Consider the following 114,524-nt stretch of genomic DNA (forward strand, 5'->3'; position numbering starts at 1 on the left):
ATAATGAAAAATGTTGAATAGTGTCGTTTTTTATTTAGAACAAAAATAGGAAAAACTATTTACATTTCGGGACAATGGTACTATTATTAACTCAAGGGTTGTTCATTAAAAAGAACAAACAACAAAGAAATATAGAACAATTAGGTCGCAAGCATTGTTCGATACAGTGAACTAATCTTAAAAACTAACAAAATATTTAGGAGGAATGAAACATGTTGAAAAAAATTAAAAATCTAGTAGTACAAGAAGAAGGACAAGCATTAACGGAGTATGGGTTGGTTATTGGTTTGATTGCCGTTGGTTGTGTTGTTGCTCTAGGTGCTTTTAAAGATAAAATTGTAGCACTTTTTAATGGGATTAGTTTTAAATAATTAAATTAAAAATCCCTGCTTTTCAGACATGAGAAGCAGGGTTTATTTATAAGGAAGGGGGAATAATATCTTGGAAGATATTATCCTTGTAATTGTTCTTTTAATCTGTCTTTTTACAGATATAAAATCACGGAAAATATTAAATATTGTAACTTTACCTGCTATCGTTTTCGGCCTAGTTTATAACATACTTACGACTGGATTTGAAGGTTTTTTATATAGCGGCAAAGGTTTCCTAGCGGGACTCGGTTTACTTATTATTCCCTATTTATTAGGTGGCATGGGAGCAGGTGATGTAAAACTAATGACAGTAATTGGGGTATTAATGGGAAGCAATTTCGTTTTTTATTCGTTCATTTACACAGCCTTAATCGGAGGAGCAATTGCTCTAATACTGATTATTAAGAAGAAAGGTCTAATAAATATCATTAAATCCATATTTTTCAATGTTGTTTTTTTCAGAAGTAATCTTGGTTCAATACTTTTATCAAAGGATAAAAAAAGTAGTATTTCATTCCCATATGGAGTAGCGATTTTCTTTGGTACATTATGCACACTTGTCTGGGGTGGTTTTTAATGAAATCGGAAAAAGGTCAATCTCTGGTTGAGTTTGCATTGATTCTGCCTATCTTAGTGTTATTGCTGTTTGGAATTATTGACTTTGCGCGAATTTTTCATGTGTATTTGACCATGGATCATGCGGGTAGAGAAGCAGCACGGGCAGCAAGTATTGGTAAAGATGATAGTACAATCAAAAGCACAGCTGTTTCCGATGCATCAAGCATTGGCTTAACAGCAGATAAAGTAGGGGTTACTCCTTCAGGAACAAAAACATCTGGATCAAATATAAGTATAACAATTACTTATCCTATAACATTTCTTACCCCAGTAATTGGAAACATTGTTGGACCGATAACTTTAACAGATACCACTGTAATGAGGGTGGAATAAATGAAAAGATTTTTAAGCTTGTTAAAATTGCGAGATGAAAGCGGTGCGGCTTTAGTAATAGTGGCTATTTCAATGGTTGCTCTTCTAGGTCTCACTGCTTTAGTGATAGATGGCGGCAGGCTTTATTTAGAGAAAAGCAAGTTGCAAAAGGCTGTTGATGCGGCTGTTCTAGCAGGAGCTCAAGGATTAACAACAAATCAGGCGCGGGCAATCGAAAATGCTGAAGATGTCTCACAAAAAAATGGCTATCCACTAATAAAAGACAATTTAACCTTAACAAATGATTCTATTAAGGCGGTTAAGCAAATTAATGTTCCACTGACTTTTGCAAGAGTATTGGGAATAAATACTGCAGATGTTAGTGCTACAGCAAAAGCTATTATTGCACCATTAAAATCCGCTAAAGGAATTGCCCCGATTGCGGTAGAAAAAAGCGCAGTTCCGGATAAAACAAATATCACATGTGGAAATGTAGAAAATGAGTCGGGAAAAAATAGCCCCGGGAATTGCGGGTTTCTTGATATAGATGGGAACGGGGCACCTGATGTAGAGGATGGAATTAAAAATGGGAGCAAAAAGATGGTCTCAATAGGTGATAAAGTTTCTACAGAAACAGGTGACATGAATGGACCCATTAAAAAGGCTGTTGAAACTGACTCTGACTCTTTAATTAATAGTGACAAAGACAAAGATTGGTGTCAGTCTGCGGCTACTGCTGATAACACTTGTAAACGGGTAATTTATATAGCTATTATTGATTCCTGGGAGAGCATCAATGGTAAAAAGCAAGTTGAAATTCTAGGTTTTGCTCCCTTTTGGGTCAAGGAATATGATAGTCAAGGAAAAAATAAAAGTATCGTAGGACAATTTATTAATTCCGTCACTGCAGGGGAAATTGGTGAATCTGGCAGCTACAATTATTTAAAAGGCGTCAAGCTTGTAGAGTGAAACTGGAAAGTCGTTGAAATAGGGGAGGACACTATGAACACAAAAAAAATTTGGATCATTTCATTAATATTGGGAATAGCTTTTGCAGGTATTGCCTATCTGTCCATATTTTCGAAGGGGAAAGTCTCAGAAGCTTCTACTGTAGAGGTAACTCAGAAAAGCGATGAGAAAAAATCGGATGAGGAACAAGCGAAAAAAGAAGAAGCACTAAAAAGGGAATTCAATAATCCGCTCGTTGTTGTAAGTAATGGCAAAAGGGCAATTTCGATCAATGTTGACCCAGCACAAGGGGTTTCAGGGTATATTGCCCCGAATTCCAAAGTTGATGTAATTGCCTACGGAACGAAAAAAGATGATAAAACGAAAAAAGAATATAGATCAGCTGTGCTAGTTCTTGAAAATGTAAAAGTCCTATCTTCTGGTAAATCCAGTGACAACAAGGAAGAAGCCCTCCATTATGAATCCGTTACATTGGAGGTTACCCCAAAAGAAGGCGTTATGCTTAGTTTAGCTGCCAAAGATAAGGATGGGTTCTATTTAATGCTTAGAAATACAGAGGACCCAGATAAAGGAAAAGTTGGTCTTAAGCAAACAAGAGAAGTAATCAAAGAGGGGGATTAAATCGAAATGAGCATAAACTGGGTTTATTTTTCTGATACGAATACACCTCCTGGAGAAATAAAATCACTTTTAGAAAAGAAGCAGTTCCGATTAACTGCGACCAACGAAATTGATAGACTCCGATCGCTTTTAATTGAGAATAATCAATCCGTATTATTTATAAAATCTCATACACTTTACAATGTATTTGATTTTTGTCAGGAAATATCTGTTCTTTACCCGCATGTTTATATCATCTTAATTGTACCTGATAACTTAGAAAACCTGAAAAAAGCAATGTTGATGGGGGCTTCGGATTCCTTGCGTTCGTCGTACACTCAGGAAGAACTGAATGATGCAATTGAGCACGCAAAGAAATATATGCAGCACCGGGCAAAGAAGGACCAAGGCTTAGTTAATTTAATAAAAGAAAAAAGTAAAGTAATTGCCGTTACCAATCCAAAGGGCGGCGTGGGCAGGACAATTGTAACCGTTAATCTAGCTGTAGCGTTCGCGAAAATGGGGAAAAAAGTGGCTGTAATTGATGGAAACCTCCAATTTGGTGAGGTGGCCATGTATTTTAATGTAAAACCGAAAAAAACGATATATGAATGGGTAAAGGAAGGATATGGCAGCGAACAATATTCAATCAACCAATATATGACCACTGTTGAGGGCAATGTCTCGATTCTTGCCGCTCCTCCTCGTCCAGAGTTCTTTGAAGGAATTTCAGAGAATCATATAAAAGCAGCCGTCAACGAAGCAAAGAAACTATTCGATATTGTCTTAATTGATATGCCGATTCACATATCAGAAATTCATTTACGATACCTTGATTTAGCCGATGAGATTTTACTAGTAACGCAAAATGAAGTTTCCGTTTTAAGATTAAATCAACTCTATTTAGAGATGTTAGAATCGATTAACTTAAAGGATCGCGTAAAACTAATTTTGAACCGTTTTGTAAAGAAACAGGGACTTGATATTAAAAAAATTGAAGCAATCTTAGGGTTGAATATCTTTTTCACCCTGCCGGATCAAGTAAATGTTGCGTCCTCCTCGATAAAAACAGGGCAGCCGTTTATTCTCTCGAACTCACGGAGCCAGCTTGGGAAGGCTGTTTTAAAGCTTTCAGAAAAGCTAATTGATCAAAAAATTGGTGAGACCAAGAAATTAAAAAAAGTAAAACGCTGGTCTCTATTTGGAAAGAGAGGAGAACAAAGGAATGTCACTATTTAAACGGTATAAAGAGGAAGCGGCTGCAACGATTACACCAAATGCATCAAGTACACCAAGTATACAAAGTAAACCCATCAAAGAGGTCCAAGAGTCTCCGGCTATAAAAAAATCACAGGAATTTTGGAACATAGAAGCAAGTCTTCACAATTATCTAGTAGAAGAGTTGAAAAAGTATCCTAGTCAGAATAAAGAGCAGGAGAAAATGAAAATAGAGGAATTAGGAGAAGCCTTTTTTAATGAAGAAGGCGGACGATTAACCTTTGAGGAAAAGCAAGAAATTTTTGAATACGTAAAGGATGAATTGCTTGCATATGGTCCGATTACTCCCCTGTTAGAGAACCCATTAATTAGTGAGGTAATGGTCAATTGTCATGATGAAATTTATTATGAACAAAACGGAAAGATTACTAGGAGTAATGTAAGCTTTATGGATGACCAGCATGTTATGAGGGTAATCGAGCGGATTGTTGCCCCCATTGGCCGTCGAGTCGATGAAAGTTCTCCGATGGTGGATGCTCGCCTGCCGGATGGCTCGCGTGTGAATGCAATTATTCCTCCACTTGCTTTAAAGGGACCGAGTTTGACAATACGGAAATTCTCGGATACTCCTTTTACCATTAAAGATTTAGTCGAATTTGGAACATTAAGTGAGGAAATGGCGGAATTCCTCGATATTTGTGTTAAGTCCAAACTCAATATTTTTATCAGCGGCGGTACAGGCTCTGGGAAGACTTCAACCTTAAATGTTCTCTCTTCCTTTATCCCAAATCGTGAACGAATTGTTACCATCGAAGATGCAGCAGAGCTTAAACTTCATCAGGAACATATTGTTTCGCTCGAATCCCGTCCTGCGAATATCGAAGGAAAAGGGCAAATTTCAATTCGTGATTTAGTCCGGAACTCGCTGCGGATGCGGCCTGACCGGATAGTAGTTGGGGAGGTTCGTGGAGCCGAAGCACTGGATATGCTTCAAGCAATGAATACCGGTCATGACGGCAGCTTAAGTACTGGGCACGCTAACTCCCCTAGAGATATCCTTTCCCGCTTGGAAACCATGGTGTTGATGGCAGGCTATGAGCTTCCTGTCAGGGCAATCCGTGAACAGATTGCCAATGCCATCAATTTGATTGTTCATCAGTCAAGATTAAAGGATGGTACGAGAAAAATAACCCATATAACGGAAGTACTGGGAATGGAAGGCGATACAATCGTTCTTCAGGATCTGTTTTTATTTAAAGAAAAGGGACATAATGGCGATGGTCTGATTCAAGGAAGCTTTATTAGCACAGGTATCAGGCCAAAGTTCACAGAGCAGCTTGAATTAAATGGATACTCCTTGCCTGCTTCTTGGTTTGTTGGAGAGTGGTTTAATTGAAATTAGTCATCGAATTGGTCTTTGTATTTTTAGTCGTTAGTATTTCGATGTATCTTATCTTAAGCGGGTTTTCAAAAAAGAGGAGAATGAATCACCGAATCAAGGAGTTTTTGCCAGTTTCGCAAGCGGAAGAGGATGAAAGTAAGAAAGAAAAAAGACCACCGCTTTCTAAACAGTTTATTCTTTCTCTATCAAATATGTTTAAAAATGTTCAATTTAGCAGGAAAACAGAAAAAATGCTAGTAGAAGCTGGTAGTGGATTGAGGCCGGAGGAGTTTTTTGCGTTGAGAATTTTAGCCTCTGCCGGTTTCGGACTATTCACAGCTTTCCTAAGCCTGCCATGGTTTCTTTCTGCTATTGCGGTAATTATTGGTTATGCCATTCCCCATTATTTTATGAAACAAAAACGAAAAAAACGGTTAACTCGGTTGTCCTATCAGTTAATCGAAGTCTTGGGGATGATGGCTAATTCCATGAGGGCAGGCTTTAGCTTTATGCAAGCAATGCAGCTTGTTGGCAAAGAAATTCCAGACCCGCTTGGTCCAGAATTTGATCGGATTGTAAGACAGGCAGGACTTGGGATGCCATTAGAGGATGTATTTGAAGAATTAATTGACCGATTACCTAACAAAGAATTGGAAGTTGTCGTTCAGGCCATTCTTGCACAAAGGAAGAGCGGCGGAAATCTTGCTGAGCTATTGGAAACAATGGAAGAAACAATTAGAGGCAGAGTCCGAGTGCTTGAAGAACTAAATACGTTAACAGCGCAGGGAAGAATGTCATCTTGGATCATCACCTTACTGCCGGTTGGACTTGGCTTATATTTAGCGTTTGTCAGCAAAGATTATTTTTCACCAATGCTGCATCATCCATTGGGATGGGCAATGCTCACTGTAGGCAGTGTCTTCATCATTATTGGGTGGGGGGTAATCCAGAAAATCATCCGAATTGAGGTGTAGGGTTCATGTTGAACTTTGTTTTCGTTGTTCTATCTGCCGCATTTGCAACCTTCGTAGTGGCAGGTTCCTTGTTAACTATTTTCAAAAAGGAAATTGCTTTCAACGAACGTGTTGGAAAGTTTTTTGGGGAAACAGTTAAAAAAGAAACAAATAATTCTTTAAGAAAAAAGAATGATGACAGGTTAAGAGAGCTTTTTGATCGGTATTGGAATAAGGGAACCAATTTATTAAATCAAAAGGTTTCCAAAGTGGAAAGAAAAAAACTAGATATCCTTTTAAGGGATGCGGGCTACCCTTTCAAGTCCGCAATCGATTTTAGGCTTTTTCAATTTGTATTGAGTATTGGTATAAGTGTGCCGATCGTTCTCTTTTTATTGCCAGTTGCGGACAATAAAATGTTAGTGTGGTTGATGGCAATCACTATGGCGATTTTTGGATTCCGGCTTCCTGTGTTCCAGCTTGGGAAGAAAAAAACAGCAAGGGTTAAAGAAATTAATAAATCAATGGCTGATTTTTTTGATACGGTAAACCTTTTGCTTGAGGCAGGGATGGGGCTGGATTTGGCACTCGCAGAGGTGTCAAAAAAATATAAAGGTCCGCTGTCAGAAGAGTTTCTTCGAACATTAGAGGATATGAAGCTTGGTAAATCAAGAAGAGAAGCTTTTTACGAGCTTCGGAAGCGTGTCCCATCTGATTCGTTTCAGAGTGTGATTACCTCGTTGATTCAAGCGGATCAGCTTGGGATTGGAATGGCAAAGGTTTTAGGGAATCTTACCGTACGTGTACGTGAACAGAGACGTGAAGCTGCAAGAGAACAGGCGATGAAGGCACCAGTAAAAATGCTGTTTCCAATGGTGTTTTTCATTTTTCCAGCATTATTTATTGTCATATTGGGACCTCTAGTTATTACGTTAATCACAAAGGGTCTAGGAGGATAAATATTTTTTTAAATGTTTTGTTCTTTATTGTGAATGAAAAGTACAACAAAAAGAATCTGCTAGTCAAGGAGAGATTTTATGGAAGGAACTAAACTCAAATTACTTCGTGAAGAAAAAGGTTTATCAATAAGCCAGTTAAGTGAGTTATCGGGTATTTCAAAGTCTTATTTAAGTTTAATTGAGCGGGATATCCAACGGAATCCTAGTATAGAAATATTAGATAAATTAGCAACAACTTTAAAGGTAGACATAGACCAATTCATTAAAGGTAACCAAGATGGTGAAACAAAGATAAGCAGCGGCGTGATAAAGGGTACATTAAAGCTTGAAATCGAATTGTCCGAGGGTCAATTAAATACTCAAAAATTAAGGAAAATAAAGAATTTGATTCAAGAATTGAATACGGAGTAAAACTAAACCATGGTGATTTGTTATAAATCACCTTTCTTTATTTTGTATGAATATTCTCCCCTCCCTTCCCCCCAAAAATATTTTCTTCATTGAATTTTTTTCTCTCAAAGTAAACAGCCAATAAATCATTGACAAAATGATTTCATCGCCATTATAGTTAACTTTGTTAATAGTTAACGAGTTGAACAATTAAACAGTAGAATCATTCGAGTGAGGTGAATCGATACATAATGGCTGATAAAAACATTCAAGAATTAGTGGACCGTTATATCACGCTTTCCTTTTCCGTTAATAAAAAAGGGGAATCGCTTGTAAAAGAGCAAATTAGCAGTGATCTCACTAGTGACCAGCACTATATGTTAAGGTATATCCACAAATCAGGTACCTGTACATCTACTGAATTGGCAGAAGTCTTTGAGGTGAAAAAAAGCGCCATCACTGCCATTATTAATCGGATGTGGGAAAAGGGTTTAATTCAACGTACCCGTGATGAGAATGACCGGCGTGTAGTGTATCTAACGTTAACGGAGAAGGGCATTGACTTATTTGAACAAACGGAGGATCGAATCTATAAATTAGTTGAATCCTTAATTACCCAATTCGATGAAACCGAAATCAAACAATTTTTAAATACGTATGAAAAGATAAATCGAATTCTTATCGAAAATAAAAAGCTACAGCAGGAGGAGTAAACGGTGAGGTTTATTATTAAAAGTAAATGGCTCGTGTTAATTGCCTGGATTGCAGTCGTAGTGGGGTTATTCATGATTGCTCCGAATATGGCTGACCTTGTCCGTGATAAGGGGCAGGTCGATGTTCCAAAGGGATATTCCTCCCATTTAGCTACGGAGATTATGAATCAGGTTCAGAAACAGAAGGATGGCGGCAAGGAAACCCAAGTCGCCCTTGTGTTTCATGATAATAAAAAGTTATCAAGTGCTGAAATAATCGAAGCAAAAAAGGCGATTCAAGCATTGGAAGACAACAAAGAAAAGCTTGGTATCACAGAAATCCTAAGTCATTTTAATGAAAAGAGCTTAAAAAATCAGCTTGTTGCTAAGGACGGGAAGTCCATCCTTGCTTCTGTTAAGGTGAACTGGAATGACCGTGAGCCCAAAGAAGTTAGTGCTGCCTTGTATAAAACAATTGAAACTGTAAAGGTGGATCATTATTACACCAGTAACTGGATGATCAATGAGGATTTGATGAAAAGCTCTGAAGAAGGCTTGAAGAAAACAGAGGGAATTACAGTCGTGTTTATTTTAGCTGTATTACTACTTGTTTTTCGTTCATTAATATCACCTTTAATTCCATTGCTAACAGTGGGTATTACTTATCTGGCTGCGCAATCGATTATTGCTATTTTAGTAGATAAGCTGAATTTCCCTGTATCCAACTATACACAAATCTTTCTGGTTTGCGTTTTATTCGGAATAGGAACGGATTATTGTATATTATTGCTTAGTAGATTCAAAGAGGAATTATCTCAAAGAGAAACGATCGTTGATGCAATCGTAGAAACATACCGAACCGCTGGACGAACGGTGTTATTCAGTGGTTTAGCCGTGATGATTGGGTTTGCAACGATTGGTTTTTCTCAATTCATCCTCTACCAATCTTCTTCAGCGGTAGCCATTGGAGTGGCAATGCTTTTGATCGCCTTATTTACAATCGTTCCATTCTTCATGGCGGTATTAGGCAGAAAACTTTTCTGGCCGTCAAAGGGCAGTGCGGAACATGCTGAAAGCAAGCTTTGGGGGGCTGTCGGAAAGTTTTCCCTGGCTCGTCCAGTGATTTCATTATTAATTGTTGCGGCTATTTGTGTTCCATTTTTAGTTACGTATGATGGGAAATTATCGTTTAACTCATTAGAAGAAATCAGCGGAAAAGTTCCATCCATCCGTGCTTTTAATGCGATTGCTGACAGCTTTGGTCCTGGTGAATCAATGCCGACCCAAATCGTGATTAAAAATGATGAGGCAATGAATTCAACAGACTATATGGAATTGGCAGAAAAAATTAGTCAAGAAGTAGAAAAGGTGGATCAAGTTGACACGGTCCGTTCTGTCACGAGGCCTACAGGTGAAAAAATTAAAGACTTTTACGTGAATAAACAAGCTGAAAGTCTTGGGGATGGTTTAGGAAAAGGAAAGGATGGAATTACAAAAATTAGTGACGGCTTGCAAGAAGCAGGCAGCAAGCTTTCAAAATCCGGGCCGCAATTAAAAGGAGCAGTGAACGGAATTAACGGGTTAATTTCAGGAACCGATCAATTGCAAACGGGTTTGACTGATATTCAAACCAACCTTGCCAAAATTGAAAATGGAATCCGCCAAGGCTCAGCAGGTTCTACAGAACTGATAAAAGGTTTAGAAAAAACGAAAGCTGGTGCCGAGGACTTACTTGCTGGCTATAAAAAGTTGCAAAAGGGTTATCATAACATAGATGCGAATCTAAAAACATTAAACACCAAATATAAGGATGTAGGCGGTGGATTAACAGCTTTATCCAGTGCTCTTGCCCAGATTAAGAACGAAGATTTTACCTATTTGGAAAGTCATTATGATGGATTGGCGAAAGAAGGGCAATATCAAAAAATAAAAGGAACCGTTCAAGTACTCCAGCAGCAGCTAGCACCTCTTTCCGGTGGACTTAATCAGTTAAACGCTGGTCTTTCTCAAATTACAAAGGGAATGGATACGGCGAACGCTGGATTTCAAAAAGCAAATGGCGGCCAGCAGGGACTTGCTGCTGGTCTGGAAAAGTTAATTAAAGGAATTGAGCAGCAGCAGGCAGGACTTGACAAGTTGGCAAACGGTCAAGGTCAAATTGTTGCTAATATGCCAAAACTGACTAGCGGTTTGTCTGGAATCAATGATGGACAAAAGCAACTGCTTACTGGATTTGGCGGTCTAACAGGCCAATTAACGCAGTTATCGAACGGGCTTGACCAAAGTGCGAAAGGGTTAAATCAAGTGTCGGATGGTCTTGGTTCTGCTCAAGGTTATTTATCCGATTTATCCGACTCGACCAGTATGTCAGGATTCCATATGCCAAAAGAAGTGGTGGAAAGCAAGGATTTTAAACAGGCAATGGATACCTATCTGTCGGATGACCGAAAAGTTATGACATTGGATGTGGTATTTAAAGCAAATCCATATTCAAATGAAGCGATTCACCAGGTTCCTGAAATTAAGGATGCGGTAAAAAGAGCGGTTAAAGGTACAAAGCTTGAAAATGCGGTTGTTGCCGTTGGCGGTATTACCAGCTCAAACGCAGATTTAAATAAAATGTCCAATCAGGATTTTTCACGGACAGTTGTCCTTATGCTGATTGGAATTACGCTGATCTTAATTCTTTTATTTAGATCTATTATCATGCCGATATATATTATTGGCTCATTGATTTTAACTTACTATACAGCGATGGCCATGAATGAAGCGCTATTTGTAAACCTGTTGGGCTATACAGGAATCAGCTGGGCGGTTCCATTCTTTGGATTTGTAATTTTGATGGCTCTGGGAGTCGATTATAGTATTTTCTTGATGGATCGCTTTAATGAGTATAAGGATTTAAAGGTAGCAGATGCGATGCTGTTATCGATGAAAAAGATGGGTACGGTCATTATCTCGGCAGCGATTATTTTAGGAGGAACATTTGCGGCAATGATGCCTTCAGGGATGCTATCATTGCTCCAGATTGCTTCGATTGTCTTAGTTGGTTTATTATTGTACGCGTTCGTCATCTTGCCATTGTTTATTCCAGTCATGGTTAAAAACTTTGGCAAAGCCAATTGGTGGCCGTTTAGTAATATGACAAATAATTTAAAATAGATTAAAAAAGAGGCATCTAAGTGATGCCTCCAGGCTGTCGAAAAACCTTCGACAGCCTTTATTTTATTCATCTGCTTTAACAATAAACCGCGTTAATTTATTATAATATAATTAACAAAATTATTAATAAAGTGGCGAATTCCAATGTTCAAACCTAAATAGTCCTCTCAAAACGAATATGAATTTGTATCTATAGATGAAATAGTTCTTGATGGAAAAAGTGTGTGGCAATATTTAAATTTATTATCCCTGTTGATTGGAGCGGAAGGTGCGAAGACTCCTGCGGGAGTACGGGGCAGGGGAGACCCCGCAGGCGCCTAAGCGCCGAGGAGGCTCCCCGGCACGCCCGCGGAAAGCGAAGCACCTGGAGCGGAAATCAGCAGGACTTTGAGCATGCACAATATTTAATGATAATTCTGTTAGTTAGACTCAAACAAATTAAAAAATGCCGGTACATATACCCTTTCTCGACAATCCGGAGGTATCCAAGTGATGTCTCTTTTTTTAATCTATTTAAAGTAAAAACTTTTAATAGTTTTGTAATATTTTTGATATATTTGAAACATTTTGCGAGAAAAATCGTCTATAATGGGCGTAAGGACATAAAATTACAGCAAAGAGGGATTTAAAAAAATGGGGATGGGGAAAAATAGATGGTTAAAGGGAACCTTTCTGTGCAGTGTCGCTTTGGGCATACTCACTTCAGGGGCCTTTATCATCTATAATTTCGGTTCAAAGGCAGAAGCAAATGAACCTAGTATCGGAGAAAAGGACAGAAGTTTAATGTCTTTAAAAAAGACAGCTGGATCAATTTATCAAGTTACGATAGATGATTTGTTTGAAAAGGAATTATGGCAAGAGAAGCAGCATGCCGCTGATTTACGGCATTGGCAAAAAGTAGATGACGAGATTCATAATAAAGGATATAAAACAACTGTAAAGCATAGTGCTCCAGAACACACAGCCGCAAACAAAAATAAAACTCCTAAATCATCGAAAAAGGACACCGATTTAGTTCAGCCAAAGGATAACAAATTAAAAACAGTAAATAGCAGAAAAAGAACCATTTATTTAACTTTTGATGATGGACCGGAAAGCTTTTCGGAGGATATTCTTGCAGTACTGGAAAAATATCATTACAAAGCTACTTTTTTTATGCTCGATGGCAATATTAAAAGATATCCCCATGCGGTTAAAAAGATGGTGAAGCTTGGGGAAAGCATCGGCATTCATGGTGTAACCCATAATGTTAAACTTTTTTATGCATCGGAAAAATCTGTATTGGGAGAATTAAATAAGACCCAGTATTCTTTAAAAACCATAACAGGGGAAGATTCTCATTTAATTCGAACACCTTACGGAAGCTATCCATATATGACTAAAGAAGAAAAACAGGCAGTCTCAAAAAGCGGGTATAGGATGTGGGACTGGAATATTGACAGTCAGGACTGGTATTACAGGGACGAACGATTTGTAAAAAATGTAATCCAGCAATTGAAGCAGAAATCAAAACAAAAGGGGCCGATTGTAATCCTAATGCATGAAAAAAGGGAAACCTTGAAACACCTGCCTAAACTGCTGGACTATTTAAGCAAGCACGGCTATGAAAGTAAAGCGCTGGACGACTCGATGAAACCTGTCCATTTTTAACGTTGCTGGAAGGAATGTTTTTAAAAAGTAACAATTTTAAAAAATGATTTGTTATAATAAATTTAGTGTATTTAGACTATAAGTACAAACAATGGGGTTAGATTAAATATATGATCACTAAACTTTGGCAGAGCAGCGGTTTTAAAAGAATATTAATCTTCATTTTCATTGCCCTTATCATATATGGGATGAAAGAGATGATTAACTTAATTTTATTTACCTTTATTTTTACGTTTTTAATGGATCGTTTAGTTAAATTTATTGAGGGGAAAGTTCGACTGAATCGAAAGATCATTGTGGTGGTCTCCTATGCGGTGATTGTTGGATTGCTTTCGTATGGATTAGTCGTTTATTTACCGCTTATTGCAGCAGAAATAACGCAGCTTATTAAACAATTAACCACCTTCTATACAACAAAGCATGATAATATTGTTTTAAATTATATCACGGAAAAAATTGAAGAAATCCAAATATCGAATTACTTAGAGCAGGGATTTACCTTCTTAATCAAATATTTTACAGATATAAGTAAGGTAAGTCTGCAAATTCTTTTGGCACTTTTAATGAGTTTATTTTTCCTGCTGGAAAAACCAAGGTTAATTGAGTTTACAAAGAAATTTAAAAAGAGCAAGATTTCCTCCATTTACGTTGAAATTGAGTTTTTTGCCCGAAAGTTTGTGGGGACATTTGGTAAGGTAATCGAGGCTCAATTAATTATTGCAGTCGTTAACTGTATTTTAACAACGATTTCTTTATGGATCTTGGATTTCCCACAGCTGGGCGGACTTTCGATTATGATTTTCCTTCTAGGGCTCATTCCGGTAGCAGGGGTGATTCTATCGTTAATTCCACTGACGATTATCGCCTACAGTATCGGTGGTTTAATGAAGGTTCTTTATGTTGGAATAGCCATCGCGATTATTCATGGGATTGAAGCCTATATTTTAAATCCAAATTTGATGTCGTCTAAGACCAATCTTCCTGTTTTCTATACGTTTATTATCTTGATTTTCTCTGAGCACTTTTTTGGGGTTTGGGGTTTGATTGTCGGAATTCCGATCTTTGTTTTCCTTCTGGATGTTTTAGAAGTGACGGATCAAAAAAAGGTATAATTTGAACCCCCATTCTAAAAAGAATGGGGGTTGTGTTATTCTAAGGGTATTGAAGGAGGTTATAAGCATGAGCGAATGTAAGCTGGACCATTCACATGAAGATGTAAAAATGAAATATGAATCACAGGCAGCCTTTTTGCCTAAAGAGATGCAGCCATTATTTAAGCAGTTTTTTGAAAAAGAACATTCACAGGAATTATTGAATGAGGTTTTCCATTTATTAAAAAAATACGATCTCGTGTCCGATGATGAGAAAAGTGTACGAAACAATCGTTTATTTCTAGTTTTAGAAAATGCATAAAATGAGGGCCCGTTTTTAAGACGGGCCGCTTTAGCAGATACAGGTCTTTTTCTTTACGCCAATTTTTCCTTTTTGGTCAATTTTTTTAATATATTCAGTTGCAATTGGTACTTTACAGGCTGTTTTCCCTACATCGACCTGCACTTTTCCGATTTTTTCTGCCACTTTAATTGCCTCATTATGTAAGGAAACTATATATGCACCGACACATATCACAAAGAGATTCATCACGTAACGAACCCGATTTTTTTCTTCATGAATGGTTGCCTCGACCAGATCGAGTAATTTGCGAATTTCAGTTATATCTAAATTTTCATCAGGGGCAATCGATAAATAGTTTGCATAGGTGCTCCAGCCGCAAACGGCAATCATTTCTTTTTCAGACCTCATCCATTCCCGTGCAAGTTCAAGGGCATATGGACTTTCGGCGGCCACCCCTGCCACCGTGTATTCAGAAAGTAAATACCAATTTGCTTTCTTCACCCAACCCTGAAGTGTTTCTTTTGAGATTTTTTGCGGATTAATCGAAAGTCCTGCCAAATACATTGCATCATGGTTATCAGAATTAAATAACGCTAATGCTAATTCATGATCCTTTTTTACGTATTTTACCAATTTTTTTAAATCTCCAACCTTAACTCCAAAAAGAGGTTCTTTTGCTCCATGGTTGACAAAGGTTTTTTTCGTTTGTTCCGACCCAAGTTCAGCTAGCTTTTTCATCATTTCATCGAAAGTCATGTAATTTCTCCTTTTGTAGATATAAATACATCTTTGTTTCTTAATTTCTTGACGGGTTATTTAAATACCTTCTACAATATACCTTGTTTTCTAAAATATTCCGTTTTTATACAAGGGCTTCTTGAGATTTTTTCATGAATCCAGGTGATTTAGAAAATATTAAGGGTATTAATTATATAAAAAGAATAGGGGATACGATGAGAGAATTATTTCAGTTATTAAAAAAGGGCAATAAGTCAGCGATGCTGGCTGCGATTATTAATACGATCATAGCTATTATTAAAGGGGTTGCCTATTCGTTTACGGGAAATGTAGCGATGTTCGCTGAAACGATGCACAGTTTAGGGGACGCGGCAAATCAGTTATTTGTTTTTATTGGGTCTGCCTTAAGTAAAAAAGCACCAACGGAACGATTTCCCAATGGATTCGGCCGCTTGGTCAACTTAGTTCTATTAGGTGCCGTCCTAGTCGTTGGGATAATGGCATTTGAGACAATTGTGGAAGGCTATCATCATGTCATCCATCCTACAGCATCCCATGGATTTGTCCTTAATATTGTTGTGTTAGGAGTCTCAACGATTCTTGAGACATCCGTTCTATTTAGAGCGATGAAGGAAATTTTGCATGAAGTAGAGGTCCAGGCTAAAGGCTTAAATGTATTTGCTCAAAGTTTTGCGAATTTGGGGAGAGCAAAGCCCGCTACGAAACTGGTTTTTATGGAGGATATGGTCGCAACACTCGGCGGCTTGTTGGCAATTATAGCTGTCCTTATTTCTCATTTTACCGCTTTTCACCAGGCAGAGGGACTTGTTTCGATTATTATTGGAGCGATGATGTTCTTTGTCGTCGGCAGGGTATTTTTAGATAATGCCGCAGGTGTTATCGGGCAGGCAGATGAAGAAATGGAAGACAAAATTGGTAATCTCGTGATGGCAGATCCTGATGTGAAGGATATCCAGGGGATAACCGTTATTAAAGAGGGGGAGGATCTCCACGTTGAATTAGAAATAGAGGTTGATCCGAAATTGACAGTTGCTGCAGCAGATGATATAAAAGACCGCCTTGAAGAAAGAATTATGGCGGAAAAGGGTGTAGTCGACGTCACCATTGAAATTGACGAAGATGATCAGGTCATGAATTGGAAACCTCAGACGGAAGAAACGGCAAAATAAGTATAAAACAAATTGTATGTTGGGAACCTAATTTTAAACCGTGTTTTTAGGGGGGATATAATGGTTTCACATACGGCAAGATTATCCAGTTCAGAAATTGGGGGATTATGGGCAGTTTTTCTCCAAGAGGATATGGGAATTCGGTTATTGGAATATTTTCTTCATCATAATCAGGATGAAGAAATAAAAAGTGTACTAGAGCAAGCCCTTACTGCTTCCATTAGTCGTATTCAGCAAGTAACCGATATTTTTAAGGAAGAAGGAATCCCCCTGCCAGATCGACTCACAGATGAGGACGTCGACTTATCTGTCCCTCCTTTGTTTTATGATGCATTTGCTTTAAGCTTTGTCTATTCGGTGGGCCGTATGAATATGATCAATATGGGATTTGTCACTGCAAATGTCGCAAGAATGGATGTTCTGAATTTTTTTACAACCATAGTGAAAGAATCTGCCACTTTGTATCAAGATGCTACTACTTTAATGCTTAAAAAGGGAATCTATGACCGCCCTCCGATGATTCCGTACCCTAATAAGGTTGAATACATTGAAAAACAATCATATATTTTGGGACTTGGTAAGAAAAGACCGTTAAACACAGCGGAAATTACTGAAATTTTCTTTAATGTCGAACGGAATTATTTTTCAATTCTCATTTGTACGGCTTTTTTACAAATTGTTAAAGACAAGGAAATTAGAAAATATATTAAAGAAGGAAAAAAAATTTCTGAAAAGCAAATTCAAGTATTTAACGATCTTTTTATGAGAGAAGAGCTTTTAGGAGTAAAGCCAACTACAATGGCGGTAACGGATTCACAAGCAGCTCCTTTCTCCGATAAATTAATCGTTCTACTTTTTCATTCTTTAAATGCGATTGATATTACTTTCCTTGGGCACGCCCTGTCCTTATCAATGCGAACGGACCTAGCGGCTCATTATCAAAAGTTTATCCTTGAGATTTTGCTTTATGGAGAGAAGGGTTTTAATATCATGGTAAATAGAGGCTGGCTTCAAATGCCTCCACATGCACCAAATCGAAGAGAATTAGAGGGTTTAACGTAAAAAGGTTCGTCGTCTCGACGAACCTTTTCTTATTCCCATGGTTTATTAATGGTTAAGTGCTCTGCTAATTCTTTGCTGTTTTGTCTATGCACTTTTCGTTCTTCAGCCCGTTTTGAAGCCGTTTCATGTAGTTTTTTTTCTTCCTCAGTTTCAGGAATGATTCCAGGTACTGGTGCGGGTTTGCCGTCATCATCTAAGGCAACAAACGTTAAAAACGCGGTGGCAGCGATTTTTCTATCCCCAGTAATTAGATTTTCAGCAATAATTTTTACAAAGACTTCTAATGAAGTTCTCCCTGTCCAGGTTACAAACGATTCGAAGCAGACAGAATCATCAGGAGTAATTGGACTTAGAAAATCAACTGAATCGGTAGAAGCTGTAACACATTCTCTTCTTGAATGCCTTACAGCAGAAATGGATGCAATCATATCTACATCACTCATTAGTTTTCCGCCAAATAAGGTATTGTGATTATTTACATCATTGGGAAAAACTCTGCTTGTCCTTACTACTACTGACTCTTTACAAGTTTTTGCGTCCATATTTAATCCTCCCGTAAGTGCTCGCAATATATTTATTTTTTACCAGAACTTCTGGCACTAACCGAAAATTCTAATCAAATGTTCATGATAATTTAAGGGAAAAAGTGGTTTAATGGAAGCATTATGATAAAAATAAGAAAAGGATATGGATGGTATGGGGGATTGGAATGGTAAAAAATCTTCTAATTTGTTTTGTTGTCGTATTAATGATTGTTGGTCAAACAGCCTGCCAAAACAATAAAGGATTCATTAATCGTCCTAATCGGACTTTAGCAAAACAGCATGAAGTTAATCTTAAAAAGATTATCCAAAAGGGAAACAATGAACAAGAACGAATTAAAGATTATTTAACTCACATGCATCTTAATGGAAGTGTTACGGTTATCAAGAATCATAAGTTGGTCTTTAACAAAGGAATGGGCTATGCGAATTTCAAGAATCATATTTTGAACCAACCCTATACTACCTATCCAATTGGTTCGATTTCAAAGGCGTTTGTAGCGGTATGTATTTTACAACTGCAAGAAAAAGGCATGCTATCGATTGAAGACCCTTTATCAAAATATATTCCCGGTTTTCCTAATGGCCAAGAAATAAAATTAGTTCATTTATTAAGCCATACTTCAGGAATTCAAAAACCGTTGTGGAAAGTCTGGGATACTAAGCCCGTGGATATGATACACGAGGCGGAAAGAAGACCACTTCTATTTATACCGGGCACAAGATGGGATTATAAGGACATTAATTATCTCATATTGGGCTATATTGTTGAAAAGGTGTCGGGAACAACACTGCATGAATATATTCAACATAATATTTTTGCTCCTGCAGGAATGAAAAGTTCAGGATTTATTACGAGGGAAAATCTTTTTCCTTTTACATCAACTGGGTATTTAAAAATAGGTCAACATCTGCATTCCATTAAAAAGCTGAATCCGTATCCTCTTTTTGGCTGTGGAGATATTTTTACAACTGCCCTTGATTTATCTCGTTTTGATGAGGCATTATTTGGTGGTAAACTTATTTCTAGAAATCGTTTGAAGGAAATGCTTAGGCCAAGAAGTATCTCGAAATATGGACTTGGGCTTTATAACTATGGCGATCGCATATTAAGCCGAGGCGTTTTATTAGGGTGGGAATCACTTCATGTATATTATAATGATAAAACCCAAATTACGATTTTATTGAATATTCATTCTAAAAGGACAAAAATTAAAGCCATTGCAAATGATATTCACACAATCATAAAATTGGGGAAATCCCACAATTTGAAGATGTGACCTAGTAATTTCCTAATGGCAGTGTATAGAATGGAGGAAAAAAGATGAGTATGCAAAACCAAATTATGCAGGAGTTAAATGTATCTTCTGAGATTAACCCTAAAGAGGAAATTAGAAAGCGAATTGATTTTTTAAAAAATTACTTACATAAAACAAAGGCTAAAGGTTATGTTTTGGGGATTAGCGGCGGTCAGGATTCAAGCCTTGCCGGGCGCCTCGCGCAGTTATCGGTTGAAGAGCTGCGGAAGGAAGGAACGGAAGCTGTTTTTATTGCAGTCCGTCTGCCTTATGGTGTTCAACAAGATGAAGACGATGCACAAAGGTCGTTGTCCTTTATTCAGGCAGACCAAGACTACGTTTTTAATATAAAGTCTTCTGTTGATTCTGTTCAAACGGAGTATGATGGGATGTCAAAAGGTAAACCTTTAAGTGATTATCAAAAAGGAAATGTAAAAGCTAGGATGAGAATGATTGCCCAATATGCAGTTGGAGGAATGGAAGGGCTACTTGTAATTGGAACTGATCATGCTGCTGAAGCTGTTACCGGATTTTATACGAAATATGGCGATGGGGGCGCAGATGTTCTTCCGCTTTCAGGTTTAACAAAACGCCAGGGAAAAGCTTTGTTAAAAGAACTTGGAGCGGATGAGCGTTTATATTTAAAAGTACCGACAGCAGATTTATTGGATCATAAGCCAGGACAAGCAGATGAAACGGAATTGGGCATTACATACGATGAGCTTGATGATTACCTTGAAGGTCGACCTGTTTCAAAGGAAATTGCCGAGAAAGTTGAAAATCGTTATCGCATGACGGAACATAAACGCCAACTGCCAGCAACTATGTTTGATTCTTGGTGGAAATAACTTTTAATGACCTATTAGAATTTTCTGATAGGTTTTTCTACATTAATTTTTAATAATCGGATAAAATAACTTTACAGAAGTCATTAGTTGTAATATGATAATCCAAGTAAAACAATAAGAATTAGGGGGTTATATTGTGAAAAAGCTTTCAGTTTTATTTGCACTTTTACTCAGCTTTATGTTAATTCTGTCAGCATGTGGTACAAGTAATAATGATACCACTAAAGATAATAAGAATGATAATCAATCTGCTTCAAAGGATAAAGATTTATTGGCTAAGATTAAAGCAGATGGAAAAATTCTCATTGGTACGGAAGGTACATATGCACCATTTACGTTCCATGATAAAAGCGGTAAATTAACCGGTTTTGATGTCGAGGTAGCTACGGAAGTGGCCAAGCGTCTAGGAGTAACACCGGAATTTAAAGAAACACAATGGGATGCAATGTTTGCCGGATTAGATGCAAAACGTTTTGACATAGTTGCCAACGAGGTTGGAATTCGTCCAGACCGTCAGGAAAAATACGATTTTTCAAATCCATACATCACATCAAGCGCAGTTCTTATTGTACGTAATGACAACAATAAAGTGAAAAAATTTGAAGATATAAAAGGTTTAAAATCTGCTCAATCTATGACTAGTAACTATGCGGATATTGCAAGGAAATTTGGTGCAAATATTACCGGAGTAGAGGGCTTTAACCAAGCGATTGACTTATTGGCATCGAAACGTGTTGATGTAACGGTCAACGATAAAATTTCTTTCTTAGACTATAAAAAACAAAAGCCTGATGCACCTGTAAAAATTGCGGCAACTTCAGCAGATGCTTCACAAAGCGGATTTATGTTTAGAAAAAATAATCAAACACTAGTAGATGCAGTAAACAAAGCATTAAACGATATGATTTCAGATGGAACATACAAAAAAATCTCCGAGAAATGGTTTGGTGAAGATGTACTTAAATAGTATTTTTGCTGACCCGGAAAGAACAGCTCGTTTAATGGATATTGCACAAAGTTCCTTTCTGCCCCTTTTGAAAGGGGCTATTTTTTATACAATACCCTTAACGCTGATTACCTTTGTCATTGGTTTAATCCTTGCCATATTAACTGCGCTGGCGCGGATTTCGCATCTTAAAATTTTACAAATGATTGCTAGGATTTATGTTTCTATCATTCGGGGAACTCCATTGTTAGTCCAGCTGTTCATCATTTTTTATGGTTTACCGACGGTTGGAATTACACTGGATTCCTATGTCGCAGCTATTATTGGTTTTTCTCTCAGTGTCGGTGCTTATGGCTCGGAAATTATTCGTGCCGCGATTATCTCAATCCCAAAAGGACAGTGGGAAGCAGGGTACTCGATCGGAATGTCTTATTCTCAAGTACTTAGAAGAATTATTCTGCCTCAGGCTACAAGAGTCTCGATACCGCCATTATCAAACTCATTTATTAGTCTTGTAAAGGATACGTCGTTGGCATCTCTTGTTCTTTTAACGGAGTTGTTTCGAAAGGCACAGGAAATTGCTGCAACCAATTATGAATTTTTATTGGTTTATAGTGAAGCGGCACTTATTTATTGGGTCATTTGCTTTTTCCTTTCCATCCTTCAACAATCATTGGAAACGAGATTGGACCGCTATGTGTCTTAAGTAAAGGAGAATGACCATGATATCAATTAAAGGACTATATAAGCAATTTGATCAATTAGAAGTATTAAAAGGGATTGATCTTGAGGTGGAAAAAGGAAAGGTTGTTGTCATTATCGGCCCGTCCGGTTCTGGAAAAACAACGATGCTCCGCTGCCTGAATGTTTTGGAAACACCAACGAAGGGTGTAATTTCCATCGAAGGGAAAAGTCTTGATTTTTCTAATCCTGTTTCAAAGAAGAATATTGCTTCTTTTCGCCGCTTAACCGGTATGGTTTTTCAAAATTATAATTTATTCCCGCATAAAACTGCTGTGGAAAATGTGATGGAGGGGCCCATCATCGTAAAGGGGCAGAGTAAGGATACGGCTCGTAAAAAAGCAGTGTCTCTTTTGGAAAAAGTCGGACTTGGTGACAAAATTGATTACTATCCTGCACAGCTTTCCGGTGGACAGCAGCAGCGGGTAGGTATAGCAAGAGCGCTTGCAATGGAGCCGGAGGTTATGTTGTTTGATGAACCGACCTCAGCTCTAGACCCTGAACTTGTCGGAGAGGTTCTTAAAGTAATGAAGGATCTTGCCCAAGAAGGAATGACGATGATTGTCGTTACCCATGAAATGCGCTTTGCCCGTGAAGCAGCGGATGAAGTTATTTTTATGGACCAGGGTGTTGTGGTTGAAAGAAACAAACCGGAAGAGATTTTCACGAATCCAAAAGAAGAGCGGACACGGAAATTTTTAAATATGATTCAGTAAAGTGTTATGGCTACGGTCATAGCACTTTTTGTTTTTCAAGCGAAGAATGATAGTGCCCGTGCAAAGGGAAAAATCGTGAGCATGGGAACAAACAGAAGTTGATAGTGCCCGTGTGAAGGGAAAAATCGTGAGCCCAAGAACAAACAGAGGTTGATAGTGCCGTTTCGGAGAAATAAACCAAGAGCATGGGCACTTACAAGGATTCATAGTGCCTATGAAGAAAGGAAAAAAGAGAGTTCGCACACCATACATTGAGACAATTAACACATAAAAGCAAAGGCTGCCTGTGTTTCTTTCATCACAGGCAGCCTCGTTTTCGTGCTATTCAGCTGTCTTTTTCACTTCTTCAGTCAATTTCTCAATGCTTCTTTTCACATTGGATTTACCTGAATAATTCTCAATTAATTCCTTTACATCAATTCCACTTGAAGCTTTTAATGACTCTTGGAGACTCGCCATTAAGTTCGTCGCATAACTGGTGATTTTATTGGCACCGCCATTCGCTCCCGATTCGCCACCCGTATCAACAACGGTAATTTTATCGATATTCGAAAGCGGGCTCGCCACCTGCTTCGCATATTCTGGAAGCATTTTGATCACCATGTCGAGAATCGCGGCTTGACCGAATTGTTCGAACGCCTCGGCAATTTTTTCTTTTGCTTCTGCCTCAGCAAGACCTTTCAAGCGAATAATTTCAGCTTCGGATTGACCTTGTGCTTTCTGTGCTTCCGCTTTTGCAAGACCATCCATCCGGATACGTTCTGCCTCCGCTTTCGCCATTGCTTCAATCCGGTATTTATTGGCTTCCGCTTCCGCAATCTCTCTTGCCTTATTTGCAGCAGCTGCCTGCTCAACAGAGTAGCGGTCCGCATCCGCTTTTTTCTTTACTTCAGAATCGTACTGGCGCTCACGACGGAGAATTTCTTTTTCTTCCAGTTCAATTTGTTTTTGCCTTTCAATGATCTTAATCTGCATTTCCTGTTCCGTAACTTCTTGTTTCGATCTGGCACTTTCAAGATCATAGGCCATGTCGGCACGCGCCTTGGCAATATCCTGTTCACGGCGGAATTCAGCAATTTTCAACTGATTGATTTTTTCTGCTTCAGCGATTTCTGTTGCTCGTTCCAATTCAGAACGCTTTGCTTCCTTAGATGCTTCCGCTTTTTTGATCCGTGTTTCTTTTTCTGCTTCAGCTGTAGCAATATCGGCATCACGCTTTACTTGAGCAATCCGTGGTTTACCTAATGAGTCTAGATAACCATTTTTATCACGGACATCTTTAATCGTGAACGATACAATTGTTAAGCCCATTTTTGCCAGGTCTTGAGAAGCGACCCTTTGAACTTCCTGCGAGAATTTATCACGGTTTTTATAAATTTCTTCAACGGTCATCGAACCAAGGATTGACCGCAGGTGACCTTCGAGGACTTCACGCGCTTCATTTTCTCGGTCTTCCTTTGCCTTTCCAAGAAATTGTTCTGCAGCTGTAGCAATTTCACTAATCGACCCGCCAATTTTAATGATTGCTACCCCGTCAGCCATAACTGGTACGCCCTGTTCCGTATAAACCTCTGGGGTCGTAACCTCTAACTTACTGGAAAGAAGGCTGAGTGGTTTTGCTTGTTGAAATACTGGTAAAATAAAACTACCTCCGCCGCGGATAATTTTGATTTTATTACCCGATTCATCCACATGAACATTACGGTTTCCAAGGAAACTACCTGTTACAATCAGTGCCTCATCCGGCCCCGCGGTTTTATATTTTGTAATAAAAACTCCGATTAAGGCTATTAGAATTAATGCTACAATCCCAATAATCACCCAAATGATTCCAAAACCCATTGAAACTCCCCCTTATATAAAACTTTCTATTTCTTGATTAATGGTAACCTGAAGGATCCCATTTTCAACTTGGACTACAAGTACCTTTGTACCATTTGGTATGGCCACGTCATCAAAGCTCGAAGCTGGTTTGGCAATTCTGCCGCTAATATTTTCAATCATGACTTCCCCAAATCCGTCTGCTGGAATGGCTGTGATAACTGTGCCAATTCTGCCGCGTAAATCACTTTCTTTATAAACAAGTGACTCTTCTGCCGACGATAAGGGAATAAGAACGAAAACATTTAATAATGTCACCACTATAAAAGCCACGACCGCAGAAATCCCCAAAATCAATCCGTAATGGAGCGATGACAATTTTTCCAGCAGAAATCCAGAGGCTGAGAGTATGGTCACAAATGCAAAAATAAGGACCGGATTGAGAAAATGCAACCCGGCATCCCCGGCTCCATGAAAATGAAATACATCTGCAAACAAAACATACAAAATGGTTAAAACACCTGAAATAATAAGTGCGTATAAATAGATGGTTTCTAAAGGAATGCTTAACGGCTCCATAAATAGGCACCACTCCTTTTCTTTGTCTATATTTGTATATACGTATAAAATATGTAAAAAGTTTCACATTTTCATTTTACCGGAAAAATTTGGTTGAAGGAAAGGTTTTTTAAAGGAAAATTTTGATTTTGATATATTAATATTTTCGCCCATTATAAAGCAAAAAAATAAGATGTCCTTGCAACAGGACATCGGTATATAAAGAGAGAGGTTTAGGGAAAGAGGAGCCAGTGTTTCTTCCACTTTCGTTCTTACACCTACATATTAGCGGGAAAGATTGAAGATATGATGAAGAAGTTGTGGTGAATTTGTGAAGTTGAAAACATCACAGACATCAAATGTTATAGTTAGGGTGAGAGGGAGTGGTGTCCGATGAAAATTTTACTAGTAGATGATGAAAGAAGAATAATCGAAGTTCTCGAAGCCTACCTCGAAAGGGAAGGATATGAGATGCATCGTGCAGATAATGGCATTGATGCTTTAAAAAAGGTGAAAAACGTCCAGCCTGATTTAATTATATTAGATTTGATGCTGCCGGATATTTCCGGTGAAGAGGTTTGCCATCTGGTCCGAAAAGAATCCGATGTTCCGATTCTAATGCTGACAGCTAAATCGGCGGAGGATGACCGGATTAATGGGATCATTATCGGAGCTGATGACTATTTAACAAAGCCATTTAGCCCGAGAGAAGTGGTTGTTCGTGTACAAGCCATTCTACGTCGTGTGAAAAAATCAGAAAAAGTGGAACGGCTAGAATTCAACGGCAAAAAGCTTGCAATTGACCTAGAAAAAAAAGAAGTAACCATAAATGGACACGAAATTATGCTGACGCCGATAGAATATAAACTTTTAACTAATATGGCATTAAATCCGGGGAGAGTCTACAGCAGAATGGATTTACTCGAAAAAATTCAGGATGAAGGCATGTTTTACGAAGGGTACGAGCGCAGTGTGGATACCCATATAAAGAATCTTCGTAAAAAAATTGAGTTGGAGTCACGGCAGCCGGAATTTATTTTAACTGTATTTGGCATGGGCTATAAATTTGGAGGAGTTGCCGATGCTGCAGACATTACGGTCTAAAATTCTTTTTTATTTATTATTAATCTCCATGATTGGCATTCTATTGGTCAGCTTTTTTATCCAATGGGGGTTTGAAGCGAGCTTTAAAAGCTATTTAGATCGTAATCGTGAAAAAAAGATTGAAAGAGTGATTGTTGAGATTGAAAAAGATTATAAAAAAAATGGCCATTTTACAAGTGACCCTGTTTTTAACCTGCTTCATGAGCATGCCATGACTGACCAGCTCTATTTTCAATTATTCGACCGTTTTGGCCGCCTGCAAATGGACTCCTCAAAAATTAGAGGAATGTTAAATAGCTTGGGATTAACAGAACCGGTTACGATTGGCGAGGAGTGGCATACGAAATCCTATACGCTGAAGGTAGACCAAACGGTGATTGGGAAGCTAGTAGCCATATATCCAGAAGGATTAATTGATGATGAGCATACATTTTTGCAAACCATTCAGTTATATATTTATGGAGCTGTTTGTTTGACCATTGTCCTAGCAATCCTTTTTAGTATGCTTTTTTCCAAAAAATTAACTTTGGGTTTGAAAAAACTCTCTTTTGCGGCAAATGAACTGCAGCAGCATAACCTTTCTGTCCGGATCCCTTTGGTAGGATTGCCGACAGAGGTAAAAGATTTAGCGATTTCGTTTAATAATCTGGCCGAATCCTTGGCGAAGGAAGAAATGCTGCGTAAGCAATTTACCGGTGATCTTGCTCATGAACTAAGGACACCACTTACGACGTTAAGGAGCCAAATTGAAGCCTATCAGGATGAAGTTTGGGAACCAACACATGAGCGTTTACAACAGAGCCATGAGGAATTAATGCGTTTGGTTCGCCTTGTAAATGAGCTTGAAAAGCTGCTTGCAGCAGAAAACCCGCAAATTCGCTTGGAAAAAATCGAATTAGAAGCTGGAAGTGTCCTTGCGGCTTTATGGGATATGTTTTTACCAGTGTTTAATGAAAAAGGTGTTCATCTTGATATTGTTGAACCTGGGGAGGAAGAAATGTTTTTTGCGGATAAAGACCGCTTAGTGCAAATCCTTTCAAACGTTCTAAATAATGCATTGAAATACACGCTGGAAGGTAAAAATGTTAGGATTTCGGTTCTTACCAATGAAGAGGGGTATGTTGGATTTCAGATTGTGGATGAAGGCTCTGGAATCGCAGAGGATGATATTCCCCATATTTTTGAACGATTTTATCGGGGTGACAAATCTCGTGACCGTAAAACAGGCGGTGTCGGGATTGGCCTATCCATTGTAAAGGCTTTGATGGACGCCCACCAAGGAATGGTCAAGGTTAAAAGTACAGTAAACATTGGAACAAGCATTACGCTGTGGTTTCCAAGGGAAATTAAAAATTGAAAATGCCCGCCGTCATAGGCGGGTCAGATTAGGTCATTCACATTATAGATTCTGCCGGTTTCTGCTTCACCGCTAAGGGCAAGGTCAACAAGTGCATTCGCTACTTTTTCCGGTGGAAGCAGCAAGCTTTTTTCTTTAAACTCTTTAAAGTGCTCAAGCTCCTTAAATGCTTCATTGGATGAGGAACGAATGGTTTCCTGCATTTTTGTGTCCATAATTCCAGGACTTAGGGCATATATTTTATGAGTCGATTTTGCCGCAGCCTGCTCTAAGGCAACCGTTTGGGTAAACATATTTAACCCGGCTTTTGCGCTGCAATAAATGCTCCAGCCCTCAATCGAACGAACTGCTGCACCTGAAGTGATATTAATGACCTGAAGGCTTGTATTGGCCTGCTGGGCTTTCTTTAAAAATAGATTGGTAATTAGAATGGGGGCAATTAAATTCACATCGATATTGCGAATGATGGGGGTTTGGTCTAAATTGCCCACTGTATGAATCGGTTCAATCACCCCTGCATTGTTAAATAAAAAAATTTCTTCAGGATTTTTAAGAAAAATATAATGGGTGATGAGCATAAAGATTTCCTGTACTTCCTCTTCTATAGACAAGTTGCAGGAATAGTGTTTATAGTAATTTCCTTTTTCAGCTGCTAATTGTTTAATTTCCTCATTTTCTGTCCGGGAAACAGAAATGACTGCTATTTCTTCCATTAGTAATCTTTTCGCAATCGCTTCACCTAAGCCTTTTGAAGCCCCTGTAATAATAGCGTATCTCATGTCATCCCCCTAGATTCTTTTTGAATATTGTATTCCTCTTTTTTCCTTAAATCAACCAATCGTTCAGAAATTGTTCAAAAGTGAGCATACAAGATTGTAGTACTATAGACGTAAGAACTTTATATTAAAGGATGAGATTTTGATGACAAAGCTTCTTTATATAACTGTTAACCCAAAAAGGGATGGAAAGCTTTCAAAAGGAATGCAAATTGGTGAGGTTTTTCTTGAGGCTTTCAAGAAAGAAATCCCGGATGTGGAAATTGCACAGATGCATTTATATGACATGGAAATCCCGGAAATTGATATGGATTTAATGTACGCACGTGCCAAGCTATCCTTTATGGGACAAACTTTTGACCAATTATCAAAGACTGAGCAAACCAAAATAACGAAAATGCATACTCTTGCGGATCAGTTTATTGATGCGGATGCGGATTATTATGTCTTTGTCACACCGCTATGGAACCTTGGGTCTCCAGCCATATTAAAATCCTTTCTTGATAATCTATTTATTGTTGGAAAAACCTTTATCAACACAGAGGATGGTCCTAAAGGGCTACTAACTGGAAGAAAAGCGATTCATATTCAAACACGCGGAGGCATTTATTCAACAGGACCTATGGCTGATTTTGAATTTGGCGACCGTTTTTTAACGACAGCATTAGGCTTCCTTGGTTTGGAAATGATGGACTCAATTATTGCTGAAGGAACAGATCATTATCCAAAACAGGTACCGGAGATCATGGCAAGGGCCAAACAAGAAGCCATGGAAAAAGCAAAGGCAATGGCAAAAGAAACAGCTATCATTAGCAACTAAAGCGGCTCAGATGGTGAGCCGCTTTTTTAAAACTTACCTGTTAATTGGAAAAACAAGACCGCAAATCCTAAAATCCAGACATAAATAGCAAAGGGCCTTAAGGAATGCTTTTTCAAAAATCCAACCATCCATTTGACAGCAATATAACCAAATATTGCGGAGGATACAATCCCAACTAATAACGCCGATAAAGAAATGGTTTCACCCTTGCCCTCGAATAATTCAAAAGACTGAAGGACTACAGCACCTGCAATCGCCGGTGTTGATAGGAGAAAGGAAAAGTAAGCCGCTGTTTCGCGGTCCAATTTTCTCCATAATGCGGCAACAATGGTCATACCAGAGCGGGAGATAGCTGGAAAAATCGCAGCTGCTTGAAAAGTGCCAATAATAAATGCATCCTTATAGCTGATTTGGTCCATTTTTTTATAGCCATTTTTTGCTGAATCCGCAAACCAAAGGAAAACCCCTGTAATTAAGAACTCCCAGCCGATTGTGGCTCCTGTTTTAGAAATTTCATCAAAATAATCCTTAAAGGTCAACCCAATAAGAACGGCTGGAATGGTTCCAATAATTAATAATAAAGTTAATTTGCTAAATGGCTTCTTGATGATATAGATGAACTCGTTCTTGTAAAATACCAATACAGCAAGCAGGGTTCCAAGATGGAGCATGGTATCCAATAAAAGCCCCGCTTCCTGCAAGCCAAACAAATTTCTACCTAAGTATAGGTGGCCTGTACTACTGATTGGTAAAAACTCTGTTAATCCCTGAATAATTCCGAGCACCAGTGCTTCAAGTTTGGTTAACATATTTTCCCTCTCTTTTATGGTAATGGAAAGCTTGTTTACTTTATAAATATTCGTAAAAAGGCGGGCTATTCAATTATTTATTAAATTTCTCCTTATCTTCTCTCTAAGATTAGCAAATAATTGGATTGTTTAAGTAAAAATAGTGCAAAAGCTTTTCATTGTCCATAAAATAGAAGTAAGTATGTTGGAGGGGAGAAGCACAGTGAAAAATAGCCATTTATTATTTAATACTTCCATTGGTGTTCAAAAGCCTGAGAATATCCGAAATAAACAGCAAGCTTGCCCTTTTTGTGACCGCGACCAATTGACGGATTTGATCGAAGTCGATGGTCCTATTATTCTGTTAAAAAATAAATACCCTGTTTTGGTAAACGCTTATCAAACCGTTTTAATTGAAACAGATGAATGCCATCAGGAATTATCGATGTACTCGAAAGATCATTTACATAGACTTTTGCAATTTGGCCTAAAACATTGGCGTGATATGGAGGAAAGTGGTCATTGGAAATCAGTCCTCTTTTTTAAAAACCATGGGCCATTATCAGGAGGAACGATTGCCCACCCCCATATGCAGATTGTTGGCTTAAATGATCTTGATTACAAGGAGAAGGTTTCCGAAGGCGTATTTGAAGGGATTGTCATAGAAGAAACAGACGGAGTGGTCTTTTCTTTATCAACTAAGCCAAGGGTTGGCTTTTATGAATTTAACGTGGAAATGGCTGATGAAGGATACGTCGAGGCTTTTGGGGACTATATTCAAACAGCAGTCCATTATATTCTAAACCATTTTCCATTTAAAGCTACCAGCTATAATTTGTTTTTTCATCATATTCATCAAAGAATTTTTGCGAAAATTGTGCCTAGGTTTGTGACAACACCGCTATATATTGGCTATGGGCTTCCACAGGTACCTAATAATTTGGAATGGATGGTGGAAGAGGTTAAGAAATTCTACTTTCAACCTGAAATTCCCAGTGAAAATCTGGATTAACCATGTAAATTAACCCATTCGAAGGTTAGAAGTTGTGATTTGCGGATAATAAAAATATAATGAAGGAATGTAAAGATTCTTTTAAGGGTTGGTGCATTAAAAGGAGAATGAATGAGCATGACTTCCAATCACAATAACTCAACTTCGAAACTTGATTATAGTCTTATTTTTATCTTATTGTTACTCTGTTTAGCCAGTTGTATTTCGATCTATAGTGCACAGGCAAGCGGCCAATACAAGGAGAATTTTGTATTGAAGCAAATTGTCTGGTATGCGGTGGGAGGCGGAATCATTGCCGGGGTTATGACCTTTGATTCTGACCAATTAAAGAAAATCACATGGTACCTTTATGGCTTTGGTATTTTTCTTCTAGGATTATTGATTATTGCCCCGCCAAGTATTGCACCAGTCATCAATGGCGCGAAAAACTGGTTTAAGGTCCCTGGGATTGGTTCGCTCCAGCCATCAGAGTTTGTGAAAATCTTTATTATCCTGGCTCTGGCATGGGTGATTGAAAATCATCATCATAAACATCTGGTAAAAACAATGCAATCGGATTTCTGGCTGTTAATGAAGCTGGGAATAGTAACAATGTTTCCGTTAATGCTGATTATTAAGCAGGACTTAGGGACTTCGCTTGTCTTTTTATCGATCATGTTAGGTATGATTTTTATCTCGGGAATCTCCTGGAAACTTCTTTTACCGATTTTTTCAGTCGGAACCGTGCTGATTTCTACGATTTTTTATTTTGTATTGGTGAAACCGGATTTGTTGGAAAAGTATCTTGGGGTAAGACAGTATCAGTTCAGCCGGATCTATTCTTGGCTTGATCCCTATAATTTTCAAAGTTCTGCAGGCTATCAATTAACCCAATCCCTTCTGGCAATTGGTTCGGGACAAACATCAGGAAAAGGGTATGGGAACAGGGATGTATATTTACCCGAGAGCCACACTGACTTTATTTTTAGTATAGTCGGCGAGGAATTTGGCTTTGTTGGTGCAAGTGTTTTAATCAGTTTATTTTTCTTGTTGATTTACCACATTACCAAGGTGGGTATGGAAACGAAAAATAATTTCTATACGTATATTTGTGTCGGGGTGATCAGTATGATTACCTTCCACGTTTTTCAAAATATCGGGATGACCATTGGAGTATTACCTATCACCGGTATTCCGCTGCCGTTTATCAGTTATGGCGGCAGTTCGTTAATGGGGAATATGATGGGGCTCGGATTAATTTTTTCCATTCGCTACCATTATAAGAAATACATGTTTTCAACCACATCTTAAGTAGATGGAAGGTGTCGAAAGTGGAAGAAAAATTTTTACAGCAATTTGAAGCAATCCTCGATAAATACAGCGAACTCCTTGTCGGAGAATGCGATACAGAAACAAAAGAAAAAGTAAAAGTATGGGCACTCTACACCCATATTGCCAAATCCATGCCCGCGCTGGCCAAGCATTGGAATAGCATGTATCCAGAAGCAAAAGAACAAATGAAAGAAATTGTGGGCGAAATCAAACAAATGAATGAAGAACATCGTAAGAAATAAATTCGACAAAAATCGGGTGGTGCCAGGCACCACCCGATTTTTGTCGAAAAGCTATTACTGTTCAGCTCCGGCGCCTAGCCCCTCGAGTGGCTTCGGCCCTGCCGATGAAGTCAAAGAACGACTTCACCGTCAGGTCCTCCAGCGCTTGTCGGGTCTGATCAAGTCGCTTCCGCTTTTCTTACTGAACCATTCCGCCATTTGGAAGTTGGTTAGTGTAGCCTTGGAATTGCTGATAGGATTGTTGAAGTTTTTGTTGTTCGGCGGCCTCGACTGCGTACCAGCCTTTTTTAAACATTAGGTTATATAGGTCTCTTTGGCAATTTTGTGTTTCGGTAAAGATCTGCATCATGTCCTGATAGAGGCCTTGATGGCTTGCTTCGTGCAAGGCCATGCTATAGGAAGTGGTCATATACTTTTCAGTTGTTAATAAATCATTGATAAAATCGCGTTCATTCATTTGTGGTGTTTTCGGAACCTGTGTTTCGGGATTTTTAATTTTTTGTTGGTTTTGGTTCTGATTTTGGTTCATCATAATCTCCCGCTCCTCTCTTATTGCATACCATTTAGCGGTTGCTGTGAATTTGCATGGTGCCCAAGATGATTAAGCAGCTGCTGATAGTGGCGCTGATGCATTTGGCCGCATTTTTCTGCTTCCGTTTTTAACTCTTGGTCCTGACATTGCTGGGCAAAAAAATGGGCCTTTTTAGCCGCCAGTAAGTTCCAAGACATCATATCGGTTAAATAAAGAGAATCCTTTGTTGAAATAATCCCGGGAGGCTGCTGCATGATATTCTGTTGATTTTGCATATTCATATTCGACTGAGCCGTATTCATGTTTTGCTGCTGCATGTTCATATTTTGTTGCTGCATAGTGATTACCCCTCCTGTATCTATAATCTTTTACCACTTTATCCTTTGTTAAAAGGGAATTTTTATGCCCGTTAAAAAATGCATTTTCCGTGAACAAAAAACAGGCTGAAAAAATTCAGCCTGTTTATCTTTTCTTGAATTGGTTGTTTTGGCTGTTCCTTTTTCCGCCGCCGTCATTTTCAACGTTAGGACCAGCATCCCCCTGAACGCTTGCCGCGCTTACCCCTGCTTTGGAGGGGTTTTTCTTCATTTTGCCCATGATTATCACCTCAAAAATAGAATGCCCATTGATTAATTTTTATTGTATTAAACCAATAAAAATTAATTTTCAAAAAAATTTCAATTTTCCGCGATTATAGATTGCGCAAATTTTTAAAATCTTTTATAGTTAATAGTAACAGAACTCATTCAAGTGAATTTTTTTTACTCAAAAAATGAATGAGTATTCATTCAAAGTATCGGAGGGGGAGACCATGTTGAACCAACAAATTAAAAAAGCAGCTGTTCTAGGATCTGGAGTAATGGGCTCGGGAATTGCTGCCCATCTGGCAAACAACGGCATTTCAACACTTTTATTGGATATTGTGCCTCGGGAATTAACGGAAGAAGAAAAGGCGAAAGGGCTTACTCTTGGAGATAAACAGGTCCGAAATCGTATTAGTCATACATCCATACAAAAGCTTTTAAAACAAAAACCGGCACCATTAACGGTGAAAAAAAATCTTGACCTTATTGAGGCAGGAAATCTTGAAGATGATCTAATCAAATTAAAGGATGTTGACTGGGTCATCGAAGTGGTCGTTGAAAATTTAAATGTCAAAAAGCAGGTATTTGAGCGTGTTGATCAATATCGTAAGCCAGGCAGCATCATCAGTTCAAATACATCCGGAATTTCTGTCGAAGCAATGGTTGAAGGCAGATCAGACGATTTCAAGAAGCATTTCCTGGGAACTCACTTTTTCAATCCTCCAAGGTACTTAAAATTGCTTGAGGTCATTCCTACTCAATATACTGACCCTGAAGTTCTTGCTTTCATGAAAACCTTTGGTGAGGACGTATTAGGGAAAGGGGTTGTCATAGCAAAGGATACACCAAACTTTATTGCGAACCGTATTGGTACGTACGGACTTTTGATTACACTTCAGGAAATGCTAAAAGGCGGTTACAGTGTCGGTGAAGTGGATTCCGTTACAGGTCCGTTGGTTGGCCGTCCAAAAAGTGCAACCTTCCGTACTCTCGATGTGGTTGGTCTCGATACCTTTGTCCATGTGGCCAACAATGTATATGAACAAGTGGAAGGAAAGGAAAAGGAAATCTTTGAAGTCCCCACCTTCATGAAAACGATGCTTGAAAAAGGCTGGCTAGGCAGTAAATCCGGCCAAGGGTTCTTTTTGAAAAAAGGCAAAGAAATTCTTGAACTTGATCCTAGTACATTAGAATACAGTCCACGCAAAAAATTATCCACCCCTGCAATAGAACTGAGCAAACAGGAAAAGGGCAGTGCCAATAAATTGAAAGCGCTTGTATATGCCAAGGACCGTGCCGGTGAGCTTTTATGGAATATATTCAGTCCCGTTCTCGTTTATTCCGCTCAATTACTAGGCGAAATTGCCGATGATATTGTTGCGATTGACCATGCAATGAAATGGGGTTTCGGCTGGGAAATGGGTCCGTTTGAAACATGGGATGCCATTGGTGTAGAAAAATCCGTTCAAAAGATGAAAGAAAACGGACTTGAAGTCCCTGCCTGGGTTACAGAAATGCTTGAAAAAGGATTTACGACTTTCTACAAAGAAGAATCCTTCTACGATAACGGAGAATATAAACCGGTTGAATTTAATCCAAAGGTAATGGATTTGAAAAAAATTAAAAAACAAAAAGGGGTCATTAAGAAAAACAGCGGCGCCAGCTTAATCGATATCGGAGACGGTGTAGCGCTTCTCGAATTCCAATCTCCTAATAATGCCATCGGTCTTGATATCATCCAAATGGTAAACTTTGCCATTGATGAGGTAGATAAAAACTACAAGGGCCTGGTAATCGGGAACCAAGGAAAAAACTTCTGTGTCGGAGCCAACCTTGCCATGATTTTGATGGAAGCCCAGGATGATAATATTTATGAATTGGATATGGTTGTTCGTCATTTCCATCAGGCGATGATGAAAATTAAATACAGCTCAAAACCAGTTGTAGCTGCACCATTTGCCATGACGCTTGGCGGCGGAGCTGAGGTTTGTTTACCGGCTGCCCATATTCAGGCATCTGCCGAGACTTATATGGGACTTGTTGAAGTCGGTGTCGGTTTAATCCCTGGCGGCGGCGGTAATAAGGAGCTTTACATTAAGCATTTAGAGAATCTTCCAAATGGTGTGCCATTTGATTTACAAAATGTCGCTAATAAAGTATTCGAAACGATCGCAATGGCTAAGGTGTCAACCTCTGGTGAGGAAGCGCGGGAAAATAATTTCTTAGATTTTGCTGATGGGATTAGTGTAAACAGCGATCACCAGCTATATGATGCAAAGCAGGCGGTCCTTGCGCTCCACGAAAAAGGCTATAAACCAAAGGTTCGCAGAAAAGTTCCCGTTGTTGGTGAAACCGGTTATGCGACCCTGTTACTTGGTGCAGAGGGAATGTTTCTGTCAGGCTACATCTCCGAGCATGACTTGAAAATTGCCAAAAAGCTTGCATATGTCATTGCTGGAGGGAAGGTTCCATTTGGTACTGAAGTAGATGAACAGTATCTATTAGATTTGGAAAGAGAAGCATTCCTGAGTCTTGTTGCAGAGCCAAAATCGCAGCAGCGGATGCAGCACATGCTTGTGAAAGGAAAACCATTAAGAAACTAAAATAATAGATTGGTATTTTTTAAAAGTGAAAGAAGGCGAGGGAACGTTATGAGAGAAGCGGTCATTGTAGCCGGAGCTCGGACCCCGGTTGGTAAAGCGAAGAAAGGAACGCTTGCCAATGTTCGTCCTGATGACTTGGGAGCATTGGTAGTAAAAGAAACTTTGAAACGTGCTGGAAATTATGAAGGAAATATCGATGACTTAATCATAGGTTGTGCCATGCCGGAAGCTGAACAAGGGCTTAACATGGCACGAAATATAGGTGCTCTTGCCGGGCTTCCACATACTGTTCCTGCGATTACCATCAATCGGTATTGTTCTTCTGGATTACAGGCTATTGCTTATGCAGCACAAGGAATTATGCTAGGCCACACCGATACTGCCATCGCGGGAGGGGCGGAATCGATGAGCCTAATCCCGATGATGGGTCATGTCACTCGACCAAATTTAAAATTAGCCGAAACCGCACCGCAATATTACATGAGTATGGGCCATACAGCAGAGCAAGTGGCAAAGAAATATGGAATCACCCGCGAAGACCAGGATGCATTTGCAGTGCGAAGCCATGAACGTGCAGCAAAGGCAATTCAAGAAGGAAAATTTGTCGATGAAATCGTACCGGTCGATGTCACCATCCGTTCAATTGGCAAAGACAATAAGCTTGTTGAAAAAACGATTCAGTTCTCACAGGATGAAGGGGTTCGTCCTGGCACGAACGTAGAAACCCTAGCGAAGCTCCGGCCGGCCTTCTCAGTAACAGGCTCTGTTACGGCAGGAAATTCTTCGCAAACGAGTGATGGTGCTGCTGCTGTGATGGTCATGGACCGTGAAAAGGCTGAATTGCTCGGTCTAAAACCGCTGGCAAAATTCAGATCATTTGCTGTTGGCGGTGTCCCACCAGAAATTATGGGGGTAGGCCCGGTTGTTGCTGTTCCAAAAGCTGTAAAGTTGGCAGGACTCGAACTTTCTGATATCAATCTCTTTGAATTGAATGAGGCATTTGCTTCCCAATCGCTTCAAGTTATTCGTGAGCTTGGCCTTGATGAAGAAAAAGTGAACGTAAATGGCGGCGCCATTGCACTTGGCCACCCGCTAGGCTGTACAGGTGCCAAGCTTACATTGTCACTCATTCATGAATTAAAACGCAGAAATGAACAATTTGGTGTCGTTACGATGTGTATTGGCGGCGGAATGGGCGCTGCCGGCGTATTCGAACTTCTTTAATCAAGGCTATGCTAAAGAACATTGTTGATTTTTATACAAAGTTGATTGTAGAGGAAGGCACGAATAACAAACAATTTTAATTTATTCAAAAGGGGCTGATATGTAAGCGCCCCTTCTGAATAAATTCGATGAATTTCCAATAGGAGGAATTTTTTAATGGCAAACCAAACTGAAAAAATCATAAAAGGCGGAAGCTTTTTAATTGAAGATGTTTCCTATGACCGTGTGTTTACACCTGAGGATTTTTCGGATGAGCATAAAATGATTGCGAAAACAACCGAAGACTTTGTGGAAAATGAAGTGCTTCCACAGGTTGAGTATTTAGAAAAACATGAGTTCGACCGTACAGTAAAACTTTTAAAAGAAGCAGGGGAGCTTGGACTACTAGGTGCAGATGTACCGGAAGAATATGATGGAATAGGCCTAGATAAAGTTAGCTCATCACTTATTACTGAAAAAATGTCAAAGGCCGGTGGGTTCTCACTTTCACATGGTGCTCATGTCGGAATTGGATCCCTGCCAATCGTCCTGTTCGGAAACGAAGAGCAAAAGAAAAAATATTTACCTGCACTTGCTTCAGGTGAAAAGCTTGCTGCCTATGCCCTAACAGAGCCAGGCTCAGGATCCGATGCACTTGGTGCAAAAACAACAGCAAGATTAAATACGGAAGGAACTCATTATATTTTAAATGGTGAAAAGCAATGGATTACCAATGCCGGTTTTGCAGATGTGTTCTGTGTTTATGCAAAAGTGGATGGCGAGCATTTTACTGCATTCATCGTTGAAAGAGATTTCCCCGGCGTTTCAACGGGTGCTGAAGAAAAGAAAATGGGAATTAAGAGCTCTTCTACTCGGACGCTGATTCTTCAGGATGTACCGGTTCCAAAAGAAAACCTTTTAGGCGAATTTGGCAGAGGTCATGTTATTGCCTTTAATATTTTAAATATCGGCCGTTATAAGCTCGCAGTCGGTGCTGTTGGCGGTTCTAAAAATGCTTTTGAAATGACCGTAAAATACGCTAATGGGCGCCAGCAATTCAAAACACCCATCTCTCAATTCAACCTAACAAAAGAAAAATTCGGTACCTTGGCATCGAAAATATATGCTGCTGAGAGCTCTGTATATCGAACAATTGGATTATATGAAGATAATCAAGGAAAACTTTCAACCGAAGAAGCAAAGGATATTAAATTAGTGGCTAATTCCATTGCTGAATATGCAATCGAATGCTCTCTAAATAAATTCTTTGCAAGTGAAGTTTTAGATCAGGTTGTTGACGAAGGTGTTCAAATTCATGGGGGATACGGGTTTATGCAGGAGTATCCAATTGAAAGAGCCTATCGTGACTCCCGTATTAACCGAATCTTTGAAGGAACAAATGAAATCAACCGTCTTCTTGTACCAGGAACATTTGTGAAAAAGGCAATGAAAGGCGAACTGCCATTATTCCAAAAAGCATTACAGCTTCAGGAAGAATTAATGATGTTAATGCCGGAAGAACCTGGTGATGAGCCACTCGCACAAGAAAAATATTTAGTGAAAAATGCGAAGAAAATTGGTTTATTGGCTGCTGGTTTAGCTGCACAAAAATACGGCAAAGCACTTGAAAAAGAACAAGAAGTTCTTTCGAATATTGCGGACCTCGTATCCAATGCCTATGCGATGGAATCCGTTGTATTACGTACAGAAAAAGCAATTGCCAAATCAGGTGTTGAGAAGAATCAACAAAAGCTTCTTTATACGCAAATTTTCTGTCAAGAAGCCTTTAATGAGATCGAGCAGATTGCAAAAGAAACATTAGTTGCGATTGAACAAGGCGATACGCTTCGTATAATGTTGTCTTCGCTTCGTAAATTCACCCGCCATACCCCAATAAATGTTATTGCGAAAAAACGACAAGCTGCAGATGTGATCATTGAAGCAGAACGTTATATCGTTTAATTCATATGAAGCTCTCTTCTTTTAGAGGGGAGTTTTCTCTTTTTTTATAAAAATTTATATGGCAGGAAGGATTTTTGCGAAGAAAGTCGAATTTTTTCTAATGGACTTGATGATAGAATCCATTCTTATTCCTGCTTAGCACGACTGATTTAAAATTGTCTTATTATTGTGCTATTTTTATATTAGGAATTTTGACTCCGTTATGGTAAGATTCAATTGTCACTCTGAAGTTTAATTTTGGAAAAGAGGGCGGTGAAACAGATGTCTCTGACTTTTTACTGGTATCCTAAATGCGGAACCTGTCGAAAGGCAAAGAAATGGCTGGATGATCATCATCTTTCCTACAAGGAAATACATATTGTTGAAAATCCCCCTTCTAAAGAGGAATTAACGGGATTTTATCAAAAAAGCGGTTTAGAGTTGAAAAAATTCTTTAATACTAGCGGTCAAAAGTATCGCGAATTGGGTATTAAGGATAAAATGAAGTCTGCATCGGATGAAGAATTAATTGATTTACTTGCATCAGATGGGATGTTAATCAAAAGGCCAATTTTAACAGACGGAGAAAAAGTTACCGTTGGCTTTAAAGAAGAAGAGTATGAGCAAAAATGGCTGTAAGCGTTTAACGATCTGCTTTTCTTGTCTTCATTATGGAAATCGATTTTTTTATCGATAATAGATTTTAGAAAAATTAATGGAGGGATTTTCGAATGAGTACACCAAAAGAGTTACGTTATTCTGAAGAACATGAATGGGTAAAAGTTGAGGGAGAAAAAGTGCGAATTGGAATTACTGACTTTGCACAGCACGAACTAGGAGATATTGTATTCGTTGAGCTTCCTGAAATTGGCGATGAAGTTTCTGCTGACGAACCATTTGGCAGCGTTGAGTCCGTTAAAACTGTTTCTGAGCTATATGCTCCTGTCAGCGGCAAAATCGTTGAAATTAACGAAGATTTGAGTGACAATCCTGAATTTGTAAACGAATCTCCATATGAAAAAGCATGGATGATTGTAGTTGAAGTTTCCGACAGCAGCGAATTGGACAAGCTGATGACTGCTGAACAATACGAAGAAATGATTAACGAATAATTATGTAATCTAAGCACCTTGATATCAGGGTGCTTTTTTCACTTTATTACCATTTTTCAAAAAGTATATTAGGAAACAAATAATACAATATAACAGGAAATACCTTCATTTAAAAAGTTATCTTCCTTTCTAATTTTTTCGGTAAAAATGGACATAAAAGCAAGGCTCACGTTATATGTATATCTAGAATATGTTAACATAAACACAAGACTTCATAATACAGGTGATGATATGAATGACTCATATGTTGACAAGGTTCTTATTGTGGAAGGGACATCTGATAAGAGAAAGGTCAAAAGAATTGTAAAGGAACCTGTTGAGATCATATGTACCAATGGGACCATTAGTATTACAAAGTTAGATGAATTAATTGATTTTCTTGAGGACAAGGATGTCTATATTCTAGTGGATGCGGATGCGGCTGGAGAGAAGTTGCGAAAACAATTTAAAAGGGAATTTCCCCAAGCTGAGCATATCTATATTGACCGGTCTTACCGCGAAGTTGCAACGGCCCCTGAACACCATCTTGCGACCGTCTTATTAGGGGCAAATATTGATGTGCATACACAATTTTTGGAGAATTGCTGAGTGAATCAATGAAAGAATGGAATCGAGATGAATTCTCATTATTTATAGAAAATAAATCGACAGGGCTCGTGTACTTTTATACACCTTTATGTGGGACCTGTCAGGTAGCTTCAAGGATGTTGCAAGTCATTGAACAAATGGTGGATTGCAAAATGGGGAAAATGAACTTAAATTTTTACCCCGATTTTGGGAAAAGCTATGGTATCGAAAGCGTTCCGTGTTTAATGTTTATTCACAATGGTCAAGTGGTTGAACTGCTCTACGCTTTCCGCTCTGTGCCCTATCTAATTGAAAAAATCAATGAAAACCTAACATAAAACAGATGCTGCTATCCTAGCAGCATCTGTTTTAATTTGTCGACAGGTTTTGAAAGGATTCTGGTTCTTTTTGCTGAAATAGTTAGTAAGCAAATAGAACGGAGTGATAAAGATGATGGAAATGATTCAAATCTTTCTGATCAAGGTTAAAGAGCGTGATCACATACGATCTCTATTAAATAATGAGGATGGTCTGATGGTCCGTTTTATTTGCGGGCATCAAAACATTGATATTTTTTTAAAAAATGGAGAATGTACATTGTTGCATGATCCAAGCGAGAATTTTACAGAATGTGAAATTTACGGTGAGATAGAAACAGTTCAACAGCTTCTTTCGGGTGAACGGAAATTGAGATCTCTTATGCAGAAGGGGCGACTCCAAGTAAAAGCTTCTTTCCGAACCTTGCTGCTTTTGGAGGCGCTTTTTTATTTAACTAAAATTGACACAAAGTCTTACAGAATAATCTGAATAAACCTATTGACTCTATCGGAATAAAGGTGTATTATCTGTTTAAATATTCAATTAATAATAATAATTTAATAAATATTCTTATCCAGAGCGGTGGAGGGACTGGCCCTATGATGCCCGGCAACCGGTTTATACACGGTGCTAATTCCAGCGGAGCAATATGCTCTGAAAAGATAAGAAGAGAGAGTCCCCTCTTCTTATGAAGCGGGGTTATTTTTTTGACAATGTTTAACAGAGCCATTTTTTAAAAGGGAGTGGATTAGTGTGGGAGTCGATCAAAAAAAATTACGTTTTGAAACTTTAAGTGTTCATGGAGGCTTATCTCCAGATCCTGTAACGGGTGCTCGTGCCGTTCCAATTTATCAAAACAATGCCTATCAATTTAAAAGCACAGAACACGCCGCTAACCTTTTTGCGTTAGCAGAGCCTGGTTACATATATACACGGATTCACAATCCAACCACAACTGTCTTTGAGGAAAGGGTTGCCTTATTAGAAGGCGGTGTTGGAGCTCTTGCAGTTGCAAGTGGGATGGCCGCCATTACCTTGGCAATTTTAAACCTTGCTCAAGCAGGAGATGAAATTGTCGCAGCATCAACATTATACGGCGGCACTTATAATCTTTTCGCTGTAACATTACCAAAATACGGAATTAATGTGAAATTTGTTGACCCTGAAAATCCTGAAAACTTCCGTACTGCCATCACGGAAAAAACAAAAGCGGTTTTCGCCGAAACAATTGGTAATCCAAGCTTAACCATATTAGATATTGAAAAAGTGGCCGATATTGCCCATGCGGCAGGTGTTCCGCTGATTATCGACAATACCTTTGCAACACCATATCTCTGCCGTCCGATTGAACATGGGGCAGATATTGTCATTCACTCTGCTACAAAATGGTTGTTAGGAAATGGTACAACAACAGGGGGAATTATTGTAGACGGCGGTAAGTTCGATTGGAATTCGCCAAAATTCCCGGGCTTTACAACACCTGATGCGAGCTATCATGATCTTGTTTATGCGGAGGCACTTGGTGCGGTTGCTTATATTATCAAGGCACGCGTTCAATTGCTGCGTGATCTTGGACCGGCATTAAGTCCTCAAAATGCTTTCCAATTTGTACTTGGACTCGAAACCCTTCATGTTCGTATGAAAGAGCATGTTGCCAATACGAAGCAGATTGTGGATTATTTAGTAAACCATCCTGCTGTTGAATGGGTATCCTATCCAGGACACCCATCACATCCTGACCATGAGCTTGCTGAGAAATATTTACCAAAAGGTGCCGGCTCGATGGTTGTATTCGGTATCAAGGGTGGTAAGGAAGCAGGAGCTAAGTTAATTGATTCCATTACTCTCTGGGCACATGTGGCCAATGTTGGGGATGCGAAGAGCTTAATCATTCACCCAGCAAGTACCACACACCAGCAATTAGACGCTGAGGGTCTTAAAGCAGCTGGAGTTTCTGAAGATTTAATTCGTCTATCAATCGGTATCGAAAATGTTGAGGATTTAATTGAAGACCTTGAATCTGCTATTGAAGCAGCAACTGGGTTGATATCGTTAACGGCCAATGCCTAAAACTACCATGTCTGATTTTTTCTAAATATGTAGAATTTTCGTTGACACCCCTTTTTATCCGTGATACGATAGCTTTCGTAATAAAATGATTGCTTACATCATATGTGTGTTAATTGAATATAGGATGCTTAATGCTCTTATCCAGAGAGGTGGAGGGATGTGCCCGATGAAGCCCGGCAACCGTCAATTTGATTGAAATGGTGCCAATTCACACAAAGCTATTGCTTTGAGAGATGGGAGAAAGGTTGAATTTATTATGCCTTTCTGCCTGCGCAGAAAGGCATTTTTATTTTTCTAAAATAGAATGTTTTATTCGAAACCATCAAACCCTATGTTTAAGTGATACGGAGCAATTGGAATTTTTACTTTTACGTATATATGGAAAAAAGAAGGTGAATTCTATGATTTCTATAAAAAATGTTCGAAAAATTTTCCCTTCGAAACAGGGGCAGTTAAAGGCAGTAGACGACGTGAACCTGGAAATAAACAAAGGGGAAATTTTTGGGGTAATTGGTTATAGTGGTGCGGGTAAAAGTACGTTAATTCGTATGTTAAATGGATTGGAGCTTCCTACAGAGGGATCCGTTACTGTTGCCGGCCGTGAAGTTTCAAAGATTAAGGGCAGTGATTTGCGAAAAGCACGCCAAGAAATCAGTATGATATTCCAGCACTTTAATTTACTTTGGTCAAGAACTGTAAGTGAGAATATTGAGTTCCCATTGGAAATTGCAGGGGTAAATAAAGCGGAAAGAGTAAAGCGTGTCAGCGAGTTGGTGAAACTAGTTGGCCTTGAAGGCAGGGAAAATGCTTATCCTTCGCAGTTGAGTGGCGGCCAAAAGCAAAGAGTTGGTATTGCCCGTGCATTAGCGAACAATCCAAAGGTTTTGCTTTGTGATGAGGCAACCTCAGCCCTTGACCCGCAAACCACGGATTCAATTCTTGACTTGTTGGTCGATATCAATAAAAGACTTGGTTTAACGATTGTTTTAATCACCCATGAGATGCATGTAATTCGTAAAATCTGCCACAGGGTAGCTGTGATGGAAAGTGGAAGAGTCGTGGAGCTTGGTCCGGTGTTAGATGTGTTTAAAAACCCTCAGCAGCCGATTACAAAGCGCTTTGTTCAGCAGGTAACAGAACCGGAAGAGACAAAAGAAACTGCTGAGCATTTGCTTGAACTTTATCCACATGGGCAAGTGGTGCAACTCTCTTTTGTGGGGGAAGCAACAGAACAGCCATTAATTACAAACGTGATCCGGGATTTCGATGTTGTCGTAAATATTCTTCAAGGGAAAATTTCGCATACTCAAAACGGGTCATATGGAACATTATTTATCCATTTGGATGGACAATCTAATGAAATTCAAAAAGCCATCAATTTTATTCACTCACAGCAAGTTGGCGTGGAGGTGATCAGTAATGGCTAACCTAATGGAAATGGTAAATTGGGACGAATTAATTGCAGCAACACGTGAAACCATTTATATGACTTTTATTTCAGTGTTTGCAACATTTGTTTTAGGGCTATTACTAGGCTTGTTGTTATTTTTAACAGCTAAAGATAATTTATGGGCAAATCGAACAGTTAATGTCATTATAGCTGGCTTTGTTAATATTTTTAGATCGATTCCATTTATTATTTTAATTGTTTTATTAATTCCATTTACAAAATTAGTGCTTGGGACGATGCTCGGGCCAGATGCGGCGATGCCGGCCCTGATTATTGGAGCAGCTCCTTTTTATGCAAGAATGGTGGAAATTGCCCTAAGGGAAATCGATAAAGGTGTTATTGAGGCATCGCAATCAATGGGAGCAACACATGGCCGTATTATATTTAAAGTATTAATACCGGAATCTTTGCCAGCATTAATTTCAGGGATAACTGTAACGGCTATTTCGCTAGTTAGCTTTACAGCGATGGCTGGAGTCATTGGTGCAGGTGGACTTGGAAATTTTGCCTACCTTGAAGGTTTTCAGCGCAATAGACCATTTGTCACGTTGGTTGCAACAATAGCGATTTTAATTTTAGTATTTATTATCCAATTTATTGGAGATTATTTTACAAAGAAAACAGATAAACGTTAAAAGGAGGAGTTAGAAATGAAGAAAGTAATTAGTCTCATTTTCGTTGCATTATTAGCATTTGCTTTAACAGCGTGCTCAGGTGCAAAAAATGATACGGCAAAGAATGATGGTAATAAAAAATTAGTCGTTGGTGCAACTGCTGTACCGCATGCGGAAGTGCTTGAAGCGGCAAAACCTTTATTAAAGAAAAAAGGAATTGACCTTGAAATAAAAGTTTTTCAAGATTATGTTCTTCCAAATGTAGCATTAAGGGATAAAGAACTTGATGCAAACTACTTCCAGACACCAGGTTATTTAGCACTTCAAATGAAAGAAAACAAGGATTTTCATTTTGTGAGTGTTGGTGAAATCCATAAGGAACCAATTGGAATTTATTCTAAAAAATATAAAAGCTTAAAAGACCTTCCAACAGGTGCGAAAATTATTATGAGTAATTCACTTAGCGATCATGGCCGTATTTTACCTATTTTTGAAAAAGCAGGTTTAATTAAGCTTAAAAAAGGCGTTGGCGCGAATGCAAGAGTAGAGGATATTGTTTCCAATCCAAAGAAACTCGATTTCTCAACTTTAATTGAAGCGAAATTATTAGCTTCTTCTTTCCAAAGCGGTGAAGGTGATGCGGTTGTTATTAATACAAACTACGCATTAGAAGGCGGTATCGATATCAAAAAGTATGGAATCGCATTTGAAGGTAAAGATGTAGTTCCAGCAAATCTTGTTGTTGTTCGATCTGAGGACAAGGATCGCCCCGAAATTAAAACACTTGTTGAAGTTCTTAAATCAAAAGAAATTCAACAATTCATTAAAGATAAGTACCATGGTGCCGTTTTGGCAGCAGAATAAAAGAGAAAGAAACCAGTGCATTTATGTACTGGTTTCTTTCTATGAGCTTTGCTCAATTTAGAGTAGCTTTTCAGTTATGTTTGCATTACCTTACATGAAACTAATTCTTTATGTGAAAAATAAATTGAATTTGAGTTTTAATACCATGGCAATTGATTAATTAATAAGGTATTATTTTACTCGGGTGTTTTTTACATAATAGTTTGTCTGAATTTTCTTTTTTTATTCTCATTTAAGGTGGTTCCACTGAAAATCATTTCACGTTACCACTGTTTAGGAGTTGCTAACAGATTCTATTTGTTATAAGATTGTAATGAGAATAGAATGAGAATGAATTTTTTAAGTACTGCGTTCTATAAGACACAATAACTTTCTTTTCGGAGGTATAGATATGGCTGGATCAACATTAACTATCAAGGATCTACATGTAGAAATTGATGGAAAAGAAATTTTGAAAGGTGTAAACCTTGAAGTAAAAGGTGGAGAAATCCACGCAATCATGGGACCAAATGGTACAGGTAAATCGACGTTATCGTCTGCAATCATGGGTCACCCTAAATATGAGGTAACGAGCGGAAATATTATTTTAGACGGTCAAAACGTCCTTGAAATGGAAGTAGATGAGCGAGCTCGTGCCGGCCTATTCTTAGCTATGCAATACCCAAGTGAGATAAACGGCGTAACGAATGCCGACTTTTTACGTTCAGCAATCAATAGCCGCCTTGGTGAAGGCAATGAAATCTCCTTGATGAAATTTATCCGTAAAATGGATAAACAAATGGAATTCCTTGAAATGGACCTTAATATGGCGCAGCGTTATCTAAATGAAGGATTCTCCGGCGGTGAGAAGAAGCGTAATGAAATTCTTCAATTAATGATGCTTGAGCCTAAAATGGCGATCTTAGACGAAATTGACTCTGGTCTTGACATCGATGCCTTAAAGGTTGTTTCAAAAGGAATTAATCAAATGCGCGGTGAGGATTTCGGCTGCTTAGTTATTACTCACTATCAACGACTTTTAAACTATATCACTCCTGACTACGTGCATGTAATGATGCAAGGCCGTATCGTGAAATCAGGCGGTCCAGAACTTGCACAACGCTTAGAAGCAGAAGGATATGACTGGATCAAGAAAGAACTTGGAATTGAAGATGAAACAGTTGAGCAAGCTTAAGTAAGCGTTAGGAGGATTACGATGACAACAGAAACGAAATTACCGTTTGATCAGGATTTTGTTCGCTCCTTTTCAAAGCAAGCAGGTGAACCTGCTTGGATGGAAGAGCTCCGCGTAAAGGCATTTGCTGATGTCAATATACTTCCAATGCCAAGACCGGAAAAAACAAAAATTGATAAATGGAACTTTACCCAATTTGCTTCACATACTGTGAAAAGCGAGCCATTCTCTTCTCTAAATGAATTACCTGAAGAAGTAAAATCGCTCGTAGCAGAAAATAAAAATCTATACATTCAACGCAATCAAACACCTGCGTTTTTATCTTTATCAGAAGAACTTAAAAACAAAGGCGTCATTTTCACAGATCTTTTTACTGCTGCAAAAGAGCATGGTGATTTGTTGAAAAAATATTACATGACTCAAGCGATTAATGCCGATGAGCATCGCTTGACTGCACTTCATGCAGCTCTTGTAAACGGTGGAGTATTCTTATATATTCCAAAAAACTTAGAAGTTTCCGAGCCAATTCAGGCTGTCTATTTACATGATAATGCTGAAACGAATCTTTTCAACCATGTCATTGTCGTTGCGGAAGATAATAGTTCTGTTACGTATGTTGAAAACTATATTTCTACAGTAGATTCAGCTGCTGGAATCTTCAATTTAGTGACTGAAGTAGTTGCAAACGCAAATGCTCAAGTTCGATATGGTGCAGTTGATAATCTTGCAAAAGGTATCACCACTTATGTAAACCGCCGTGGTGTTGCCGGCAGAGATGCCAGAATTGAATGGGCACTTGGGTTAATGAATGAAGGAAACACCATTTCCGAAAACACCACCAATCTTATTGGTGATGGTTCTTATGGGGATACCAAAACGGTTGTGGTTGGACGTGGTGAACAAACACAGAATTTCACAACGAAAATCGTCCACTTTGGCAAGAACACAGAAGGATATATTTTGAAGCATGGTGTAATGAAAGACAGCGCGACATCAATTTTTAATGGAATTGGTAAAATTGAACATGGTGCATCAAAATCGAATGCCGAACAAGAATCACGCGTGTTGATGCTTAGCGAAAAAGCCCGCGGTGATGCAAACCCAATTCTTTTGATTGATGAAGATGATGTCACAGCTGGCCACGCTGCTTCTGTTGGTCGTGTTGATAACGTTCAGCTTTACTACTTAATGAGCCGCGGTATTCCAAAAGCGGAAGCAGAACGATTAGTTATTCATGGATTCCTCGCACCTGTAGTAAATCAACTTCCAATTGAAGGTGTTAAAAAGCAGTTAACTGAAGTGATTGAAAGGAAAGTGCGTTGAGATGAATATCCAAGATATTCGCAAACTGTTTCCGATTCTAGACCAAGAAGTTAATGGTAAGCCACTTGTGTATTTGGATAGTTCCGCAACATCGCAAAAGCCTATTCAAGTGATTGAGGCCGTTGAAAAATATTATCGTGAAATCAATTCCAATGTCCATCGTGGTGTGCATACATTAGGTACAAGAGCAACAGATGCATATGAAGGTGCCAGGGAAAAGGTTCGCAAGTTTATCAACGCAAAATCAACTCAAGAGATTATTTTTACTAGAGGAACAACGACTTCTATAAATACGGTTGCAGCTAGCTATGCGGCAGCAAATTTAAAGGAAGGCGACGAAATCGTCATTACTTATATGGAGCACCATAGTAATATCATCCCTTGGCAGCAGGTTGCCAAACGGACAGGTGCCATATTGAAGTATATCGATCTCCAAGAAGATGGCACTATTTCTTTAGATGATGTAAGAGCACAGGTTACACCAAATACGAAAGTTGTTTCCGTTATGCAAGTTTCAAATGTACTGGGTTCTATTAATCCTGTTAAGGAAATTGCTAAAATTGCGCATGAAAATGGCGCAGTAATGGTGGTAGACGGAGCTCAAAGTGCACCACATATGAAAATTGATGTTCAAGATTTAGACTGTGATTTTCTTGCTTTTTCCGGACATAAAATGTGCGCTCCAACGGGTATCGGCGTTCTTTATGGCAAAAAGGAGCTGCTTGAAAATATGGAGCCAATTGAATTTGGCGGTGAAATGATTGATTTTGTCCATTTACAAGAATCAACATGGAAGGAACTGCCGTGGAAATTCGAGGGCGGTACCCCAATTATTGCCGGTGCTGTCGGCCTTGGAGCTGCCATCGACTTTTTAAATGAAGTTGGTTTGGATAATATTACCGAGTATGAACATAAACTTGCTGCTTATGCATTAGATAAATTATCTTCCGTACCTGGTATTACGATTTATGGACCTCATGATCCAGCAAAACGTGCAGGCTTGGTTACGTTTAATATTGATGATGTTCATCCACACGATGTTGCAACTGTCCTCGATGCAGAAGGAATTGCCGTCCGGGCAGGACATCACTGTGCACAACCGTTAATGAGATGGCTGAAAGCCACAGCGACAGCACGTGCCAGCTTTTACCTATATAATACGGAAGAAGATATTGATAAACTCGTTGAAGGGCTTGTCAAAACAAAGGAGTATTTCAGCGATGTCTTCTAATTTAGATTTAGATGCACTTTACCGAAGAGTTATAATGGACCATTATAAAAAACCGCGTAACCGTGGTATTTTAGAGGATGGCAGTCATACGATTAATATGAATAACCCAACCTGTGGCGACCGCATTCAATTAACCTTTAAGGTGGAAAATGGAATCGTCGAGGATGCCAGGTTTGAGGGTGAAGGCTGTTCGATTTCCATGTCCTCTGCATCGATGATGACGCAGGCGATTAAAGGGAAAAAAGTCGAAGAGGCTTTAAAACTTTCAAAAATCTTTTCCGATATGATGCAGGGAAAAGAAGTAGATGATGATATCGATTTAGGTGATATTGAAGCACTTCAAGGTGTTTCGAAATTCCCTGCCAGAATCAAGTGTGCAACCTTAGCATGGAAGGCCATGGAAAAAGGTTTGAAGGAAGAGGAATAATAATATAACGGTAAGGAGTTCACACCTTACCTGTTTAAAAGGGAGGAAGACGACAATGGCAAAAAAAATGCCTGAAATCGGTGATTATAAATATGGTTTTGCCGATAAAGACGTTTCCATATTCCGGTCAAAACGTGGTTTAACACGTGAAATTGTTGAAGAGATTTCAAAAATGAAGAGTGAACCTCAGTGGATGCTTGATTTCCGCTTAAAATCACTTGAGCATTTTTATAATATGCCAATGCCACAATGGGGCGGGGACTTAAATTCATTAAACTTCGACGAAATCACTTACTATGTAAAACCATCTGAGAAATCGGAGAAGTCATGGGACGAAGTACCGGAAGAAATCAAAGCGACATTTGACAAGCTTGGTATTCCAGAAGCAGAACAAAAGTATCTTGCAGGGGTTTCTGCTCAATATGAATCTGAGGTTGTTTATCATAACATGAAGGAAGATCTTGAAGCACTAGGAATCGTTTTTAAGGATACCGATTCAGCTCTTAAAGAAAATGAAGATATTTTCCGTGAGCACTGGGCAAAGGTTATTCCTCCAACTGATAATAAATTTGCTGCATTGAATTCCGCAGTTTGGTCAGGTGGTTCATTTATTTATGTACCGCCGGGTATTAAAGTGGATACACCATTGCAAGCCTATTTCCGGATTAACTCAGAAAATATGGGCCAATTTGAACGTACTTTAATTATTGTGGATGAAGGTGCAAGTGTACACTATGTAGAAGGATGTACTGCTCCTGTTTATACAACAAACTCCTTACACAGTGCGGTTGTTGAAATCATCGTTAAAAAAGGTGGATATTGCCGTTACACTACCATTCAAAACTGGGCTAACAATGTTTACAACCTTGTAACAAAACGGACAGTCTGCGAAGAAAATGCCACAATGGAATGGATCGATGGAAATATCGGTTCTAAATTAACAATGAAATATCCTGCGGTAATCCTTAAAGGTGAAGGTGCCCGCGGTTTAACTCTATCCATTGCGATTGCTGGCAAAGGTCAAGTCCAAGATACAGGCTCTAAGATGATTCATCTAGCACCAAATACATCTTCGACAATTGTATCTAAGTCCATTTCTAAGCATGGTGGAAAAACAAACTATCGTGGTTTGGTTCATTTCGGCCGGAAAGCTGATGGAGCCCGTGCTAACATTGAGTGTGATACGTTGATTATGGATAATTTATCGACATCCGATACGATTCCATACAATGAAGTGTTAAATAACAATATTTCACTTGAGCATGAAGCAAAAGTTTCGAAAGTATCCGAGGAACAGCTCTTTTACTTGATGAGCCGCGGAATTTCTGAACAAGAAGCAACTGAAATGATCGTAATGGGCTTCATTGAGCCATTTACAAAAGAATTACCAATGGAATACGCCGTTGAAATGAACAGATTAATCAAGTTCGAGATGGAAGGTTCTATCGGTTAATATGAAAAATCCGCTTGCTGACTTTGGCAGGCGGATTTTTGTGTATTTTGGTATTTAACTGAAGTTACAAAAAATACACAAAAAATTAGGTTATGCTATTATTATAAACGGAGGTGATGTGGATTGATTTACATCGGTGTTACAGGCTGGGGCGATCAAGACAGCCTTTATCAGGGGCAAATATCACCAAGGGATAAACTAAAAGAATATGCGGGGCATTTTCCGATTGTTGAAGTTGACTCGACTTTTTATGCTATCCAGCCACAGCGAAATGCCGAGAAGTGGGTTAATGAAACACCCGAATCCTTTCAATTTATTGTAAAAGCCTATCAGGGGATGACGGGACATATGCGCGGTGAAATTCCCTTTCACAATAAGCAGGAAATGTTCTCGGCTTTCAAAGATTCACTTGAACCATACATAAACAAAAATAAATTGGCAATAGTCCTATTTCAATTCCCACCATGGTTTCATTGTTCACGTGAAAATGTTGAATATTTAAGATGGTGTAAAAATGAAATGGGTGAAATCCCTTGCGCACTAGAATTTAGACATCAATCGTGGTTCACACCGCAATACCGAAACAAGACACTTGATTTTATGAAAAAAGAAGAATGGATTCATAGCATTTGTGATGAACCGCAATCGTGTGAGGGGTCTATTCCCACTGTATTAGAAACCCTTGATTCTGAACAGGTCTTAGTCCGCTTGCATGGCCGTAATGTTCACGGCTGGCAAAAACGGAATGCCGATAATTGGCGTGAGGTCCGATACCTTTACCGCTATAATCAGCAGGAACTTGAGGAATGGGCTGCTAACCTAAAAAAATTAGAAACTGAATCCAAGGACGTTTACGTTCTCTTTAATAATAATTCAGGCGGAGACGCGGCGGATAATGCGAAAGAAATGATTGACCTGTTAGAAATAGAATATGAGAGCCTTGCCCCAAGGCAATTGGATTTATTTTAAAGAAGGAGAATACAGAAATGGAATGGGTTATTTTACTGATTGTCGGACTTTTAGCCAGTTCTTTAGGTTCGCTAATCGGTCTTGGCGGGGGAATTATTGTCGTTCCAGCACTTCTCTATTTTGGGGGATTATCGTGGTTCGGTCATGTTTCACCTCAAGTAGCAGTTGGGACTTCATTGTTTACAATGATTTTTACCGGTTTATCTTCAACACTTGCGTATATGAAACGGAAAACCGTTGATTATAAAAGTGGTCTTATTTTTTTGATTGGAAGCGGACCCGGAAGTATTTTAGGTGCATGGGTCACTGAAAAATTGAATTTGCACTCATTTAGTATCTTTTTTGGAATCTTTATTATTTTCGTATCCATTGTTTTATTGTTAAAGGATAAGTTAAAGCCGATTCCCTACCGTAAAGAGAAGGGGATTGTACGCACTTTTAGGGATAATGAAGGCAAAACCTATGAATATGGATTCAATCCGTTTGTCGGGATTCTAATCGCCTTTATAGTTGGATTTTTGTCAGGAATCTTTGGTGTGGGCGGAGGTTCATTAATGGTTCCGACCATGATATTAGTGTTTTTCTTTCCGCCGCATGTTGCGGTGGCAACTTCCATGTTTATGATTTTACCAACATCTATCCTCAGTTCGATTACTCATGTGGTTTTAGGAAATGTGAATTGGCTTTACGCTTTAGCATTAATTCCAGGTGCGTGGATCGGGGCTAAGGTAGGGGTTTATTTGAATTCAAAGCTTAAAAGCAAAACGATTGTTTTGATTTTACGAACGATATTAGTGATTGTTGGGCTTCAACTTATTTATGAAGGAATTATAGGATAAGGAAGAGAACTTAGAATGGAAATCATTCAGATTTATCATACAAATGATATTCATAGCCATTTAGAGCATTGGCCGCGAATTGAGAAATTTTTATTAACCCAAAAGGAACTCGACCAAAAGCAAGGAGATGAAGTTTTCCTTTTTGATATTGGTGATTTCATCGACCGCTGGCATCCTTTATCAGAGGGAACAAAAGGAAGAGGAAATATTGAACTGTTAAATGGTTGCGGCTATGATGCTGTAACGATTGGCAATAATGAAGGGATTAACCTGCCTTTTCATGATTTGGATCATTTGTATGACGATGCACAATTCGATGTGTTGCTGGCGAATTTATATAAAGAGGGAAATACCTCTCCTGAATGGGTACAACCCTATAAAATTTATCAAACAAAAAAGGGGACCCGAATCGGGGTTATTGGCTTAACGGCACCGTTTACGCATCTTTATCAATTGCTTGGCTGGGAGCTTTCTGATCCAATTGCAGAGCTCAGGAAATGGATGAAACCATTATCGGAAAAAAGTGATCTTATCATTTTACTGTCCCATCTTGGTTTAAATATTGATGAGCAGATAGCAGTAGATTTCCCTGAAATTGATGTTATTCTTGGGGGCCATACCCACCATATTCTTCTAGAAGGAAAGCAAATAGGGGAAACCCTTCTTGCTGCTGCAGGAAAGTACGGCAACTTTATTGGTCTGGTTACCCTAACACTACAGCCTGATAAAAAAATTGCAAACAAACAGGCAATTCTTTTTCCGTTTGAGACGCTTTCCGAAGTGAAAAATGAGCAAAGCAAGATAGATGAATTTTTTTCAACTGGCAAGGAGCTTTTAAAAGAGAAAATTACTTTTTTAAAGGAACCTTTAGAGGCTAACCCCTTTGAAAAGACCAAGCTTTCTAGGATATTGTGCCAGGCACTCCGCGAATGGTGCAAGGCAGATTGCGCCTTTATTAATGCAGGATTACTCTTAGGCCCGCTATCAGGAGAGGTTACAGCAAATGATTTATTAGCCATTTGCCCCCACCCCATTAATCCTTGTAAGGTAGATTTAACCGGACGTGAATTGCAGGAGGTTCTCGAAAAAACGAAGGATCCCGATTGGCCGGAAAAGAAAATCCTGGGGCTTGGTTTTAGGGGAACAGTAATGGGAATGATCGTATATGAAGGGGTCATCTTCCAAGAGGATGCCATCTATATAAATAATGAGAAATTGGATTTTGAAAAAGTTTACTCTTTGGCTCTTCCCGATATGTTTACGTTTGGACATTTCTTTGACGAAAATTTTAAAAGGAAACAAAAAAAATACTATCTCCCAGAATTCCTACGTGATTTATTGAAATGGAAATTACAATTGGATGCTTAGGGTATACACTCTTTTTCGGGCACTGTCATAAAGTGTAGAAGAAGGGAGTGTGGGAACTTGATTGATCTTTCACCAATCGAATTGAACGGCCATACTTTTTTAGCAGTAACTGTACTGCTTCCAAAAACAACGTTGCTGTCAATCTCAAACGATAAGGGATATATTATGTGCGGTGCCTTAGATGTTGGATTATTAAATGATCAATTAAAGGATCGTAAAATTGTTGCCGGCCGGGCAGTAGGAGTAAGAACCATCGACCAGCTCCTTAACGCCCCGCTGGAGTCGGTAACATTTGAGGCTGAAAGCTTAGGGATTTATAAAGGCATGATTGGCAGGGAAGCCCTGCTGAAAATGATTTAAAACAGCTTGTCTGATGGCAGGCTGTTTTTTATGATTTGTGCTAGGTCCACCAGTTCAAGCATACACATAGCTTGTAAGGGGGGATTTTTTTGGCAAAATTTCGTTCGCGATATAAGCGTAAGGGACCACTGCCTCTCCGCTATGTGATGCTGCTGTCATTTGTCTTTTTTCTCTTTTCTTCTGCACTTGGCTTATGGATGATCAACAAAGGGCTAGAGCCGACATTAATGAGATATGCTGAGTCCCAGTCCAGAAAAATAGCTGCATCTGTGATCAATAACGCCATCACGAAAAAAACAGTGGACGTTGGCGATGTGATTGGAATTGAACCTGGGACAAATGGAAACGCACAAAGCGCCTATTTGAAAACAGAATTAATTAACCAAAAATTATCGGAAATTACCAGTCAGATACAGAAAAATTTGTCGCGTGCGGAAAAGGGAGACGTCGATGCACTAGAACAATTAACAGATGTTGAAATCGAAAAAGAATCAACCGAAAAAACGGATGGGATTGTTTGGTATGTACCCTTAGGTCAGGCAACCAATCTTGCTCTATTTGGTAACTTGGGTCCAAAAATACCGGTAAGATTTCATGCTATCGGGGATGTGCGTCCGGATGTAAAAATTTCTACAGAAGCATTGGGAATCAACAATACATGGATTAAGGTGAACATCCATCTTGAGGTAGCGGTTCAGATTATTACACCATTTGCAACGAAAATTACCAAGCTAACTCAAAATATCCCCGCTGGAGGAAAACTAATCGAAGGTAAGGTTCCACAATTCTATAACAGTGGAGGCGGTTTGCTGCCATCCATTCAATTACCGGATTCAACAAACAGTAACAAAACCACTACCACTAACGAAGAGAAATCTAAGTCCAAAAAATAAAAGGACTGTCTTTTAGCGGACAGTCCTACCTTCTTTTTCTTATTTTAATTCTTTCCTGACGTTCCCACATGGCTAAATGTGGATATGGATCAAATGACCATTCGGTGATTCCATTGTCTTTATACATCCCATAGTGTAAATGTGGAGGGAATTTACCGGATGTTCCTGGAGGCCCATAACCAGAGCTTCCAACACTGCCAATGACCATTCCCGGTTCGACCACCTGACCAACGGATAAATCCTTTGCAAATCCATTTAAATGAGCAAAATAATGGTACGTATTATTTATGTCACGTATACCAATTCGCCAGCCGCCGAATTTATTCCATCCCTTCATTTCTACAATCCCATACTTGGTTGCCCTTACAGGGACACCGTAACCGGCAAAAATGTCGGTACCTTCATGGATTCTTCGTCCACCCCAGCCTCGTGCATCGCCCCATGTACTGCGATAGCTGTGATTAGCCCGAATAGGCATTGGGAATGCTTGGTCATCAAGATTTAGTCTGCCAAAGTGACGGTAGACCTTTGCCTTTCCCGCAATGATTCCAACGGTTTTATCACGATGATAATAATTCCACAAACCAATCTTAAGATTATCATGATCCAAGCCATAAGAAAGAAGGTAATGGGCAAATGTATATAAAACATCTTCATCATTATTACTATCCGCTTTTCCATCTCCATCCCCGTCGACGCCCAATCCATTAAAAAGCTGAATCGTTGCGGGATTTTGATCTGTTGGGTTAGGGTTTGTAAGACCTGCCCATTTTTCTGGGCTGATATAAATCGCAATCACACTTTCTGCTTTCGGCAAGTCTCTACGGACTTGACGGATACTTCTTTCATATTGATCAATGGCAGCAAGGTAGTACCAAGGAATCTGTGTAATCGTTTCAACTTTTTTGTAAAGTTTCATTCTTTCCTGGTATACATCAGGTTCTTTCGCATGAGCATCCCTGACAGCAAATGTAGAGGAAAAGAATAAAAGGAAAGTTCCAATTATCAGAGCTGCCCGCACAGGAATCCTCCTTCCAATTAATGTACACCATTAGTTTATGATTCTTTAGCCATTTCATAATGGTTAATAAATGGTAATGAATGTTTTTAGAATGAAATAATTCACAAAGTTGCAAAGTATTCTCGACTTGTCCTTCTGTGTACTCTATGTTAAAGTGACAACTGAGAGAACTCATTCACATACATAATGTAGGGGTGGAATACATGAGCACAAAAGAACCAATTTTAAGAAAGCCGGAATGGCTAAAAATAAAATTAAATACAAATGAGCATTATACTGGCTTAAAAAAAATGATGCGTGAAAAGAGCCTTCATACCGTTTGTGAAGAAGCGCGCTGCCCGAACATTCATGAGTGCTGGGCGGAAAGAAGAACGGCTACCTTTATGATTCTCGGAGATGTTTGTACCCGGGCATGCCGCTTCTGTGCGGTTAAAACAGGTCTGCCAACTGAATTAGATTGGCAAGAGCCTGAAAGAGTGGCTGACTCTGTTCAGTTAATGAACTTAAAGCATGTCGTCGTTACAGCTGTAGCCAGAGATGACTTGAAGGACGGCGGTGCTGCTGTATTTGCAGAAACCGTAAGAGCCATTCGTAGAAAAAATCCGTTTACCAGTATTGAAGTTCTGCCTTCAGATATGGGTGGCAAGGAAGAAAATTTAAGAATCTTGATGGATGCAAAGCCGGATATTTTAAATCATAATATCGAGACCACCAGACGCTTGACTCCAAGTGTAAGGGCAAGGGCTAAATATGATCGCTCATTAGAATTTTTACGTCGTGCAAAAGAAATGTATCCGGAAATTCCAACTAAATCAAGCCTAATGATTGGGCTTGGGGAGTCAAAGGAAGAAATTCTTGAAGTTATGGACGATTTAAGGGCAAACCAGGTAGATATTATGACCATTGGCCAATATTTACAGCCAACGAAAAAGCATTTAAAGGTTCAGAAATATTATAGCCCTCAGGAATTTGAGGAATTACGACAAATCGCCATGAGTAAAGGCTTCAGTCATTGCCAAGCAGGGCCACTTGTCCGTTCATCCTACCATGCAGATGAACAAGTAAATGAGGCGGCAAAACATAAGCAAGCTTTAGGTGAGCAAGAAATAAAAGAAGCATAACAAAAAGAGTTCAGCCGAATGAAAACGGCTGGACTCTTTTTGTTATTTAATGCATTTTACGGTCATCCGATGTTAAACCATTTTCATCTTCACTATCACTTAAGCGGTTTCCTTGTGGAGAGTCTTTCATTTGTCTGATAACATAGTTAATCGAATGTCTGGCGTTTTTGTTCCTTGCATCCATATGCGAAAGGTTTTCAACATCGCGCATTAAAGCTTTTTTATCGGTAACATATACATGATAGTATCGTGGAACAACAGACATGGCTGTCCTTTTTACCTGATCCGCTGTTAAATTACGATCCTTGGAATCGGTTGTATAAGCAACCAAAACCTCCTGGTCGGTTACCAAGGTTGCTACATCATGTACATTCGGCAGGTTTGTACTGTACTTACTAATAATATTCGCTACCTGTTCACGATCAAGGGCAGTGTAATGATTATTAGCTGTATTATCGTTCATGATTGGACTTTTTTGATGGCGGACATATCCGAAATCATTACTGACATTTCGAACACCCCGGCCAGCCCCCTCATTATAAAGCTCAGTCCTTTTATTGTTCACATTTATGGAATTTCCGCTTTCCTCGTAGACATCCCGGTTATTCATATCCTTTGAGCAGCCTGTTATGGTTGTAATCGTACATAACCCAAGGATGATCATCAACTTTTTCAATTTAAAACACCTCCTTTTTTTAGAATAGCCAGAAGGAGGATTTTTTTTCTTAGTAATTGATGGTGAATCGGTTATAATGGGAAGTAGGATTGACTGGTAAAATGAGGTGATAACATGATTGTAATAAACAATACCATTTATGATATGGTCGAGGAATACCGTAACGGATTTAACGAAGAGGCCTTTAAGGCAAGGTACAGTGATATTTTATCCAGGTATGACTATGTTGTCGGAGATTGGGGCTATGGGCAGCTCCGTTTAAAAGGATTTTTTGATGATCAAAATCAAAAGGCGACGTTCGATACAAAAATAAGCACACTTAGCGAATATATATATGAATACTGTAATTTCGGCTGTGCTTATTTCGTTTTGAAAAAAGTAAAAAAATAATGAAAGGACCCAAAAGCGGGGTCCTTTCATTATTTTATTCATTCATGGAATACGGCGGCTGTGCATCTGTATCCGGGTCATCATGCGGCTGATGTGCAGGTTCTATTTGTCGAGGTGCATCTTCATGCAATGATTTGAATTCCCAGTTAAAAGCTGAATAACGGCGCTGTCCCTCTTTCCAAGGAGTACTCTTATTCTGTACGGGATCATTTACTCGGAAAGTTGAGCCATAGGGTCCTTCTGGAAACTCTTGGGCGGTCAAATAATTTTCCCGCTTTTCCACCGTTGATATTTCTGTATATTTTTCCGCATCCTTTTTAGACATGTACCTCACTCCTTTTATCGTTAGTATGATAAAAGAAGTTCCTAAACATAATATCAATTTTTTGGTTAAACGATTTCAGAAAGAAAAGATCTTAATTCCTCTGCATCCTCTTCATTTAATTGAAAAGCGAATTCTAAATATCCTTCTTCTTCCAGGTCATCATGTCCGATAATGGCAAAACGGTTCCCTTGCATATCAAGGACAAGATGTTTGCCATAATGACGACTTGTTTGGACAATCGCTAGATCAAAACGTTGGTTTTCACCCACAAAGCTGACAAATCTCGTTCTTGTATTTTCTGTATCATCATATAAGAAAAATCGTTCGTTCATAAAACGGTCTCCTTTATTCACAACTTTTTTCGACACTCCCTTAATCATATCAAATATACAGTAATAAAGGGAGGAATGTTTTTTAATAATTAAAATGTCGTGAAAAGACAAAAGGTGCCAAAATGTGGTATAATTGTACTAATCACGTATGTTGACTTTTGAGAGGAATGAATGGAATGGTCCGTTGTTACATTGAAAAAGTTAAACGTGTAATACAATGGGGAAAGCTCCTTTTACCTCTTGCGTCCATACGATATTATCCCCCTCAATTTAATTTGCGCAACCCAATATTGGAAGGTGTTTCTGCTGCTTTTAAAGCAAGGCATGATGTAGCAGTAATTGTTTTTACCATAAAAAATTATTATGAATTGTCAGAAGCGGAGGGAAACTTTCATTCCTCTCCATTTATAAAAAAAATGAAACGAGTTTTTCAGAACTGTATAGAAAAGGAAATGGAAAAAAATGATGTTATTGCCCTTCATGACTATTATGAAGATGGCATTACCCTAATGATTAAGGTGGACTATGAACGGCATAGCCTCTCTGAAATTGATGAACTTGTGAATAAAATTATCCAAGAAGTGGAGCGTGATCTTCTCCAGCAAAATCCACCAGTCAGACCTGTTTTTGATGGTGGTTATATGTTCGTGGAGAAACATAATTTTTCGATTCAAAGCTCCATTGAAAGGGCTCATCGCCAGGCAATTGCAATGGCGGAACGAAAGATAGATGCAGAGTTGAATGAAATGATTTTTACGTTTAAGAAAATCATCTCTAAAAAAGAAATTCACCTATGGGCACAGCCGATTATTGATGTGGCAACAAGCGAAATTCACGCTTGGGAAATGCTAACTCGTGGTCCCAAGGGTGTATTAGAGGATCCTTTTCCGCTTTTTTCTGTTGCTAGGCAGACAGGAATGCTATATGACCTTGAAATGATTATTTTCGAAAAGATTTTTCAACAATTAAAGGCAACAAAAAGCAGGGAAAATATTTTTGTGAACTGTACGCCGCTGACGATTGGAAATATCCGATTTCCCCGCGATATTAAACAGTTACTTGAAAAATATAGAAGAATTTCCCCCAAACAGATTACGTTTGAAATAACTGAACATGATTCAATTGATGGAGTTGAAAATTTTACCTATAATCTTAAGGTCTTACGGTTAATGGGATTTCGATTTGCTGTTGATGATACTGGAGCAGGTTATAATAGTTTAAATACGATTAGTGAAATCATGCCTGATATCATTAAAGTGGATCGTTCCGTGATTGAGAATATCCACAAAAGTCCTGTAAAGGAATCCATGTTGAAGGGATTATTACTCGTGGCACGAGAAGCAGGGTCGTTAGTGGTAGCGGAAGGTATCGAAAATGAAGAGGAAGCCTCTGTATTAACGCGTAATAAGGTTGATTTAGCCCAAGGATACTATTATGCTAGACCTACCGCACTGGTGAAAGGAATTGCAACATAAGAGAAGCGGAAACAAGGAGTGGACAATCATGTATTTTGTTGATAGGGAAAAAATTGAAGCCATTTTAGTTTTTTTTGAAAAGCAAATTAGCCTTTTTTTAAGCCAGAAAAATTGGTCATCGCCAATTGAAAAGGCTGCTCTCGAACGTTTGACGCAGATGATGCTCGAGTCCGTACTGGATGTCGGCAATTCGATGATTGATGGATTTATTATGCGTGACCCTGGAAGCTATGAAGATATTATTGAAATTCTTACAGACGAAAAGGTGATTTCTGCAGAAAACGGCAATCGTCTAAAGATTCTCATTCAATATCGAAAATCTCTTGTGCAAAATTATACCGAAATCAATCATGATGAACTGTTAAAACAATTTTTAGAGAACATCGAAGCATTACACCAATTTTCGGCCAATGTCCGAGAATATATTGTAAATGAATTAGGCCCCGTTTCAGCATTTAAAAATTAATTATAAGACCGTCATTTGCGGTCTTTTTCCTATTTCAGGAAGGAGTATCTAATGAAAAAATATCAAGGTTATTTAATTGATTTAGATGGTACGATGTACAAAGGAACAGAGCGAATCGAAGCGGCTGCCGATTTTGTCAAAAAACTAGCAAACAAAGAAATCCCTTATTTATTTGTAACCAATAATTCTTCACGAACTCCAGCGAAGGTTGCGGATAAACTACGTGAATTTGATATTCCTGCAGAAGAGCATCAAGTGTTTACAACTAGCATGGCAACAGCTAATTATATTTTCAGTCAAAAGCCAGATGCTTCAGTTTATGTGATTGGTGAGGAAGGAATCCAAACCGCCATAAAAGAAAAAGGATTTCTAACTGCATCCGAGAGCGCTGATTTTGTGGTGGTTGGAATTGATCGTGCGATTACCTATGAAAAATTAGCAGTTGCCTGCTTGGCTGTAAGGAATGGGGCTGTGTTTATTTCTACCAACGGCGATATTGCGCTTCCGACAGAGCGAGGATTACTGCCTGGGAATGGTTCATTGACCTCTGTCATTTCCGTATCAACCCAGACAAAACCAATTTTTATTGGGAAGCCTGAATCGATTATTATGGAGCAGGCACTAAAGGTGTTGGGGACGGCCCAAGATGAGACCTTAATGGTGGGGGATAACTATGATACAGACATCATTGCGGGAATGAGTGCCGGCATGGATACTTTGTTAGTACATACAGGCGTTACCACAAAAGAATTGCTCGCCGGATATGACCGCAAACCAACCTATGTGGTGGATACATTAGACCAATGGGAGCCATAAAAAAAGAATGGAAGAGAGTTCCATCCTTAGGTTGTGTAAAATAGGGATTTTTCTCAGTAATTTTCTAAATCTAAAAACCAATTGTTTTTGAAAGTTCCTACAAAAGGGCTTGTTGCACAGACCAAACTTTAAAAATAATTAACGCGGTGAATTGTTAAAGATAACAAATAAAAAAAAGGCTATCGAAAAAGATGATTTTCGACAGCATGAGGATGGAAGAGTTCCATCCTTTTTATTCTTTATCCTGTTCCTCTTTGCGTGCAGCCCGGTGTGCCAAACGGCTTGATGCAGCGGCAGCAATCGCACCGACAATATCATCAAGGAAGGTGTGGCATTCACCAGTTGATTTATCGTTTAAATGAGCAAGGATACCTGGTTTCTGCTTATCAATATAACCGTAATTTGTAAAACCAATTGAACCGTAAACATTCACAATTGATAACGCAATAATTTCATCCACACCATAAAGGCTCTCGTCACGTTTAATAATGTCCTGGAGCGGCTCCTCTAATAAGCCTTTTTCCCCTAGTTTATCGAGCTGTATCCCTGTTAAAATTGCGTTTTGAACCTCGCGCTTTGACAGTACCCTTTCTACGTTGGCAATACAGTCCTCCATTTGTAAATTTTCATGATACTTATTTTGGAGAAAATAAACTAAATCGGCAATATCCTGAATTTCAACGCCTCTTTCTTTAATCCATCTTCGAGCGGTTTCTTCAAGAATATCCATTTTTTTGTCTGCTGCCATACAATCACCTTTTCTATGAATTTTCACGATTGTTCTCTATATATTATTGATTTTTTCCTTAACATATGCACTTTTTTCAAAAATGAATTGAAAAACGGGAACCAACAAGTTTTTAAAGACCCCTACATATATATAAAGGAAAAAGAGGTTTCGAAAGAGGTGGCGGCATGCTGCAGAAATTACTGGAGAACCAGTATGGAATAAAGGTTGAGGAATATCTGAAATTAGATTCCTATGACGCTTTAAGGGGAAATGGCTGGCTTTATTTAGTCTCTAAGCCCGGTGGCAAGGAGGAAACGGATATTTCGGAATTGGAGAAAATAGCAGTGCATCTTAGAAACTTTGGAGACCAGCATGTTCCAGTTTTCCTTTCATCAAAAGACGGGAATTTGATAACAACCTGGGAGCAAAATAAATATTGTGTTCTCGCAAACAAGCAGACTGAAAAACCACAAAAAATTAAATTAGGCCGCAAATTGGCCAAATTCCATGAGCGCGGCCGAAATGTTCCGTTTCAAATCGAAAGAACTAGCAGGATTGGCCAGTGGAAGTCCCTATGGGAAAAGCGCCTGGAGCAAATGGAGAAGGTATGGAATGGACAGTTGTTTCAAACACCGGAGGATGAATTTGAAAAAATGTTTATTGAATCTTTTCCTTACTATTTGGGGTTAACCGAAAATGCCATTCAATACTTAGTGGATACCGAAATTGACGATGAACCTATGGACTTTGATGCTGGAACTGTGTGCCACGAACGATTTTCAAAAAATTCTTGGGGCAGAAATTATTATATTAAAAATCCATTTGATTGGGTATTTGACCATCGGAGCCGGGATCTTGCTGAATGGACCAGGGAGCGCTATTTCAGAAACAATCAAACATATGATCAGGAATTAAAACAGTTTTTCGATGAATATCAAAGCATTGCTCCATTGTCTTCCTTTTCTTGGCGGCTTTTATATGCTCGTTTATTATTTCCATTACATTATTTTGAGTGTGTTGAAAATTATTATATTACTCGATCTGAACAAGATAAAAAGCTTTTGGAGGAGAAATTAAGTAAAATCTTAAGGCAATCATCAGAGTATGAACAATTTCTTGGGGGCTTTTACCTATTATCAGGAGCTCCAATTAAAAGACTGAATCTACCACTGCCTGAATGGCTTATGGTAAAATAATTTTAAAAGTGTGGTAAGGAAGGAAATACCAATGAAGCCATATATTTATATAACAAGGAAGTTGCCAGAAGAAGCAATTGCGCCGATTCGGCAAAAATATGAAGTCAAAATGTGGGACCACGATGACGTTCCTGTGCCGAAGGACATCTTACTAGCGGAAATCAAACAAGCAGATGCCCTGTTAACCATGGTATCCGATACGATTGATGAAAAGGTACTAAATGAAGCGAATAACCTGAAAATAGTGGCCAATTGTGCTGTTGGGTATGACAATATAGACCTTACTGCGGCTGCTAAAAATAGGGTGATTATTTGTAATACCCCTGATGTTTTAACAGATACAACGGCTGATCTGACCTTTGCATTATTAATGGCCGTTTCCCGCAGGGTGGTGGAAGCGGCTGAATTTATTAAAAAGGGACAGTGGAAAAGCTGGAGTCCGTTTTTATTAGCAGGTCAGGATATTCATCATAAAACACTTGGAATTGTTGGGATGGGGAAAATCGGAGAAGCGGTTGCCAAACGTGCGTCCGGATTTGAGATGAATCTCCTCTACCATAATCGAACTAGGAAGCCGGAAATCGAACAGAAACTAGGCACTGTTTTTTGTTCGTTTGAGGACCTCATAAAAAAGGCTGATTTTGTCGTCTGTTTAGCACCGCTAACCGACGAAACCCAAAATATGTTTACCCGGGAAGTTTTTCAGAAAATGAAGCATTCCGCCATTTTCGTTAACGCTTCAAGAGGACCCGTTGTAGATGAACAGGCCCTATATGACGCACTTGTTACAGGAGAAATCGCCGGGGCTGGTTTGGATGTATTTGAGAAGGAACCTATTGATGACGGGCACCCATTACTTGAGCTTTCAAATGTTGTTGCTCTCCCGCATATCGGAAGCGCAAGTGTAGAAACAAGAACGGCGATGATCAATTTATGTATTGCTAATATTGAAGCGGTGTTAGAGGGGAAGCTCCCCTTAACAATGGTGAAAAAGAATTCGAAGATCTGTACGAATTCTAAATAAAAAGAGCGATTGCCGATAAGGCAATCGCTATTATTTTATTAAAATACTTGTTCAACTTCGACAATTCCAGGAACTTCTTCAAGAAGTGCTCTTTCAATGCCGGCTTTAAGCGTGATGGTCGAACTTGGACAGCTGCCGCATGCACCTAATAAACGAAGCTTCACAATACCATCCTCAACATCAACTAGTTCACAATCCCCGCCATCGCGAAGAAGAAATGGTCGTAATTTATCTAATACTTCTTGGACTTGTTCTTTCAATTCTAACTCTTCCATTCCCATCGACTCCTTTCCTATTTATATTATAAAGTGATTGACAGTAAAAATCCATTCCGAAGAAACTGGCAAAACACCCATTTAATCATTTTCTTTCATTTTTAAGGAATAGATGTTGTAAAATAAAAGAAAAAAACAAGGATGAGTCAAATGGAACATAATCAAGTAGAAATTATATTATACGGAGCAGAGCAGCTTTGCCCAAGCTGTGTAAATCTCCCCTCATCGAAAGAAACATTCGAATGGCTGGAGGCTGCTATTGTACGGAAATTTCCGGAACAGCCCTTTAAAATGACTTATGTAGATATTCATTTTCCTCCTGCAGAGCCTGAAAAGCAAAGTTTCGCTCAAAAAGTGATTGAAGAGGATATGTTTTATCCTGTGGTAGTCATCAAAGACAAAGTGGTCGGCGAAGGAAATCCGCGGTTAAAAACGATTTTTTCCGAGCTTGAAAAATATGGATACAAAGCGGTTTAAACAAAAGAAGGGGATGGTCCATTTATATGGACATCCCCTTCTTTCATGCCATTATCCATTATGATATTTGTACATCCATAAGATACCGGACTTGATCAGGCGTGCAACACGTCCTGTAATCGCTGAATTGCCCATCATTCCAAATCCTTGTTTCTTCCCTAGGGATCCGAGTATGCCTTTTAATTTGATTGGTGGGAACGATGCAGGAGGTTCTTCACCATTCCAACGTTTTCTCAATACCTCCACAATTTGCTCTGCTTGCCCTTCCGCTAATTGTGCACTTGGTGCATGTGGGAGGCTTGCACAGTCACCGAGGATATAAATATGTTCATCGGTTTTCAGGTTGTGTTGAGGAGTAAGGACCACTCTCCCCATGTTATCTTTTTCCTCAGGAAAATCACGAACAATTTTGTTTGCTTGAATTCCAGCTGTCCAAACGATGACATCACAATCAATCGGTTCATCATGGTTATATAATCTTTTTTCTTCTACTTTTGTTATATTGGAATTGTTGATAATTTCAACGTTATGCCTATTAAACCAATTTTCAACATATTTACTTAGGCGGTCAGGAAATGAAGATAGAATGTGCTTTCCTCTGTCAAACAACTTAATTTTAAGGTCATCCCGGCTTTCACTTAATTCACTTGCAAGCTCTACGCCGCTAAGACCAGCTCCGACAATGCTGACCACTGATCCGGGAGGAAGATTATTTAAAACAGAATAAGTTTCACGGGACTTTCCAATGCTTTGAATACTGTAAGTAAATTCATCAGCGCCAGGAACACCATGATACTTGTCCTCACAGCCAAGACCAATAATTAAATCATCGTAGTTAATTGGTTCATCATCTTTTAGAAGAACCTTTTTTTCTTCTCTTGCGATTCCGGTAACTTCACCAAACTTTATATTTAACCGAGGATGTTCAGGAAAACAAACACGAACCTCTTTATCGGAAATGGTTCCTGCCGCTAATGCATAGTATTCGGTTTTAAGACAGTGATATGGGACTCGGTCCACAAGTGTAATCGTTACGTCTTCCGGAAGATTGTTCGGAAGGAGTTCACTAAGAATTTTCATTCCTCCGTATCCTCCGCCAAGAATTACCAGGTTTCTCATTTTAAAATTTCCCCTTTTTACAAAACAATTGTATTCCTATTTTTAATGTTCCTTTTTTTTTCGATTTATTGCACGTAGAATATAGCAATAAATTGGAATCAAGGATTTAATGGTTTATGAGGTCAAGAGCAATTTCACACAATTACGAGTATAGCTAAGAATTGGCGAAATAACAACAATTTTCATGTTTTCTTGACAAATTGAATGCACTTTGTTAATTGACGGTATCCCCTAAAAAGAGTACGATTAGTAGGTATGAAGAGGTGAAGGCATTGATTAAACCAATCATTGAATTTTGTATAAGCAACTTAGCAAATGGCGCACAGCGGACGCTTGAAATATTAGAAAAAGATCCGAATTTAGACATTATCGAATATGGTTGTCTTGGATATTGCGGAAAGTGTGCAATTACACTTTATGCACTCGTTAATGGGGAAGTAGTATCTGGAAAAACTCCGGAAGATCTTGTAGATAATATTTATCAATACTTGGAAGAAAATCCAATGTTCTGAGAAAAGCAAAAAGCGCCTGTTTAGCCCTGACAAGAAACCTTAGTGGAGCTAGGCGGTGGAGCTAGATAAAAGAAAGGAGCGTTAACCGCTCCTTTTTTCATTTTTTATCATATAATAGTTATTATAAACGATTTGTTGTACCAGTAATCTGAAGTGGATATACTAAATTAAAAAGCTTAAAAGGGGGAACTAGAATGAGTAATGAGGTTGTTATTTTAACCGAGGCGGCTGCCATGCAAATAAAAGATATGATGAAGCAAAATGAAGAAGAAGGAGCCCTTTTACGTGTGGGTGTCAAAGGCGGGGGCTGCAGCGGCTTATCTTATGGAATGGGATTTGATCATGAAGTAAAGGAAGATGATCTTCATTTCGAACTGCATGGAATTCAAATCCTCGTCGATAAAGAAAGTGCTCCTATTTTGCAAGGAACAAAAATTGATTATAAACAATCGATGATGGGCGGCGGATTTACGATTGAAAATCCGAATGCTATTGCCTCGTGCGGTTGTGGATCTTCTTTCCGAACAGCAACGGCTGCAGGTTCACCTGAGGAATGTTAGCACTTAAAGGGAAAAGGCGTCCGCATAACGGGCGCCTTGTGAGATTATTGATTAAACATCGAAGAACTGTGTAATGGCTGAACTTTTGCCTTTGGGTCAATATATGATTTTGCGTTGTTAACGGCAGTTGGTGCCTCACCAAATCCACAGGCAATTAATTTCACTTTCCCATCATACGTGCAAATGTCCCCTGCAGCATAAATTCCCGGTACATTTGTTTCCATTTTAGAGTTGACTAAAATCGAATTCTTTTCAATTTGCAGGCCCCACTCTTTTATCGGTCCAAGAGATGACACAAAACCATAATTACAAATGACGGCGTCGACATTAATGGTAACCTTTTCTTCACCGTTCACACTTTCAAGAATAACTTGCTTAATTCCGGAATGGTCTCCAATTAGTTCTGCAGGAACATAGGGAGTTTTTACATTAACCTTTGAATTGAATAAGTTTTTAACACTATGTTCATGGGCTCGAAATTTGTCTCTGCGGTGAACAATCGTCACTTTTTCTGCTATCGGTTCCAACATTAAGGCCCAATCCACTGCGGAATCTCCGCCGCCAAATATTACTACTTTTTGATCGGCAAATTTATTTAAATCTTCGATAAAATAATGGAGGTTTTTCCTTTCATACTGTGCAGCACTTTCTAGTTCTAAGCGGCGAGGCTGGAATGCACCGTTTCCTGCCGTAATTACCACGGTTTTTGAATAATGAACTTCAGCATTTGTTGTTAATTTAAAAATACCGTTTTCTAGCTTTTCTAACTTTTCAACAGATTGTTCAAGCGCAACCACTGGATCAAATTTCGCCATTTGCTCTTTTAGGTTATTTACCAATTCTTGAGCACGAATTTTTGGAAAACCGGCAACATCATAGATATATTTTTCAGGGTATAGCGCTGACAATTGACCGCCAAGTTGTGGTAAGCTCTCAATGATTTTCACTGAAGCTTGTCGCATCCCTCCGTAAAACGCGGTAAATAAACCAACAGGACCTCCCCCGATAATGGTGAGATCAAATACCTTTTGATCATCTTGCACTATGAATCCCCCCAGCTAGGTAGTAACAATCTTCACCCCAATCATACCATAAAAATATTAAATGCTCACTTGAATTGCGGGGAATATTCGCTCAATTAGAAATTGCGCATTAATTCATTACCTTAGTTGGAATACATGAATCGAAAATGTTCAACCTATAATTATGTTAAATAAATTAAAAAACCGCTTGAAAACTAGATGAAAAAGGAATAAGATGAATTGTGTATATATTGTTACTATTATGTGACAATATCAGAACATTGTTTAATTAAGAGAGTTTATAAAAAATAGGAATATTAATGTGCATCCTACTGTAATGAGAAGTAGCTGCTGATTTCTTTGCACCTATTCGTGAAAAATATCACAAAGATTTCGCCTTGTAAACCTAAAGAAATCTGCCGATTGGCAAGCGCCAGTGGGGCCCAGTTGTGCTATCGACAAATAAAAACAAAGAAATCAGTGGATGATAAGGCAAAAGGTTCATTAAAATAAAATAAAGGTGGAAGTGATTACTTTGAGAAAGCCAAAAATTGTTATTGTCGGGGCAGGATATGGCGGACTTATGACAACAGTTCGTTTGCAAAAATTATTAGGTGTGAATGAAGCGGAAATCGTGTTAATTAATAAAAATGATTATCATTACGAAACTACATGGTTACATGAAGCATCAGCAGGCACATTACACCATGATAAAGTGCGCTATGATATCCGCAATGTAGTGGATCGGAGTAAAGTTGAGTTTATTCAAGATACAGTTGTCGAAATCAATAAAGAAGAAAAGAAAGTCATTTTAGAAAATGATCAAGTCAATTATGATTACCTTGTTATTGCACTTGGCGGTGAACCAGAAACATTTGGAATTAAAGGGTTAAAAGAATATGCTTTTGGTATTACCAATGTCAATTCCTCTCGTCAATTACGCGAGCATATTGAGTACCAATTTGCTACGTACAATATGGAAGAAGAAAAGAACGATAATCGCTTATCTATTGTAGTTGGCGGTGCCGGATTTACTGGGATTGAATTCCTTGGCGAATTAACGAACCGTATTCCAGAGCTTTGCCAGGAATATGATGTGGATTTCCAAAAAGTTAAAATTACTTGCGTGGAGGCAGCGCCAACTGTTCTTCCAGGCTTTGATCCGGAATTAGTTAGCTACGCAGTTTCTCAATTAGAGCGGAGAGGCGTAGAGTTTTTAATCGGTACTGCAATTAAAGAAGCTACTCCTGAAGGAATTTTTGTCGGTAAAGGCGATGAAGAGCCTTATGAAATTAAGGCTGGAACTGTCGTTTGGGCTGCAGGTGTACGTGGGAACGCCATTATTGAAAAATCTGGTTTTGAGGCAATGAGAGGCCGCGTGAAAGTACAACCGGATCTTCGTGTACCGGGATTTGATGATGTATTTATTATTGGTGACAGCTCCCTAGTTATTAATGAAGAGATTAATCGTCCATATCCTCCGACTGCACAAATTGCCATGCAGCAGGGTGAGGTAGTTGCTAAAAACATTACAGCACTTGTTCGAAATAAAGCAGAGCTTGAAAACTTTACCTTTGATAATAAAGGTACTGTTTGTTCCCTTGGTGAAGATGATGCGATTGGTGTAGTATTTGGCAAAAAAGTGACTGGTTCAAAAGCAGCCTTCATGAAAAAAGTGGTTGATAACCGGGCCCTTTATATGATTGGCGGTACATCACTAGTACTGAAAAAGGGCAAGTTGAATTTCTTTTGATAAAATTTTTAACAAAAGGGCAGAAAAATTCTGCCCTTTTTTTTCATATCTTTTCATGAAATTGTAATTTAGGAGGTTCCCATGAGTAAACGCGGTAAGGTGTGGCTGGCCGTCTCGGGATTGGTAAAGTATGACGAGAAATGGCTTGTAGTTAAGAAAAGATACGGTGGGTTAAAAGGTCAATGGTCGTTGCCGGCAGGCTTTGTTAATGAAGGAGAAACAGCGGATGAAGCTGTTATTCGGGAGGTCAAAGAAGAAACGGGTATTGATTGCGCAGTGAAAGGTTTAATTGGGCTAAGAACAGGTGTAATAAAAGAAGAAGTAAGTGACAATATGCTTATGTTTTTACTTGAGCCGAAGGGCGGTGTTCAAATTATTCATCAAGACAGCGAACTCTATGAGGCGCGATTTATGACACCTGAAGAGCTTCTGCAAGAAAAGGAGGCCTCTATTCTTTTAAGCTACCTAATAAATCAAACCAATTCCTTTTTAATACCTTGTAAAGATGGTTTGAATCCGGGTAATCAGTTCGGATATACAGCATATAAAATATTTTTGTAATTTTTAGAAAATTTAAGTAACCATTCGAAAATGAAAGAAAACTCCAGATGTATCCGTTTTCTTATGTTAATTTGCTTGTATTTCCTCCTTTTCTTTTTTTCATTTTCTTGATATATTATCAGAAAATTTAGTTAATAAAAGAGGAGGATGAATAGTGTGACTGTAAAAAATTTGGATACAAAAACATGTGATTATTGTTCTGGAAATGGTTATTTTCAACTTTTACTTGGCGGCTCTGAAACCTGCTCCTGCTGCGAAGGTACAGGAAAGAAGCAGGAGTAAACAAATGTAACTGAGAAAATTTGCTTCTTCGAATTCTTCGGAGGGCTATTTTTTTGGCATAATCGTTGACCTTGAGGATTCTTCCGCTCAGGCTTATAGGTTTGTGCTTTTCGCCCCTGAGCAAGGCGCTTCCGCTTTTCTTTTCTATTGACTCCCTTTTGGACATTCAGTACACTTAATGTTGATGTGTCAAAGGGGGAATTTTCAATGCAGATGAGCATTGTTGTCTTAATTATCTCGATGTTATTATTTCTTGTGTTATTTTTTGGAATAGGATTTATCCTTAATATGCTTTTAAGAATGTCATGGATTATGGCGATTATTTATCCAATTGTCGCGATTTTAATTGTTGATAAAGTACGTTTTATTGAATATTTTACGAATAGTAAAGCTGCCTTCGGACAACTCGGGCATCGGTTCAGTTCACTTGCAACTGCTGACATCTTAATTTTAGTTAGCGGGCTGGCTGGTGCTATTGTCTCAGGCATTGTCATAAAGCTTTTAAGAAAAAATGGATACCAGATGTTCTAAGACTTTTTACCATGGTAAGGAGTCTTTTTTATTTACTTCTTGAATAATTCTTTTCCCCTTGGGAAATGAATATTTTTTGAGGAGTGAAAAATTTTGATGACTATTTTAAAAAGTTGGGCTAAGCGCTTTGTGATGACAATTCTTTTCTTCCTGGCGCTTTTAGTAACCTATCAATCCCTTTCCGGGGTGAATGCCCAAACAGTATTGAATTTTGTTGATCCGTTTATTTCGTCCAGTAAAACGGCAGCAGGTACAGTCCCAACGTTAGAAGAAGCCATTGATTGGTCTAAATATCCGAAAAAAACGGTTATTGCCACGGGTTACACTGCAGGGTTTGAGTCAACAGGAAAATATCAAGGGCATCCTGAATATGGAATTACCTATTCGGGTGTAAAAGTGAAACGGGATTTATATTCAACCATTGCAGCAGATTTAAATGTTTTTCCGGTAGGGACCATTTTATTTATCCCCGGCTATGGCTATGGTGTAGTAGCTGATAAAGGCGGGGCAATAAAGGGAAATGAGTTGGACCTGTATTTTAATACGGTTAAAGATGTTTATAATCAATGGGGCAAAAAGAAATTGGATATTTATGTTGTTCAAAAAGGAAATGGAAGTCTTTCTGAACAAGAATTAACAACATTAAATGAAAAAAAGTCGATGCAAGTATTCAGGCAGCAATATATTCATTCTGAGAAAAGATAAAAGCAGGCAGCCGCCTGTTTTTTCTATTTTCCAGCCTCTAGTCAAGCCGCTCCCGCTTTTCCTATTGTTTTCGATTCTCGAAAGAATTTTTCTTTTTCGTTATAATAAAGTTATAAAGATACTAAGGGGGAAAAGTCATGTTTGAAATGAAAACAGAATTTAATGAATCAAATGAACATGAAGGTTTGGTCATCGGTCTTTTTGACCGGCCCGAAAAATTCACGGGTTTATTGGCAAGGCTTGATGAAATATTCGAAGGACAGCTTAAAGAGCTTGTAAAGTCTGGAGATATTACCGCTAAATTTAAAAGTATTAATAAAATACATACTCTTGGAAAAATGGGTGTAAAACGAATTTGGTTTGTAGGTCTGGGTAAAGAAAAGGAACTATCCTTTGAAAAAGCACGGGATGTGTTCGGGAAACTTTTTAAGCTGATAAAAGCACAAAAACAGGAAGAATTAGCTTTTGCTATGGAAACGTTTACAACAGAGGGGCTGACAGCGCTGGATGCTGCTCATGCAGCCGGTGAAGCATTGGCACTAGCGACTTATGAGTTTAAAGGCTACAAACAGAAGTCAAATGAACCGGAGAAGAGGCTGGAAAATCTAACAATCTATTGTGGATCCAATGATTTTGAAGAACTAAAAGCATCGTTAACAGTAGGATATGCGTTTGGAAAGGGAACTAATTCAGCCCGGACACTTGTGAACACACCAGGAAATTTGCTGACAGCTTCCGATATGGCTGATTATGCAAAGAATCTTGCTGCTAAGTATGACTTTGAAGTGGAAATCTTAGAAAAAGCGGAAATTGAAAAGCTGGGGATGGGTGCGTTTTTAGCAGTAAATCAGGGGTCAACAGAGCCACCGAAAATGATAGTTCTTAAATATCAAGGAAAGGATGACTGGAAGGATGTTATTGGTCTTGTCGGCAAAGGGATTACCTTTGATACCGGAGGCTATTCCATTAAAACAAAAACAGGGATTGTTGGGATGAAATCAGACATGGGCGGTGCGGCAGCTGTGTTAGGGGCAATGGAGATTATTGGGGAAATAAAGCCTGAACAAAATGTTGTCGCTGTTATTCCGTCTACTGACAACATGATCAGCGGATCGGCCTTTAAGCCTGATGATGTGATTACTTCGATGAGCGGTAAGACGATAGAGGTACTAAATACGGACGCTGAAGGTCGTTTAGTCCTAGCGGATGCTGTTACATATGCAAAGCACCACGGTGCTGAATACCTTGTGGATGTTGCAACCTTAACAGGGGGTGTGATTACTGCACTTGGTCTTCACACAACGGGTGCCATGACCAATCATGACTCTCTATATGAGCAGGTTTTAGAAGCATCAAAGGAATCCGGAGAACGGATTTGGCAATTGCCACTGTTTGATACCGAGAAAGAAAGAGTACGAAACAGTAAAGTGGCTGATTTAAATAATTCACCTGGAAGTGAAGGTCATGCCCTTGTTGCGGGTGCGTTTATCGGAGAATTTGCGGAAGAAACACCATGGGTACATTTAGATATTGCAGGAACCGCAACTACCTCTAGGGAATACGACCTTGGACCTGCCGGTGCAACGGGTGTCATGACCCGGACACTCGCTCTATTTGTTGAGCGTTTTGATCCAATTGAAAAATAACTTCATCCTCTGAGCCATCTTGGGTTTTTTATGTATTTGCCCACTCAAAAACCTTTCTGTTCGCATATGAAATAGTGTAGGCAAGTATATACGAAAGGGAGGTATGATGGCATGTACCCTTATCGATATCCCTATCCCGTTCAAGATCAAAGATTTATCGGGTTGGGCTGGCCGTTGGCGATAGGTGGACTTGGCTTTTTAGGAGGATTATTAGGTGGAGGATTAGGTGGGTTTGCAGGAGCAGCATTAGGAAGCCGCCCGCCATGGGGCTATCCCGGATTCGGCTATCCAGGCATGGGTTACCCTGGATTTGGTTATCCGGGCATGGGTTACCCTGGATTTTATTAAACAGAGTAAAAACAGCTCCAAGGGCTGTTTTTACACTTTTTAGAAGAGCAATTTTACATTACATAAAATAATCTCTAAAGGAGAGGTAAAAATGGTTAAAAACACATTATTAGAAGCATTAGGGATTGAAATAACCCATTTAGAGGCTGGGAAAGTAATTGCAACGATGCCGGTGGATGAGCGTACAAAGCAGCCTGTTGGTTTACTGCATGGCGGGGCGTCTGTGGCGCTGGCAGAAACGGTTGCTAGCTTAGGTGCTTATGAATTGGTGGACAAAGAAACACAAGGGGTTGTAGGTCTGGAAATAAACGCAAACCATGTACGGTCTGCAAGAGAGGGTATTGTGACAGCAGTTGCAACCGTTCTGCACCAAGGAAAAACAACAATGGTATGGGATATAAAAATAAGCGATGAAAAAGATCGGCTTATTTGCGTATCCAGATGCACAATGGCGGTCATTTCCTTAAAAAAATAAAGTCACCGAAAGGATGAATTTTTCATCCTTTTTTCTTTGGATGATTTGTAGGAAAATTTAAAAAAATCACGACCATTTCATGTTATAATAGAAAATAATAAAAAATTTCTTATATGTACAATTTTTTGTACAGGTTTCTCAATATAATGTAGTAAGAAATTTGTTAGAAAAGGTGGTGAAAAAGGATGGGAAAGCGGCATTGTTTATTTATTGATTTTGAATTTACCATGCCAGAAAGAAATGTCCGTATGAAGGAGTTTTATCCTGAAATTATTGAGGTTGGTATTGTTTCAGTAATAGATGATCAAATCGTTGATCAGTTTTCATCCTATGTGACCCCGCTTAAATTTCCTACGCTTTCAGAACGCTGTAAATCATTTCTACATATTTCTCAGGATCAGGTAAACAAAGGGATTACTTTTTTTGAATTAATTCGAAAAATGGAGGAGTTCAATCAAGGGTATGAAATGACCATTGTTACTTGGGGAAATATGGACATGAAGGTGTTGCGCCATAATTGTCTTGCAGCCGGAATTCCGTTTCCATTTCATGCAGCTGAGTTAGATCTATCCATGGAGTATAAACGATTTTTTGGTGATCAAAACCAAACGGGTCTTTGGAAGGCGGTTCAAGAGTATGGCAAGGAAGGGACAGGCAGACACCATCGTGCACTTGATGATGCGCTGACTACTTATAATATATTCAAGCTTGTAGAAAAGGATAAACGTTACTTGGAAAAACCTAAACCAACGACGATTGGGGATCGAGTGGATTTTTCAAAACTATTAAATGAATTCGCATAAAAGGCCAAATCATTCAAATTGATTTGGCTTTTTATGTGTATATATATAGGCTGTTTTAGTAAACTTTGTTGCTAATGAACATGGGTGGTTGATTTCCACTCCAGGATGCTCGCTTTCGCCGGGCGGGCGGTGAACCTCCTCGTCACTATACTCCTGCCGGGTCTCACCTGTCCCGCTGCACCCGCAGGACACTGAATTGCTTCCTTGAATCCACCCACGCACGAAGAAAATGCGGTAGCATTTTCGAGGAGTCTCGCACCTTCCGCTCCAATCAACCTATTTCCTGGAAATTTCCTATCATAACATATTAAAAATTAACAACCCTTTAGAAAAGACCTTTATTTAAAATAATCCTTTTCCAAGGAATCTATCATTTTTAAGCTCATTTCTGCCCAGTCTGAGGGGGTTTCATTTAGCTCTTTCTTCATTACCTCAATGGCTTCTTTTAAAGATGCTTGGTAATCCGGTACTTCCTCCTCAAAATGCTTGACCATTTGCTTCGGTATATTGGCTTGTTCTCTAAAGGCGAGTGCGCGTCTTTCGTGAAAAAAAAGTACATCTGCACTCTTCGGATTATGTAAGTCGCCTTGCATCGGATGTTTCTTAACCGCCAAAACCTTTACTAAATAATGTTGCGTCCGTTCCTCTGTTATTTCACCAATATATTTGCCTGTTTTATATATCGCTGTAACACGATCGCCAATTTTAAATTCCGCCAAAATAAGCCCTCCCTGCTCCTTCATATCTTTCATTTTAAAAGAATTACAAACAAAGTGCAAAAATAGTAAATTTCGGTTAAATTAAAAAAATGGAGGGATGATAATGAAAAAGAGCTTAAAAATATGGACTGCATTGCTTATCATCATGTTTGTAATAGCTGGATGCGGGACAAGCAATGACAAGCATGAATCTAAATCCAAAGGCAGTACATTAAGCACGGAACAAAAGGAAGGGGACAAAAAAGTGTCAAACGCCGTCTATCCTCAGCTAACAAAGGAAGTCTCTGAAAAGGAAAGATTAGTCGAAATGGAAACTTCAATGGGAAATATTAAAATAAAATTATTCCCGGAATACGCTCCAAAAGCGGTTGAAAATTTTGTGAAGCACAGTGAGAAAGGCTATTATGATGGTCTTATTTTTCATCGTGTAATAAAAGATTTCATGATACAAGGCGGAGACCCGAACGGAAATGGAACGGGAGGGGAAAGCATCTATGGTGCACCATTTGAAGATGAATTTTCGAATAATCTCTTTAATCTTCGCGGTGCATTGTCAATGGCTAACTCAGGTCCGAATACGAATGGGAGCCAATTCTTTATCGTACAAAATTCTGATCTTGATCCATCCATGAAGGAGCAAATGGAAAAGATAGAGTATCCGAAGGAAATCATTGCGGCTTATGATAAAAATGGTGGAACTCCATGGCTAGATCACCGTCACACAGTGTTTGGACAAGTCATTGAGGGAATGGATATTGTAGATAAAATTGCTGATACACCCGTCGATAAAAAGGATAAACCAACGAAAGATGTTGTCATTAAAAGGATTAATGTCTTAAAATAACCCTGACTATAAACTTGGTTGAAACTATTTTTATTGCTATAATGGTATGAATGGATTTCCTTGATGAAAGGGAGAAAGAAAATGTTTCAACCACACATCTTGTCGTTATTTTTATATTTTCCGAAAGATAAATCAGAATATATCCCCGCTGCCATCACGTTTTTCATCTTCTTTATTGGAGCTGTTTATGCAATGAAATTTATCATTGCTATTTCCAAACGTGAAGCCAAAAAGGCAAAAGAGTTAGAAGATCGAATCATGAATCAGCATAATCAAAAGGAACAGTGAATCAGGCTGTTCCTTTTTCATTTATGAATAGCCCCTAGACACATTGGAGATACTATTTACAAAATGTCTATTGTGGAGGTATTAGATGAAGAAATATTGGCTGATCCTTCCTTTGCTTTTACTTGCAGGATGTACCGAAGAAAATCCTAAAAAGATTGATGTTCAAATGTTTAATCCGGTTGGTGATTCCCTAGGGAAAATTACCTTATCAGAACAGGCAAGCGGAGTAAAGATGGAAGTAAATTTATCTGGATTAACACCAGGAGTACACGCGATACATATTCACGATACAGGAAAATGTGAGGCTCCTGATTTTAAATCAGCGGGAGGCCATTTTAACCCGGAAAATAAAAAACATGGACTGCTGAATCCGAATGGAGCCCATGCCGGAGATATTCCCAATTTAATTGTCGGAGATGACGGGTCGGTGAAAGCGGAGCTAATGGCACCAAATGTCTCTTTAAAGGATGGAAAAAAATCTTTATTTACTAAAAAGGGCACTTCCATTGTCGTACATGCGGGAAAAGACGACGGCATGACACAGCCGGCCGGAGACTCCGGAAAACGAGTGGCTTGCGGTGAAATTACAAAAGACAAGAAGCAAAAAGGTCAAGGTTCTCAAGATGAAAAATAAAAAGTAAATGTTTGGCTTTCTCCTGCCTTGGAGAGGCCTTTTTTTCATGCCTATTGATTACTATAACTTGATTTCTGTTCTCACTTTGCTGAAAATAATAGTCGGAGTTTATAAAGAAATTTAGGAGTGCACAGCCATGCGGAATAAATTATATTATCAAGACCCGTACATTCAGACTTTTTCATCCGCCATTTTGAAACAGGAAAGCGATGACTCTGGAAACTGGTATGTTGTTCTAAAGGAAACGGCTTTTTATCCAACTGGTGGCGGTCAGCCGCATGATACCGGAACAATCGGTGGAAAAGCTGTCATAAATGTAGAAGAAATCGAAGGGGAAGTTCGTCATTATCTTGAAGAGCCTTTAGAGGAAAAGGATAAAGAAATCCAGGGAGCAATCAATTGGACACGAAGATTTAATCATATGCAGCAACATTCTGGGCAGCATATTTTATCAGCTGCGTTCAACCAATTGTTTCATTATCAAACCGTGGGCTTCCATTTAGGGAAAGAGACGGTGACCATTGATTTAGAAACAGATACTTTAACGGCGGAAGAGGCCTATACAGCTGAGGAACTAGCCAACCAAGTGATCTTAGAGAATCGGCCAATCGAAGTAAAATGGGTGACGGAAGAAGAATTATCCTTTTACCGGCTGCGTAAAGCAACAAAAGTAAAAGAAGATATTCGACTTGTGATTATTCCCGAATTTGATTACAATGCATGCGGCGGGACCCACCCGAATACAACGGGAGAAGTACAAGCTATCAAAATACTTGATTGGGAAAGGCAAAAGAAAAAAGTCCGAGTTCAATTTGTTTGTGGGAATCGTGTTCTTCAGCAGCTGAACGAAAAGAATAAAATTTTATTGGATCTAACCCGGCTCTTAAATGCCCCTGAGAAAGAAATGGGACAGGCTGTAATACGTCTTCTTGAAACTGGAAAAAGCCTTGAGAAATCACTTGAACAGACCCAGGATCAGCTTTTACATTATGAGGCAAAGGAATTGCTTATAAAATATAAAGATCAAACCATCGGCGAAGTTTATCAAAACCGTACGATTCAAGAGCTACAAAAGCTGGCGCGTTTGATTACAACCGAAAATGGAGGTTCACTTGTCTACCTGTTGTCCGAAAATGAAAACCGCTTGCAAATCGTATGTGCAAGAGGCACTGCCAGGTCGGAAAATATGAAAACAGTTATTGGAAAGGCTCTTGCCCTTATTAACGGAAAAGGCGGCGGCAATGACTCTTTTGCTCAGGGCGGTGGGGAAATGAAAATCTTAGGGGAACAAATGCTGCAACACCTAGTTAATTCCTAATTAAAATTTAAAAAAAGGCAAATGTTAATAAGTAGGAAGAGAAGAAGTATTTCGATAGAATTTTTTGCATAAAAGTTGTTTGAAATAAATTTTCTATTATAATTAGGGGTAAATGAAATTTTTTTCAACTACTGAAGGGATGAGTTTAATTTGAGGACACAACAAGTAGGAGTAGTTGGCGTTGGTGTTATGGGAAGAAGCCTGGCGCTAAATTTTGAAAGTAAAGGTTTTTCTGTCTCTATTTATGATCTATCAATTGAGAAAGTAAATGAAATACTTGATAGTAACCAAGGAAAAAACCTATATGGGACAACAGATATAAAAGAGTTTATTCAATCACTTGAAATTCCACGCAAAGTTCTATTAATGGTAAATGCCGGGCCGATTACGGATAAAGCGATCGAGTCTCTCTTACCCTATTTGGATAAAGGTGATATCCTCATTGATGGTGGAAATAGCTTTTTCAAGGATACAATCCGTAGAAATTCCGACCTTGCCGAAAAAGGAATTCTGTTTATTGGCGCAGGCGTTTCCGGCGGGGAAGAAGGGGCGCTTAAAGGCCCGGCAATTATGCCAAGTGGTCAAAAAGAAGCATATGATGAGGTAGGACCGCTTTTAACGGCTATTTCTGCAAAAGTAAACGGGGATCCATGCTGTACATATATTGGGCCAAACGGGGCTGGGCATTACGTGAAGATGGTTCATAATGGCATCGAATATAGCGACATGCAGCTTATTTGTGAGTCCTACCATCTCATGAAAGAGCTGCTTGGTTTAACTGCAGAGGAACTCCATGAAGTATTTAAGGAATGGAACGAAGGAGAACTGGACAGTTATTTAATCGAAATCACGGCGGACATTTTTTCGAAAAAGGATTCTGACACAGGGAAACCGCTTGTTGATGTTATTTTGGATACGGCTGGTCAAAAGGGAACGGGAAAGTGGACAAGTCAAAGTGCGCTTGATTTGGGAGTACCGCTTTCGATTATCACGGAATCTGTTTTTTCACGATTCCTTTCCGCTTTGAAACAGGAACGTGTTAAAGCGAGCAAGATTTTAAACGGTCCTGCCAAATTTGATTTTACCGGGGATAAGAAACAATTTATCGAATTGATTCGAAAATCATTATATTTAAGTAAAATTGTTTCCTATGCACAAGGATTTGCCCAATATAGGGTGGCTTCTGATGAGTATGGATGGGATTTAAAACCAGGAGAAATTGCGATGATTTTCCGTGGCGGCTGTATCATTCGTGCAGCATTCCTGCAAAATATCAAAGAGGCATATGACCGTAATCCGAATTTGGAGAACCTTTTATTGGATTCATATTTCCAATCAATCGTCGCTGATTATCAGGATGCTGCGAGAGAGGTGGTTTCCGTTGCCATTAAGGCTGGTATACCGGTTCCGGGGCTATCTAGTGCCATTGCTTATTATGACAGTTATCGCTCTGAGGTTCTTCCAGCGAACCTGCTCCAAGCACAGCGGGATTATTTTGGTGCTCATACCTATCAGAGAGTGGATAAAGAAGGCACCTTCCATACAGAATGGCTTGCAAAATAGAATGGACAAAGCCAGGCAGATTTTATAAATTTGCCTGGCTTTTTATTAGGGAGAAAAAAACGTATACTAAAACTATTAAATGGGGGTGAGATCAATGGGAATTTTTGATGGAATAATGGGGAATGCATCTGAAGTAACCCCTGCAGAATTACAAAGGGAATATGCGAAAGTCCTTGCATCAAATGAAAAAATTGAAAAAGCGTATAAATTAATTCGAGATTTATTTATTTTTACAAATAAACGCCTGATATTAGTGGATAAACAAGGGTTAACGGGGAAAAAGACCGAATATCACTCCATTCCATATAAAAGTATTACACATTTCAGTATTGAAACAGCAGGTAATTTTGATTTAGATGCTGAATTAAAAATATGGATTTCCGGAAATGCGCTGCCGCTTCAAAAACAATTTAATAAGAACTTAAATATTTATGAACTTCAAAGCGTTTTGGCGGAATATGTACTTAAATAGGGGAATTTAGGTGATAGGAATATGGAAATTAGTCAGCTTCAAACGAATTTAAAATTTGTCGATTTATTAAATGAATGGGATCCTTTTCAATTAAAAGAGGGGAACTATGATACAGAGATTGCTGATACGATTCAGGCGATTCATGAATTGGAGGATCCGTCCGAACTTGCGGAAAAAATTCAAAGCATTTACGAGTTTTCTTTTGAACAGGTCATACCCATCGACCTCTGTCTTGAGATTGCGGGGAAACTGTTGGTCATAAAAAACAGTGACTCCTGCTCAATTTAAATAGGTTGTTATTTCCGCTCCATGCACAAGCGGTTCGTGGGCGGTCAGGGGAGCCTCTTCCGCGGGTCTCCCCTGCTCCATACTCCCACAGGACATTGAACTGCATCCTTGAATCCACCCACGCACGAAGGAAATGCGTTAGCATTTTCGAGGAGTCTTCGTGCCTTTCGCTCCAATCAACGTTGTTCATAAATCAACATCGTCCTTTAACACAGCTAAATAAAAAAAGAGGACATCCCGGAATAGGGTGTCCACTTCAAAAAGGGGGAATACTAGAAAGCCTTATAGAATAAGGATTTCCAGTTTCCTTTTTTTTATACATAAAATGGAGAAAAAATAAAAAAAGCGGCATATGCCGCGCCATATCATATACTCAAATGTTTCTACAATCCTTGATCAATGGTAGAGGATTGTGTATGAAACGCTTGGTCTAAAAGTTCTGATGCAGGAATATCTAATACGGTTGATAGCTTTAAAATCGTCTGTCTGCTTGGAACTTGCTCTCCAGATTCGTATTTTTCAATCGTAGATAATCCTACTCTAACCTTTTGCGCCAATTCTTGCTGTGTCATATTTTGCATTTCACGGCAGTTTTTAATTATTTGGCCGATTGATCTCATACTATTCACCTCTCCTAGAAAAAATTACTTTTATACATATTTTATCATACTATATCAATAAAGCCGATGGTGAAATTGAACATTGTGTTAATTTTTAAAATATTTCTAGCAATTTTTATTGCCTTTTTGATTTAATGCCATAATTGTGATATAATTTTTTATTGCATATATTGGGATATAAATAAATCATGATTTAGGAGTGTTTTCATGTCGGAAAAAATCGAAACAGGCAGTATATTAACAGGTAAGGTAACAGGAATTCAGCCTTACGGTGCATTCGTAGCGCTAGGGGAAAATACACAAGGTCTTGTGCATATTTCTGAAATTACACACGGCTATGTAAAGGATATTAATGACCATCTTAAAGTTGGCGATGAAGTAAAAGTAAAAGTTTTATCTGTAGATGAGGAAGCAGGTAAAATTGGTTTATCGATTCGAGCTACCGAAGAAGCTCCTGCTCAGCAGGCTGCAAAGCCGGTCAAAAAGCCTCGCAAGCGCCAAGCAGCTGCAATTGTTCCAGATGCTGAAGGAATGCAAGGATTTAATACACTAAAAGATAAGCTTCAAGAATGGATTGACCAATCACAGCGCGAAGAAATAAAAAAATAATAACCAAAAAGCCCGGATGTTTAGAGTTCATATAACATCTGGGCTTTTTTATTGGCTATGTTAAAGACCCTGTTGATTTTTAGTAAAGTTGATTGGAGGGGAAGGCACGAAAGACTCCTCTAAAATGCTAACGCATTTCCTTCGTGCGTGGGCGGATTCAAGGATGCAATTCAATGTCCTGTGGGAGTACGGGTCAGGGGAGACCCCGCAGGAGCAATGCGACGAGGAGGCTCCCCGAACCGCTTGTGCTGGAGCGGAAATCAACAACCAAGTTTAACAATGCCTTTTTATTAACAAAATCTAGTAAAAATCTTTTTTGATATTGGGTCATTCTTTTTCTTCCCTCGGCTACAATAATATTAGTACATATTTCATCATTGAAATGGAGGAAAGCTTTATGGCAGCAGAAATAGATACAAATAAAGTAATTGAACAAACAGAGAAATATGGTGCCCATAATTATCATCCGCTTCCAATTGTCATTTCACGTGCAGAAGGAGTATGGGTGGAGGACCCTGAAGGCACTAAATACATGGATATGCTTAGTGCCTATTCGGCCGTTAACCAAGGACATCGTCATCCAAAGATTATTCAAGCCCTAAAGGATCAGGCGGATCGAGTTACCTTAACATCAAGGGCCTTTCACAACGATCAGTTAGGGCCTTGGTATGAAAAAATTTGTAACTTAACAAAAAAAGAAATGGCTTTGCCTATGAATACAGGCGCAGAAGCGGTTGAAACAGCCTTTAAAGCAGCACGCCGCTGGGGATATGACGTGAAAGGAATTCCGGAAAATCAGGCGGAGATTATTGGTTGCAATGGGAATTTCCATGGCAGAACAATGACGGCTGTTTCTTTGTCATCCGATCCCGAGTACCAAAGAGGTTTTGGTCCAATGCTTCCGGGGATAAAGTTAGTTCCATATGGTGATTTAGAGGCATTGAAAGCAGCGATAACCCCTAATACTGCGGCCTTTTTAATTGAACCGATTCAGGGAGAGGCTGGAATTGTCATCCCACCGGAAGGCTTTATTAAAGCGGCATTTGATCTTTGTAAACAAAATAATGTTCTTTTTATTGCCGATGAGATTCAGGCTGGCTTGGCACGTACCGGGAAAATGTTTGCATGTGAATGGGAAAACATTGAACCGGATGTATATATATTAGGTAAAGCATTAGGCGGAGGGGTAATGCCGATTTCATGTGTTTGTGCCAATAAAGATATATTGGGTGTATTTAATCCGGGATCCCACGGTTCTACCTTTGGGGGAAATCCACTTGCTTGTGCTGTTTCTATTGCTTCGCTTGATGTATTGGTCGATGAAAGGCTTGCTGAAAAATCCCAAGAGCTTGGCGAGTATTTTATTAGTAAGTTAAAAGAAATAAACAATCCAAAAATTAAAGAAGTCCGCGGACGCGGGTTGTTTATTGGAGTGGAATTAACTGAACCTGCACGTAAATATTGCGAAGAATTAAAGGAGCAAGGACTGCTTTGTAAAGAAACGCATGATACAGTCATTCGATTTGCACCACCGCTTGTGATTACGAAAGAAGAATTGGATTGGGCAATAGAAAGAATTCAAAAGGTGTTGGGCTAAAAAAAAAATCCTTGCTAAATATAGGCAAGGATTTTTCTTTTTTGTTCAGTTCGAGCACTTGGCATCTCCGATTTTTATTACCTTGTTTCTGTTTCAGGTGACTCTTCAAAGTGTTCATTTGCCTTGAATAAAAGGCCGAGATTTAAGAGTCCAGCTACTCCAACTAATCCATAAATAATCCGTGCGAGTGCGGTATTTTGGCCGCCAAAAATGGTTGCCACAAGATCAAATTGGAAAAAACCTATTAATCCCCAGTTTATCGCACCGATGATGGTAAGTACTAAGGCAATCCGCTGCAGAGAACCCATATATGTAGACTCCTCCTTTTTTATTAATTCCTATCTTTAGAATGAAACAATTTCCAAAATTATATTCGCTTTTTCTTTTGAAAACATAAAACTAGTTTTTTGCAATTAACATCATAATAATAAATAATGAAGAAGGAAAAGGAGTTGAGATTTATGGAGAATTTTACTTTTTGGAATCCAACGAAATTGATTTTTGGAAAAGGGCAACTTGAACAATTAAAAAACGAGATTCCGAACTACGGACATAAGGTTTTACTGGTGTATGGAGGCGGAAGTATTAAACGAAGCGGCCTTTATAATCAAGTATTAGATATATTAAAAGAACTAAATTGTGAGGTTTTTGAGCTTCCAGGTGTGGAACCGAACCCCCGTTTATCAACGGCTCGAAAAGGTGTAGAAATTTGTAAACAAGAAGGAATCGAACTCCTATTAGCCGTTGGCGGAGGGAGTGTGATTGATTGCACAAAGCTGATTGCTGCCGGGGCTAAATATGATGGGGATGCCTGGGATTTAGTAACTAAAAAGGCAATTGCCACTGATGCACTGCCATTCGGGACGGTCTTAACACTTGCTGCAACTGGTTCTGAAATGAACTCAGGTTCTGTGATCACGAACTGGGAAACAAAGGAGAAGTATGGTTGGGGAAGTCCTGCCACATTCCCGAAATTTTCAATTTTAGATCCAGTTCATACTTTTACGGTCCCAAAAAATCAAACCGTTTATGGGATTGTTGATATAATGTCACATACTATAGAGCATTATTTTCATCTTGAAGAAAGTACGGATTTTCAAGATCGCATGTGCGAGTCATTATTAATTACTATAATGGAAGCAGCGCCTAAATTATTGGCGGACCTTGAAAATTATGAATACAGAGGAACGGTTCTTTACTGTGGAACAATGGCATTAAACGGCATCCTTAATATGGGCTACCGCGGGGATTGGGCTACCCACAATCTGGAGCATGCCGTTTCAGCCGTTTATGATATTCCGCATGGCGGCGGACTTGCCATCCTCTTTCCTAACTGGATGAAGCACAATCTTAACGTTAAGCCTGAACGGTTCAAACAGCTTGCTGTCCGGGTATTTGGTGCAAACCCGGATGGAAAGAGTGCGGAAGAGGCAGGTCTGGAAGGAATTCAAAAACTGCGTGACTTCTGGAACAGTCTCGGAGCCCCATCACGTCTGGCAGATTACCAAATTGATGATAGCAAAATTGACCTGATGGCTGACAAGGCAATGGTAAATGGTGATTTTGGTAATTTTAAAAAGTTAAACAGGGAAGATACTTTAGCAATTTATCGTAGTTCAGTATAAGCTTCAAAGGCCCAGGCAGCCAATGCCTGGGTTTTAAAAAATCTGTCGAAAATGGACGCGCTTTCATTGTGTGCCCGTTCTTGATTATCAACCCGGCATTCGTTAAAGTGGTTATTGAAACTAAATTTACTGGAGGATCCTACATATGACACACGTTCGCTTTGACTATTCAAAAGCATTAACCTTTTTTGGGGAACATGAACTTACATATTTACGTGATGCTGTGAAAGTTGCACACCATTCTCTTCATGAAAAAACAGGGGCTGGCAGCGACTTTTTAGGGTGGATTGACCTTCCAACTGAATATGACAAAGAAGAGTTTTCCAGAATCCAGAAAGCTGCAGAAAAAATTAAATCCGATTCAGATGTTTTACTTGTAATTGGAATTGGCGGTTCATACCTTGGGGCTCGTGCAGCGATTGAAATGTTAAACCATAGCTTTTATAATGTCCTTCCTAAGGAAAAACGGACTACACCTCAAATTATTTTTGTCGGCAACAACATCAGTTCTAGTTATATGAAAGATGTCATGGACTTGCTGGATGGCAAAGACTTTTCAATCAATGTTATCTCTAAATCTGGGACAACAACAGAACCGGCAATTGCTTTCCGGATCTTCCGCAAGCTGCTGGAGGAAAAATACGGCAGGGAAGAAGCACGTAAAAGAATTTTTGCAACCACTGATAAGGCAAGAGGGGCTTTGAAAACATTATCCAATGAAGAGGGCTATGAAACGTTTGTGATTTCGGATGATGTCGGAGGTCGTTATTCTGTTTTAACAGCAGTCGGTCTTCTGCCAATTGCGGTAAGCGGAGCAAACATTGAAAAAATGATGGAGGGGGCAGCACAAGCCCAAGAGGACTTTAGCCATTCGGAACTTGAAGATAATGCAGCCTATCAATATGCTGCTGTAAGGAATGCTCTGTATAATAAAGGCAAAACGATTGAAATGCTCATCAACTATGAGCCGGGACTTCAATATTTTTCAGAATGGTGGAAGCAGTTATTTGGCGAAAGTGAAGGTAAGGACCAAAAAGGAATTTTTCCTTCGTCCGCTAATTTTTCAACTGATTTACATTCATTAGGACAATATGTTCAGGAAGGGCGCCGCGATTTATTTGAAACGGTAATAAAGGTTGAACAGCCACGTCATGAATTGACCATTGAAAAGGCAGATAATGATTTAGATGGCTTGAATTATCTTGCCGGTCAAACGGTTGATTTTGTGAATAATAAAGCCTTTGAAGGAACGATGCTCGCCCACACAGATGGCGGAGTACCAAATTTAATCGTGACCATCCCATCACTCGATGAATACACATTTGGCTATCTTGTTTATTTCTTTGAAAAAGCCTGTGCAATGAGCGGTTATTTACTTGGAGTGAATCCATTTGACCAGCCGGGTGTTGAAGCTTACAAGGTAAATATGTTTGCCTTATTAGGGAAACCAGGATTTGAGGAGAAAAAAGCAGAACTTGAAAAGCGGTTAAAATAACAGAAAGAGAGTGCTGAAAATCATCAAGCACTCTCTTTTTGTTTTGAAATTCTTTCTGTTGGAGAAACTATCTTCATTGAAGATAAGGAGGTTTTATGATGATTGAGTTACCATCAAAGGTAGAGGGGCAACAGTTTGATTTGTATAAGCTGGAACAAAAATTGAAGCCAATCGGCTATATGATTGGCGGTAATTGGGATTATGATCATGGTGCATTTGATTATAAAATCGATGGTGAAGACGGGTATGAATTTTTAAGACTTCCATTCCAAGCGGTTGACGGGCAGCTTGATGCAAATAATTGTACAGTTGAATTAGGGAGACCATTTCTCCTATCCCATGAATACCAATCGGACATCGATGAACGTGTCGATTCGGCAGGGACCTTTAATCAATTTCAGGAACCTGTTGATAAAGATGCCAGTTTCCCTACTCAGTTTATTGACAATGGTAAAGCACTTGTACAAGAATTAGAATCAGTTTTATTATCAGAGTAGGGATTATTTAAAAATTAACAGTAAATCATGTTTTTCTATTCTGAGGGAGTGGGAAGGATTTAAAATGGTTTCTTCCCCTCTTTTGATCCCCATTACTAAACTTCCTTCTTTTAAATGATGATGACAGACCTCTATGAAGGTTTTTCCCATTTCATTTTCATTTACAGTGTTGGCGGACAATCTGCTTTCCTGTAATTGATGGACGAAATCCGATAAAAGCCCATCCCCGTTAGAATGAAGACTGTTTACCATAAATACACTTGTTAATTTATTGGATTGAATGACCTCGTCTGCTCCTGCTCTAAGTGCATTTACCACTTGTTCCGCAGTTAAGATTTCCACAATACATTTTACCTTTGAACATAAGCCTTTAATGGTTAATAAGGTTAAAATACTGTTCATATCGGCTTGAAGTTCATCATTTCCCCGATCGGCCGTTATCAAAACCTTTTCTGCCACCGATATATTACTTTTTGTAATCGTTTCATCAACATGACCCTTGCCTTGAATAAAGTGGACAAATTTTGAATGGACCGGGTTTGCTTCAAGAGTTTCGTCAATTAAAACAACCATTTGCGGAGACGTTGAACGGGTGATCTTATCAATCAACTCTCTTGACCTTTCATTCCAGCCAATAATGATAATATGGCCTTCTCCTTTAAATGCAATTTTTCCTTCGGATAAGGCATCCTGTTTTGTCACAGCAGCAGCTGCTAAGGTTCCAAAATAAGAGGAAACGATACCGGCGCCAAGCAAAATTAGAATTAAGGCGATAAACCTGCCCAAAAGGGAATGTGGAACATAATCCCCATACCCTACCGTTGTTCCGGTAATAATCGCCCACCAAATACCATCAAATATAGAAGGGAAGGTTTTGGGCTCGACAAAATGTATAGAAATTCCAAATACTAGAAACACTAGTAAGGCAATTAAGAGGATTCGAATTAAGAGAGGTAATCTTAAAAAACTAATATAAACACGGTTTGGCATGTTCTCACCCCGATACTCGATTCTATTCCATTATTGACGTAAAGAAGGCTAATCTAATCAGGTATCAATATTTTCTATTGCTAATTTGTCACAAAAAAATTACCTTTTTCATGGATTGTTCTATTGTAAACATTTACAAAATCGAATAAATTATGAATAATAGTATGCAATCAGAATCAACATGAAATGGGGTCTGAGGACATGAATATTACAGTAAACGCACTATTATCCAATATTGAAAAAACAAGATTAGAAATGATTCTATTAGCTCATCAGTTTGGATATTCTAATCCCCATGTGGTTCAATGCAGTCAAAAACTCGACCTTTTGCTAAATGATTATAGTAAAAAGATAAATATGAATTAAAAAAACCTTCCTGGTCTCAGGAAGGTTTTCAGATTGTCGAGAAAGGTTATTTTTCTCGGCAATTTTCCATTTTGTCTAAATCTAAAATACCAATTTTTATTATATGATTGTCCATGCTAGTGGGCCTGTTGATTTCCGCTCCAATCAACAGGGATTAGATCATTAAGAATTGCAACACACCTTTTCCAATCTGGCTAAGTGTGTTGCAATTTTTTTTATATTTGGGCTGGCCCCAGTAAGGAGAGCCTGTTCACTTACATTCTCCATCCCCATAATCAGCAGTAGCGAAGCCGTACAGCCATTTTGAATCTCCAAAGTTTAGCTCAATTTTTTCCTTTCTAAATTTATAAAGCATTTTTCCCCATTCTGATAAGGAATAGAAACATGAACATTGCCAGGCGTAATGAGTGGAATCCGTAAATAAAAATACGCCCCTCGGCCATTTTGTGATTCTTTGTCTTGAGACCAACTTCATCGAAAAAATCGTTAAATATATCAGTATCTTTAAAATATGGTGTTGACGATTTCCGTTGAATCGTTGAATGCTGTGGAACGAATCATGGAATTTTAGGAGTAAAAATCGATAGCAAATGATCATTGTAATTTCTCTCTTTCAGAACGAATAAAAAGTACCCCATCAACATTATTTTAAAAAGAATTAGGGAATCAGATAAGAGACCATTATTCTTGCTATAAAAGACGAAATTTTTTTAGGAAAAAAGAAAAATCTATATGATTTTGTAGGTAAAGAAGGTGGTCTTCCGGAACTAATCTATCAATAAAGACAAATTCATATTCACTTTTCCTAGATTCTATTAGCTTAAACATTAAATTTACTACTGATTTTTATTAATTATTGGGAGTTGTAGGACTGTATTGTAAACACCTGTTGATTGGAGAGGAAGGCACGAAGACTCCTGCGGGAGTACGGGGCAGGGGAGACCCCGCAGGAGCAAAGCGACGAGGAGGCTCCCCGACACGCCCGCGGAAAGCGAAGTGCCTGGAGCGGAAATCATCAGACCAGTTGAACAGCCTATATATGAACCTTATTATAATAAATTATTAAAAGAAAAGAATGGAATAAAGAGCTATCGAAAGTTTTTCAACAGCCTAAACACCTTCCTGGTCTCAGGAAGGTTTTTTTTCTTATTAGGAGTATGAAAAGTTTTCCAATCATATGAAAGGGATAATTTTCTACTGGAATGCAAAATTTAACTATAATTAAAAATTTTGAGGTGTAGCAGGTGTTTAGTGAAACGAAAAAGGAGCAAAAGTTGATTTTTTTTGCTTTGTTGGTTTTGGCAATTTATTTATCCCCGCTTTTTATACTACAGGAAAATGCCCATATCCGTGTTCACGATAATTTAGATTCAAATTTGGCGTGGTATAAGGTGCTGGCAAAAAGCGGAGAAATGTTCGGCCCGGTAAATGGAATGATTCCTCAAATTATTAATGGAGTACCAAGAAATACATTCGGAACAGAGTTTAGCCTGATTGTCTGGCTATATGCTCTATTTCCAACGATGATTGCCTATGGAATCAGCCAAGCCATTACAAGGATTGTTGCTTTTTTTGGAATGTATTTGCTTCTAAAGAAACATTTTCTGCCGGGGGATAACTGGAGTTTTTATCAAGTAAGTGCTGCATTAGCCTTCGCCCTAACCCCATTTTGGCCGTCGGGAATGTTAAGTACGTTGGGAATGCCTCTTGCCCTTTGGGCTTTTCTAAATATCCGTAAGGGACAAGGAACAGCCAAAGATTACGTAACACTTACGTTGCTGCCGTTATATTCAAGCATCGTTCTAGGATTTTTCTTTTTTTTAAGTGCAATGGGAATTTTTTGGCTGGTTGATGTGATAAGAAGGAAAGGGTGGAATCTACATTTTTTATTTTCCATCGTGTACATGATCTTCATTTTCATGATAGTAGAATACCGTTTAGTGTATTCCTTTTTATTCGTTTCGGAAGCAAATAGCAGGGATGAATATTTCCATGCCCATTTACCTTTATGGCGGGCGATTAGACTGACATTTAAAAACTATGTGCTGGGGCATACCCATGTCATGACTGTACATACTCTCTTTATCCTCCCAGCGACATTTATTGCTTTGTATTTTATTTATAAGAAAAATATATGGAAACAAGAAAAGCTCTACGTGTTCTTATTTATCTTAAATTTTGTATTGTCCCTTTGGTATGCCTTTTGGTTTTACAAGGGGTGGTTGCCAATTACAAAGCGGTTTCATTTTATGGATACGTTTAACTTTGCCCGTTACCATTTCCTACGGCCGCTCGTCATTTACGCTAGTTTCGCTCTTGCCTTAAAAATTATTTCGCTTCAAGGGAAAAGTTGGGCTAAAACCGCTAAATGGTTTGTCGTACTGCAACTGCTGGTTTTAGGGTTATTTAACGATGAAATTATTTACCATCAGAAACCGACAGTAAAAGAATTTTATGCAGAGGACTTGTTCAAAGAGGTAAAAGAATACATCGGTCTTCCACAGAAGAATTACAGGGTTGCCAGTATTGGGATTCACCCGGCTGTATCTCAATACAATGGCTTTTACACGCTTGATACGTACAATAATTTTTATCCGCTAACCTATAAGCATCATTTCCGGAAAATAATTGAAAGGGAATTAGCAAAAAATAAAACAGTTCGCACCTATTTTGACAAATGGGGTGGGCGCTGTTACCTATTCACGGCCCAGCTTGGAAAAAGATACATGATCAAAAAAGACTCAAAAAGGCACTTAAAGGATTTACAGCTAAATACAGCCGTGTTTAATCAATTGGGCGGCCAATATATTTTTTCAGCCTTACCGATTGATAATGCAGAGGAAAATCAACTGAGCCTTGAAAAGGTGTTTAAGTCAAAAACCTCAGCATGGAAAATTTATTTGTATAAAACAATCGAGACATCGGAGGTAATGACTAGATGATTGAAGCAAACCTTACGATTGTGGTTCCTTGCTATAACGAGGAGGAAATCCTGCCTGATACGATTTTCGAATTAAAGCAGCTTTTAGAAAGCTTGAAAGAGGAAAAGCTTGTTTCCTCTTTCAGCAAAATCCTTTTTGTCGATGATGGCAGTAAGGACCGCACCTGGGAAATTATTTATAAAGAAGGTTTGAAAAATGAAGCGATCCGAGGCCTTAAGCTATCTCGAAATGCCGGCCACCAAAACGCACTATTAGCGGGTCTTTTTACGGCAAAGGAAACGTCAGACTGTCTAATTACGATTGATGCCGATCTCCAAGATGATATTCAAGTAATCCGGGAGTTTATCAAAAAATATCATGAAGGCTGCGAGATTGTTTACGGGGTCCGAAAAGGTAGGGAAACGGATACAATCTTTAAAAGAAGCACGGCGCAAGGTTTTTATAAAGTGATGAAAAAAATGGGTGTCGATTTAATTTATAATCATGCTGATTTTCGACTAATGAGCAAAAGGGCAGTAGAGGAACTGGAACGCTTTAAAGAGGTAAATTTATTTTTAAGGGGAATTGTTCCGCTCCTTGGTTTCCGTTCAGATGTTGTTTATTACGACCGGAAAGAACGGCTTGCCGGCGAAACGAAGTATCCATTAAAAAAGATGATTGCATTTGCCCTTGACGGTATTACTTCTTTCTCCGTGTCTCCGATTCGTTTTGTCTTGTTTATCGGTTTTGTCTCCTTTTTTATGAGTCTTTTATTTGGGGGGTATTTTTTAACTCTTAAGTTTTTAGGGAATACGCAAACTGGGTGGACCTCGCTTATTACGTCCATTTGGCTGATTGGCGGCTTACAGCTGATTGCTATTGGATTGATTGGAGAATATGTTGGGAAAATCTATAAAGAATCAAAGCAGCGTCCAAAATATATCATTGATATTGATTCCTTTAATTTGCCGGTTTCCAGGAACCACTTACTAAATCGAACCCTTGAAGATGAATTTTTTAAAAGAGAGCTAAAAAAAGTTACTGAAAGGAACTAAGCTAAAACGAGTTTTTCTGAATATAGGAAAACTCGTTTTTTTGTGGTACAACCCATCTTTCCCGAATAAAAATGAAAAGACAGGCTTTATTTTTATGCAGGGGGAGAGAATAATGAATATATTTCTAAGCTACATTTTATTGGGATTATCACTTGCCGCGCCGATTGGTCCTATTAATGCAGCACAAATAGACAGGGGAATTCGGAGCGGCTTCATGCATGCCTGGTTAATCGGGGTGGGGGCCGTTGTGGCAGACGGGATTTATATGCTCATCGTTTACATAGGTGTGGTTCAGTTTCTTGAAACACCAATCGTCCAAACCTTTTTATGGCTCTTTGGCTCTTTTGTACTTATTTATACGGGAGTAGAAAGTATTTTAAAGGCCGGTACATTAAGCTTGGAGTATACACGAAACAAGGAACCCCTAATCAAATCGTTTTTCTCGGGTTTTTTCATGTCAATTTCCAACCCATTAACGATTCTATTTTGGTTAGGGATTTATGGTTCGGTACTGGCAAAAACAGCTGCCACCTCGAATAGTGCGGAGTTAATTGTTTATAGTACTGCGATATTTATTGGACTTTTACTATGGGATATTACCATGGCGGGGGTTTCAAGCAGCTTTCGTAATTTTTTAACTTCCCGCTTGCTAGTTATGATTTCCCTTTTTTCTGGGCTTTCTTTAATTGGCTTCGGACTCTATTTTGGAATTCAAGCTTATCAGCTTTTATTTTAATTGTAAATTGAGTATTTAGACTTTTTAGAATTGTATTTGTTGACAAAGAAAACAACCTCCTATTAATATTATGTTTATAAGACGATATTTGGTAAATCGTAATACTGGTTTAATTGAAGATGGAAACTTTAAAAAGGGGGGAAGTTTGTGCATCTTACAGCTCAAAGAAGTGAATTAATCGAAGTTGCCAAAGGCGAACGGCCCGCAGATTTATTTATAAAAGGCGGAACGGTTATTAATGTGTATTCAGGGGAATTCTTGAAACTTAATATTGCCGTGTATAAGGATTGTATTGCCTACGTAGGGCCAAGTGAATCCTCGATTGGAGCCCAAACAAAGATCATTAACGCAGAAGGGAAGTTCGTATCCCCTGGGTTTATCGAGGCACATGCTCACCCATGGGTGGTTTATAATCCCGTTAGTGTTACGGAGAAAGTGCTGTCATTAGGAACCACCACCACTGTTAATGATAATTTATTTTTTTATCTACATATGGGGGCAAAAGGATTTAAAGCAATGGCAAACGATTTAAAAGTATTGCCTGGAAATTTCCTCTGGCTGGTCCGGCTTGTTTCACAAGCCGATTATCCGGGTGAACGTGAGTGGTACAATCATAAGGATATACAGGAACTGTTGGAACTTGATAATGTTGTAGGATCAGCGGAGGTAACGCGTTGGCCGCTTTTATATCAAGGGGATCCATTTTTACTTGAAACAATGGATTTTATAAAGAAACTGGGTAAGGTTTCTGATGGGCATACAGCGGGTTGCTCTTATGAAAAATTAAACGCGGTTGTGGCATCCGGTGTAACAGCATGTCATGAAGCAATTACAGCTAAGGAAGCTTTTGACCGCCTAAGACTGGGCATGTGGACGGTGCTCCGAAATAGCTCATTGCGCCCGGATTTAGGGGAGCTTGTCAAACTTATTGTTGACGGGAAGGTAAACACAAGCAGAATCGTAATGACAACGGACGGTCCGCATCCAGGATTTATTGAAAAAGAAGGCTTTGTTGATGGACTTGTCAGACAGGCTGTTGAACTTGGTGTCCCTGTGATGAATGCCATTCAGATGGTCACCGTCAATGCTGCAACCTACCTAAGGCTTGATGACTACATTGGAGGTATTGCTCCCGGCAAAAAAGCAGATATTTTGCTGCTTCCGAATTTAGTTGATTTTCAACCTGATATGGTCATTGCATCAGGGGAAATTGTTGCTGAGAATGAAGAATTAAATATATCTCTTCCTGAGATCGACTGGAATCAATATATTGTAAGGGAACCATTTGCTTTTTCAAAATCAGCTTTAGAAAATTTGAATCTGTACCGATATCCGCATCCGTCCGAAAAGGTTCCTGTGCCAGTTTCCTATTTTAAAAGTAATGTCATTACCCAAAGAAAGGATACGGAACTTCCGTCCGTAAACGGATATGCGGATCTTTCGCACCATGAAGGGCTTGTATATGCTGCTTTAATTGATCGAAGGGGTGAATGGGTCTCAAAGGCGATATTAGAAAGATTTGCCGTAAATCTGGATGGTATGGCTTCTACCTATAATACGACCACTGAGCTTCTCGCGGTCGGAAGAAATCCGGAATCGATGAAAAGAGCGGCAGTAAGAGTCCATGAAATGGGAGGAGGAGTTGTCATTGTCGACGGTGATGAAGTGGTGTTAGAAATTCCTCTGCCGCTGACGGGAATGATGACATCGGATCCAACCTTTTCTGCAGCAGTGAATTACCATGACCAACTTTTGGCCGCTGTACAGGAGCGTGGTTTCCCATTCCATGACATTCTTTATACATTGTTATTTTTAACCTGTGATTTTCTACCGGGGCTTCGGTTAGTTCCATATGGTTTATATGAGGTCAAGACGGATGAAATTTTACTGCCTTCTGCACCATTAAATTCACTAACCTATCAAAATAATTAAAACAATAGCAGCAGCCATGGAGGCTGCTGTTTATATTTTTAGATTGCTGTTTTGTAATTTTGTTAGAAAATCGACCTAAATTCTAGAGGTGACTGATGGATTTGGTCTTCATAAGGAGGATGAAGCCCCAAACGCTAGAGATGCAGTTGGATTTGGTTTTCATAAGGGGGATGAAGCCCAAAACGCTAGAGGTGACTGATGGATTTGGTCTTCATAAGGGGGATGAAGCCCGAAACGCTAGAGGTGACTGATGGATTTGGTCTTCATAAGGGGGATGAAGCCCGAAACGCTAGAGGTGACTGATGGATTTGGTCTTCATAAGGGGGATGAAGCCCGAAACGCTAGAGGTGACTGATGGATTTGGTCTTCATAAGGGGGATGAAGCCCGAAACGCTAGAGGTGACTGATGGATTTGGTCTTCATAAGGGGGATGAAGCCCGAAACGCTAGAGGTGACTGATGGATTTGGTCTTTATAGGAGGGATGAAGCCCAAAACGCTAGAGATGACTGATGGTTTTAGGCCTCAAAGATGGCCCGAAGCCCAAAACCAGCTGCTTTCACCATTTATTATTTTACCGAGTAGTGCCATACCCCGTTTACAAGCTCTTTCACAATTTTCCCCTGTAATTCAAGATAGTCTAGTTGACCGATGATTTCGGACATGACAAGAGAGAATTGATCGTAATAAGTATTTTTGTAATAGGCTTCAGCAATTGCACTTCCAGTAGTGCATCCTGATTGAATTAATTGGATCACGCGTTCTGCTTTTTTCTCAATCCGCTCCAGTCGTTTTACAATCAATGAATCAGGTTTTTCAATTAAGATGCCATGGCCTGAAAAAACAAGATCCGCATGAAGGGATAGGCATTTTTTTAAGGAAGCAATCTGCTGTGAGAGGGTTGGAAGCCGAGCACCATATGAGTCCGGCTCAACTAATGCATTACTTGAAATATGCTCAATCAACAAATCCCCTGAAAACAACCAGTTTTGTTTTTCATGATAAAAGGCGATTTGGTCCGGAGAATGTCCCGGAACCTCAACGATTTGAAAATTGCTTACTTGCTTATCCTCAATGGGAATGAGATTAGCTTGAATCATATTTTTTTTATTTTGCTTTATAGCTTTTTTCAAATAGGCTGTTTGGTGTTCCCCCTTATCCCCACAGCCCATTTCCCTGTAAAGTTTTGAATAAAAATCTACCCTCATTTCCAGGAAGTTTTTGTCCCGTTTTAAGCGGGCAATGGAATCTGTGTGACAATATACTGGAATTGGGCTTATAGATGTAATTCTATCCACTAAGCCTACATGGTCGATATGATGATGCGTAAGGAGGATTTCCGTAATATCCTTTATCGTAAATCCATTTCTTTTTAGGCCATCCATTAAGCCATTCCAACATGCCTCATTATTCCATCCGGCATCAATCAACGAAAGGGATTGATCTTGTTTTACTACATAGAAGTTTACGCTTTTTAATGATGACGGTTCAGGAATCATGATAGGGAAGACCTCAATGCAGGATTTATTTAATTCAATCAAAGATTACACCCCTTTTTATTTTCGAAATTGCGAAATTAATGTAAATTATACCAATGAATGGATGTATCAACAAAGAATATGCATCGCTCTTTTTTATGTTTTTACTACGTCCGTATTAAAAAAGTGTAAAAGTAAGAAAACAGAAGAATGGGTATGGAAATGAAAGAAAATTGCAGATTATTATGGGGAATTGAGTGTATTTGGTATTTTAAAAATAATAAGAAAATTATGTATATTATGTATATAGCACGACAGAAATAAAAGCATAATAAAACCTTGAGGAGGATTTTAAATTGACAACAGTAACCGAAACGAAAACATTAACAGTAAAAAAACTAGATGGAGTTGCAGAGGTTCACATTCATGTAAACAAAACGAATGCATATGACTTGGAATATTATAAAGAATTAAACGCAGCCATTGATGACATTCGTTTTGACAGCGATATTAAAGTTGCTGTATTAATGAGTGATATGCCTAAATTCTTCTCAGCAGGTGCGAATATTAATTTCTTAAAAGCAGCAGAGCCGCGCTTTAAAACTCAATTCTGCCTATTCTGTAATGAAACACTTGATAAGATTGCCCACTCTCCACAAATTTGGATCGCATGTTTGGAAGGGCACACCGTTGGCGGCGGTTTAGAAATGGCGTTAGCTTGCGACTTACGCTTCATGGGTGACCAAGCTGGTAGAATCGGTCTTCCGGAAGTATCTCTTGGCGTATTGGCAGGTACAGGCGGTACACAGCGCTTAGCCCGCCAAGTTGGACATTCTAAAGCGCTTGATTTAAACATTACTGGTGAAACATTAACACCTCAAGAAGCTCTTGAAATTAAATTAGTTGATCGAGTTTTCCCACAAGAAGAAACGAGAGCAAAAACATTAGAATATGCACAAAAAGTTGCCAAAAGCGCATCCTATGCAGTTTCCAATATTAAGCTTTCGATTATGAATGGTAAAGAAATGCCTCTAAATGTGGCAATCCGTTACGAGGGTGAACTACAAAACCTATTATTCCGCTCTCAAGATGCAAAAGAAGGACTAAGCGCATTCATCGATAAACGTGAAGCAAATTGGACTGGGCAGTAAAATACAAAATGGCGATATCGGCAATCGATATCGCCATTTTAATCAAAGAAATAGAAGTGGGGGATTTGCATGCGTTCAAACGAACTGGAGGTTTTAATTAATTGGGGAGACACGGATAAAGCGGGAATTGTCTATTATCCTAACTTTTTTAAATGGTTTGATATCGCAGGCCATCAATTTTTTAGAAGTTGTAATCTAGCTCCTGCAAAATTGGAAGAAGAACGGGGAATCATTGTTCCATTACTAGATGTTCAATGTACATTTGAAAAATCATTACTCTATGATGATCTCATCATCATCCATACAAAAGTAGAAGAAATCAATCGGAAAACAATTAAATTAAGACATGTGATCTATAGAGATGGTGTTCGCTGTGCACAGGGGTATGAATTACGGGGCTGGGTAGAGAAATCACCGGAAGGAATCAAGGCTGTTATTATTCCAGAAGACGTTAAAGGCATTTTAAATGAGAATATTGAAACAAAGGTTGATAAAAATAGACCTAGGTTTAATGCATAAGCTAAGACAATCCTCTATAATATTAATGTCTCTTAAGAATTTACATAAAGTGAAACTTCAATCAGTGGGGGGTTTTTTTCACCTCCCACTGATTGTTAGTTGAACCAATCGGGCTTTTACGGGCAGTTGATCCCCCACTCACTCTTCCTGCGTACACTAAGCCCTTAAGTGGGGGTCTTACTGCCCGTTAACGCGGGATAAAATGCGAATACTACTAAGTACTGGATGGTGGCAGCAATGAAACCGAGATCACTAATGTTTACTCTATATGGAGAATACATTCAATATTATGGAGAAGAAATCTGGGTAGGGAGTTTAATTCAATTAATGAATGGATTTGGTATCTCAGAATCCTCTGTCCGCGGTGCCATTTTAAGAATGGTACAAAAGGATTTATTGCAAGTGAGAAAGAAAGGAAATAAAAGCTATTACTCTGTAACAGAGCTGGGGAGAAGAAGGGTCGAAGACGGGGTAACAAGAGTATATTCAGCCCCTAGAGCACATTGGGACGGGAAATGGAGAATTTTAAGTTACTCTTTTCCTGAGGAAAAACGTGAGCTTCGCAATGAAATTCGCAAGGAGCTGACGTGGACTGGATTTGGAATGCTTTCAAATAGTACCTGGGTCAGCCCGAATCCCCTTGAAAATCAAGTAATGGAAATGATTAAAAACTATAAAATAGAAGAAAATGCGATCCTTTTTAGCTCCTCCGACGTTGTTTCACATCCTAAAGAATGGATTATGGAAAAGGGCTGGGATTTTCAACAAGTTACCGATAATTACATTCATTTCATTGAAAAGTATTCACCTAAATTTGAACAACTGCGTGAAAAGGCGTTGAATAATGAGTTATCTGATGAAGAATGTTTTATTAAGCGAACTACGATTGTTCATGAATATCGAAAGTTCCTTTTTCAGGACCCGGGGTTTCCGCGGGAGTTAATGCCTGTGGACTGGGTTGGAACAAAGGCTAGGGAGCTATTTTGGAATATTCATCAATTAATATCGATTCCCGCTGTCCGTTATTTTGAATCTATATATGAAGCTGCTCCTGATCGTGATATTAAACCTCAACGGGACAAGGCCATTAATCCGTTTAAAGAAGTTTATGTGTAGACAGGAAAGCGCAAAGGGAGGAAGACATGATAAACACCTTTCAAAACGGTGAAACTGTGACCATTGAAAAAATTGTTTTTAATGGATATCGCATTGGGATTCCCATCCCTTTTCCGATTAAGTATGTGTATTGCTATCTGTTTAAACAACAGGATGGATATGTTTTAATTGATGTTGGCTACAACAACAATCGTGGAAAAACAGCCTGGGAAGATGCCTTTCGAGAACTTCATATGGAGCCGGGCGAGATTAAAACGATTTACTTAACCCATTTCCATCCTGATCATGCCGGGCTTGCAGGCTGGATGCACCAATTAACGGGGGCGCCAATCTTTATGCACGAGATTGATGCCAAAATGATGGAGCATGTTTGGGGAGAAAATAGCAGCCAAGCAAGAAACATCAAGAAAATGGTAATCGAACATGGGACCCCTCAGGAGTTAGCTGGCGAGATTGAAAAACAAATGGATGTATTAGTACATCATGTGCAGCCACTCCCTGCCATTCACACGATTACTGACCAGGTGGTGTTTGCAAATAGAGAATGGAAGGTCATACATACACCGGGTCATAGTACAGGGCATATTTGCTTTTTCCAAGAAGAAGAGCGTGTGTTAATCTCAGGGGATCATATTCTTGAAAAAATTACCCCCAATATTAGTGTGTGGCCGGGAGCGAGCCAGACACCGCTTCATGATTATATAAATTCTCTTCATAGAGTAGCAGATTTACAGGCTAAAATAGCCTTTACAGCCCATAGAAGGCCAATTGGGAACGTAAATGAGCGGATTAAGGAACTTCTGCAGCACCATGAAGAACGGTTAGAATCCATTTTGGCGCTGGCACAAAACCGGACAGCTTTTGAAGTTGCCGGGGATCTATTTGCCCATAAGGAGCTAACCCCGCACCAGTGGCGTTTTGCTATTGCTGAAACAATCGCTCACTTAGACTATTTATCTATTGAAAACCGAGCAGAAAAAATAATGGGATTTCCGATAAAATATGAAAAATCGAACGAATAAAAAGGACAACACATTTGATATGTGTTGTCCTTTTTTACTTCGTCGTATAAAAAACGTATAACCAAGGACTGGTTATTAGGATAAAAGAAGCCCACCAAGCTTTAAAAAGTAAGCTATTGGGAGAGGTTACTTGGGAAAACAGGCCTTTATCATAATTAAATTACGTTTTTAATATTAACAACATAAAAACGTAATAAAGTAATTGACAGATAATTATTAATATTCTATATTATATTATATAAACGGTATATAAAAAAACGTAATGAAGAGGGGAGCTAAATATGAATCAAGCTGAGGTTTTGTTAGATGAGATTCGCAATGGTTTTGTCGTGGAATGTAAAGAGGATATGAACGAGGAGTACCTTCGTGCCTTAAAGCAAACATTAACGATTGTTGGCGACACTGAGCTTTTAAGTGTTCCGCCTTTATTAACGGTATACAATCAAGCTCCCAATCTTAACTATAAGATTACTGCTTTAGCCGTGATCCAAGATGAAATTGGCCATGCCCATATCGCCTACAGGCTATTAGAGGATTTAGGGGAAGATGTGGAGGACCTTCTTTATAAACGTCCTGCAAATCGCTGGAAAAATCCTTACGCTTTTGATTTTAAATTAGACAACTGGATTGAGCTTGGTGTATTTAATGGGCTATTTGACAGGGCCGGCTACACACTGCTTGGAGATGCATTCGAGAACACCTCCTATGGACCCTGGAAACGTGCTTTAGTAAAAGTGGATAAAGAGGAATTGTTCCACCTCCGAAATGGCGAAATCATTATGAAGGCGGGAATGAAAAATCCGGAAACAGCTAAGCAAGTACAGAAGGCTGTTGATTGGATGTTCTTAATGGGCTTAGAGTTCTTCGGTGTTGCTGATAATCTAAAAAGTCGTTCAGCCCAATTAGATTACAAGTTAAAGGGCAGGACAAATGACCAGTTGAGGCAAAAATGGCTGTCAACGGCAGTTCCATTCTGTGAATCCATCGGGGTAAAGGTCCCAGCTCACTATGATGAGGAACAAGGCAAGTTTTTTATTGATATTCCATTTCCTTGTAAATTCGATGCAGAAAATAAAAAATGGCTGATCGATCAACCGGACACCTGGGAAGGTGTAATCGAACGGTTTAAAAAGCGTGGACCGCAAAATCAAGAGTTTGTAAGACGAATTCAAAAGGGCTTCGATGAAATGGAAGAACTGCGTGCCGAGGAGGTAAGTTAATGATGCAAATAATGGAGACGGAGAAATATTGGGATGCTTTAACTGAGGTCATGGATCCTGAATTTCCTATAAGTGTTGTCGATATGGGATTGATTTACGGAATTACGAAGGTCGATGAAGGAAAGCTCGCAGTAAGGATGACCTATACTTCAACAGGTTGTGGCTGTATGCAGTGGATTGAAAACGATATCAAGGAAAGGCTGCTCCAAGAAGAAGATATCGCCGAGGTGGAAATCGAAGTAGTTTGGAGTCCTCCGTGGACCGTTAATAATTTATCTGAAAAAGGAAGAGCAAAACTTAAAACATGGGGGGTAAGTTCATAATGGTCAATAATCAAAAACTAGAATACCTCCTTTTTACCCGTATCAAACGAGGGGATGATTTGATTCAAATCGGGTCATTTCAAGCGGAAAGTGATGAATTGGCAAAGGTGTATGCACAGTATATTTACGATGAAGAAGACTGGGTTGAAATGCAAGTCGTAAGAAAAGAAGCATTTATTGCTGTACGCCTTCCGGAACCACTATTTGAAAAAGAGGGTGTAAATTAATATGAAAAATCAAAATCTAGTTTCTCTCGTTGAGGTAGCAGAAACGATTGCAGATAACAAATTTATTTTAGGCGATCGTCTTGTTGAAATAGGAATCAGCGGTCCGAACCTGGAAGCAACGCTTTCCTCAATTGCAATGGCGCAGGCAGAACTTGGTCATGCCAGACTGATGTATAAATGGGCAAATGAATTACAGGGTTTAAATGGAACCAAGATTGAAGTGAGAGGACAAACAGGCAAAGCATTTCCATCTGTAGTCAATACGACTAATTGGATTGGTTTGATCGCTGGTTTATATGCTGTGAATGTTGCGGTTGATCTTGTTATGAAAGCGGTGATCAATACCAATCATCCCAAGGTAAATACCCCATTTAGTAAAATGCTCAAAGAACAAGAGGAACATCTTCTTTATTCAAAAAGCTGGTGTAAACAATTGCTAAATGACACAGGGGCTGTTCCCAAAACATTCAGGCAGGAATTAGAAAAAGTAACAGTTGAAGTCGGGCAGTGGTTAAGGACTGTGGAAAATGACGAACTATTAATCTCTGAAAAAATATTCAGGGAAAATAGTAATCTTATAGCCCTCTACAAAGAAACCATCGAAAAGCTAATCAGCCTTGGAGATGTACAGCATGTCTAATCAACAAAATCTAATTCAATGCTCATTTTGTTCATCTGAAGACGTTGAAAAAATCTCTTCATTCGGTACAGCACAATTGGTTCGACAGTATTATTGCAACCACTGTCATTCAGTCTTTGAATATATTCGCTGGCAGGGCGCACCTTCGGAAAATGAGGGGTGTCTAGCATCAAAAGAAGGAAATTAAGGTTCTCATTTTTTCTCCGGCAAGGACAATGTGTATTAGGGTTGGTCATTTCCATGATGTTGAAACTCTTGATTTATATACAGAAACAAAGAGTGTTGTTTCCTATGTTGGGGCAAAACCGCTAAATATTATCGGAATATAAAAATATTTCATAAAATATATATATTAAATTTCCAGGAGGAATTATCATGACTCAAGTCAAATTAAATACTAAAACATTAACGGTAAAAAAAGAAAATGGTGTTGCTGAAGTCCACATCCATGTGAATAAAACAAATGCTTACGATTTGGAGTATTACAAAGAATTGAACGCAGCGATTGATGATATTCGTTTCGATACTGACATCAAAGTAGTTGTATTAATGAGCGATATGCCGAAATTCTTCTCAGCTGGTGCAAATATCAATTTCTTAAAATCAGCAGAGCCAAGATTTAAAACGCAATTTTGTTTATTCTGTAATGAAACATTAGATAAGATTGCCCGCTCACCGCAAATTTGGATCGCTTGTTTAGAAGGACACACAGTTGGCGGCGGTTTGGAAATGGCGTTAGCTTGTGATTTGCGTTTTATGGGCGACACTGCAGGAAAAATTGGTCTTCCGGAAGTATCCCTAGGAGTATTAGCAGGAACGGGAGGAACACAACGCTTAGCCCGTCTAGTTGGACATTCAAAAGCGCTTGATTTGAATATTACCGGCGAAACTTTAACACCGCAAGAGGCTCTGCAAATTCAATTAGTTGATCGTGTGTTCCCTCAAGAGGAAACCCGTGATAAAACATTGGAATATGCAAGAAAAGTTGCAGATAGTGCAACATATGCAACTTCCAACATTAAGCTTTCCATCATGAATGGTAAAGAAATGCCGTTAAATGTAGCGATTCGCTATGAAGGAGAATTACAAAATTTATTATTCCGTTCCCAGGATGCAAAAGAAGGATTATCAGCCTTCATCGAAAAACGCCAGCCAGAGTGGTCTGGTCAGTAAGAAGACTGGGTCTAACCTTTTAAAAGAAGGTTAGACCCTCCTTTCGTGTGGGTGTGCCCGTTCATTTTCTGTAGGTAGATAAATGAGATTTTAGTCTTCAATATACTTCTGGGGGTTAAAGAATGCTAGAATTAGCGAAACAATTAAATGGCATAAAAGATTATTACAATTGTACAACTTTTTTTATCGAAGAGAAGGTTCGTAATGGACTCGGTAATAAAGTGGCAATTTTTTCTGACAGCGATGAAATTACATACCAGGAGCTCCTTTTTAAAGTAAATCAATTTGGAAACGCTCTCAAAAGTATTGGCGTTGAACAGGAAAATCGAATTTTACATGTCATCTATGATTCCCCAGAATTTATCTACTCTTTTTTTGGTGCAACAAAAATTGGAGCCATTCCAATACCTGTCAATACAGCAATGAAACCAAAGGATTATGAGTATTTTTTAAACCACAGTCGTTCAAGGGTCCTGGTCATCCAAGAGGACGTTTGGGAGACCATTAAGGAAAATAGGGATCGATTCATTTTCTTAAAATATATTATCGTTATTTCAGAAACCGGGACCCTCTATGAGGATACCATTGATTATGATGAATTCATCAGTCAAGCCTCTTCTGAGTTGGAAGATGCTGTTACTACCTCTGAAGATCAAGCTTTTTGGCTGTATAGTTCCGGCAGTACTGGCAATCCAAAAGGAGTTGTTCACATTCATAGGAGCATGGAAGTGGCTGTTAAAAACTATGCCGAAAACATTCTAAAAGTAAATGAAAATGATCGGACGTTCTCTGCTTCTAAACTTTATTTTGCTTATGGACTTGGAAATGGAATGTACTTTCCACTTGGAACTGGAGCTTCGACCGTTTTAATGAAAGAGCGGCCAACACCGGAAAATATTTTTAAAACCATTGAAAAAAATAAGCCAACAATCTTTTTTTGTGTACCGACATTATATGGTTCGCTTATTCAGTATGTCGAAAAAACAGGGGTAATTCCAGATCTATCCTCTGTTCGAATATGTGTATCAGCAGGAGAAGCTCTTCCGTCCACCTTTATGAAAAAGTGGAAAGAGTTGTTTAACCTTGATATTTTAGATGGAATTGGTTCAACAGAGGCATTGCATATTTTCCTTTCTAACCAGGCACACGATATTAAAGCAGGAAGTACCGGAAAAGTGGTTCCAGGTTATAAGGCTAAAATCGTAAACGAAGAGTCTAAACCGGTGGGTGTTAATGAAATTGGCGACCTGGTTATTCAAGGAGATAGTGTTAGTATTGGGTATTTTTGCAACTTATTAGAAAATCAACGGAAGTTCCACGGTGAGTGGATGTATACAGGAGATAAATATTATCAGGATGAGGAAGGATATTTTTGGTACTGCGGACGCTCGGATGACATGCTTAAGGTAGGGGGAATTTGGGTTTCACCGATTGAAATAGAATCGACCTTAATTCGTCACGAGTATGTGCTTGAAGTGGCCGTTGTCGGGTCGAAAAATGAGAGTAATCTTGTTTATCCAAAAGCTTATATTGTCTTACGAGATGAGATTGAACCAACGGAAGACTTGAAAACAGAGCTTAAGCTTTTTGTTAAACAAAATCTCGCTCCTTATAAATACCCACGGGAAATTGAATTTATCTCAGAATTACCGAAAACCGCGACTGGAAAAGTACAGAGGTTTAGGTTGAAACAAGTGTAATAGTATAGGTGGAAATAGCCAGACCTTTGGTTCTGGCTATTTTTAATAAGAATTTGGACTGACGAATGATAAAAAGTGTATTAAATATCTCTGCCCGTTGCCCCAACCGATTTATCGGTATCTTCCGCGCTATTATATTCCGGGTCGTTAAGACCTGGTTGCTGTCTTTTTTCACTTCCTAAATAACTTGCCCGATGTTTTTGCTGAATTTTATTAAATTCGTTCCAGTTTTCATTTACCATTAGTTTCCCTCTTTTCTTGGCTGCATTTATATTTTTTAAGATACTCGCACCAGGGAATCTTATTCAGTTATTCCATGGAAATGCCATTAGGATTTTGATGGAATTAAATTTTCATTACATAAACATTCGTAAAAACATTGAAACTAAATAAGAAAAGCGGAAGCTTCTTTTTGAAAGGGGTTTGAGCAATGCTGTCGACTGAGCAGTTAGCTGAATTACGATTGCAATTGTTAAAGGAAAAAAACGAAGTGGAAAATAACTTGAAACAAAATAACCATTTTGGCTTGGAACAAGGGTTTTGGCATGAATCAATGGGGGAATTATCAAGTTATGATAACCATCCGGCTGATCAGGGATCGGCGCTTTATGAGCGCGAAAAGGATATTGCTTTAAAGGAGCATTATGAATTGCAATTAAGCAATATTAACCACGCTCTAGAGGCAATGGAGAATGGAACTTACGGGAAATGTGAGGTTTGCGGTAAGGATATACCAACTGAACGTTTAGAAGCCTTACCAAACACCACCTATTGCAAGGAGCATAGTCCTGACCAAGTCGTTTCTCATGAGCGCCCGATTGAAGAAGGGGTATTAATGCCGCCATGGGGTAAATTTGATATGGATAATCAGGACGAAGATGTTGCCTTTGACGCGGAAGACTCCTGGCAGGCTGTTGCCGAATGGGGAACATCTGAAACACCATCTGATATGGTCAATCCACAAGATGATTACAATGATATTTATATTGAGGCTGACGAAAACATAGGATATGTTGAGGACTTTGAAAATTTTACCGGTAACGATATGTATGGCAAAAATATTACCGTTTACCCGAATGCTCAGCATGAACGCTATGAAGATGCGCTTGATGAAGAAGGCATTATGACAAGCTTCGGCGATCTTCCTGCATTTGAACATGATGCGTATGTAGATAACAATAACAAAAACGAAAGAAATATCTAATTCTGGTGCCAGACAATATAAAGAAAACAGCTTTCATCGATGAGAGCTGTTTTCTCTGAGTTCTTATTCTTGTTCATTTAAATCGTTTGTTTCGATGACGCCCTCCATATAGGTATCACTTACCTGTTCGTGAGTTGTTGCCAGACCTGAAGACAAAGCATCATTTTTTTGATAATCATTTGCATTAAAATTACGTCCTGCGATTTCTGTACTGCCGTTTTGATTTTTTTTAACCATAGAAACCACTCCTTTATTGAAAAATCTTACAGACGTATTTTCTCTTATTAACTGATATTTAGTCTAACTATTTTAGGAGTTGATAATTATGAATAAAAAAAGCTCATTTCCCTCTAGAGAAGAATTAGATCAAGCTTTTCATTTTCTTCAGGATGAAATCACCAGAATTTCTGTAGTTGAAGAAGTTGAAATGGTGAAACAGGAAAATAAAGGACAGGTCGAATAATAATTTGTTGAATGTGTCCAACTATGGTTCAAGGGGGCAAGACTTTTTCTCTAGACCCATCCAGGAAAAGTTTGGTATGATTTCAAGAGAATTTTTTGAGGTGGTAGACGATGGAAATGAGGGAAACTCTTGCTAAAAAAATAGCCTGGATAAGTGTAGTCAGTAATATTGTCCTGACATTGGGGAAAATCTTCATCGGCTGGCTCGGGCATAGTGATGCCGTGTTTGCCGATGGGATTCACTCTGCAGCTGATGTATTTGCTTCCGTCATTGTTTTATTGGTGATAAAAATTGCCAATAAGCCGGCCGATAAAGAACATCCGTATGGACATGGAAAAGCAGAAGTTATTGTTTCCGAGATAATTGGAATTTTGTTGTTTGTCGTAGCCCTATATGTGGTTTATGAAGGAATCAGCGGATTCTTCCATAAGGTTGAAACACCAAGTTATTTAGCAATGTGGGTAGCGGTTTTTTCTTTTTTTGCAAAAATAATTCTTTACCGTTCATCCTTAAAAGTAGCAGAAAAGCATAGGAGTAAGGCAATCGAAGCGATTGCTTTTGATCATAAGGCTGATATTGTTGCTTCCATCGCAGCAGCCATCGGGGTTCTTATTTCCATTATCGGCGTGAAATTTGATATTCATGTTTTACTTTACGGTGATAAGGCGGCCAGTATTTTTGTTGCCTATTTAATTTTTAAAATTGCGAAAGAAATGATAACGGAAGCATTTGACATCTTACTCGAGAGAAATATTAACAGCGAAATTCTTCAAGAATATATCTCCATTATTTCCGAATTTCCTGAAGTAAGGAGAATCGACCGAATTCGGGCGAGAGAACATGGACATTATATATTGGTGGATTTAAGGATTTCCATTGATCATTTTAAAACCATTAAAGAGGGTCACGATCTTTCTCATTCGATTAAACAAAAATTGATGGACCATTTTGATAATATTAAGGAAGTGCTGATTCATTTAAATCCATACTTCCCTAAGGAAAAATAAAACCAAAAAAAACTGCTTTGTACTTTTTGCCTTTAGGGTTTATGATAAGAAAGGAATAAAAAAGTTAAAGGAGTTGATATTTTTGAGTTATTCCATAGACCCGGACCCAAGTAGGCGAGGGGAAGTCAATGTGATCTTTGAATTGATTGAATTGGTTTCTACAAGAATATCAGCTCTTGAAAAGGTTGTTGGCTTCCTCAAAAACGAATAATGAGGAGGTTTTGACATGTTGGAGATTTTCAAAAGTACAGAAACAAAGGTTTTAGAAAAAGTAGATGTTGTATCAAAGGGCTGCTGGATTAATATGTACGCCCCAACAGCTGAAGAAATAAGCCGGATTGCAAATGATGCACAAGTCGATGTCGATATCATTAAAGATGCCCTGGATGATGAAGAACGTCCAAGGATTGAGCGCGATAATGGTCAAGTATATATTATCGTTGACTTTCCCTATATTGTTCACGATGATACCGGTTTAGCTGTTTATGAAACGATTCCAATTGGGATTATTCTAACGGACGATTGTGTAATCACCGTATCCTTAAAGGATACACCGATTTTAGAAGAATTTAGAAAAAATAGAGTAAAAGAGTTCTTTACGTTTAAAAAGACCCGTTTTGCCCTGCAAATTTTATTTGTCATTTCATCTTATTACCTACGCTATTTAAAACAAATCAATAAGAAAACAAATGAAATTGAACGTGAAGTGCATCAATCATTAAAAAATAAAGAATTATATGCCTTTCTTGCCTTAGAGAAAAGTTTGGTTTATTTTACAACCTCACTAAAATCGAATAAGGTTGTCCTTGATAAGATTTTGCGTTTTAATTATTTAAAAATGTATGAAGAAGACAAAGATTTACTTGAAGATGTCATCATTGAAAAAACACAGGCGATTGAAATGGCGGAAACCTATCGTTCCATCTTGAGTGGGATGATGAATGCCTTTGCTTCCATCATTTCGAATAACCTAAACATTGTCATGAAATTTTTAACATCGATTACGATTATCCTATCATTCCCGACGATGGTGGCAAGTTTTTATGGGATGAACGTCGATATTCCGTTCCAGCATGCAACCCACTCGTATGCCATTCCATTAGTTATCTCGGCCCTTTTAACGAGTTGTACGGCTTTTATTTTTTGGAAAAAGAAATATTTCTAGAGTATTAGTTTTTTATATTAAAAATGACAGGCACATTTGCGGCCTGTCATTTTTCTATCTCCTTGTAATTTTGAAAAGTAAAGTTGGGGGAAAGGATTGGGTCAGTACTCTTGTCTTGGTTTTTATATTTCCTTCCTTTTTTTGTGTAATGGGCATCCATTCCCGCCTCAAGTTCTTTTTTCATCATATTAATTAGTAAAATTAAAAAGAAGTAGGCAAATAAGGGGTCCAAGATAATCCAGGGGACTCTGTAAAATTCTCGATAGTTTTGACCGATTAATCCTGACCATTCCCTCGTTAGTGAAGCATCCTGGGCTGGAACACTATGAGCGCCAATTCCTATTCCAATCTGTTCCGTTCCGGCAATTCCTTCCGCCGAAATCCCGCCCATATAAATATTGAAGGTACCAAGAAACATGATTAATACCAATGTATTCAGTAATTGTTGAACAAAGATGATCAAACCGTAGGAGGTCATATAGGGTTTCAAATGCCTTTTAATAATATGGAAATGACCCGCCCCCATTAAGTAGGAACTTTGAATAAAAGATTTTCCCTTTAATTCAGAGATGATATCGGATGTATTGATTAATACAGAAGGAATTCCGATAAGGACTAATATGATCATCTGATAAACAATGATGAAAGGAGCAGCCCCTTTTATATAGGTAGTTGAAGTAGCTGTAATTAGTAATAAGGTGATAATAATTGGGGGAATGATCCGAAATACAACAAATAAGTTTTTTACAATCGGCAACAGCAGATTAAGCCAGAAGGAGAATATAATTCCTAACACTCCTCCTATCAAAAATCTTAGGATGGTGATCCCAAAAGTGATGAGGATTGTATATTTTGCTCCATAAATAATCATCAGCAGGATGTCTGCGCCATTTCGGTCAGAACCGAGAAGGAAATGCGATGAAGGAGAAAAGGGTCGAACATCAATCATCTTACCTTTGTTATCATATAGAATGATTGTCGTGTTGAAGTCAGGTGGACCGTATAGGGGATAAAGGAAACTTAGAATTAGGATTAGAATCAAGATGAGTAAGCCAAAAGTTGTTTTTTTGTATTTGAATATCTTCATAGACTGTTCTGTTCCTTTCTGTTCATTCTAATGGTTACAATCCACGCAAGTAATTGTGAGAGAATAACAGGAACGGCAAAAAGCAGAAGGCTTATTATATATGGGACGATCCGCTTAGCATAGAAGGATTTCACAATTACAATATAGCCATTAATATTAAATAAGTACTCAACGACAATAATATTTGTAAGAATGTACCAAATAATTACTTTTAAATGAATTAGTAATAAAGGAATCACGTTACGCATGATATGTTTAAAATAAATGGTTCCCCGTGAAAGTCCTTTTGCTCTTGCTAAAAGAACATAATCCTTTACCTCTTCATCTGCAAATACCTTTAATAAATACTGAATCAAAAAGAGTGCAGGTAGAAAAGACACCACGAAAACAGGTAAAAAATAAGGTTGTGTACTCATCCCGCCATATAACTGAAACAATTTAATCCCGTATGTCTTATAGATATAGATGACCATATATTGTAATAGAAAGATAATTAATAGTTCAGGTGCAGTCGTTGTAAAATCAATTAAACCTTTTAATCTTTTACGGACATTTGTCGGCAGCATCATAATGGCAGCGGAAATAACTACCCCAATAAGGATGACAGATAGAAGGGCCAGTGATAAGATGCTCATTGTATAATAATATTTATCAATGGTTGAAGCATTTAAATATTCAAAAATAAATGGAACTTCGTCTTTGATATGTAGAAACCAGCTTAAGTTACTTTTTGAGTACTCCCAGTATAAGCTAAGATCCATTTCGATTCTTTTTTCTTCAGCATTGATTTGGAGGAATATAGGGATATTCATCAAAAAGACAAAACCAGCTAAAATGGCGGTTACTTGTATGGGGAGAAATAATAATTTTTTAATCAGATTTATCCATTCCTTCCAAAATATACTAATTGGCAAAATCTATTATAAAATATTCAAACTTAAATTGTCATTTGTTTTCTTAGGGTAGATGTTCGAATGAGTAATCTGCAATTTAGTCAGCTTTATAATCTTCCCTTATTATGAAGCATAAGAAATGATGATTGGAAAAATTTGTTTGTATCCAGTAATGTTAAAAATGGGGTGAGGGGGATGAACAAGGAATTTTTTAATTCAATTGAAAAAGAAACCTATACGAAACGGCCTGTCGACCCACAGTGGATGGAGTTAGTTCAATCAAGGGCAAATGTTTCTGGGAAGATTGCAGTGGATATTGGTGCAGGCGGCGGAATCTATTCAGTTGCATTAGCGAAATTGGGAGCGGCAAGTGTCATTGGAGTCGATATCTCTGAAAATATGATTGCCGGAGCGAAGGAGAATTGCCGGGAATATCCGCAAATTAGCTTCCAGGTTGGAACAGCCAGAGAATCGAATCTTCCAGGAGGGACAG

General features: G+C 38.7%; 129 protein-coding genes, 1 pseudogene and 2 riboswitches (1 of these 132 running past the window's edge). Of the genes and pseudogenes, 104 read left to right on the forward strand and 26 right to left on the reverse strand.

Features of this window, described 5'->3' with window-relative positions; all coding sequences use genetic code 11:
• The first annotated feature begins 212 nt into the window (after positions 1–212).
• From E2K98_RS09465 to E2K98_RS09535, 15 genes are all read left to right on the forward strand, one after another.
• Entirely contained in the window at positions 213–371 is a 159-nt protein-coding gene (locus tag E2K98_RS09465; RefSeq protein WP_133334002.1) for a Flp family type IVb pilin, read from the forward strand.
• 70 nt (positions 372–441) lie between these two features.
• Positions 442–948: an A24 family peptidase gene (locus E2K98_RS09470; RefSeq protein ID WP_133334003.1), complete on the forward strand. Its 507-nt coding sequence runs from the start codon at positions 442–444 to the stop codon at positions 946–948.
• On the forward strand, positions 948–1,322 hold the full coding sequence (locus tag E2K98_RS09475; RefSeq protein ID WP_165976231.1) for a TadE/TadG family type IV pilus assembly protein: 375 nt from the start codon (positions 948–950) through the stop codon (positions 1,320–1,322). The genes E2K98_RS09470 and E2K98_RS09475 overlap by 1 nt, the downstream gene beginning before the upstream one ends.
• Positions 1,323–2,270: a TadE/TadG family type IV pilus assembly protein gene (locus tag E2K98_RS09480; protein ID WP_133334005.1), complete on the forward strand. Its 948-nt coding sequence runs from the start codon at positions 1,323–1,325 to the stop codon at positions 2,268–2,270.
• Positions 2,271–2,303: 33 nt separating this feature from the next.
• The gene (gene cpaB, locus E2K98_RS09485) at positions 2,304–2,891 is read left to right on the forward strand and encodes a Flp pilus assembly protein CpaB (RefSeq protein WP_133334006.1); all 588 of its coding nucleotides are present in this window, start codon (positions 2,304–2,306) and stop codon (positions 2,889–2,891) included.
• Between the two features lie 6 nt (positions 2,892–2,897).
• Entirely contained in the window at positions 2,898–4,109 is a 1,212-nt protein-coding gene (locus E2K98_RS09490) for an AAA family ATPase (protein WP_133334007.1), read from the forward strand.
• Positions 4,096–5,484, forward strand: a complete 1,389-nt coding sequence (locus E2K98_RS09495) for a CpaF family protein (RefSeq protein WP_133334008.1) — start codon at positions 4,096–4,098, stop codon at positions 5,482–5,484. Before E2K98_RS09490 ends, E2K98_RS09495 begins: the two co-directional genes overlap by 14 nt.
• Positions 5,481–6,443 carry a type II secretion system F family protein gene (locus E2K98_RS09500; RefSeq protein ID WP_133334009.1) on the forward strand — a complete coding sequence of 321 codons (963 nt, stop codon included), beginning with the start codon at positions 5,481–5,483 and terminating at the stop codon, positions 6,441–6,443. Before E2K98_RS09495 ends, E2K98_RS09500 begins: the two co-directional genes overlap by 4 nt.
• 5 nt (positions 6,444–6,448) lie before the next feature.
• Complete coding sequence (locus E2K98_RS09505; RefSeq protein WP_133334010.1) at positions 6,449–7,381, forward strand: type II secretion system F family protein; 933 nt, start codon at positions 6,449–6,451, stop codon at positions 7,379–7,381.
• Between the two features lie 78 nt (positions 7,382–7,459).
• Entirely contained in the window at positions 7,460–7,792 is a 333-nt protein-coding gene (locus E2K98_RS09510) for a helix-turn-helix domain-containing protein (RefSeq protein ID WP_133334011.1), read from the forward strand.
• Positions 7,793–8,022: 230 nt separating this feature from the next.
• Complete coding sequence (locus E2K98_RS09515; RefSeq protein ID WP_133334012.1) at positions 8,023–8,484, forward strand: MarR family winged helix-turn-helix transcriptional regulator; 462 nt, start codon at positions 8,023–8,025, stop codon at positions 8,482–8,484.
• 3 nt (positions 8,485–8,487) lie between these two features.
• Positions 8,488–11,625, forward strand: a complete 3,138-nt coding sequence (locus tag E2K98_RS09520; RefSeq protein WP_133334013.1) for an MMPL family transporter — start codon at positions 8,488–8,490, stop codon at positions 11,623–11,625.
• Between the two features lie 633 nt (positions 11,626–12,258).
• Complete coding sequence (locus E2K98_RS09525; RefSeq protein WP_133334014.1) at positions 12,259–13,275, forward strand: polysaccharide deacetylase family protein; 1,017 nt, start codon at positions 12,259–12,261, stop codon at positions 13,273–13,275.
• Positions 13,276–13,385: 110 nt separating this feature from the next.
• The gene (locus E2K98_RS09530) at positions 13,386–14,387 is read left to right on the forward strand and encodes an AI-2E family transporter (RefSeq protein ID WP_133334015.1); all 1,002 of its coding nucleotides are present in this window, start codon (positions 13,386–13,388) and stop codon (positions 14,385–14,387) included.
• A gap of 67 nt (positions 14,388–14,454) precedes the next feature.
• On the forward strand, positions 14,455–14,688 hold the full coding sequence (locus E2K98_RS09535) for a group-specific protein (RefSeq protein ID WP_133334016.1): 234 nt from the start codon (positions 14,455–14,457) through the stop codon (positions 14,686–14,688).
• Positions 14,689–14,718: 30 nt separating this feature from the next.
• Here the strand turns inward: E2K98_RS09535 and E2K98_RS09540 are convergent, their stop codons facing one another.
• A complete protein-coding gene (locus tag E2K98_RS09540) occupies positions 14,719–15,426 on the reverse strand; it encodes a DNA alkylation repair protein (RefSeq protein WP_133334017.1) in 708 nt (235 codons plus the stop codon).
• 197 nt (positions 15,427–15,623) lie between these two features.
• On the opposite strand from E2K98_RS09540, the gene E2K98_RS09545 reads away from it, so the two are divergent.
• Together E2K98_RS09545 and E2K98_RS09550 are read left to right on the forward strand one after the other, a co-directional pair.
• Complete coding sequence (locus E2K98_RS09545) at positions 15,624–16,598, forward strand: cation diffusion facilitator family transporter (protein ID WP_133334209.1); 975 nt, start codon at positions 15,624–15,626, stop codon at positions 16,596–16,598.
• Positions 16,599–16,658: 60 nt separating this feature from the next.
• Complete coding sequence (locus E2K98_RS09550; protein WP_133334018.1) at positions 16,659–17,660, forward strand: DUF3231 family protein; 1,002 nt, start codon at positions 16,659–16,661, stop codon at positions 17,658–17,660.
• Between the two features lie 29 nt (positions 17,661–17,689).
• Here E2K98_RS09550 and E2K98_RS09555 read toward each other — a convergent pair whose 3' ends face one another.
• Positions 17,690–18,202, reverse strand: coding sequence for an acyl-CoA thioesterase (locus tag E2K98_RS09555; protein ID WP_133334019.1), 513 nt, complete (start codon positions 18,200–18,202; stop codon positions 17,690–17,692).
• Between the two features lie 167 nt (positions 18,203–18,369).
• Here E2K98_RS09555 and E2K98_RS09560 point away from each other — a divergent pair, with 167 nt between their 5' ends.
• The 5 genes from E2K98_RS09560 (at position 18,370) to E2K98_RS09580 (ending at position 22,751) form a co-directional block, all read left to right on the forward strand.
• Positions 18,370–19,482 (forward strand): serine hydrolase domain-containing protein, encoded by a 1,113-nt coding sequence (locus tag E2K98_RS09560; RefSeq protein WP_165976232.1) that lies wholly within the window; start codon positions 18,370–18,372, stop codon positions 19,480–19,482.
• A gap of 44 nt (positions 19,483–19,526) precedes the next feature.
• Positions 19,527–20,348 (forward strand): ammonia-dependent NAD(+) synthetase, encoded by an 822-nt coding sequence (nadE, locus tag E2K98_RS09565; protein WP_133334021.1) that lies wholly within the window; start codon positions 19,527–19,529, stop codon positions 20,346–20,348.
• Between the two features lie 136 nt (positions 20,349–20,484).
• Positions 20,485–21,315 carry an amino acid ABC transporter substrate-binding protein gene (locus E2K98_RS09570; RefSeq protein ID WP_308914023.1) on the forward strand — a complete coding sequence of 277 codons (831 nt, stop codon included), beginning with the start codon at positions 20,485–20,487 and terminating at the stop codon, positions 21,313–21,315.
• Positions 21,302–22,000: an amino acid ABC transporter permease gene (locus tag E2K98_RS09575; RefSeq protein ID WP_133334022.1), complete on the forward strand. Its 699-nt coding sequence runs from the start codon at positions 21,302–21,304 to the stop codon at positions 21,998–22,000. Before E2K98_RS09570 ends, E2K98_RS09575 begins: the two co-directional genes overlap by 14 nt.
• 16 nt (positions 22,001–22,016) lie before the next feature.
• Positions 22,017–22,751 carry an amino acid ABC transporter ATP-binding protein gene (locus tag E2K98_RS09580; RefSeq protein WP_133334023.1) on the forward strand — a complete coding sequence of 245 codons (735 nt, stop codon included), beginning with the start codon at positions 22,017–22,019 and terminating at the stop codon, positions 22,749–22,751.
• A gap of 321 nt (positions 22,752–23,072) precedes the next feature.
• Here the strand turns inward: E2K98_RS09580 and E2K98_RS09585 are convergent, their stop codons facing one another.
• Together E2K98_RS09585 and E2K98_RS09590 are read right to left on the reverse strand one after the other, a co-directional pair.
• Entirely contained in the window at positions 23,073–24,593 is a 1,521-nt protein-coding gene (locus E2K98_RS09585; RefSeq protein WP_133334024.1) for a flotillin family protein, read from the reverse strand.
• 12 nt (positions 24,594–24,605) lie between these two features.
• Complete coding sequence (locus E2K98_RS09590) at positions 24,606–25,151, reverse strand: NfeD family protein (protein ID WP_133334025.1); 546 nt, start codon at positions 25,149–25,151, stop codon at positions 24,606–24,608.
• A gap of 372 nt (positions 25,152–25,523) precedes the next feature.
• Here E2K98_RS09590 and E2K98_RS09595 point away from each other — a divergent pair, with 372 nt between their 5' ends.
• The gene (locus tag E2K98_RS09595; RefSeq protein ID WP_133334026.1) at positions 25,524–26,234 is read left to right on the forward strand and encodes a response regulator transcription factor; all 711 of its coding nucleotides are present in this window, start codon (positions 25,524–25,526) and stop codon (positions 26,232–26,234) included.
• Positions 26,212–27,591 carry a HAMP domain-containing sensor histidine kinase gene (locus E2K98_RS09600; RefSeq protein ID WP_133334027.1) on the forward strand — a complete coding sequence of 460 codons (1,380 nt, stop codon included), beginning with the start codon at positions 26,212–26,214 and terminating at the stop codon, positions 27,589–27,591. Before E2K98_RS09595 ends, E2K98_RS09600 begins: the two co-directional genes overlap by 23 nt.
• 23 nt (positions 27,592–27,614) lie before the next feature.
• Here the strand turns inward: E2K98_RS09600 and E2K98_RS09605 are convergent, their stop codons facing one another.
• Positions 27,615–28,370, reverse strand: coding sequence for a (S)-benzoin forming benzil reductase (locus E2K98_RS09605; RefSeq protein WP_133334028.1), 756 nt, complete (start codon positions 28,368–28,370; stop codon positions 27,615–27,617).
• A gap of 142 nt (positions 28,371–28,512) precedes the next feature.
• Here E2K98_RS09605 and E2K98_RS09610 point away from each other — a divergent pair, with 142 nt between their 5' ends.
• Positions 28,513–29,187, forward strand: a complete 675-nt coding sequence (locus E2K98_RS09610) for an FMN-dependent NADH-azoreductase (RefSeq protein WP_133334029.1) — start codon at positions 28,513–28,515, stop codon at positions 29,185–29,187.
• A 26-nt stretch (positions 29,188–29,213) separates the two neighbouring features.
• Here E2K98_RS09610 and E2K98_RS09615 read toward each other — a convergent pair whose 3' ends face one another.
• Positions 29,214–29,996 carry an undecaprenyl-diphosphate phosphatase gene (locus E2K98_RS09615; protein ID WP_133334030.1) on the reverse strand — a complete coding sequence of 261 codons (783 nt, stop codon included), beginning with the start codon at positions 29,994–29,996 and terminating at the stop codon, positions 29,214–29,216.
• 202 nt (positions 29,997–30,198) lie between these two features.
• Between E2K98_RS09615 and E2K98_RS09620 the strand changes: the two genes are divergently transcribed.
• The 3 genes from E2K98_RS09620 to E2K98_RS09630 all read left to right on the forward strand — a co-directional run bounded on the left by E2K98_RS09620 (position 30,199) and on the right by E2K98_RS09630 (position 32,540).
• A complete protein-coding gene (locus E2K98_RS09620; protein ID WP_133334031.1) occupies positions 30,199–30,987 on the forward strand; it encodes a DUF4931 domain-containing protein in 789 nt (262 codons plus the stop codon).
• Positions 30,988–31,104: 117 nt separating this feature from the next.
• Positions 31,105–32,277: an FtsW/RodA/SpoVE family cell cycle protein gene (locus E2K98_RS09625; RefSeq protein WP_133334032.1), complete on the forward strand. Its 1,173-nt coding sequence runs from the start codon at positions 31,105–31,107 to the stop codon at positions 32,275–32,277.
• Positions 32,278–32,297: 20 nt separating this feature from the next.
• Positions 32,298–32,540, forward strand: coding sequence for a DUF2573 family protein (locus E2K98_RS09630; protein WP_133334033.1), 243 nt, complete (start codon positions 32,298–32,300; stop codon positions 32,538–32,540).
• Positions 32,541–32,718: 178 nt separating this feature from the next.
• Here the strand turns inward: E2K98_RS09630 and E2K98_RS09635 are convergent, their stop codons facing one another.
• The 3 genes from E2K98_RS09635 to E2K98_RS09645 form a co-directional block, all read right to left on the reverse strand.
• Complete coding sequence (locus tag E2K98_RS09635; RefSeq protein WP_133334211.1) at positions 32,719–33,069, reverse strand: spore coat protein; 351 nt, start codon at positions 33,067–33,069, stop codon at positions 32,719–32,721.
• A gap of 20 nt (positions 33,070–33,089) precedes the next feature.
• Complete coding sequence (locus E2K98_RS09640; RefSeq protein ID WP_133334212.1) at positions 33,090–33,374, reverse strand: hypothetical protein; 285 nt, start codon at positions 33,372–33,374, stop codon at positions 33,090–33,092.
• Between the two features lie 160 nt (positions 33,375–33,534).
• Positions 33,535–33,669 carry a YuzL family protein gene (locus E2K98_RS09645; RefSeq protein WP_081810862.1) on the reverse strand — a complete coding sequence of 45 codons (135 nt, stop codon included), beginning with the start codon at positions 33,667–33,669 and terminating at the stop codon, positions 33,535–33,537.
• Between the two features lie 214 nt (positions 33,670–33,883).
• Here E2K98_RS09645 and E2K98_RS09650 point away from each other — a divergent pair, with 214 nt between their 5' ends.
• The 22 genes from E2K98_RS09650 to yunB all read left to right on the forward strand — a co-directional run bounded on the left by E2K98_RS09650 (position 33,884) and on the right by yunB (position 56,435).
• Positions 33,884–36,259 (forward strand): 3-hydroxyacyl-CoA dehydrogenase/enoyl-CoA hydratase family protein, encoded by a 2,376-nt coding sequence (locus tag E2K98_RS09650; RefSeq protein ID WP_133334034.1) that lies wholly within the window; start codon positions 33,884–33,886, stop codon positions 36,257–36,259.
• A gap of 48 nt (positions 36,260–36,307) precedes the next feature.
• Positions 36,308–37,483: an acetyl-CoA C-acetyltransferase gene (locus tag E2K98_RS09655; protein ID WP_133334035.1), complete on the forward strand. Its 1,176-nt coding sequence runs from the start codon at positions 36,308–36,310 to the stop codon at positions 37,481–37,483.
• A 156-nt stretch (positions 37,484–37,639) separates the two neighbouring features.
• Entirely contained in the window at positions 37,640–39,424 is a 1,785-nt protein-coding gene (locus E2K98_RS09660) for an acyl-CoA dehydrogenase family protein (RefSeq protein WP_133334036.1), read from the forward strand.
• Positions 39,425–39,685: 261 nt separating this feature from the next.
• Positions 39,686–40,042, forward strand: coding sequence for an arsenate reductase family protein (locus tag E2K98_RS09665; protein WP_133334037.1), 357 nt, complete (start codon positions 39,686–39,688; stop codon positions 40,040–40,042).
• 92 nt (positions 40,043–40,134) lie between these two features.
• Positions 40,135–40,515 carry a glycine cleavage system protein GcvH gene (gene gcvH / locus E2K98_RS09670; RefSeq protein ID WP_133334038.1) on the forward strand — a complete coding sequence of 127 codons (381 nt, stop codon included), beginning with the start codon at positions 40,135–40,137 and terminating at the stop codon, positions 40,513–40,515.
• Positions 40,516–40,746: 231 nt separating this feature from the next.
• Positions 40,747–41,103 carry a toprim domain-containing protein gene (locus tag E2K98_RS09675; RefSeq protein ID WP_026576030.1) on the forward strand — a complete coding sequence of 119 codons (357 nt, stop codon included), beginning with the start codon at positions 40,747–40,749 and terminating at the stop codon, positions 41,101–41,103.
• An 8-nt stretch (positions 41,104–41,111) separates the two neighbouring features.
• Complete coding sequence (locus tag E2K98_RS09680; protein ID WP_133334039.1) at positions 41,112–41,420, forward strand: thioredoxin family protein; 309 nt, start codon at positions 41,112–41,114, stop codon at positions 41,418–41,420.
• A gap of 112 nt (positions 41,421–41,532) precedes the next feature.
• Positions 41,533–41,889: an SCP2 sterol-binding domain-containing protein gene (locus E2K98_RS09685; RefSeq protein ID WP_133334040.1), complete on the forward strand. Its 357-nt coding sequence runs from the start codon at positions 41,533–41,535 to the stop codon at positions 41,887–41,889.
• A gap of 78 nt (positions 41,890–41,967) precedes the next feature.
• Positions 41,968–42,069: riboswitch (SAM riboswitch) on the forward strand.
• An 84-nt stretch (positions 42,070–42,153) separates the two neighbouring features.
• Positions 42,154–43,470 carry an O-acetylhomoserine aminocarboxypropyltransferase/cysteine synthase family protein gene (locus tag E2K98_RS09690; RefSeq protein WP_133334041.1) on the forward strand — a complete coding sequence of 439 codons (1,317 nt, stop codon included), beginning with the start codon at positions 42,154–42,156 and terminating at the stop codon, positions 43,468–43,470.
• Positions 43,471–43,604: 134 nt separating this feature from the next.
• Positions 43,605–43,710: riboswitch (SAM riboswitch) on the forward strand.
• 161 nt (positions 43,711–43,871) lie between these two features.
• Positions 43,872–44,897 (forward strand): methionine ABC transporter ATP-binding protein, encoded by a 1,026-nt coding sequence (locus tag E2K98_RS09695; RefSeq protein ID WP_133334042.1) that lies wholly within the window; start codon positions 43,872–43,874, stop codon positions 44,895–44,897.
• Positions 44,890–45,555, forward strand: a complete 666-nt coding sequence (locus E2K98_RS09700; protein ID WP_133334043.1) for a methionine ABC transporter permease — start codon at positions 44,890–44,892, stop codon at positions 45,553–45,555. The genes E2K98_RS09695 and E2K98_RS09700 overlap by 8 nt, the downstream gene beginning before the upstream one ends.
• A 15-nt stretch (positions 45,556–45,570) precedes the next feature.
• Positions 45,571–46,398 (forward strand): MetQ/NlpA family ABC transporter substrate-binding protein, encoded by an 828-nt coding sequence (locus tag E2K98_RS09705; RefSeq protein ID WP_133334044.1) that lies wholly within the window; start codon positions 45,571–45,573, stop codon positions 46,396–46,398.
• Between the two features lie 391 nt (positions 46,399–46,789).
• Positions 46,790–47,572 carry a Fe-S cluster assembly ATPase SufC gene (sufC, locus tag E2K98_RS09710; RefSeq protein WP_133334045.1) on the forward strand — a complete coding sequence of 261 codons (783 nt, stop codon included), beginning with the start codon at positions 46,790–46,792 and terminating at the stop codon, positions 47,570–47,572.
• A 21-nt stretch (positions 47,573–47,593) separates the two neighbouring features.
• Complete coding sequence (gene sufD, locus E2K98_RS09715; RefSeq protein ID WP_133334046.1) at positions 47,594–48,895, forward strand: Fe-S cluster assembly protein SufD; 1,302 nt, start codon at positions 47,594–47,596, stop codon at positions 48,893–48,895.
• Position 48,896: 1 nt separating this feature from the next.
• Positions 48,897–50,126, forward strand: coding sequence for a cysteine desulfurase (locus E2K98_RS09720; protein ID WP_133334047.1), 1,230 nt, complete (start codon positions 48,897–48,899; stop codon positions 50,124–50,126).
• Complete coding sequence (gene sufU / locus E2K98_RS09725) at positions 50,116–50,553, forward strand: Fe-S cluster assembly sulfur transfer protein SufU (protein ID WP_133334048.1); 438 nt, start codon at positions 50,116–50,118, stop codon at positions 50,551–50,553. Before E2K98_RS09720 ends, sufU begins: the two co-directional genes overlap by 11 nt.
• A gap of 55 nt (positions 50,554–50,608) precedes the next feature.
• On the forward strand, positions 50,609–52,006 hold the full coding sequence (gene sufB / locus E2K98_RS09730) for a Fe-S cluster assembly protein SufB (protein ID WP_133334049.1): 1,398 nt from the start codon (positions 50,609–50,611) through the stop codon (positions 52,004–52,006).
• Positions 52,007–52,129: 123 nt separating this feature from the next.
• Positions 52,130–52,975, forward strand: coding sequence for a DUF72 domain-containing protein (locus E2K98_RS09735; RefSeq protein ID WP_133334050.1), 846 nt, complete (start codon positions 52,130–52,132; stop codon positions 52,973–52,975).
• A gap of 17 nt (positions 52,976–52,992) precedes the next feature.
• Complete coding sequence (locus E2K98_RS09740; RefSeq protein WP_133334051.1) at positions 52,993–53,814, forward strand: sulfite exporter TauE/SafE family protein; 822 nt, start codon at positions 52,993–52,995, stop codon at positions 53,812–53,814.
• Between the two features lie 15 nt (positions 53,815–53,829).
• Entirely contained in the window at positions 53,830–55,182 is a 1,353-nt protein-coding gene (locus E2K98_RS09745; RefSeq protein ID WP_133334052.1) for a bifunctional metallophosphatase/5'-nucleotidase, read from the forward strand.
• A 57-nt stretch (positions 55,183–55,239) separates the two neighbouring features.
• A complete protein-coding gene (locus tag E2K98_RS09750) occupies positions 55,240–55,542 on the forward strand; it encodes a YunC family protein (RefSeq protein WP_133334053.1) in 303 nt (100 codons plus the stop codon).
• 89 nt (positions 55,543–55,631) lie between these two features.
• Entirely contained in the window at positions 55,632–56,435 is an 804-nt protein-coding gene (yunB, locus tag E2K98_RS09755) for a sporulation protein YunB (RefSeq protein ID WP_133334054.1), read from the forward strand.
• A gap of 25 nt (positions 56,436–56,460) precedes the next feature.
• On the opposite strand, the gene E2K98_RS09760 is transcribed toward yunB, so the two are convergent.
• On the reverse strand, positions 56,461–57,456 hold the full coding sequence (locus E2K98_RS09760) for a M23 family metallopeptidase (RefSeq protein ID WP_372512731.1): 996 nt from the start codon (positions 57,454–57,456) through the stop codon (positions 56,461–56,463).
• Between the two features lie 203 nt (positions 57,457–57,659).
• Here E2K98_RS09760 and lipA point away from each other — a divergent pair, with 203 nt between their 5' ends.
• The gene (gene lipA / locus E2K98_RS09765) at positions 57,660–58,577 is read left to right on the forward strand and encodes a lipoyl synthase (RefSeq protein ID WP_133334055.1); all 918 of its coding nucleotides are present in this window, start codon (positions 57,660–57,662) and stop codon (positions 58,575–58,577) included.
• Positions 58,578–58,623: 46 nt separating this feature from the next.
• Here the strand turns inward: lipA and E2K98_RS09770 are convergent, their stop codons facing one another.
• Positions 58,624–59,253, reverse strand: a complete 630-nt coding sequence (locus tag E2K98_RS09770; protein ID WP_133334056.1) for a YhcN/YlaJ family sporulation lipoprotein — start codon at positions 59,251–59,253, stop codon at positions 58,624–58,626.
• A 114-nt stretch (positions 59,254–59,367) separates the two neighbouring features.
• On the opposite strand from E2K98_RS09770, the gene E2K98_RS09775 reads away from it, so the two are divergent.
• Positions 59,368–59,643 (forward strand): YutD family protein, encoded by a 276-nt coding sequence (locus E2K98_RS09775; RefSeq protein WP_133334057.1) that lies wholly within the window; start codon positions 59,368–59,370, stop codon positions 59,641–59,643.
• Positions 59,644–59,677: 34 nt separating this feature from the next.
• Here E2K98_RS09775 and E2K98_RS09780 read toward each other — a convergent pair whose 3' ends face one another.
• On the reverse strand, positions 59,678–59,968 hold the full coding sequence (locus E2K98_RS09780; protein WP_133334058.1) for a cytosolic protein: 291 nt from the start codon (positions 59,966–59,968) through the stop codon (positions 59,678–59,680).
• Between the two features lie 65 nt (positions 59,969–60,033).
• Positions 60,034–60,300, reverse strand: coding sequence for a DUF3055 domain-containing protein (locus E2K98_RS09785; protein ID WP_026576053.1), 267 nt, complete (start codon positions 60,298–60,300; stop codon positions 60,034–60,036).
• 176 nt (positions 60,301–60,476) lie between these two features.
• Here E2K98_RS09785 and E2K98_RS09790 point away from each other — a divergent pair, with 176 nt between their 5' ends.
• From E2K98_RS09790 to E2K98_RS09800, 3 genes are read left to right on the forward strand one after another with little or no spacing between them, the layout of a single operon-like run.
• Complete coding sequence (locus E2K98_RS09790) at positions 60,477–61,775, forward strand: EAL domain-containing protein (RefSeq protein ID WP_235824772.1); 1,299 nt, start codon at positions 60,477–60,479, stop codon at positions 61,773–61,775.
• A 28-nt stretch (positions 61,776–61,803) separates the two neighbouring features.
• The gene (locus tag E2K98_RS09795; protein WP_026576055.1) at positions 61,804–62,241 is read left to right on the forward strand and encodes a DUF86 domain-containing protein; all 438 of its coding nucleotides are present in this window, start codon (positions 61,804–61,806) and stop codon (positions 62,239–62,241) included.
• Between the two features lie 51 nt (positions 62,242–62,292).
• Positions 62,293–63,057 carry a TIGR01457 family HAD-type hydrolase gene (locus E2K98_RS09800; protein WP_133334060.1) on the forward strand — a complete coding sequence of 255 codons (765 nt, stop codon included), beginning with the start codon at positions 62,293–62,295 and terminating at the stop codon, positions 63,055–63,057.
• Positions 63,058–63,289: 232 nt separating this feature from the next.
• Here the strand turns inward: E2K98_RS09800 and E2K98_RS09805 are convergent, their stop codons facing one another.
• Positions 63,290–63,805: a phosphatidylglycerophosphatase A family protein gene (locus E2K98_RS09805; protein ID WP_026576057.1), complete on the reverse strand. Its 516-nt coding sequence runs from the start codon at positions 63,803–63,805 to the stop codon at positions 63,290–63,292.
• Between the two features lie 167 nt (positions 63,806–63,972).
• On the opposite strand from E2K98_RS09805, the gene yutH reads away from it, so the two are divergent.
• Positions 63,973–64,983, forward strand: a complete 1,011-nt coding sequence (yutH, locus tag E2K98_RS09810) for a spore coat putative kinase YutH (RefSeq protein ID WP_133334061.1) — start codon at positions 63,973–63,975, stop codon at positions 64,981–64,983.
• A 31-nt stretch (positions 64,984–65,014) separates the two neighbouring features.
• Positions 65,015–66,007 (forward strand): 2-hydroxyacid dehydrogenase, encoded by a 993-nt coding sequence (locus tag E2K98_RS09815; RefSeq protein WP_133334062.1) that lies wholly within the window; start codon positions 65,015–65,017, stop codon positions 66,005–66,007.
• Positions 66,008–66,045: 38 nt separating this feature from the next.
• Here the strand turns inward: E2K98_RS09815 and E2K98_RS09820 are convergent.
• Positions 66,046–66,337: pseudogene (locus E2K98_RS09820) on the reverse strand (NifU family protein).
• 95 nt (positions 66,338–66,432) lie between these two features.
• On the opposite strand from E2K98_RS09820, the gene E2K98_RS09825 reads away from it, so the two are divergent.
• A complete protein-coding gene (locus E2K98_RS09825) occupies positions 66,433–66,759 on the forward strand; it encodes a YuzD family protein (RefSeq protein ID WP_133334063.1) in 327 nt (108 codons plus the stop codon).
• Between the two features lie 51 nt (positions 66,760–66,810).
• Here E2K98_RS09825 and E2K98_RS09830 read toward each other — a convergent pair whose 3' ends face one another.
• Positions 66,811–67,878 (reverse strand): NAD(P)/FAD-dependent oxidoreductase, encoded by a 1,068-nt coding sequence (locus tag E2K98_RS09830; protein WP_133334064.1) that lies wholly within the window; start codon positions 67,876–67,878, stop codon positions 66,811–66,813.
• 272 nt (positions 67,879–68,150) lie between these two features.
• Between E2K98_RS09830 and E2K98_RS09835 the strand changes: the two genes are divergently transcribed.
• Together E2K98_RS09835 and E2K98_RS09840 are read left to right on the forward strand one after the other, a co-directional pair.
• The gene (locus E2K98_RS09835; protein WP_133334065.1) at positions 68,151–68,390 is read left to right on the forward strand and encodes a YuzB family protein; all 240 of its coding nucleotides are present in this window, start codon (positions 68,151–68,153) and stop codon (positions 68,388–68,390) included.
• 194 nt (positions 68,391–68,584) lie between these two features.
• On the forward strand, positions 68,585–68,950 hold the full coding sequence (locus tag E2K98_RS09840) for a HesB/IscA family protein (RefSeq protein ID WP_026576064.1): 366 nt from the start codon (positions 68,585–68,587) through the stop codon (positions 68,948–68,950).
• A 44-nt stretch (positions 68,951–68,994) separates the two neighbouring features.
• On the opposite strand, the gene E2K98_RS09845 is transcribed toward E2K98_RS09840, so the two are convergent.
• Entirely contained in the window at positions 68,995–69,993 is a 999-nt protein-coding gene (locus E2K98_RS09845) for an NAD(P)/FAD-dependent oxidoreductase (protein WP_133334066.1), read from the reverse strand.
• Between the two features lie 505 nt (positions 69,994–70,498).
• Between E2K98_RS09845 and E2K98_RS09850 the strand changes: the two genes are divergently transcribed.
• The 9 genes from E2K98_RS09850 (at position 70,499) to kapD (ending at position 77,076) form a co-directional block, all read left to right on the forward strand.
• Positions 70,499–71,725 (forward strand): NAD(P)/FAD-dependent oxidoreductase, encoded by a 1,227-nt coding sequence (locus E2K98_RS09850; RefSeq protein ID WP_208025343.1) that lies wholly within the window; start codon positions 70,499–70,501, stop codon positions 71,723–71,725.
• A gap of 81 nt (positions 71,726–71,806) precedes the next feature.
• Positions 71,807–72,286, forward strand: coding sequence for an NUDIX hydrolase (locus E2K98_RS09855; protein WP_133334068.1), 480 nt, complete (start codon positions 71,807–71,809; stop codon positions 72,284–72,286).
• A gap of 147 nt (positions 72,287–72,433) precedes the next feature.
• Entirely contained in the window at positions 72,434–72,568 is a 135-nt protein-coding gene (locus tag E2K98_RS30880) for a YuiA family protein (protein WP_165976233.1), read from the forward strand.
• Positions 72,569–72,775: 207 nt separating this feature from the next.
• On the forward strand, positions 72,776–73,099 hold the full coding sequence (locus tag E2K98_RS09860; protein WP_133334069.1) for a YuiB family protein: 324 nt from the start codon (positions 72,776–72,778) through the stop codon (positions 73,097–73,099).
• A gap of 96 nt (positions 73,100–73,195) precedes the next feature.
• Positions 73,196–73,804, forward strand: a complete 609-nt coding sequence (locus tag E2K98_RS09865; protein WP_133334214.1) for a 3D domain-containing protein — start codon at positions 73,196–73,198, stop codon at positions 73,802–73,804.
• Between the two features lie 137 nt (positions 73,805–73,941).
• A complete protein-coding gene (locus tag E2K98_RS09870) occupies positions 73,942–75,450 on the forward strand; it encodes a leucyl aminopeptidase (protein ID WP_133334070.1) in 1,509 nt (502 codons plus the stop codon).
• 111 nt (positions 75,451–75,561) lie between these two features.
• Positions 75,562–75,798 carry a hypothetical protein gene (locus tag E2K98_RS09875; protein WP_133334071.1) on the forward strand — a complete coding sequence of 79 codons (237 nt, stop codon included), beginning with the start codon at positions 75,562–75,564 and terminating at the stop codon, positions 75,796–75,798.
• 91 nt (positions 75,799–75,889) lie between these two features.
• A complete protein-coding gene (locus E2K98_RS09880) occupies positions 75,890–76,273 on the forward strand; it encodes a hotdog fold thioesterase (protein WP_133334072.1) in 384 nt (127 codons plus the stop codon).
• A 185-nt stretch (positions 76,274–76,458) separates the two neighbouring features.
• Positions 76,459–77,076, forward strand: a complete 618-nt coding sequence (gene kapD, locus E2K98_RS09885; RefSeq protein WP_133334073.1) for a 3'-5' exonuclease KapD — start codon at positions 76,459–76,461, stop codon at positions 77,074–77,076.
• A 338-nt stretch (positions 77,077–77,414) separates the two neighbouring features.
• Here the strand turns inward: kapD and E2K98_RS09890 are convergent, their stop codons facing one another.
• Complete coding sequence (locus tag E2K98_RS09890; RefSeq protein ID WP_133334074.1) at positions 77,415–77,795, reverse strand: kinase-associated lipoprotein B; 381 nt, start codon at positions 77,793–77,795, stop codon at positions 77,415–77,417.
• Positions 77,796–77,898: 103 nt separating this feature from the next.
• Between E2K98_RS09890 and E2K98_RS09895 the strand changes: the two genes are divergently transcribed.
• The 7 genes from E2K98_RS09895 to E2K98_RS09925 all read left to right on the forward strand — a co-directional run bounded on the left by E2K98_RS09895 (position 77,899) and on the right by E2K98_RS09925 (position 83,202).
• Positions 77,899–78,639: a peptidylprolyl isomerase gene (locus E2K98_RS09895; RefSeq protein WP_133334075.1), complete on the forward strand. Its 741-nt coding sequence runs from the start codon at positions 77,899–77,901 to the stop codon at positions 78,637–78,639.
• An 81-nt stretch (positions 78,640–78,720) separates the two neighbouring features.
• Entirely contained in the window at positions 78,721–78,927 is a 207-nt protein-coding gene (locus tag E2K98_RS09900) for a hypothetical protein (RefSeq protein WP_133334076.1), read from the forward strand.
• 85 nt (positions 78,928–79,012) lie between these two features.
• On the forward strand, positions 79,013–79,561 hold the full coding sequence (locus tag E2K98_RS09905; RefSeq protein WP_133334077.1) for a superoxide dismutase family protein: 549 nt from the start codon (positions 79,013–79,015) through the stop codon (positions 79,559–79,561).
• Positions 79,562–79,697: 136 nt separating this feature from the next.
• Positions 79,698–80,879, forward strand: coding sequence for an alanyl-tRNA editing protein (locus tag E2K98_RS09910; RefSeq protein WP_133334078.1), 1,182 nt, complete (start codon positions 79,698–79,700; stop codon positions 80,877–80,879).
• A gap of 150 nt (positions 80,880–81,029) precedes the next feature.
• On the forward strand, positions 81,030–82,442 hold the full coding sequence (gndA, locus tag E2K98_RS09915) for an NADP-dependent phosphogluconate dehydrogenase (RefSeq protein ID WP_133334079.1): 1,413 nt from the start codon (positions 81,030–81,032) through the stop codon (positions 82,440–82,442).
• Positions 82,443–82,536: 94 nt separating this feature from the next.
• Positions 82,537–82,914 (forward strand): PH domain-containing protein, encoded by a 378-nt coding sequence (locus E2K98_RS09920; protein WP_026576079.1) that lies wholly within the window; start codon positions 82,537–82,539, stop codon positions 82,912–82,914.
• Positions 82,915–82,935: 21 nt separating this feature from the next.
• Complete coding sequence (locus E2K98_RS09925; RefSeq protein WP_133334080.1) at positions 82,936–83,202, forward strand: DUF1871 family protein; 267 nt, start codon at positions 82,936–82,938, stop codon at positions 83,200–83,202.
• Between the two features lie 383 nt (positions 83,203–83,585).
• Here E2K98_RS09925 and E2K98_RS09930 read toward each other — a convergent pair whose 3' ends face one another.
• Positions 83,586–83,822, reverse strand: coding sequence for a helix-turn-helix domain-containing protein (locus tag E2K98_RS09930; protein WP_026576081.1), 237 nt, complete (start codon positions 83,820–83,822; stop codon positions 83,586–83,588).
• 207 nt (positions 83,823–84,029) lie between these two features.
• On the opposite strand from E2K98_RS09930, the gene yugI reads away from it, so the two are divergent.
• Entirely contained in the window at positions 84,030–84,431 is a 402-nt protein-coding gene (yugI, locus tag E2K98_RS09935) for a S1 domain-containing post-transcriptional regulator GSP13 (RefSeq protein WP_026576082.1), read from the forward strand.
• Positions 84,432–84,828: 397 nt separating this feature from the next.
• Positions 84,829–86,028 carry an ornithine--oxo-acid transaminase gene (locus tag E2K98_RS09940; RefSeq protein WP_133334081.1) on the forward strand — a complete coding sequence of 400 codons (1,200 nt, stop codon included), beginning with the start codon at positions 84,829–84,831 and terminating at the stop codon, positions 86,026–86,028.
• Positions 86,029–86,105: 77 nt separating this feature from the next.
• On the opposite strand, the gene E2K98_RS09945 is transcribed toward E2K98_RS09940, so the two are convergent.
• Positions 86,106–86,336: a DUF378 domain-containing protein gene (locus tag E2K98_RS09945; protein ID WP_133334082.1), complete on the reverse strand. Its 231-nt coding sequence runs from the start codon at positions 86,334–86,336 to the stop codon at positions 86,106–86,108.
• Positions 86,337–86,489: 153 nt separating this feature from the next.
• On the opposite strand from E2K98_RS09945, the gene E2K98_RS09950 reads away from it, so the two are divergent.
• The 3 genes from E2K98_RS09950 (at position 86,490) to E2K98_RS09960 (ending at position 89,645) form a co-directional block, all read left to right on the forward strand.
• Positions 86,490–87,653 carry an iron-containing alcohol dehydrogenase gene (locus E2K98_RS09950; RefSeq protein WP_133334083.1) on the forward strand — a complete coding sequence of 388 codons (1,164 nt, stop codon included), beginning with the start codon at positions 86,490–86,492 and terminating at the stop codon, positions 87,651–87,653.
• Positions 87,654–87,798: 145 nt separating this feature from the next.
• Positions 87,799–89,148 (forward strand): glucose-6-phosphate isomerase, encoded by a 1,350-nt coding sequence (locus tag E2K98_RS09955; protein WP_133334084.1) that lies wholly within the window; start codon positions 87,799–87,801, stop codon positions 89,146–89,148.
• A gap of 98 nt (positions 89,149–89,246) precedes the next feature.
• Entirely contained in the window at positions 89,247–89,645 is a 399-nt protein-coding gene (locus E2K98_RS09960; protein ID WP_133334085.1) for a YugN-like family protein, read from the forward strand.
• Between the two features lie 3 nt (positions 89,646–89,648).
• Here E2K98_RS09960 and E2K98_RS09965 read toward each other — a convergent pair whose 3' ends face one another.
• A complete protein-coding gene (locus tag E2K98_RS09965) occupies positions 89,649–90,635 on the reverse strand; it encodes a potassium channel family protein (RefSeq protein WP_133334086.1) in 987 nt (328 codons plus the stop codon).
• 201 nt (positions 90,636–90,836) lie between these two features.
• Between E2K98_RS09965 and E2K98_RS09970 the strand changes: the two genes are divergently transcribed.
• From E2K98_RS09970 to E2K98_RS32020, 6 genes are all read left to right on the forward strand, one after another.
• On the forward strand, positions 90,837–91,001 hold the full coding sequence (locus tag E2K98_RS09970) for an aspartyl-phosphate phosphatase Spo0E family protein (protein WP_133334087.1): 165 nt from the start codon (positions 90,837–90,839) through the stop codon (positions 90,999–91,001).
• Between the two features lie 1,244 nt (positions 91,002–92,245).
• Positions 92,246–93,943, forward strand: a complete 1,698-nt coding sequence (locus E2K98_RS09975; RefSeq protein ID WP_133334088.1) for a DUF6044 family protein — start codon at positions 92,246–92,248, stop codon at positions 93,941–93,943.
• The gene (locus tag E2K98_RS09980) at positions 93,940–94,977 is read left to right on the forward strand and encodes a glycosyltransferase family 2 protein (RefSeq protein WP_133334089.1); all 1,038 of its coding nucleotides are present in this window, start codon (positions 93,940–93,942) and stop codon (positions 94,975–94,977) included. Before E2K98_RS09975 ends, E2K98_RS09980 begins: the two co-directional genes overlap by 4 nt.
• A 112-nt stretch (positions 94,978–95,089) precedes the next feature.
• Positions 95,090–95,713 carry a LysE family transporter gene (locus E2K98_RS09985; protein WP_133334090.1) on the forward strand — a complete coding sequence of 208 codons (624 nt, stop codon included), beginning with the start codon at positions 95,090–95,092 and terminating at the stop codon, positions 95,711–95,713.
• Between the two features lie 147 nt (positions 95,714–95,860).
• Complete coding sequence (locus tag E2K98_RS09990) at positions 95,861–97,645, forward strand: adenine deaminase C-terminal domain-containing protein (protein WP_133334091.1); 1,785 nt, start codon at positions 95,861–95,863, stop codon at positions 97,643–97,645.
• A 119-nt stretch (positions 97,646–97,764) separates the two neighbouring features.
• A complete protein-coding gene (locus E2K98_RS32020; RefSeq protein WP_268884066.1) occupies positions 97,765–97,896 on the forward strand; it encodes a hypothetical protein in 132 nt (43 codons plus the stop codon).
• 316 nt (positions 97,897–98,212) lie between these two features.
• On the opposite strand, the gene E2K98_RS09995 is transcribed toward E2K98_RS32020, so the two are convergent.
• Positions 98,213–99,184 (reverse strand): MBL fold metallo-hydrolase, encoded by a 972-nt coding sequence (locus E2K98_RS09995; RefSeq protein ID WP_235824773.1) that lies wholly within the window; start codon positions 99,182–99,184, stop codon positions 98,213–98,215.
• A gap of 293 nt (positions 99,185–99,477) precedes the next feature.
• Here E2K98_RS09995 and E2K98_RS10000 point away from each other — a divergent pair, with 293 nt between their 5' ends.
• The 11 genes from E2K98_RS10000 to E2K98_RS10050 all read left to right on the forward strand — a co-directional run bounded on the left by E2K98_RS10000 (position 99,478) and on the right by E2K98_RS10050 (position 108,212).
• Positions 99,478–100,272, forward strand: a complete 795-nt coding sequence (locus E2K98_RS10000) for an enoyl-CoA hydratase/isomerase family protein (protein WP_133334092.1) — start codon at positions 99,478–99,480, stop codon at positions 100,270–100,272.
• A gap of 69 nt (positions 100,273–100,341) precedes the next feature.
• Complete coding sequence (locus E2K98_RS10005; protein ID WP_133334093.1) at positions 100,342–100,791, forward strand: acyl-CoA thioesterase; 450 nt, start codon at positions 100,342–100,344, stop codon at positions 100,789–100,791.
• A gap of 237 nt (positions 100,792–101,028) precedes the next feature.
• Complete coding sequence (locus tag E2K98_RS10010) at positions 101,029–101,907, forward strand: PaaX family transcriptional regulator (RefSeq protein ID WP_133334094.1); 879 nt, start codon at positions 101,029–101,031, stop codon at positions 101,905–101,907.
• A 26-nt stretch (positions 101,908–101,933) separates the two neighbouring features.
• The gene (locus tag E2K98_RS10015) at positions 101,934–102,929 is read left to right on the forward strand and encodes an MBL fold metallo-hydrolase (protein ID WP_133334095.1); all 996 of its coding nucleotides are present in this window, start codon (positions 101,934–101,936) and stop codon (positions 102,927–102,929) included.
• Between the two features lie 281 nt (positions 102,930–103,210).
• Positions 103,211–104,149 (forward strand): Phenylacetic acid catabolic protein, encoded by a 939-nt coding sequence (locus tag E2K98_RS10020; RefSeq protein WP_133334096.1) that lies wholly within the window; start codon positions 103,211–103,213, stop codon positions 104,147–104,149.
• A gap of 2 nt (positions 104,150–104,151) precedes the next feature.
• Entirely contained in the window at positions 104,152–104,472 is a 321-nt protein-coding gene (locus E2K98_RS10025) for a metal-sulfur cluster assembly factor (RefSeq protein ID WP_133334216.1), read from the forward strand.
• Entirely contained in the window at positions 104,472–104,699 is a 228-nt protein-coding gene (locus E2K98_RS10030; protein WP_133334097.1) for a hypothetical protein, read from the forward strand. Before E2K98_RS10025 ends, E2K98_RS10030 begins: the two co-directional genes overlap by 1 nt.
• 1 nt (position 104,700) lies before the next feature.
• Positions 104,701–105,339, forward strand: coding sequence for a Phenylacetic acid catabolic protein (locus tag E2K98_RS10035; RefSeq protein ID WP_133334098.1), 639 nt, complete (start codon positions 104,701–104,703; stop codon positions 105,337–105,339).
• Positions 105,332–105,526, forward strand: a complete 195-nt coding sequence (locus tag E2K98_RS10040; protein WP_133334099.1) for a PaaD-like zinc ribbon domain-containing protein — start codon at positions 105,332–105,334, stop codon at positions 105,524–105,526. The genes E2K98_RS10035 and E2K98_RS10040 overlap by 8 nt, the downstream gene beginning before the upstream one ends.
• A gap of 188 nt (positions 105,527–105,714) precedes the next feature.
• Positions 105,715–106,512 (forward strand): enoyl-CoA hydratase/isomerase family protein, encoded by a 798-nt coding sequence (locus E2K98_RS10045; protein WP_133334100.1) that lies wholly within the window; start codon positions 105,715–105,717, stop codon positions 106,510–106,512.
• Positions 106,513–106,634: 122 nt separating this feature from the next.
• Positions 106,635–108,212 (forward strand): benzoate-CoA ligase family protein, encoded by a 1,578-nt coding sequence (locus E2K98_RS10050; protein ID WP_133334101.1) that lies wholly within the window; start codon positions 106,635–106,637, stop codon positions 108,210–108,212.
• Positions 108,213–108,292: 80 nt separating this feature from the next.
• Here the strand turns inward: E2K98_RS10050 and E2K98_RS30885 are convergent, their stop codons facing one another.
• Positions 108,293–108,454 carry a hypothetical protein gene (locus E2K98_RS30885; protein ID WP_155925865.1) on the reverse strand — a complete coding sequence of 54 codons (162 nt, stop codon included), beginning with the start codon at positions 108,452–108,454 and terminating at the stop codon, positions 108,293–108,295.
• Positions 108,455–108,642: 188 nt separating this feature from the next.
• Between E2K98_RS30885 and E2K98_RS10055 the strand changes: the two genes are divergently transcribed.
• A complete protein-coding gene (locus E2K98_RS10055) occupies positions 108,643–109,416 on the forward strand; it encodes a yteA family sporulation protein (protein WP_133334102.1) in 774 nt (257 codons plus the stop codon).
• A gap of 63 nt (positions 109,417–109,479) precedes the next feature.
• On the opposite strand, the gene E2K98_RS10060 is transcribed toward E2K98_RS10055, so the two are convergent.
• Positions 109,480–109,653 (reverse strand): YozQ family protein, encoded by a 174-nt coding sequence (locus E2K98_RS10060; protein WP_081810920.1) that lies wholly within the window; start codon positions 109,651–109,653, stop codon positions 109,480–109,482.
• 88 nt (positions 109,654–109,741) lie between these two features.
• Between E2K98_RS10060 and E2K98_RS30890 the strand changes: the two genes are divergently transcribed.
• The 4 genes from E2K98_RS30890 (at position 109,742) to E2K98_RS10070 (ending at position 112,051) form a co-directional block, all read left to right on the forward strand.
• Positions 109,742–109,879, forward strand: coding sequence for a hypothetical protein (locus tag E2K98_RS30890; RefSeq protein ID WP_165976234.1), 138 nt, complete (start codon positions 109,742–109,744; stop codon positions 109,877–109,879).
• 110 nt (positions 109,880–109,989) lie between these two features.
• Positions 109,990–110,886 carry a cation diffusion facilitator family transporter gene (locus E2K98_RS10065; RefSeq protein ID WP_133334103.1) on the forward strand — a complete coding sequence of 299 codons (897 nt, stop codon included), beginning with the start codon at positions 109,990–109,992 and terminating at the stop codon, positions 110,884–110,886.
• A gap of 82 nt (positions 110,887–110,968) precedes the next feature.
• Positions 110,969–111,097, forward strand: coding sequence for a hypothetical protein (locus E2K98_RS32025; protein ID WP_268884067.1), 129 nt, complete (start codon positions 110,969–110,971; stop codon positions 111,095–111,097).
• A gap of 15 nt (positions 111,098–111,112) precedes the next feature.
• Positions 111,113–112,051, forward strand: coding sequence for a magnesium transporter CorA family protein (locus E2K98_RS10070; RefSeq protein WP_133334104.1), 939 nt, complete (start codon positions 111,113–111,115; stop codon positions 112,049–112,051).
• 46 nt (positions 112,052–112,097) lie between these two features.
• Here E2K98_RS10070 and E2K98_RS10075 read toward each other — a convergent pair whose 3' ends face one another.
• Together E2K98_RS10075 and E2K98_RS10080 are read right to left on the reverse strand one after the other, a co-directional pair.
• Positions 112,098–113,138 carry a hypothetical protein gene (locus E2K98_RS10075; protein ID WP_165976235.1) on the reverse strand — a complete coding sequence of 347 codons (1,041 nt, stop codon included), beginning with the start codon at positions 113,136–113,138 and terminating at the stop codon, positions 112,098–112,100.
• Positions 113,135–113,950, reverse strand: coding sequence for an ABC transporter permease subunit (locus E2K98_RS10080; protein ID WP_235824782.1), 816 nt, complete (start codon positions 113,948–113,950; stop codon positions 113,135–113,137). Before E2K98_RS10080 ends, E2K98_RS10075 begins: the two co-directional genes overlap by 4 nt.
• 276 nt (positions 113,951–114,226) lie before the next feature.
• Between E2K98_RS10080 and E2K98_RS10085 the strand changes: the two genes are divergently transcribed.
• On the forward strand, positions 114,227–114,524 hold the 5' portion of the coding sequence (locus E2K98_RS10085; RefSeq protein ID WP_133334107.1) for a class I SAM-dependent methyltransferase. It continues 482 nt past the right edge of the window; the window shows 298 of its 780 coding nt (coding positions 1–298); the start codon lies at positions 114,227–114,229; the stop codon falls past the right edge of the window.

This window comes from Bacillus salipaludis (assembly GCF_004358205.1).

Coding starts and splice junctions, on each gene's coding strand:
- E2K98_RS09465 (WP_133334002.1), top strand. CDS start 213: ATGTTGAAAAAAATTAAAAATCTAGTAGTACAAGAAGAAGGACAAGCA.
- E2K98_RS09475 (WP_165976231.1), top strand. CDS start 948: ATGAAATCGGAAAAAGGTCAATCTCTGGTTGAGTTTGCATTGATTCTG.
- E2K98_RS09480 (WP_133334005.1), top strand. CDS start 1,323: ATGAAAAGATTTTTAAGCTTGTTAAAATTGCGAGATGAAAGCGGTGCG.
- cpaB (WP_133334006.1), top strand. CDS start 2,304: ATGAACACAAAAAAAATTTGGATCATTTCATTAATATTGGGAATAGCT.
- E2K98_RS09490 (WP_133334007.1), top strand. CDS start 2,898: ATGAGCATAAACTGGGTTTATTTTTCTGATACGAATACACCTCCTGGA.
- E2K98_RS09495 (WP_133334008.1), top strand. CDS start 4,096: ATGTCACTATTTAAACGGTATAAAGAGGAAGCGGCTGCAACGATTACA.
- E2K98_RS09505 (WP_133334010.1), top strand. CDS start 6,449: ATGTTGAACTTTGTTTTCGTTGTTCTATCTGCCGCATTTGCAACCTTC.
- E2K98_RS09510 (WP_133334011.1), top strand. CDS start 7,460: ATGGAAGGAACTAAACTCAAATTACTTCGTGAAGAAAAAGGTTTATCA.
- E2K98_RS09515 (WP_133334012.1), top strand. CDS start 8,023: ATGGCTGATAAAAACATTCAAGAATTAGTGGACCGTTATATCACGCTT.
- E2K98_RS09525 (WP_133334014.1), top strand. CDS start 12,259: ATGGGGATGGGGAAAAATAGATGGTTAAAGGGAACCTTTCTGTGCAGT.
- E2K98_RS09530 (WP_133334015.1), top strand. CDS start 13,386: ATGATCACTAAACTTTGGCAGAGCAGCGGTTTTAAAAGAATATTAATC.
- E2K98_RS09535 (WP_133334016.1), top strand. CDS start 14,455: ATGAGCGAATGTAAGCTGGACCATTCACATGAAGATGTAAAAATGAAA.
- E2K98_RS09540 (WP_133334017.1), bottom strand. CDS start 15,426: ATGACTTTCGATGAAATGATGAAAAAGCTAGCTGAACTTGGGTCGGAA.
- E2K98_RS09545 (WP_133334209.1), top strand. CDS start 15,624: ATGAGAGAATTATTTCAGTTATTAAAAAAGGGCAATAAGTCAGCGATG.
- E2K98_RS09550 (WP_133334018.1), top strand. CDS start 16,659: ATGGTTTCACATACGGCAAGATTATCCAGTTCAGAAATTGGGGGATTA.
- E2K98_RS09555 (WP_133334019.1), bottom strand. CDS start 18,202: ATGGACGCAAAAACTTGTAAAGAGTCAGTAGTAGTAAGGACAAGCAGA.
- E2K98_RS09560 (WP_165976232.1), top strand. CDS start 18,370: ATGGTAAAAAATCTTCTAATTTGTTTTGTTGTCGTATTAATGATTGTT.
- nadE (WP_133334021.1), top strand. CDS start 19,527: ATGAGTATGCAAAACCAAATTATGCAGGAGTTAAATGTATCTTCTGAG.
- E2K98_RS09575 (WP_133334022.1), top strand. CDS start 21,302: ATGTACTTAAATAGTATTTTTGCTGACCCGGAAAGAACAGCTCGTTTA.
- E2K98_RS09580 (WP_133334023.1), top strand. CDS start 22,017: ATGATATCAATTAAAGGACTATATAAGCAATTTGATCAATTAGAAGTA.
- E2K98_RS09585 (WP_133334024.1), bottom strand. CDS start 24,593: ATGGGTTTTGGAATCATTTGGGTGATTATTGGGATTGTAGCATTAATT.
- E2K98_RS09590 (WP_133334025.1), bottom strand. CDS start 25,151: ATGGAGCCGTTAAGCATTCCTTTAGAAACCATCTATTTATACGCACTT.
- E2K98_RS09595 (WP_133334026.1), top strand. CDS start 25,524: ATGAAAATTTTACTAGTAGATGATGAAAGAAGAATAATCGAAGTTCTC.
- E2K98_RS09600 (WP_133334027.1), top strand. CDS start 26,212: ATGCTGCAGACATTACGGTCTAAAATTCTTTTTTATTTATTATTAATC.
- E2K98_RS09605 (WP_133334028.1), bottom strand. CDS start 28,370: ATGAGATACGCTATTATTACAGGGGCTTCAAAAGGCTTAGGTGAAGCG.
- E2K98_RS09610 (WP_133334029.1), top strand. CDS start 28,513: ATGACAAAGCTTCTTTATATAACTGTTAACCCAAAAAGGGATGGAAAG.
- E2K98_RS09615 (WP_133334030.1), bottom strand. CDS start 29,996: ATGTTAACCAAACTTGAAGCACTGGTGCTCGGAATTATTCAGGGATTA.
- E2K98_RS09625 (WP_133334032.1), top strand. CDS start 31,105: ATGACTTCCAATCACAATAACTCAACTTCGAAACTTGATTATAGTCTT.
- E2K98_RS09635 (WP_133334211.1), bottom strand. CDS start 33,069: ATGAACCAAAATCAGAACCAAAACCAACAAAAAATTAAAAATCCCGAA.
- E2K98_RS09640 (WP_133334212.1), bottom strand. CDS start 33,374: ATGAATACGGCTCAGTCGAATATGAATATGCAAAATCAACAGAATATC.
- E2K98_RS09645 (WP_081810862.1), bottom strand. CDS start 33,669: ATGGGCAAAATGAAGAAAAACCCCTCCAAAGCAGGGGTAAGCGCGGCA.
- E2K98_RS09650 (WP_133334034.1), top strand. CDS start 33,884: ATGTTGAACCAACAAATTAAAAAAGCAGCTGTTCTAGGATCTGGAGTA.
- E2K98_RS09655 (WP_133334035.1), top strand. CDS start 36,308: ATGAGAGAAGCGGTCATTGTAGCCGGAGCTCGGACCCCGGTTGGTAAA.
- E2K98_RS09660 (WP_133334036.1), top strand. CDS start 37,640: ATGGCAAACCAAACTGAAAAAATCATAAAAGGCGGAAGCTTTTTAATT.
- E2K98_RS09665 (WP_133334037.1), top strand. CDS start 39,686: ATGTCTCTGACTTTTTACTGGTATCCTAAATGCGGAACCTGTCGAAAG.
- gcvH (WP_133334038.1), top strand. CDS start 40,135: ATGAGTACACCAAAAGAGTTACGTTATTCTGAAGAACATGAATGGGTA.
- E2K98_RS09675 (WP_026576030.1), top strand. CDS start 40,747: ATGAATGACTCATATGTTGACAAGGTTCTTATTGTGGAAGGGACATCT.
- E2K98_RS09680 (WP_133334039.1), top strand. CDS start 41,112: ATGAAAGAATGGAATCGAGATGAATTCTCATTATTTATAGAAAATAAA.
- E2K98_RS09685 (WP_133334040.1), top strand. CDS start 41,533: ATGATGGAAATGATTCAAATCTTTCTGATCAAGGTTAAAGAGCGTGAT.
- E2K98_RS09695 (WP_133334042.1), top strand. CDS start 43,872: ATGATTTCTATAAAAAATGTTCGAAAAATTTTCCCTTCGAAACAGGGG.
- E2K98_RS09700 (WP_133334043.1), top strand. CDS start 44,890: ATGGCTAACCTAATGGAAATGGTAAATTGGGACGAATTAATTGCAGCA.
- E2K98_RS09705 (WP_133334044.1), top strand. CDS start 45,571: ATGAAGAAAGTAATTAGTCTCATTTTCGTTGCATTATTAGCATTTGCT.
- sufC (WP_133334045.1), top strand. CDS start 46,790: ATGGCTGGATCAACATTAACTATCAAGGATCTACATGTAGAAATTGAT.
- sufD (WP_133334046.1), top strand. CDS start 47,594: ATGACAACAGAAACGAAATTACCGTTTGATCAGGATTTTGTTCGCTCC.
- E2K98_RS09720 (WP_133334047.1), top strand. CDS start 48,897: ATGAATATCCAAGATATTCGCAAACTGTTTCCGATTCTAGACCAAGAA.
- sufU (WP_133334048.1), top strand. CDS start 50,116: ATGTCTTCTAATTTAGATTTAGATGCACTTTACCGAAGAGTTATAATG.
- sufB (WP_133334049.1), top strand. CDS start 50,609: ATGGCAAAAAAAATGCCTGAAATCGGTGATTATAAATATGGTTTTGCC.
- E2K98_RS09740 (WP_133334051.1), top strand. CDS start 52,993: ATGGAATGGGTTATTTTACTGATTGTCGGACTTTTAGCCAGTTCTTTA.
- E2K98_RS09745 (WP_133334052.1), top strand. CDS start 53,830: ATGGAAATCATTCAGATTTATCATACAAATGATATTCATAGCCATTTA.
- lipA (WP_133334055.1), top strand. CDS start 57,660: ATGAGCACAAAAGAACCAATTTTAAGAAAGCCGGAATGGCTAAAAATA.
- E2K98_RS09775 (WP_133334057.1), top strand. CDS start 59,368: ATGATTGTAATAAACAATACCATTTATGATATGGTCGAGGAATACCGT.
- E2K98_RS09780 (WP_133334058.1), bottom strand. CDS start 59,968: ATGTCTAAAAAGGATGCGGAAAAATATACAGAAATATCAACGGTGGAA.
- E2K98_RS09785 (WP_026576053.1), bottom strand. CDS start 60,300: ATGAACGAACGATTTTTCTTATATGATGATACAGAAAATACAAGAACG.
- E2K98_RS09790 (WP_235824772.1), top strand. CDS start 60,477: ATGGTCCGTTGTTACATTGAAAAAGTTAAACGTGTAATACAATGGGGA.
- E2K98_RS09795 (WP_026576055.1), top strand. CDS start 61,804: ATGTATTTTGTTGATAGGGAAAAAATTGAAGCCATTTTAGTTTTTTTT.
- E2K98_RS09800 (WP_133334060.1), top strand. CDS start 62,293: ATGAAAAAATATCAAGGTTATTTAATTGATTTAGATGGTACGATGTAC.
- E2K98_RS09805 (WP_026576057.1), bottom strand. CDS start 63,805: ATGGCAGCAGACAAAAAAATGGATATTCTTGAAGAAACCGCTCGAAGA.
- yutH (WP_133334061.1), top strand. CDS start 63,973: ATGCTGCAGAAATTACTGGAGAACCAGTATGGAATAAAGGTTGAGGAA.
- E2K98_RS09815 (WP_133334062.1), top strand. CDS start 65,015: ATGAAGCCATATATTTATATAACAAGGAAGTTGCCAGAAGAAGCAATT.
- E2K98_RS09825 (WP_133334063.1), top strand. CDS start 66,433: ATGGAACATAATCAAGTAGAAATTATATTATACGGAGCAGAGCAGCTT.
- E2K98_RS09830 (WP_133334064.1), bottom strand. CDS start 67,878: ATGAGAAACCTGGTAATTCTTGGCGGAGGATACGGAGGAATGAAAATT.
- E2K98_RS09840 (WP_026576064.1), top strand. CDS start 68,585: ATGAGTAATGAGGTTGTTATTTTAACCGAGGCGGCTGCCATGCAAATA.
- E2K98_RS09855 (WP_133334068.1), top strand. CDS start 71,807: ATGAGTAAACGCGGTAAGGTGTGGCTGGCCGTCTCGGGATTGGTAAAG.
- E2K98_RS30880 (WP_165976233.1), top strand. CDS start 72,434: ATGAATAGTGTGACTGTAAAAAATTTGGATACAAAAACATGTGATTAT.
- E2K98_RS09860 (WP_133334069.1), top strand. CDS start 72,776: ATGCAGATGAGCATTGTTGTCTTAATTATCTCGATGTTATTATTTCTT.
- E2K98_RS09865 (WP_133334214.1), top strand. CDS start 73,196: ATGACTATTTTAAAAAGTTGGGCTAAGCGCTTTGTGATGACAATTCTT.
- E2K98_RS09870 (WP_133334070.1), top strand. CDS start 73,942: ATGTTTGAAATGAAAACAGAATTTAATGAATCAAATGAACATGAAGGT.
- E2K98_RS09875 (WP_133334071.1), top strand. CDS start 75,562: ATGTACCCTTATCGATATCCCTATCCCGTTCAAGATCAAAGATTTATC.
- E2K98_RS09880 (WP_133334072.1), top strand. CDS start 75,890: ATGGTTAAAAACACATTATTAGAAGCATTAGGGATTGAAATAACCCAT.
- kapD (WP_133334073.1), top strand. CDS start 76,459: ATGGGAAAGCGGCATTGTTTATTTATTGATTTTGAATTTACCATGCCA.
- E2K98_RS09895 (WP_133334075.1), top strand. CDS start 77,899: ATGAAAAAGAGCTTAAAAATATGGACTGCATTGCTTATCATCATGTTT.
- E2K98_RS09900 (WP_133334076.1), top strand. CDS start 78,721: ATGTTTCAACCACACATCTTGTCGTTATTTTTATATTTTCCGAAAGAT.
- E2K98_RS09905 (WP_133334077.1), top strand. CDS start 79,013: ATGAAGAAATATTGGCTGATCCTTCCTTTGCTTTTACTTGCAGGATGT.
- E2K98_RS09910 (WP_133334078.1), top strand. CDS start 79,698: ATGCGGAATAAATTATATTATCAAGACCCGTACATTCAGACTTTTTCA.
- E2K98_RS09920 (WP_026576079.1), top strand. CDS start 82,537: ATGGGAATTTTTGATGGAATAATGGGGAATGCATCTGAAGTAACCCCT.
- E2K98_RS09925 (WP_133334080.1), top strand. CDS start 82,936: ATGGAAATTAGTCAGCTTCAAACGAATTTAAAATTTGTCGATTTATTA.
- E2K98_RS09930 (WP_026576081.1), bottom strand. CDS start 83,822: ATGAGATCAATCGGCCAAATAATTAAAAACTGCCGTGAAATGCAAAAT.
- yugI (WP_026576082.1), top strand. CDS start 84,030: ATGTCGGAAAAAATCGAAACAGGCAGTATATTAACAGGTAAGGTAACA.
- E2K98_RS09940 (WP_133334081.1), top strand. CDS start 84,829: ATGGCAGCAGAAATAGATACAAATAAAGTAATTGAACAAACAGAGAAA.
- E2K98_RS09945 (WP_133334082.1), bottom strand. CDS start 86,336: ATGGGTTCTCTGCAGCGGATTGCCTTAGTACTTACCATCATCGGTGCG.
- E2K98_RS09950 (WP_133334083.1), top strand. CDS start 86,490: ATGGAGAATTTTACTTTTTGGAATCCAACGAAATTGATTTTTGGAAAA.
- E2K98_RS09955 (WP_133334084.1), top strand. CDS start 87,799: ATGACACACGTTCGCTTTGACTATTCAAAAGCATTAACCTTTTTTGGG.
- E2K98_RS09960 (WP_133334085.1), top strand. CDS start 89,247: ATGATTGAGTTACCATCAAAGGTAGAGGGGCAACAGTTTGATTTGTAT.
- E2K98_RS09965 (WP_133334086.1), bottom strand. CDS start 90,635: ATGCCAAACCGTGTTTATATTAGTTTTTTAAGATTACCTCTCTTAATT.
- E2K98_RS09970 (WP_133334087.1), top strand. CDS start 90,837: ATGAATATTACAGTAAACGCACTATTATCCAATATTGAAAAAACAAGA.
- E2K98_RS09980 (WP_133334089.1), top strand. CDS start 93,940: ATGATTGAAGCAAACCTTACGATTGTGGTTCCTTGCTATAACGAGGAG.
- E2K98_RS09985 (WP_133334090.1), top strand. CDS start 95,090: ATGAATATATTTCTAAGCTACATTTTATTGGGATTATCACTTGCCGCG.
- E2K98_RS32020 (WP_268884066.1), top strand. CDS start 97,765: ATGAAGCCCCAAACGCTAGAGATGCAGTTGGATTTGGTTTTCATAAGG.
- E2K98_RS10005 (WP_133334093.1), top strand. CDS start 100,342: ATGCGTTCAAACGAACTGGAGGTTTTAATTAATTGGGGAGACACGGAT.
- E2K98_RS10010 (WP_133334094.1), top strand. CDS start 101,029: ATGAAACCGAGATCACTAATGTTTACTCTATATGGAGAATACATTCAA.
- E2K98_RS10015 (WP_133334095.1), top strand. CDS start 101,934: ATGATAAACACCTTTCAAAACGGTGAAACTGTGACCATTGAAAAAATT.
- E2K98_RS10020 (WP_133334096.1), top strand. CDS start 103,211: ATGAATCAAGCTGAGGTTTTGTTAGATGAGATTCGCAATGGTTTTGTC.
- E2K98_RS10025 (WP_133334216.1), top strand. CDS start 104,152: ATGCAAATAATGGAGACGGAGAAATATTGGGATGCTTTAACTGAGGTC.
- E2K98_RS10030 (WP_133334097.1), top strand. CDS start 104,472: ATGGTCAATAATCAAAAACTAGAATACCTCCTTTTTACCCGTATCAAA.
- E2K98_RS10035 (WP_133334098.1), top strand. CDS start 104,701: ATGAAAAATCAAAATCTAGTTTCTCTCGTTGAGGTAGCAGAAACGATT.
- E2K98_RS10040 (WP_133334099.1), top strand. CDS start 105,332: ATGTCTAATCAACAAAATCTAATTCAATGCTCATTTTGTTCATCTGAA.
- E2K98_RS10045 (WP_133334100.1), top strand. CDS start 105,715: ATGACTCAAGTCAAATTAAATACTAAAACATTAACGGTAAAAAAAGAA.
- E2K98_RS10050 (WP_133334101.1), top strand. CDS start 106,635: ATGCTAGAATTAGCGAAACAATTAAATGGCATAAAAGATTATTACAAT.
- E2K98_RS30885 (WP_155925865.1), bottom strand. CDS start 108,454: ATGGTAAATGAAAACTGGAACGAATTTAATAAAATTCAGCAAAAACAT.
- E2K98_RS10055 (WP_133334102.1), top strand. CDS start 108,643: ATGCTGTCGACTGAGCAGTTAGCTGAATTACGATTGCAATTGTTAAAG.
- E2K98_RS10060 (WP_081810920.1), bottom strand. CDS start 109,653: ATGGTTAAAAAAAATCAAAACGGCAGTACAGAAATCGCAGGACGTAAT.
- E2K98_RS30890 (WP_165976234.1), top strand. CDS start 109,742: ATGAATAAAAAAAGCTCATTTCCCTCTAGAGAAGAATTAGATCAAGCT.
- E2K98_RS10065 (WP_133334103.1), top strand. CDS start 109,990: ATGGAAATGAGGGAAACTCTTGCTAAAAAAATAGCCTGGATAAGTGTA.
- E2K98_RS10070 (WP_133334104.1), top strand. CDS start 111,113: ATGTTGGAGATTTTCAAAAGTACAGAAACAAAGGTTTTAGAAAAAGTA.
- E2K98_RS10075 (WP_165976235.1), bottom strand. CDS start 113,138: ATGAAGATATTCAAATACAAAAAAACAACTTTTGGCTTACTCATCTTG.
- E2K98_RS10080 (WP_235824782.1), bottom strand. CDS start 113,950: ATGAATATCCCTATATTCCTCCAAATCAATGCTGAAGAAAAAAGAATC.